Annotated in this window: 87 protein-coding genes, 1 tRNA gene and 3 pseudogenes; 30 read left to right on the forward strand and 61 right to left on the reverse strand. The window is 69.7% G+C overall.

Going from position 1 to position 109086, the window contains the following annotated elements; all coding sequences use genetic code 11:
* Positions 1–89 precede the first annotated feature (89 nt).
* The 3 genes from AB0B85_RS21265 to AB0B85_RS21275 form a co-directional block, all read right to left on the reverse strand.
* On the reverse strand, positions 90–1022 hold the full coding sequence (locus tag AB0B85_RS21265; RefSeq protein WP_357409828.1) for a GNAT family N-acetyltransferase: 933 nt from the start codon (positions 1020–1022) through the stop codon (positions 90–92).
* Between the two features lie 209 nt (positions 1023–1231).
* Positions 1232–3319: a cellulase family glycosylhydrolase gene (locus AB0B85_RS21270; RefSeq protein ID WP_357409830.1), complete on the reverse strand. Its 2088-nt coding sequence runs from the start codon at positions 3317–3319 to the stop codon at positions 1232–1234.
* Between the two features lie 160 nt (positions 3320–3479).
* Entirely contained in the window at positions 3480–5210 is a 1731-nt protein-coding gene (locus tag AB0B85_RS21275; protein ID WP_357409832.1) for a cellulose binding domain-containing protein, read from the reverse strand.
* Between the two features lie 560 nt (positions 5211–5770).
* Here AB0B85_RS21275 and AB0B85_RS21280 point away from each other — a divergent pair.
* Entirely contained in the window at positions 5771–6811 is a 1041-nt protein-coding gene (locus AB0B85_RS21280) for a LacI family DNA-binding transcriptional regulator (RefSeq protein ID WP_357409834.1), read from the forward strand.
* A gap of 76 nt (positions 6812–6887) precedes the next feature.
* On the opposite strand, the gene AB0B85_RS21285 is transcribed toward AB0B85_RS21280, so the two are convergent.
* The 6 genes from AB0B85_RS21285 to AB0B85_RS21310 all read right to left on the reverse strand — a co-directional run bounded on the left by AB0B85_RS21285 (position 6888) and on the right by AB0B85_RS21310 (position 13308).
* Positions 6888–8798, reverse strand: coding sequence for an immunoglobulin-like domain-containing protein (locus AB0B85_RS21285; RefSeq protein ID WP_357409836.1), 1911 nt, complete (start codon positions 8796–8798; stop codon positions 6888–6890).
* Positions 8799–9314: 516 nt separating this feature from the next.
* A complete protein-coding gene (locus AB0B85_RS21290) occupies positions 9315–9671 on the reverse strand; it encodes a hypothetical protein (protein ID WP_357409838.1) in 357 nt (118 codons plus the stop codon).
* A gap of 596 nt (positions 9672–10267) precedes the next feature.
* Positions 10268–10552, reverse strand: a complete 285-nt coding sequence (locus AB0B85_RS21295) for a hypothetical protein (RefSeq protein ID WP_357409840.1) — start codon at positions 10550–10552, stop codon at positions 10268–10270.
* A gap of 189 nt (positions 10553–10741) precedes the next feature.
* Positions 10742–11209: a hypothetical protein gene (locus AB0B85_RS21300; RefSeq protein WP_357409842.1), complete on the reverse strand. Its 468-nt coding sequence runs from the start codon at positions 11207–11209 to the stop codon at positions 10742–10744.
* Between the two features lie 253 nt (positions 11210–11462).
* Entirely contained in the window at positions 11463–12326 is an 864-nt protein-coding gene (locus tag AB0B85_RS21305; protein ID WP_357409844.1) for an O-acetyl-ADP-ribose deacetylase, read from the reverse strand.
* Between the two features lie 151 nt (positions 12327–12477).
* Entirely contained in the window at positions 12478–13308 is an 831-nt protein-coding gene (locus AB0B85_RS21310; protein WP_357409846.1) for an AfsR/SARP family transcriptional regulator, read from the reverse strand.
* Positions 13309–13461: 153 nt separating this feature from the next.
* Between AB0B85_RS21310 and AB0B85_RS21315 the strand changes: the two genes are divergently transcribed.
* On the forward strand, positions 13462–13833 hold the full coding sequence (locus AB0B85_RS21315) for a hypothetical protein (RefSeq protein ID WP_357409848.1): 372 nt from the start codon (positions 13462–13464) through the stop codon (positions 13831–13833).
* 112 nt (positions 13834–13945) lie between these two features.
* Here AB0B85_RS21315 and AB0B85_RS21320 read toward each other — a convergent pair whose 3' ends face one another.
* From AB0B85_RS21320 to AB0B85_RS21330, 3 genes are all read right to left on the reverse strand, one after another.
* Entirely contained in the window at positions 13946–17188 is a 3243-nt protein-coding gene (locus tag AB0B85_RS21320; protein ID WP_357409850.1) for a BTAD domain-containing putative transcriptional regulator, read from the reverse strand.
* A gap of 194 nt (positions 17189–17382) precedes the next feature.
* Complete coding sequence (locus AB0B85_RS21325; RefSeq protein ID WP_357409852.1) at positions 17383–17874, reverse strand: hypothetical protein; 492 nt, start codon at positions 17872–17874, stop codon at positions 17383–17385.
* A gap of 75 nt (positions 17875–17949) precedes the next feature.
* A complete protein-coding gene (locus AB0B85_RS21330; protein ID WP_357409854.1) occupies positions 17950–18255 on the reverse strand; it encodes a hypothetical protein in 306 nt (101 codons plus the stop codon).
* Between AB0B85_RS21330 and AB0B85_RS21335 the strand changes: the two genes are divergently transcribed.
* Complete coding sequence (locus AB0B85_RS21335; RefSeq protein ID WP_357409857.1) at positions 18246–22277, forward strand: hypothetical protein; 4032 nt, start codon at positions 18246–18248, stop codon at positions 22275–22277. The two genes, AB0B85_RS21330 and AB0B85_RS21335, sit on opposite strands and share 10 nt — an antisense overlap.
* A gap of 152 nt (positions 22278–22429) precedes the next feature.
* On the opposite strand, the gene AB0B85_RS21340 is transcribed toward AB0B85_RS21335, so the two are convergent.
* A complete protein-coding gene (locus AB0B85_RS21340; RefSeq protein ID WP_357409859.1) occupies positions 22430–22711 on the reverse strand; it encodes a hypothetical protein in 282 nt (93 codons plus the stop codon).
* Between the two features lie 328 nt (positions 22712–23039).
* On the opposite strand from AB0B85_RS21340, the gene AB0B85_RS21345 reads away from it, so the two are divergent.
* Positions 23040–23552, forward strand: coding sequence for a DUF5984 family protein (locus AB0B85_RS21345; RefSeq protein WP_357409861.1), 513 nt, complete (start codon positions 23040–23042; stop codon positions 23550–23552).
* A gap of 336 nt (positions 23553–23888) precedes the next feature.
* Here AB0B85_RS21345 and AB0B85_RS21350 read toward each other — a convergent pair whose 3' ends face one another.
* Positions 23889–26498, reverse strand: a complete 2610-nt coding sequence (locus AB0B85_RS21350) for an NACHT domain-containing protein (protein ID WP_357409863.1) — start codon at positions 26496–26498, stop codon at positions 23889–23891.
* A 261-nt stretch (positions 26499–26759) separates the two neighbouring features.
* Between AB0B85_RS21350 and AB0B85_RS21355 the strand changes: the two genes are divergently transcribed.
* The 3 genes from AB0B85_RS21355 (at position 26760) to AB0B85_RS21365 (ending at position 29372) form a co-directional block, all read left to right on the forward strand.
* A complete protein-coding gene (locus AB0B85_RS21355) occupies positions 26760–27389 on the forward strand; it encodes a VOC family protein (protein WP_357409865.1) in 630 nt (209 codons plus the stop codon).
* A 225-nt stretch (positions 27390–27614) separates the two neighbouring features.
* Entirely contained in the window at positions 27615–28244 is a 630-nt protein-coding gene (locus tag AB0B85_RS21360) for a hypothetical protein (RefSeq protein ID WP_357409867.1), read from the forward strand.
* Between the two features lie 204 nt (positions 28245–28448).
* Positions 28449–29372 (forward strand): hypothetical protein, encoded by a 924-nt coding sequence (locus AB0B85_RS21365; RefSeq protein ID WP_357409869.1) that lies wholly within the window; start codon positions 28449–28451, stop codon positions 29370–29372.
* Positions 29373–29421: 49 nt separating this feature from the next.
* Here AB0B85_RS21365 and AB0B85_RS21370 read toward each other — a convergent pair whose 3' ends face one another.
* A complete protein-coding gene (locus tag AB0B85_RS21370) occupies positions 29422–29766 on the reverse strand; it encodes a hypothetical protein (RefSeq protein WP_357409871.1) in 345 nt (114 codons plus the stop codon).
* Between the two features lie 269 nt (positions 29767–30035).
* On the opposite strand from AB0B85_RS21370, the gene AB0B85_RS21375 reads away from it, so the two are divergent.
* A complete protein-coding gene (locus AB0B85_RS21375) occupies positions 30036–30335 on the forward strand; it encodes an alpha/beta hydrolase (protein ID WP_357409986.1) in 300 nt (99 codons plus the stop codon).
* 76 nt (positions 30336–30411) lie between these two features.
* Here AB0B85_RS21375 and AB0B85_RS21380 read toward each other — a convergent pair whose 3' ends face one another.
* A complete protein-coding gene (locus AB0B85_RS21380) occupies positions 30412–30681 on the reverse strand; it encodes a hypothetical protein (RefSeq protein WP_357409874.1) in 270 nt (89 codons plus the stop codon).
* A 359-nt stretch (positions 30682–31040) separates the two neighbouring features.
* Between AB0B85_RS21380 and AB0B85_RS21385 the strand changes: the two genes are divergently transcribed.
* Positions 31041–31448 (forward strand): hypothetical protein, encoded by a 408-nt coding sequence (locus AB0B85_RS21385; RefSeq protein ID WP_357409876.1) that lies wholly within the window; start codon positions 31041–31043, stop codon positions 31446–31448.
* A gap of 188 nt (positions 31449–31636) precedes the next feature.
* Here AB0B85_RS21385 and AB0B85_RS21390 read toward each other — a convergent pair whose 3' ends face one another.
* The 6 genes from AB0B85_RS21390 to AB0B85_RS21415 form a co-directional block, all read right to left on the reverse strand.
* Positions 31637–32086 carry an Imm1 family immunity protein gene (locus tag AB0B85_RS21390; protein WP_357409878.1) on the reverse strand — a complete coding sequence of 150 codons (450 nt, stop codon included), beginning with the start codon at positions 32084–32086 and terminating at the stop codon, positions 31637–31639.
* A 207-nt stretch (positions 32087–32293) separates the two neighbouring features.
* Positions 32294–32686, reverse strand: a complete 393-nt coding sequence (locus AB0B85_RS21395; RefSeq protein WP_357409880.1) for a hypothetical protein — start codon at positions 32684–32686, stop codon at positions 32294–32296.
* Between the two features lie 220 nt (positions 32687–32906).
* Positions 32907–33452 (reverse strand): hypothetical protein, encoded by a 546-nt coding sequence (locus AB0B85_RS21400; RefSeq protein WP_357409882.1) that lies wholly within the window; start codon positions 33450–33452, stop codon positions 32907–32909.
* A 689-nt stretch (positions 33453–34141) separates the two neighbouring features.
* Complete coding sequence (locus AB0B85_RS21405) at positions 34142–34678, reverse strand: dihydrofolate reductase family protein (RefSeq protein WP_357409884.1); 537 nt, start codon at positions 34676–34678, stop codon at positions 34142–34144.
* Positions 34675–35622, reverse strand: coding sequence for an RNA polymerase subunit sigma-70 (locus tag AB0B85_RS21410; protein ID WP_357409988.1), 948 nt, complete (start codon positions 35620–35622; stop codon positions 34675–34677). The genes AB0B85_RS21405 and AB0B85_RS21410 overlap by 4 nt, the downstream gene beginning before the upstream one ends.
* A gap of 287 nt (positions 35623–35909) precedes the next feature.
* Complete coding sequence (locus AB0B85_RS21415; protein WP_357409886.1) at positions 35910–36443, reverse strand: DUF6817 domain-containing protein; 534 nt, start codon at positions 36441–36443, stop codon at positions 35910–35912.
* A 219-nt stretch (positions 36444–36662) separates the two neighbouring features.
* On the opposite strand from AB0B85_RS21415, the gene AB0B85_RS21420 reads away from it, so the two are divergent.
* Positions 36663–37394, forward strand: coding sequence for a methyltransferase domain-containing protein (locus tag AB0B85_RS21420; RefSeq protein ID WP_357409888.1), 732 nt, complete (start codon positions 36663–36665; stop codon positions 37392–37394).
* A 921-nt stretch (positions 37395–38315) separates the two neighbouring features.
* On the opposite strand, the gene AB0B85_RS21425 is transcribed toward AB0B85_RS21420, so the two are convergent.
* Entirely contained in the window at positions 38316–41087 is a 2772-nt protein-coding gene (locus tag AB0B85_RS21425) for a DUF2075 domain-containing protein (protein WP_357409890.1), read from the reverse strand.
* A 461-nt stretch (positions 41088–41548) separates the two neighbouring features.
* Between AB0B85_RS21425 and AB0B85_RS21430 the strand changes: the two genes are divergently transcribed.
* The 3 genes from AB0B85_RS21430 to AB0B85_RS21440 all read left to right on the forward strand — a co-directional run bounded on the left by AB0B85_RS21430 (position 41549) and on the right by AB0B85_RS21440 (position 43225).
* On the forward strand, positions 41549–42001 hold the full coding sequence (locus AB0B85_RS21430; protein ID WP_357409892.1) for a LacI family DNA-binding transcriptional regulator: 453 nt from the start codon (positions 41549–41551) through the stop codon (positions 41999–42001).
* Between the two features lie 26 nt (positions 42002–42027).
* Positions 42028–42819 (forward strand): inositol monophosphatase family protein, encoded by a 792-nt coding sequence (locus AB0B85_RS21435; protein ID WP_357409894.1) that lies wholly within the window; start codon positions 42028–42030, stop codon positions 42817–42819.
* Between the two features lie 163 nt (positions 42820–42982).
* Positions 42983–43225: a hypothetical protein gene (locus AB0B85_RS21440; protein WP_357409896.1), complete on the forward strand. Its 243-nt coding sequence runs from the start codon at positions 42983–42985 to the stop codon at positions 43223–43225.
* Between the two features lie 105 nt (positions 43226–43330).
* Here AB0B85_RS21440 and AB0B85_RS21445 read toward each other — a convergent pair.
* Both AB0B85_RS21445 and AB0B85_RS21450 read right to left on the reverse strand, forming a co-directional pair.
* Positions 43331–43465 (reverse strand): annotated as a pseudogene (locus tag AB0B85_RS21445) (transposase); the annotation flags it as partial.
* A gap of 172 nt (positions 43466–43637) precedes the next feature.
* Positions 43638–44264 (reverse strand): helix-turn-helix domain-containing protein, encoded by a 627-nt coding sequence (locus AB0B85_RS21450; protein ID WP_357409898.1) that lies wholly within the window; start codon positions 44262–44264, stop codon positions 43638–43640.
* A 39-nt stretch (positions 44265–44303) separates the two neighbouring features.
* Here AB0B85_RS21450 and AB0B85_RS21455 point away from each other — a divergent pair, with 39 nt between their 5' ends.
* Positions 44304–45131 (forward strand): hypothetical protein, encoded by an 828-nt coding sequence (locus AB0B85_RS21455; protein WP_357409900.1) that lies wholly within the window; start codon positions 44304–44306, stop codon positions 45129–45131.
* A 67-nt stretch (positions 45132–45198) separates the two neighbouring features.
* On the opposite strand, the gene AB0B85_RS21460 is transcribed toward AB0B85_RS21455, so the two are convergent.
* Both AB0B85_RS21460 and AB0B85_RS21465 read right to left on the reverse strand, forming a co-directional pair.
* The gene (locus AB0B85_RS21460; RefSeq protein ID WP_357409902.1) at positions 45199–46152 is read right to left on the reverse strand and encodes a hypothetical protein; all 954 of its coding nucleotides are present in this window, start codon (positions 46150–46152) and stop codon (positions 45199–45201) included.
* 77 nt (positions 46153–46229) lie between these two features.
* Complete coding sequence (locus AB0B85_RS21465; RefSeq protein ID WP_357409904.1) at positions 46230–47030, reverse strand: leucine-rich repeat domain-containing protein; 801 nt, start codon at positions 47028–47030, stop codon at positions 46230–46232.
* A 221-nt stretch (positions 47031–47251) separates the two neighbouring features.
* On the opposite strand from AB0B85_RS21465, the gene AB0B85_RS21470 reads away from it, so the two are divergent.
* Together AB0B85_RS21470 and AB0B85_RS21475 are read left to right on the forward strand one after the other, a co-directional pair.
* Positions 47252–47749 (forward strand): hypothetical protein, encoded by a 498-nt coding sequence (locus AB0B85_RS21470; RefSeq protein ID WP_357409906.1) that lies wholly within the window; start codon positions 47252–47254, stop codon positions 47747–47749.
* A gap of 511 nt (positions 47750–48260) precedes the next feature.
* Positions 48261–49562 (forward strand): helix-turn-helix domain-containing protein, encoded by a 1302-nt coding sequence (locus AB0B85_RS21475; protein WP_357409908.1) that lies wholly within the window; start codon positions 48261–48263, stop codon positions 49560–49562.
* Between the two features lie 79 nt (positions 49563–49641).
* Here the strand turns inward: AB0B85_RS21475 and AB0B85_RS21480 are convergent, their stop codons facing one another.
* Together AB0B85_RS21480 and AB0B85_RS21485 are read right to left on the reverse strand one after the other, a co-directional pair.
* Positions 49642–50091 carry a hypothetical protein gene (locus AB0B85_RS21480; RefSeq protein WP_357409910.1) on the reverse strand — a complete coding sequence of 150 codons (450 nt, stop codon included), beginning with the start codon at positions 50089–50091 and terminating at the stop codon, positions 49642–49644.
* Positions 50092–50439: 348 nt separating this feature from the next.
* The gene (locus AB0B85_RS21485) at positions 50440–50946 is read right to left on the reverse strand and encodes a MarR family transcriptional regulator (RefSeq protein ID WP_357409912.1); all 507 of its coding nucleotides are present in this window, start codon (positions 50944–50946) and stop codon (positions 50440–50442) included.
* A 27-nt stretch (positions 50947–50973) separates the two neighbouring features.
* On the opposite strand from AB0B85_RS21485, the gene AB0B85_RS21490 reads away from it, so the two are divergent.
* Positions 50974–51873, forward strand: coding sequence for an alpha/beta hydrolase (locus AB0B85_RS21490; protein WP_357409914.1), 900 nt, complete (start codon positions 50974–50976; stop codon positions 51871–51873).
* Positions 51874–52028: 155 nt separating this feature from the next.
* Here the strand turns inward: AB0B85_RS21490 and AB0B85_RS21495 are convergent, their stop codons facing one another.
* Positions 52029–52529, reverse strand: a complete 501-nt coding sequence (locus AB0B85_RS21495; RefSeq protein WP_357409916.1) for a hypothetical protein — start codon at positions 52527–52529, stop codon at positions 52029–52031.
* Positions 52530–53201: 672 nt separating this feature from the next.
* The gene (locus AB0B85_RS21500; RefSeq protein ID WP_357409918.1) at positions 53202–54116 is read right to left on the reverse strand and encodes a helix-turn-helix transcriptional regulator; all 915 of its coding nucleotides are present in this window, start codon (positions 54114–54116) and stop codon (positions 53202–53204) included.
* Between the two features lie 172 nt (positions 54117–54288).
* Here AB0B85_RS21500 and AB0B85_RS21505 point away from each other — a divergent pair, with 172 nt between their 5' ends.
* From AB0B85_RS21505 to AB0B85_RS21520, 4 genes are all read left to right on the forward strand, one after another.
* Positions 54289–55149: an SDR family NAD(P)-dependent oxidoreductase gene (locus AB0B85_RS21505; RefSeq protein ID WP_357409920.1), complete on the forward strand. Its 861-nt coding sequence runs from the start codon at positions 54289–54291 to the stop codon at positions 55147–55149.
* 276 nt (positions 55150–55425) lie between these two features.
* The gene (locus tag AB0B85_RS21510) at positions 55426–56565 is read left to right on the forward strand and encodes a zinc-dependent alcohol dehydrogenase (RefSeq protein WP_357409990.1); all 1140 of its coding nucleotides are present in this window, start codon (positions 55426–55428) and stop codon (positions 56563–56565) included.
* A gap of 18 nt (positions 56566–56583) precedes the next feature.
* Entirely contained in the window at positions 56584–57177 is a 594-nt protein-coding gene (locus AB0B85_RS21515) for a hypothetical protein (RefSeq protein ID WP_357409922.1), read from the forward strand.
* 568 nt (positions 57178–57745) lie between these two features.
* Positions 57746–60265 (forward strand): S8 family serine peptidase, encoded by a 2520-nt coding sequence (locus AB0B85_RS21520; RefSeq protein ID WP_357409924.1) that lies wholly within the window; start codon positions 57746–57748, stop codon positions 60263–60265.
* Between the two features lie 685 nt (positions 60266–60950).
* Here the strand turns inward: AB0B85_RS21520 and AB0B85_RS21525 are convergent.
* Positions 60951–61216 (reverse strand): annotated as a pseudogene (locus AB0B85_RS21525) (transposase); the annotation flags it as partial.
* A 31-nt stretch (positions 61217–61247) separates the two neighbouring features.
* On the reverse strand, positions 61248–61652 hold the full coding sequence (locus tag AB0B85_RS21530) for a hypothetical protein (RefSeq protein WP_357409926.1): 405 nt from the start codon (positions 61650–61652) through the stop codon (positions 61248–61250).
* 315 nt (positions 61653–61967) lie between these two features.
* On the opposite strand from AB0B85_RS21530, the gene AB0B85_RS21535 reads away from it, so the two are divergent.
* Both AB0B85_RS21535 and AB0B85_RS21540 read left to right on the forward strand, forming a co-directional pair.
* Entirely contained in the window at positions 61968–63134 is a 1167-nt protein-coding gene (locus AB0B85_RS21535) for a helix-turn-helix domain-containing protein (protein WP_357409928.1), read from the forward strand.
* Positions 63135–63338: 204 nt separating this feature from the next.
* Positions 63339–64031 carry a TetR/AcrR family transcriptional regulator gene (locus AB0B85_RS21540; RefSeq protein ID WP_357409930.1) on the forward strand — a complete coding sequence of 231 codons (693 nt, stop codon included), beginning with the start codon at positions 63339–63341 and terminating at the stop codon, positions 64029–64031.
* On the opposite strand, the gene AB0B85_RS21545 is transcribed toward AB0B85_RS21540, so the two are convergent.
* The gene (locus AB0B85_RS21545) at positions 63997–64746 is read right to left on the reverse strand and encodes an alpha/beta fold hydrolase (RefSeq protein ID WP_357409932.1); all 750 of its coding nucleotides are present in this window, start codon (positions 64744–64746) and stop codon (positions 63997–63999) included. The two genes, AB0B85_RS21540 and AB0B85_RS21545, sit on opposite strands and share 35 nt — an antisense overlap.
* A gap of 120 nt (positions 64747–64866) precedes the next feature.
* Here AB0B85_RS21545 and AB0B85_RS21550 point away from each other — a divergent pair, with 120 nt between their 5' ends.
* The 3 genes from AB0B85_RS21550 (at position 64867) to AB0B85_RS21560 (ending at position 69500) form a co-directional block, all read left to right on the forward strand.
* Positions 64867–66219 (forward strand): NAD(P)-binding domain-containing protein, encoded by a 1353-nt coding sequence (locus AB0B85_RS21550; protein ID WP_357409934.1) that lies wholly within the window; start codon positions 64867–64869, stop codon positions 66217–66219.
* A complete protein-coding gene (locus AB0B85_RS21555; protein ID WP_357409936.1) occupies positions 66216–67148 on the forward strand; it encodes an alpha/beta fold hydrolase in 933 nt (310 codons plus the stop codon). The genes AB0B85_RS21550 and AB0B85_RS21555 overlap by 4 nt, the downstream gene beginning before the upstream one ends.
* Positions 67149–68144: 996 nt before the next feature.
* On the forward strand, positions 68145–69500 hold the full coding sequence (locus AB0B85_RS21560; protein WP_357409938.1) for a lipase family protein: 1356 nt from the start codon (positions 68145–68147) through the stop codon (positions 69498–69500).
* A gap of 439 nt (positions 69501–69939) precedes the next feature.
* On the opposite strand, the gene AB0B85_RS21565 is transcribed toward AB0B85_RS21560, so the two are convergent.
* Both AB0B85_RS21565 and AB0B85_RS21570 read right to left on the reverse strand, forming a co-directional pair.
* Positions 69940–73635: a hypothetical protein gene (locus AB0B85_RS21565; protein WP_357409940.1), complete on the reverse strand. Its 3696-nt coding sequence runs from the start codon at positions 73633–73635 to the stop codon at positions 69940–69942.
* 389 nt (positions 73636–74024) lie between these two features.
* On the reverse strand, positions 74025–74204 hold the full coding sequence (locus AB0B85_RS21570; RefSeq protein WP_357409942.1) for a hypothetical protein: 180 nt from the start codon (positions 74202–74204) through the stop codon (positions 74025–74027).
* 455 nt (positions 74205–74659) lie between these two features.
* On the opposite strand from AB0B85_RS21570, the pseudogene AB0B85_RS21575 reads away from it, so the two are divergent.
* Positions 74660–74875 (forward strand): annotated as a pseudogene (locus AB0B85_RS21575) (hypothetical protein); the annotation flags it as partial.
* 124 nt (positions 74876–74999) lie between these two features.
* Here the strand turns inward: AB0B85_RS21575 and AB0B85_RS21580 are convergent.
* From AB0B85_RS21580 to recN, 18 genes are all read right to left on the reverse strand, one after another.
* A tRNA-Pro gene (locus tag AB0B85_RS21580) sits at positions 75000–75073 on the reverse strand.
* Positions 75074–75280: 207 nt separating this feature from the next.
* Positions 75281–76657 carry a ribosome biogenesis GTPase Der gene (gene der / locus AB0B85_RS21585; RefSeq protein ID WP_357409991.1) on the reverse strand — a complete coding sequence of 459 codons (1377 nt, stop codon included), beginning with the start codon at positions 76655–76657 and terminating at the stop codon, positions 75281–75283.
* A gap of 76 nt (positions 76658–76733) precedes the next feature.
* On the reverse strand, positions 76734–77414 hold the full coding sequence (gene cmk, locus AB0B85_RS21590) for a (d)CMP kinase (protein WP_357409944.1): 681 nt from the start codon (positions 77412–77414) through the stop codon (positions 76734–76736).
* A 197-nt stretch (positions 77415–77611) separates the two neighbouring features.
* Positions 77612–78382 (reverse strand): pseudouridine synthase, encoded by a 771-nt coding sequence (locus tag AB0B85_RS21595; RefSeq protein ID WP_357409946.1) that lies wholly within the window; start codon positions 78380–78382, stop codon positions 77612–77614.
* On the reverse strand, positions 78369–79424 hold the full coding sequence (gene scpB, locus AB0B85_RS21600; protein WP_357409948.1) for an SMC-Scp complex subunit ScpB: 1056 nt from the start codon (positions 79422–79424) through the stop codon (positions 78369–78371). Before scpB ends, AB0B85_RS21595 begins: the two co-directional genes overlap by 14 nt.
* Positions 79417–80463: a segregation/condensation protein A gene (locus AB0B85_RS21605; protein ID WP_357409950.1), complete on the reverse strand. Its 1047-nt coding sequence runs from the start codon at positions 80461–80463 to the stop codon at positions 79417–79419. The genes scpB and AB0B85_RS21605 overlap by 8 nt, the downstream gene beginning before the upstream one ends.
* A 41-nt stretch (positions 80464–80504) precedes the next feature.
* Positions 80505–81428: a ParA family protein gene (locus AB0B85_RS21610; protein ID WP_088990243.1), complete on the reverse strand. Its 924-nt coding sequence runs from the start codon at positions 81426–81428 to the stop codon at positions 80505–80507.
* A gap of 180 nt (positions 81429–81608) precedes the next feature.
* Positions 81609–82574, reverse strand: a complete 966-nt coding sequence (locus tag AB0B85_RS21615) for a site-specific tyrosine recombinase XerD (RefSeq protein WP_357409952.1) — start codon at positions 82572–82574, stop codon at positions 81609–81611.
* Between the two features lie 38 nt (positions 82575–82612).
* A complete protein-coding gene (ald, locus tag AB0B85_RS21620) occupies positions 82613–83728 on the reverse strand; it encodes an alanine dehydrogenase (protein ID WP_357409954.1) in 1116 nt (371 codons plus the stop codon).
* A gap of 336 nt (positions 83729–84064) precedes the next feature.
* Positions 84065–84670, reverse strand: coding sequence for an NUDIX hydrolase (locus tag AB0B85_RS21625; protein ID WP_357409956.1), 606 nt, complete (start codon positions 84668–84670; stop codon positions 84065–84067).
* A 55-nt stretch (positions 84671–84725) separates the two neighbouring features.
* Positions 84726–86477 carry a CTP synthase gene (locus tag AB0B85_RS21630; protein WP_357409958.1) on the reverse strand — a complete coding sequence of 584 codons (1752 nt, stop codon included), beginning with the start codon at positions 86475–86477 and terminating at the stop codon, positions 84726–84728.
* 163 nt (positions 86478–86640) lie between these two features.
* Complete coding sequence (locus AB0B85_RS21635; RefSeq protein ID WP_357409993.1) at positions 86641–89052, reverse strand: hypothetical protein; 2412 nt, start codon at positions 89050–89052, stop codon at positions 86641–86643.
* Positions 89052–90221, reverse strand: a complete 1170-nt coding sequence (locus AB0B85_RS21640; protein ID WP_357409960.1) for a glycosyltransferase family 4 protein — start codon at positions 90219–90221, stop codon at positions 89052–89054. Before AB0B85_RS21640 ends, AB0B85_RS21635 begins: the two co-directional genes overlap by 1 nt.
* Positions 90218–91903: a lipid II flippase MurJ gene (locus AB0B85_RS21645; protein WP_357409962.1), complete on the reverse strand. Its 1686-nt coding sequence runs from the start codon at positions 91901–91903 to the stop codon at positions 90218–90220. The genes AB0B85_RS21640 and AB0B85_RS21645 overlap by 4 nt, the downstream gene beginning before the upstream one ends.
* Position 91904: 1 nt before the next feature.
* On the reverse strand, positions 91905–92771 hold the full coding sequence (locus AB0B85_RS21650; protein ID WP_357409964.1) for a hypothetical protein: 867 nt from the start codon (positions 92769–92771) through the stop codon (positions 91905–91907).
* Positions 92772–92838: 67 nt separating this feature from the next.
* A complete protein-coding gene (locus AB0B85_RS21655; RefSeq protein ID WP_357409966.1) occupies positions 92839–93783 on the reverse strand; it encodes a copper transporter in 945 nt (314 codons plus the stop codon).
* Positions 93784–93810: 27 nt separating this feature from the next.
* Entirely contained in the window at positions 93811–94989 is a 1179-nt protein-coding gene (steA, locus tag AB0B85_RS21660; RefSeq protein ID WP_357409968.1) for a putative cytokinetic ring protein SteA, read from the reverse strand.
* A gap of 119 nt (positions 94990–95108) precedes the next feature.
* Positions 95109–96866: a DNA repair protein RecN gene (recN, locus tag AB0B85_RS21665; RefSeq protein WP_357409995.1), complete on the reverse strand. Its 1758-nt coding sequence runs from the start codon at positions 96864–96866 to the stop codon at positions 95109–95111.
* Positions 96867–96955: 89 nt separating this feature from the next.
* Between recN and AB0B85_RS21670 the strand changes: the two genes are divergently transcribed.
* Positions 96956–97975, forward strand: a complete 1020-nt coding sequence (locus AB0B85_RS21670) for a helix-turn-helix domain-containing protein (protein WP_357409970.1) — start codon at positions 96956–96958, stop codon at positions 97973–97975.
* Between the two features lie 75 nt (positions 97976–98050).
* Here AB0B85_RS21670 and AB0B85_RS21675 read toward each other — a convergent pair whose 3' ends face one another.
* The 5 genes from AB0B85_RS21675 to AB0B85_RS21695 form a co-directional block, all read right to left on the reverse strand.
* A complete protein-coding gene (locus AB0B85_RS21675) occupies positions 98051–101773 on the reverse strand; it encodes a S8 family serine peptidase (RefSeq protein ID WP_357409972.1) in 3723 nt (1240 codons plus the stop codon).
* 158 nt (positions 101774–101931) lie between these two features.
* Positions 101932–102816 carry an NAD kinase gene (locus AB0B85_RS21680; protein ID WP_357409974.1) on the reverse strand — a complete coding sequence of 295 codons (885 nt, stop codon included), beginning with the start codon at positions 102814–102816 and terminating at the stop codon, positions 101932–101934.
* A 91-nt stretch (positions 102817–102907) separates the two neighbouring features.
* Entirely contained in the window at positions 102908–103765 is an 858-nt protein-coding gene (locus AB0B85_RS21685; protein ID WP_357409976.1) for a TlyA family RNA methyltransferase, read from the reverse strand.
* A 38-nt stretch (positions 103766–103803) separates the two neighbouring features.
* Entirely contained in the window at positions 103804–104103 is a 300-nt protein-coding gene (locus tag AB0B85_RS21690; RefSeq protein WP_357409978.1) for a hypothetical protein, read from the reverse strand.
* A complete protein-coding gene (locus AB0B85_RS21695; RefSeq protein ID WP_357409980.1) occupies positions 104100–104729 on the reverse strand; it encodes a hypothetical protein in 630 nt (209 codons plus the stop codon). Before AB0B85_RS21695 ends, AB0B85_RS21690 begins: the two co-directional genes overlap by 4 nt.
* Before the next feature lie 111 nt (positions 104730–104840).
* Here AB0B85_RS21695 and AB0B85_RS21700 point away from each other — a divergent pair, with 111 nt between their 5' ends.
* A complete protein-coding gene (locus AB0B85_RS21700; RefSeq protein ID WP_088947517.1) occupies positions 104841–105179 on the forward strand; it encodes an SCP2 sterol-binding domain-containing protein in 339 nt (112 codons plus the stop codon).
* Between the two features lie 24 nt (positions 105180–105203).
* Here AB0B85_RS21700 and AB0B85_RS21705 read toward each other — a convergent pair whose 3' ends face one another.
* The gene (locus tag AB0B85_RS21705; protein WP_357409982.1) at positions 105204–106235 is read right to left on the reverse strand and encodes an HAD-IIA family hydrolase; all 1032 of its coding nucleotides are present in this window, start codon (positions 106233–106235) and stop codon (positions 105204–105206) included.
* Positions 106232–107248, reverse strand: coding sequence for a hypothetical protein (locus AB0B85_RS21710; RefSeq protein WP_357409997.1), 1017 nt, complete (start codon positions 107246–107248; stop codon positions 106232–106234). Before AB0B85_RS21710 ends, AB0B85_RS21705 begins: the two co-directional genes overlap by 4 nt.
* Here AB0B85_RS21710 and AB0B85_RS21715 point away from each other — a divergent pair.
* Positions 107237–108940, forward strand: coding sequence for a hypothetical protein (locus AB0B85_RS21715; RefSeq protein WP_357409984.1), 1704 nt, complete (start codon positions 107237–107239; stop codon positions 108938–108940). The genes AB0B85_RS21710 and AB0B85_RS21715 overlap by 12 nt on opposite strands.
* The last annotated feature ends 146 nt before the right edge of the window (positions 108941–109086 follow it).

A 109086-nucleotide genomic window follows, 5' to 3' on the forward strand; every position in this document is an offset into this window, starting at 1 on the left:
GAGAAGGGTGTTGATGTCTGTCGTCACAAACGGATCATCAACACCCTTCGCTGCGTCCGCAGCCCCGCCCTGACTTAGGACTTACTCGTCTAGGGCTGGACGTCGTTGGAAAAGCTGATCCGGATCCCCGTGTTGCGGTATCCGGCGCGACGGAAAGCGGCAGCCATGGGCGTGTTGCCCATGTCGGTGGTGGCGGTGATGTGCGACTCCCCGTTGGTGGCGTGCAGGCGGGTGATCTCGGCGAGCACCTCGTCCACGTAGCCACGCCCGCGGAACTCCGGCACCACCCCGAGATAGCCGACGTTCACGTTGTACGAGGTCGCGGAGGGAATCGCCATGCCCACCACCTCGCCCTCGCGCGTGTGGGCGATCCGCCACCACTCCCGCCTACCCGGCGCCCGGAGATAGAAGTCCATCTCCTCGCGCGCTGTCGCGTCCACGCCCTTGGCGGCCAGGTTCGCACGGGTCTGGGCGTCCAGGCTGCCCTCGGCGATTCTCTTGAACACCGCGAGAAACTCCTCGTCGGAGGCCTCGGCGAACCGCAGCCTGCCGGCCGCCGGGGGCACCCCGTCGGCGGGCGCCCACTCGAACTGCAACCGCTCCACCTCCCGAGTGAGGCCCGCCGCGTACGCCGCCGCCCGCCGCCACTCCACGGCCGTCGAGGTGGCCGAGTCGTCGCGCCAGTCACCGGTGACCTTGATCCGGTACTGCACCGGCTCTGGGAACCCGGCCAGCGCGGCCCTGATCAGCTCGGCCGCGACGGCGGCACGGTCGCCCACGGCCGGGTCCACGTCGAGGCAGTCGAGCGCTACCGGATGCGGGCTACCCTTCGGCCCCCACCACAATGCCCGTCCCACGACCTGACCGTCGTGCTCGGCGATCCAGGTCCATTCCGGCCGGTACATGTCCTCGGCCAGATCGGCCAGGTAACGGTCGGCGGGGATCCACCCGACAGGCTCGGCGACGAGCCATCGGGTCACGCGGTCGAGGTCTGCGGAGGCAGCAGCGCGGTAAGTGATCATCCGCAGAGGCTAGCGAGACCAGCACCACGACTGTACGGGTCGACGGGTCGTGCGGCCCTCGTTCTGATCTAGAGCTCGAACGAATGCAGTACGACATCCCTGTGCTGCTCTGGTGGTGGACGACGAGCGGTGAACCGGTTGGCCATCCAGACAGTGGTCGCCAGGGCATCGTCGATGCCCTGGCGACCGATCGTCGCTGTTCGCTCTGGTCAGGAGACGCTGCCGGTGACCGACGTGCCGGACTTCGTCAGGCGGTACGTGATCTGGGTGCCGCTCCAGAAGTGGAACGTGAGCGTGACCGGGCCGTCGTTGACCTCGGCGAAGAACTCCGGCTTCAGGATGATGGTGTTCGTGGCGTAGTCCGGCTGGAAGGTGCTCCAGAACTCCTTGTACGAGGTCCAGTTGGCCGGCCCGGCGGGACTGCCGTCGGCGTACTTAGCCTCCATGGTCGCGAGTTGGTCGCCGCGGAACTGGGTGGGGATGCTGAATGAGGTGGTGGTGCCCGTGGCCGCGGCCTGCGTCGGCGGGTCGTAGGAGATGACGCTGATGGGCCAGGGCACCCCCTGCGAGAAGTGCACTTCGAGGTTGGCGTTGACGCCCGGGGCACGGTTGCCGACCAGCCGGGTCAACGCAGAACTGGTGAGGGTAAGCGTGTCGCCGGCGACAGTGTAGTCGGTGCCGCTGGTCAGCACGGTGCTGCCCTGCCGCAGACTCCGGAACGAGGCCCCGTTGAGGTTCAGGGTGAGGGACTTGCTGGTGATGGTGCCGGTACGGCGTACGTAGATCTGGTCCGACGACGCGGTCGCCGACCGGGTGGTCCAACTCGCCTTCATCAGTGCGTACAGGCCGGGGTCGCGCCACTGGAGGTCGGTGCGGTTGAGGAACGACCCGGCGTCCCAGAGCATGGTGGTGAATTTTCTGGTCCGGGCCTGGTAGCCGACCGCCTCGAAGAACTTGAGCACTTCGCCGCGCTCGATGATTCCGGGCCGGGTGTAGTCGTAGGCGAGCAGGGCCCACTCGCCGACGATCACCGGGATACCCTTGGCGACGAAGGCGGCGTGCACCCGGTCGAAGCTCTGGAGCAGATCCTGCTCGACGTTCGTGTCGTAGCGGATGCCACCGGCGATGTTCGCGCTGAACGGCCAGTACCCGTAGAAGTGGACGGTAGCCGCGATGTTCCTGTCGCCAAGCTGGCTGATCGTGGTCGCCAACGCGTCGAGCTGGGCCTGGTTGGAGTTGGTGTTCAGGGTGGGCAGCACAAGCAGCCGGGTGGCGTTGTTCCCACCGGACTGGCGTAGGAGCCGCACGAACGCGACGTTCAGTTCGCGCAGCACCTCGTCGCTCTGGGCGTCACCGGACGTGCCGGCGAACTGCGGTTCGTTGATGCTCTCGAAGGTGAGCTTCGCCGAGTGACCGCGGAACGTGGCGGCGATCTGGGTCCACAGGGCTGTGTAACGGTTCATGACGTTCGTGCGGTCACCGGGATAGCCGTTGATCCACTGCCAGGAATCGTGATGCAGGTTGACCAGCACGTAGAGGTTCTCCGCGAGCGCCCAGTCGACCACCTGCCGGACACGGCTCAACCAGGCCGCGTCGATCGTGTACGCAGGGGCAGGACCGTGGTGGTTGCTCCAGGTCACCGGGATGCGGATGCTGTTGTAGCCCTGTGCCTTCACCTGGTGTAGCAGCGCCTGGGTCACCAGTGGGTTGCCCCAGGCGGTCTCGTCCGGGATGGCGTCCATGGTGTTGCCCAGGTTCCAGCCGGGCTGCATCGCCGCCACCGTGGCCATGGCGTCGCCGCCGGCCGGCGGCGGATCGGTCGGGGTGGGGGTCAGGGTCGGTGTCGGCGTGGGTGTCGGTGTCTCGGCCACTCGGCCGGTGCAGGTGACCCCGTTGAGGGCGAACGACGTCGGTGCGGTGTTACCGCCGGTCCACGACCCGTTGAAGCCGAAGGCAACCGTCGCGTTGGTGGCGATGGCCGCGTTGTAGCTCACGTTCTTCGCGGTGACCTGGTTGCCGGACGAGGTGACCGTCGCGTTCCACGCCTGGGTGACGCGCTGGCCGGACGGGAACGTCCAGGTCAGGCTCCAGCCGTTGACCGCGTCGCCGAGGTTGGTGACCTTAACGTCGGCGGTGAAGCCGCCCTGCCACTGCGACGGCACGGTGTACGCCACCTGGCAGCCGGCCGCCGCCTGGGCGTTCCCGGCGACCATCAGCCCTGCCAGCACAAGTGTGACCACCGCGCCGACGACGAGGCTGACCCGTCGATATGTCGTTCGAACGTACTGCGGATTCATCAGGAGAACTCCTCGCCGTGGTGGCGCCTGGGGTGAGGTGGGTCTGCACGTGCCGGCGGCCTGCGCCGTCGGCCGGATCGGGAGAAGGAGTCACGTGAGTGGGGCGTGTGGGTGCGGATGCGCGATCCCCACCCACACGCCCGACTGGGCGGTGCAGCCGTCAGAGGGTGAACACGAGTGTGGAGATGCTGCGGGCGCTGACGTTGATGGTGGCCTGCCCGCCATTGACGGTTGTCGGTTGGCTGGCCGCGTTGGCGTTCTGTGAGGTGAGGTAGTGCTCGGCTCGGGTGACGTTCTGCGGTGCCTGGACCACCGCGTTGTTGACCGCGCTGTTCGAGCGGTTCAGGATCACCAGCGTGACCTTGCCGTCACCCTGGTAGGCGGTCACCTCCAGCGGTGAGGCCTTGGAGCTCTTCGTCAGCCCGACCCGCTGGTAGCCGGGGCGGACGTACTTGGCGTACTGCGAGAACGCGTACCCCCGCTTGAGCGGAGCGCCCGCGATGGTGCCGTAGGCCGACTCGCCGTCGCCGATGAAGGAGTAGTAGCGCTTGCCGTACCACCAGATGTAGGCGCTCCAGTTGGCCTCCATCGAGCGGTGCACGGTGCGCATGATGTCGTCGAGCGTCTCGTTCCAGACCGTGACGTTGCTGGGGTTGCCCCAGATGTTGGAGCCGCCACCGTCGGCGGCGTGCAGGTTCCACTCGGTCATCCACACCGGCTTGTTGTACTGCTGGGCCAGGGGGTACGGCGCGAGCCGGCCGGCGGACTCGGTGCCGTACAGGTGGCCGCCGATGTAGCCGATGTTGTTGCGGGCGGTGGCGTCGTTCAGGGTCGGATCGGTGAAGCCGTAGTTGAGGTTGACCGCCTCGGCGACCATCAGCTTGGTGTTCTGCACCTTCGTGCCCTGGTCACGGACGAAGTTGCGTAGCTCGGTGCCGCTCCAGTCCATCGAGTCGTAGTCCGGGTGCCAGTCGGGTTCGTTCTGCACCGACGTGACGTCGATGCTCACCCCCTGTCCCCGCATGTACTGGACGTAGCTGTTCAGATGGTTCGCGTAGTCGTCGTAGTAGTCGGTCTTCAGCTTGCCGCCGTTGACCCGGCTGTTGTTCGTCTTCCACGCCGCCGGCGCGGTCCAGGGCGACGCGAGGATCTTCACGTTCGACCCGGACGCCTTGGCCGTCTTCAACGAGTTCACATGCGTCGCCCACTCACTCGACACCGGCGACAGACCAGTGCGCACGATGGACAGACCCAACTGGTTGGCGCCCAGCCCGACAAGCGTCTGCGTCTCGGCCGTCGACCACGCGCTACCCCAGATCGACTGCGCGGCCCCGAACCCGTCAACTGTCTGATACCTGGTCGCACTGTTCACCGTGATGTCCGCCGGCCCGTTCGGCGGTGGGGTGGTCGGTGGTGGCGTGGTTGGCGGTGGGGTGGTCGGTGGTGGCGTGGTCGGCGCCGGGGTGGTCGGCGCCGGGTCCCCGGTGCAGGCCACCCCGTTGAGCGTGAAGCTTGTCGGAGCGGGGTTGCTGCCGGTCCACGATCCGTTGAAACCAAACGACACAGTGCCGTTGGTGGCGATGACCCCGTTGTAGCTGACGTTCTTGGCGGTGACCGCGGCACCGCTCTGGGTCAACGTCGTGTTCCACGCCTGCGTGACACTCTGCCCCGCGCTGTAGGACCACTCCAACGTCCAACTGCTGACCGGATCACCAAGGTTGGTGACGGCGACGTTGGCACCGAATCCACCCTGCCACTGCGACGACACTCCGTAATCCACCGAACAACCAGCCGCCGCCGCACCGGCCGGCATCGCGGCAACCGCTGTCGATGCCAACAGCACCGCACCGGCCGACACCGCGGCGGCCTTGATGACGCTGGATCTCCTCATAGATCATTCTCCTGAAATTCGGGGGACGAATACTGCCCAAGGCAATGCAATCCAGACTCGCCGGCCTGCCTGTTCGACTGATCGCGGCGAAGTCGAGATCCGCGCCGCGTCACTGCCGGAATTTGCCGCGAAGACCGCGGGAGGCAGGCCTTGCACCAGAGTGAGGTCGGTCGTTCTCCTGCCGGAGGGTCGCGATCGACACGGATTCCACGATGCGGACCGTTCGCCGCCAGGCCACGCCGCCACCGCGGCCAGGTCAGCTGTGCAGGACATCGTTAGCGCTAACAGGTGCTGCCCAGCGCACCTGACACTGACTCACTGTGATGCCCTGTTGGCGGCCGAGCTCCCGACGACACGCCACTTTCGCCCACATCGACTGTGGTGGATAGCATGCCACGCGTCAAGGTACGCCGGCGAGGTTTCGCGAAAGCATTCCAAAGTTGACCGGAGGTTGACGGCAAGCGCTTCCCACCCGGTCGGCACACGAAATGTTGTCGCAAACATTTCTGCGGTATTCGCGGCGGATTTGGTACGGCCCGGACAACCGGTAGAATTCCCGCGTGATCGAGGAAGGTCAACTGCCGCGCGCCCGCAAGCCCTGGCGCGGTGACCTGCCCATCGCCGCGATCGCCGAGCTCGCCGGCGTCTCCGCGCCCACGGTCTCCAAGGTCCTCAACGGCCGAGGCGGTGTGGGCGAGCAGACGCGCAGGCGCGTGGAGGCACTGCTGCGCGACCACGGGTACCGGCGGCGACAGACAAGTAGCGCGACCCTCTGCATCGAGGCGGTCTTCGACCGGATGCTGCCCTCGATCGCCATGGAGATCCTGCGAGGTGTTCAGGAGGTCGCCAGCGCCCGGGACTGCATGGTCGGCTTCACCGATGTGCATCGCCGTCTGCTGGCCGGCCAGCCCTGGGTGGAGCCTCTGCTGCTGCGCCGACCGACAGCCGTCATCACGGCTTTCTCCACGGTCACCGCCGATCACGGTGAGCAGTTCGCGGCCAGCGGCATACCACTGATCGCCATCGACCCGACTGACGACCTGTTCCCCACCCCCGCCGTGGGGTCCAACAACTGGAGCGGCGCTCTGGCCGCCGCTCGACATCTTCTCGATCTGGGGCACCAGCGGATCGGATTGATCACCGGCCCGGTCAACGATTTGTCCGCGCGAGCTCGTCTGGACGGCTTCCGCGCCGCGTTGGACTATGCCGGTGTCGCGTTCGACGCGACGCTCGAACGACGCGGTGTCTTCAGCTTCGACGACGGCCGTGACCTCGGCGCGCAGTTGCTTGCCCGGACCGACCCGCCGACGGCCGTCGTCTGCGGCAACGACCTCCAGGCGATGGGCGTCTACGCCGCGGCCCGCGATGCCGGCCTGCGGATTCCTGACGACCTCAGCGTCGTCGGCTTCGACGACGTCGACCAGGCGGCGTGGCTGGCACCGCCACTGACCACGGTGCGGCAGCCGTTCGGTGAGATAGGCGCGACCGCTGCCCGACTCGCGCTGAGCCTGGCCGACGGCCACCCGCTGACACAGGACCGGTACGAGCTCGGCACCGCGCTCGTCGTGCGTGGCAGCACCGCGCCGCCCGCTTCCCCCTGATCCCCCGCCAGGACTTCGATCCCCGCTCGGGGATGTCGGCGACGTGGTGACCCGAGGGCCAGGCCGCCGCCCGCCGTCACCGGCAGGAGGTCGCCTCGTACGCGAGCGTCTGTGCCACCCGCAGCGTCCTGCCGTCGACCTCGACGGATGCCGTCACGGTGACCACCCCGGCGGCAACGCTGCGCCTGTGCGTCACGAACGGATGCGACCGCTCCCTACCCGGCCGGAGGTTCTTGACTGACGTCGCGCCGAAGTCGGTCCGGACATCCGCATCCATCGCCGCCGACCCCTCGTTGCGCACGGCCACGGTCAGCGTCACCCTGCCTGCGGCGCACCGGGACCGGACCATCGCCGACACACCCACGACGTCGACGTGGAACGAACTGGTCCGCGTCTGACCGGACACCGTGTAGGAGACGGTCACGGTCTGCCTCCCCGGCCGGTCCGGGTCGTACCCCGAAATGGTGTATCCGCCGTGTCCGGCGAGCAGGACCTCACCCTGGACACCGTCGGTGTAGTCGGCCGTGACGACGAGGCCGGTCAGATCCAGGGCCTGACCTCGGGCGTAGCTGGTGCGCGCCGGAGGGATTCGCACCGCGATCGACGACGGATCCGCGCCGCGCAGGGCGGCGTGCTCCGCCTGGGTCAACGCGAAGATGTTGCCGTGGCGGATGACGCCTTGGGCCAGCTCGTAGTTCGGCTTCTGCGCCCAGTCGATGGGCGTCCACCGGCCGGAGGCAAGATCGTCGCCCCAGTACGGGTGCAGCTGCTCCTCCAGGCGGGCTCCCGACGGCGAGCCGAGCCATTTCTGGTCGGCATAGAGGTAGTAGCCCGCCCCGCGTACGTCACCGGGGTTGGCCTTCACCACCATCGGCGCCTCGGCGTAGGTGGTGCCCATCGTGTCGTGGGTGATGCAGCCCCTGACCAGCTGCCATTGCTCAGGCGGCGCGAGCACCGAGGTCGCCCGCTCCTGGTAGATGTCCTCCGAGCCGCACGACGGGACGTAGCTGGTGGTCCCGACGCCGGTGGAGGTGCGGTCGGCGACGAAGCGGTGGTAGGAGCCGTCCTCGCCGTCCTGGATGAGGACGGCGTCCAGCGTCCCGTGTCCGGGCCTGTTGATCATCACCTGCGGCGGTGTGAAGGTCACGAAGTCCCGGGTGGTGGTGTAAAGGGTCTGGTTCCTGCTGAGCGGGTAGCGACCGTTCGGGTCGGTGCGGTCGGGTGTGTAGTACGTCCCGCTCGGATACACCGACGACGTCCAGTACACGACGTAGGCGCCGATCGAGGTGTCCCAGATGGCCTCCGGCGCAAACGTCATGCCCGCCTCCTCGGGGGCCACCAGAACGTGCCGTTGCTCCGACCAGGTTCGCAGGTCGGTGGACTCCCACACCTCGATGTAGCGACTCGCGCCGCTCTGTGCCCAGTCCCAGTTCTGCCACCCGTACGCCCGGCCATCGACATTCAGGTCGGTCGCGACGAGGTAGAACCGGTCCCCCTCCGGCGAGCGGACGACGGATGGGTCCCGCACCGCGTGCATGCCCTTGCTGGACTGGAGGAACACCTGCCCACCCCTGACCGCCGTCCAGCGGGTCGCGTCGTTGCCGACGCTGGTGGCCATGTAGATCTGCTGCCCCGCCTGGCTGTTGGACCTGGCGAAGTTCGTCATGCCGTACCGGGAGAACGGCGCCAGTTCCACGGCGGGTCGCACCGTCAGGACGAAGTCACGACATGCGCGGTCTCCGCCGGCGCTGACGCACGCGGTAAGGGTCACCGACACCGGCGCCGACCCCGCCGGTGGCCGCCGCACCACCCCCGCCGCGATCGGACCGTCGGCTGCGTCGGAGACCACCTCCGGCCTGGACGACCGCCAGCTCACCGCCGCTTTCGGCACCGCCGCCACGGTGGCCGGGAGCGTCACGTTGCCCCGCACGTCCGCGAGGTCGGGGATGGTGATCTGGGCCAGGGCCTGCTCCGCGATCCCCGTCATGGTGGTCCCCCCTGCGCTCGCTGCCCCGCTGCCTCCTGCGACAAGACTTGCCGGCGTGCCGGCGGCGTCCGACCCCCGGGCTGCGGTCAGCCGCGCAGGCTCCACTGTTGGTTGGCGCTGCCGGCGCAGCTTCAGGTGATGGCCGTGGGACCGTCGCTGGTGCCCGTGGCGCGGGGCGCGCGGCGCACGAGCGCGCTCCATAGAGTTTTCGTCCGGTGGCGCCCACCTGGAAACGACGCCGGCCAGGCTTACCCGCAACAGCGGTGAACCTCAATGGAAGACGCTAGACGTGGGCTGTCTACGAGCGCAAGGTTGTTCGCGAAATCGATTCGTTGGCCGCCCGTCTGACCATCGACGACGCACTGCGGGCGGGCCGACTGGGCACTCTCGACACCTCTCTGCTGGTCACCGCACCGATGGCCCAGGGCTATCAAAGGAAACCACGGCTACGTCCGGGTGTGCCCGGGGTGACCGGGTCAGGGCCCGGACCACCGCAGCCCTGAGTACGCGATCGGCTCAGGCTCTGGGGGCGACCCGCACGATGCTCGCTCCGCCCACGGTTGCGCCACCCTGCTGTACGGCAAAGGTCAGGTTGTAATAACCGGGCAGCGCCTCCACCGCGATGGGAATGACGCTCACCGGTCGTTCGCCCGCCGCACCGGATGGCCGCACCGGCTGGGCCTCGAAGGTCACCTCTGCCGAACCGGGCCGAGTCGTGCCCCCTGCGGCGCTCTTCAGTTCGCTGGCATCCCCGTACGGGCCCGTCAGGCGCGCAGTCAGCTCGACCTGCGCCGCCTTCGCGGCGGGGTCCGTCCCCGGCTTGACGATCCAGTGAACCGTCATTGCCTGGCCAGGCTGGTAGACCGTGTTCACGTCCTCGCCATCGCAACACGTGTACGTCGTCGGGGTGCCTGCTGGGGTGGTGGGCCGCCCGGCGCCGCAACCCGATGTGACAAGCGTGGCCAGACAGGCAACGGCCACAAGCCGACACGTCTTCATGAGCATGAGCGTAACGAGCATTGCCCTCGAACGTCCGGACAGACCTGACCCAGCCAGCATCCAGTCGATGGGCCGCCCGCTGAGTAAAGCGCTCACGAGCCTGGACACCGCGCCGTCGAGCAGCCGACAGACAGGAGCCCCAGCCGATCTGCCGCCGCTACCTGTCGCTACACCACGGCAATCGGGTAGCCAATCGTGGCGATGTCGTGCCGCAGTTCGGCATGGGTGAGCTGAGGTTCAGCGCCTGTATCACGGTGTTGGTCACGGCCCGTTGGCCACCACGTGTCCGACTGCCGCCCGGTCCACCTCGATTTCGTAGTAGTCGCTGGCGAACTCGACGAAACGATGAACTGCCCGGCCTCGTCGCAGAAGACGGGTTCCTCGAGCTGCGGACGCAACTCCACAGGCAGGCCGTCCCCGCCGGCTTGCGCACCGCTATGTCGCGCGGCGACCCCCGCACTCCCGACCGCCTATTCCTCACCGCGAGGTATGGAGACGAAGCCGCCTGTCCACAGGTCCTCATCCAACTCGTAGGTATCGATCATGAAGCAGTCCGGCTCGTCGCGAAATCCGGGAAGCAGTCGGGCTGCCTCGACCCGTTCACTCGCCCGATGCTCGGTGGAGTAGACGCCCAGGACCTTGAGGTCGTCCCCGTCTTCCTCGTCCCAAACCAGCTCGCCGTCCTCGCGGTGGACGGTTGGGCTCCCGTCGACGTTCCGGGCGTGCCGGATGTGCCAGAGCACGAAGACGTCCATACACGAGACCGTAGCCCGGCCCCACGGAGCCAGCCCGGCGAGTGCGGCTACCCGGCGGTGATCACTGGCTTCCACTCCCTGACGCCGCAGGCGTGCGGGGGCTACCCATCGGGCGGGTCACCACGCCAGCGCTGATCGCGGCAGGAGAGTGCGGCTGATCGAGTGTGGACCGAAGTGCAGCCCCTGAGGTCAGTAGTGCGCAAGGACCTGCGCCACCGGATGGCCGAGAACCGCGGACACCTCGGCGAGCTCCTGCACATCAAGCTCGTACTTGGCGCGCGTCGGATTCATGGCGCTCACCTCGAAGCGCGCGAAGGCGATCGGCCAGTCGTAGTGAAGAGCGTCAAGCGAAACCGTCGTCCCGCAGCAGGGAACCGTCACGTCCAGCTCGTCGAAGCGCCCGCCGTTCTCGTCGATCAGGTCGAAGAGCCACGTCACATCGATGTCGCTGGCACAGCGCGGACATGTGACACGGGTGAAGTTTTCTCCCGCGTCGATCAACCTGACATGGGCATAGAACTCATATTCGACCTGCTCCACATCGTCGCCGGGTCCCGAGAAGAGCCGGGTGACGTAGGCCGTGGTTGCGGTGGCAGCCCCGGGAGTCGGCTGCCAGTGTGGGTCGGTCGGAACCAGGCGGATGTACCCGTCGCTCATGGCACTCATGATGCCCGCTGAGGTTGATCAACCAGTGGGAGCTACCGACAGCGAGGCGAGCACCCACGTTCGGCGGTGGCGGCGGCCGTTGCCATCCGCTCCTCGGCAGGCCCGCGCGCCCCGAGGCGCACTGATGTGCCACCTGAGACGGCCATCGCGTGATCCTTCGAGACGGCCAAGAGCCACTTACTCTTGGGGCGCTTCAGCCGATGACAGCAGACGATGGCGCAGGCGAGGGTGAGTCAGCCGGGAATCAGTCGGCTTCACGTAGCGCGGCGTAGCGGTCGAGCAAGATCGGTATTCCCGTGCGCACCCACCACGGAACGTGCACGGCGCCGGCAGACATGCCGTGGCCAGGGTCGAACGCGGGGACGTGTATCGCCCCGTCGCTGTCGTGCCACGGTGCAGATTCGCGGCTGGTGAGAGGTTCGCCAACAACCTCCTCGATGGCATCCGTGATGAGCGCCCGTAGGGTGAACCAGCGGTCTGGCAGCGGCGTGTCGGCGAACCGCGCGCGAAGTTCTCGCCACAGGTACGAATCGCCGCGCAGCCCGTACTGCAATGGCTCGCGTTCGAACAGGAACCCGACCGTGTGGGCGCCGACCGGTGGCGGACAGCGACCCCAGAGCGCGGCGCGCGTTTGCTTGTACATGCCTTCGTCGAATGCGACAAGCCGCACCTCGTCGACGCACGTCTCGGCAGCCGCGATGGTCTCGATCGCCGCAGAGATGGCATCGGCGGGCGGCCAGCCGAAGACGCCCGTGCTGATCAGCGGGAATGCGACGCTGCGCGCGGCCAGTTCGTCGGCGACCTCCAGGGCCCGCCGGTAACACGACACCAGCAGCGAGCGGTCGCGCTGTCCGGCCTTGTAGTTCGGGCCGACCGTGTGGATGATCCACCGCGCGGGCAGGTCGCCCGCTGTTGTCCATCCGGCGTCGCCGGTGGCGAGGCCGTCAGGAAACCGAGCGATACAGTCACGCAGGACCGCCGGGCCTCCGATGCGATGGATCGCCCCATCCACACCGCTGCCACCGCGCATAGCCGTGTTCGCCGCGTTGACGATGGCGTCTACAGCCTGCGTCGTGATGTCACCTGGAACGGCGGTGATAACTGGCACGGCATCAGTCTGCCCGGAGGCATCGACAGAGCGGCGACCAGCCCAGCAGAAGCGGCGCTCTCACCGGGCGACTCGATCGGACGAGCCGCGGACCGCGGCCGGTGCGGTGACGATGCTCCGCTGATGTCTCGACTGCCGAAGCTGCATCTCGTCACCTTCCTTGTGGACGAAGAGGAGATGCCCGCCGATGAGGCTCACCGTCGCGAGCCGGCCCCCATCCGCCCAGCGGCGGCAGCCGGACCTCGTCCTCGGTGAGGATGGCCTGGCGCAGGTCTCGCAGCCGCCGGCTCGGCTCCAGGCCGAGTTCTCGGCGCAGCGACGAGCGCAGCCGGTCGAAGGAAGCCAGCGCGTCGGCACCCCGCCCGCTGCCGTAGAGCGCGACCATGAAGGCCGCCTGCAGGCGGTCACGGCCGGGATGAGTCCGGACCAGTGCGGTGAGTTCCGGTACGGCCCGTGCGTGTCGGCCCAGACTCAGCTCGACCTCGAGCCGTTCCTCGATCACCTGCAGTCGCGACTCCTCCAGGCTCATCGCCTCCGGCTCCAGCATGCCGTCGGCGAGACCGGCGATGGCGGGCCCGCGCCACAGGTTCTCGGCGCGCAGGAAGGACCCCACGGCCTCCGCCGCGCGACCCGCGGCGAGCGCCTGCCGAGCCCGGTGGGCCTCGTCGTCGAAGCGGGTCCGATCCAGCGCGCCAGGCTCCACCGTCAGCAGGTAACCACCCGGCCGGCGTACCAGCGAATGCTCGGGCAGGCCGCCGGCGATGAGCTGGCGGCGCAGCGCCGCGGCGCAGTTGCGGATCTGACTCGCCGCGGTGGCCGGCGGACGCAGCGGCCACAGGCAGTCGACCAGTCTGTCGGCCGGGACCACCCGGCCGGCCCGCAGCAGCAGCACGGCCAGGATCCGCTGCTGTCGGCGTCCGCCGAGCGGCAGGGGCGTTCCTTCGACGGACGCTTCCAGCGGGCCGAGGATCCGGAACTCCATGCGATGACCTCCATGCCGACCGCACCCCGCGCACGGCCTGGTCGTCAGGTTGCCCAGGCCGGGTTGGCGTTTCCTTGGCAGCGCCGTACGTCGTGGCAACCAGACGAGGCGTCCCCGACTTCACGGGGCTGACAACACCCATCAGGAGGCACTGTGGAAATCACCAGACGGGCTCGCAGAGGCCTGGCCGCCGCGGCGGTCGCGGGAGCGGCGGCGTCGCTGCTTGTCGCGTCCCCGGCGCTGGCGACAAGCGACTACTGCTCGGTGAGCGGGTTGTCGACCAGCTGCCAGACGTACTACATCCCATCCAACTACGTCGAACACTTCATCGACTACAAGGTCTGCGGTGGCACGATCGGCGCCAGTTTCCGCGTCCGCGACTACCAGAACGGCGTGGTCGTCAAGAGCGGGAACATCGGCCCGGCGAACTGCACCTCGGGCCGGGTGCCCGGCCTCTATTCGAGCTACCGGCTGGAACTGCACGGGACGGCCCTGGGCGCCGACGGCTCGATCGACAACGTGTAGCGCCCGCCTCGGTCCGGAGGGGTCGCGCGCTGCGGCCCCTCCGGTTGCCTCCGTCGGCCCCCATCACCGGCGCATCACCCGGGCACCGGCCCCGCCCCGGCGGGAAGGTCGGCTATCCGGCCGGCACGCCGACCGGACGGCCGTCGTGCCGCTCCAGCAGGGCCCGGACGATGTCCGCCTCGGGAGTGCCGAGCGGATCCAGGATGCCCAGCGCCTGCTGCCAGGCCCCCGAGGAGTCCTCCAGGTGGCCCAGGGTGATCAGCGCGCGGGCGCGTACCAGGGGTGCCCCGATCGCCTCCGCGCGATGTGCCGCATCGCCGGCGAGCCGGGCCGCCTGGACGGGGTCGCCACGCCTCCGGGCAACCTCGCCCAACGCCGCCAGCGCGTCGATCTCGATCACCGCGGCGCCGGACTGTCGGGCCAACGTGACCGCCCGCTCCAGGGATGAGCTGGCCAACAGCGGCGTCCGCTCCGCGACGGATGCGGCGAGGCCGACCAGGGCCTCGGCCTCCGTCGCCAACGTCCGCGCCGACCTGGCCCACTCGGCGGCCCGGGTGTACCGGGCCGCCGCGCGGGTGGGGTCGCCGGTCAGCCGGAGCAGGCACCCCTCGGCGATGTCGATCGACGCCTTGCAGTGCCAGTCGTCGGTACGGTCGGCGAGACGCTGCGCGGCGGCAAGCGCCGATCTCGCCTCCGGTACGTCGCCGCGTAGCGTGTGGATCTGGCCGATCCCCGCCAACGCGTTCGCCTCGATCGACGCCATGTCGACCTCGTGGGCCGTCCGCACCGCTGCGTGAAGATCGTCCAGGGCGGCCGGGTACTCACCCCGGACGATTCGCACGAGGCCGAGGTTGGTGAGGACGACTGCCTCGTTGGGTCGTCCGCCGTCCTCCCGGTGGATGTCGATGGCGGCGGTGAGTCGCTCGACCGCCAGCCGCAGTCGACCCGCCATGCCGTAGATCGTCCCGAGGTTGCTCGACATCACCGCGATGCCGTAACGGTGGCGGATCCGCTCGTTGAGCCGCAACGCGTGCTCGAAGCAGGCCGCTGCCGTCGCCAGTTGCCCGAGGTCGCCGAAGACCGCGCCGAGCGAGCCGGCCGCGGCGGCCTGGCCCTGCGGGTGGCCGGCGCTGCGGAACAGGTGACCCGACCGTCGTTGGTGGGCGATCGCGACCAGCTGGTTGCCCGTGAGGTGGTAAACGTTGCCCAGACTCATGTGTGCCGACGCCCGCAGGGCCGGGTCGCCGTCCCCACCCGACGCGTGCAGCGCCGCCTGCGCCACGAGCAGCCAGTTCAGTGAATTGCGGGTCACCCAGAAGTACGTTCGTAGCTGGTCGGCGAGCAGGGCGGCAGCGGCCCTCGAGGTGCCGTCGGCGCCCGCCCTGATCAGTGCCACCATGTTCGATTCCTCGGCCTCGAGCCAGGCCAGTGCCGCGTCACGGTCCGGGAAGCCGGCGTCACCGGTGGCCAGGCCCGCCGGCAGCTCCAGGCGGACCCGCCCCGGCGCCAACAGGTCACCGGCAGCCTGCGCGCGGACCAGGTACCACGCGAACAGGCGGGCGAGGACGGTCTGCGCCTCCGGCCGGCCGGCCTGCCGCGCACTGTGCTGGCCCGCGTAGCGCCCCAGCAGGTCGTGCAGCGCGACGCGATCGTCGTCGAACTCCAGCAGGTGCGCCGAGAAGAGTCGGGCCAGCGTCCGACGGGCCGCGTCCTGGGTGGTCTGCGCGAGGTGCGCGACCGCGTCGACCGACAGCCTGAGCCCCGGAACGGTGCCGAGAAGGCGGAACATCCGCTGGGCCTCGCCGGGAAGCCGGGTGTAGGAGAGGTCGAACGCCGTCTGCACGGCGACGCTCGGGTCGTCGTCGATCGCCAGGGCGGCGATGCTCCGCTGCCGCAACTGTCGCACGTACGCCGACACCGCGAGGTCAGGCTCGTCGTGCAGCAGCGCCGCCGCGATCCGCAGGGCCAGCGGGAGCCGACCGCAGACCTGGGCGAGGTCCCGGATCGCGTCGCGTTCGGCGGCTCGCGGGTCGGCGCCGAGCAGAACGGTGAGCAACTCGATCGCGTCCGGTTCCGGGAGCAGTCCGATGGTCAGGCGGCGGGCGTCCTGTTGGGCCACGAGCCCGGTCAGGCGGTCCCGGCTGGTGACCACCACCAGGCTGTCCGCGGACCCGGGCAGCAACGGCCGCACCTGCTCGGCGTCGAGGGCGTTGTCCAGCACGATCAGCAGCCGGCGATCGGCGACGACGCTGCGGTAGCGGGCCGCTGCCTCCTCCGGATCGGCCGGAATGTGGGCCGCCGGCACGCCCAGACCCCGCAGCAGCGCGCCGAGCGCCTCCGCCGAGCGCATGGGCCGGCCGGCAGAGTAACCACGCAGGTTGAGGAAGAGCTGCCCATCCGGGAAGCGGTCCCGGACGCTGTGCGCCCACCGGACGGCGGTCGCCGTCTTTCCCACACCCGCCGTGCCGACGACCGCGGAGAGGATCAGGACCTGCGGCCCTGCCGCGTCGGCAAGCAGGCGGTCGAGCTGACGCGACTCGGCGTCGCGGCCGACGAAGTGCCCCGGCGGCCGTGGTAGCTGCGCCGGCCCGCCGGGAGATGTCGGCGCGGTGTCCGGGGGTGCGGTGGCGCGCGACAGCGTCCGGTAGGTCGCCTGGATCTGCTTACCGGGAGCGACACCGAGGTCGGTGGCGAGCCGATCGGTGAGGGTGGCGTAGGCCGCGGTGGCCTCGGTGCGACGACCCATCCCGCTCAGGGCCAGCATCAGCAGCTCGACCGGGCGCTCGCGGGTCGGCGCCTCACTGATCAGCTCGTGCAGCGGTGCCAACATCTCCCGGTGCTGGCCGGCGTCGAGGCGCGCGTCCAGCAGCTCTTCCCGCGCGGTCAGTCGCGCCTCGTCGAGCTCCGGGAAGAGCCGGCTCCGCTGGGCGTCGTCGAAGACGTCGGCCAGGGCGGCGCCCCGCCACAGGCCGAGCGCGGTGCTGAGCATCGCGATGCGCTGACCGGCGTCGGTGACGCCCCTGCTCTTGGCCACCAGGGCGGTGAACCGGTGCACGTCGACCCGCTCCGCCCGGATCTCCAGTGCGTAGCTGTTGGGTCGGGCGAGCAACGCGGGCTCCACCGACCGGCCCAGCTCCAGCGTGGACCGCAGGTGCGAGATCATGGCCTGTAGGCCCCCTCGGGCCTGGGCCGGAGGCCGATCTTCCCAGAGCAGGTCGATGAGTCGCTCCGCGGAGTGGAACTGGCCCGGTCGCATCGCGAGGATGGCGAGCAGTCGTCGCTCCTGACGGCGGCGCACGGGCACTACCCGTCCGTCGATGACAGCCTCGACTGGGCCAAGCAGGCGCAGCTCCACAGCCGCATGCTAACAAGGCAAACCAGCACCGACCGAGCGTCGAACGTCTATGGACAACGCACCTGGCGGCCAGCTTTCCGGTGGCGCTCGACATGACCTCGCGGCCGCAGATCCCCCGGGTCGACACCCGGCTGGCAGGATGACGGATCTCAGGGCCCCCGCGTCACCGGGGGACCCTGACCTCCGCCTGCTGCTCAGCTGATCCAGGGGGTGCAGGTCCAAGCGCCGCCCAGGAAGTTGAAGCAGGCCTGGTGCTCGTCCCAGGAGTCGAGATCCTCGAGCATGTTTGTCCACACCCCGCCGTGGGTGGAGGGGAACTGCTTGCTGAGGCTGCCCGTGTACCAGTAGCCGTAGGACGACCACACCCGCCGCTCGATGCGCACGGTGAACGTCCCACCGTTGTAGCGGAGGTACTGGTCGTTCTGTAGGCGGGCCCAGGCCGCTTTGCAGCCGGGCGACTTCACGACGACGATGCCGAGTCCGCTGTCGTAGCCGCCGCCGGTCCATCCGTACCGGGTGCCGCTGCACTGGCCGTCGGGATTGACGTTGTAACAGCCGGCGCCCGAACACGCGGCCAGCGCCGGCGACGCCGGTACCGCCGCGGTGACCACGCCGAGTCCCAGGAACGCCACCAGGGCGATCAGCGCCCGCACCAGTCGATGCTTCCGGACCTCTCCTACCTTCATGCTGTTCTCCTCAGTCGTACCGGATGTCGTGGGAGTGATCCTTCGGCGTCGCCGCACCGCTGCCGCATCGTCAGGTCATCCGCGCGCTGTCCTGCCGCCATCGACGTCGGCGTCGATCAGGTCCGTGGTCGTTACCGTCCGGCGGCGGCTGACGAGCAGCATCGCGATGATCGGCCGGGTGCGCAGGCCCGTGACCTCGATCGGTCCGGTGCCTGTGGTGCTGCGGAGCGGGCCGCGTACGCCGAATTCCAGGTCCATGTGTTTGTGCCCGTGTGGTGGGGCGCGATACGCCCACGATGGCATCGTGATGCGCCGACGGTGAGCGCGGTTCAGACACTGCATCGACCCCAAGCCACAGTGGAGGAACCGCAGTGTCAGCATCGCCGCACCGCCCCGCGCTGCCGCGCGGTCTCAGTCCCGGCGCCGCCCTTCGCGCCACCGTCGCGCTCGCCACCACCTCGATCGTCGCCAGCGGTCTCGTGGCGCTCCCCGCGCCGGCCGCCGCGTCGCCGGACCCGCCCCCGAAGGAGGTGGCGTCCACCACGGTGCCGCCCGGTCAGCGGGACTCCGTCCTCAAGCAGGGCTGGCGGACGTCGCAGGACCGGGCCTGGACCCTCTCCGGCGACATGACCGGCCTGCACGTGCTCGTGGCGTCGGCGACCTCCGGTTACAGCTGGACGACCGCGGCCACGCTGAGCGAGCCGGGGCTGGAGACCGACCAGTGGATCGGCAACGGCTGCCTCACCGAGTCGGGCCGGCGGCTGGTCGTCACGTACGCGCCGCGCGCCTACACCAACAAACCCGACCTGTTCGACCGCGGTGCCTTCGTGGCGGTCGTGGACCTCAAGGACCAGTCCGTCCGGAAGGTGGCCGCACACGCGTCCCTCGCGTATTTCAGCCCCGGCTGCGGTACCGGCGAGAAGGTCGTGCTGAGCACGTTCACCGGCGGCGACACCGGCTCGGGCAAGACCCGTCTGACGCAGCTCGACGCCGCGACCGGCACCGTGGCCGCCCCGATCCAGGTGGCGGGCCAGCTCACCTCGGCGCTACCGGTCCAGGACGAGATCATCGCCGCCGACAACGGCGCGCTGGTCAAGGTCGACGGCAAGGGCCGCCGGTCGGCCGTCGCGAGGACCACCGGCGTACCGTTCCGGCTGGCGGCCAACGGCGACGCCGTCGTGTACATGGATGCCGACAGCAAGGCCGGCCGGGTCAAGCGGACCGTTGTGAAGTCCGGCGCGACGGCCACGCTGGCCGAGGGCGGCACGACCGACATGAACGTGGTCAAGGGCGCGGGCGGTCGGGTCGGCATCACCGGCACCCCCACCAAGGTGCACAAGCTGCCCACGGGTGTCGCGAAGCTCGACGCGGCCCCGCAGGCGGAGATGTCCAGCGAGGGTGACCTGCTGCTTGACGACATCAAGTGGACGACCGACCCGCGGGCGGCGCAGGCCGCGGACGACCGTCGCGGGCGGTCGCTCACCATGAAGGCGAAGGTGCCGGCGACCGGTCGCAGCGTGGACTTCGCGGTCGCGCCGACCACGCCGACGTCGGGTGACGCCGGCGCCCAGGCGAACCCGAAGACGCCGGGGCGGGCCCGGCCGGCACCGGGCGCCACGACGCTGGCGACACCGCTACACGACCCGGTCGACACGGCCGCCTGGTGCGCGATTCCCCGCAACGACGTGCGGGTGCAGGTGTACCAGCCACGCGCCCGGGAGATCGAGTGGGTCGTCGACATGGCGGTACAGGACTCGCTGATCCTCAACCGGGGCAACAACTTCAACCAGTCCGGCCTGCCCGGTTACAGCGTCGCAGACTGGTTCCCGATGCGGCCGCTCAACGGCGGTGGCCACGTGCCCGCGCAGATCATGCTCGGCATCCTCGCCCAGGAGTCGAACCTGTGGCAGGCCTCGCCGCACGTCCTGCCCGGCGAGTTCGGCAATCCGCTCATCGGCAACTACTACGGGCTGGACATCTACGACGCCGACACGAGCGACGACTGGACGATCCGCTGGGACAAGTCCGACTGCGGCTACGGCGTCGGGCAGGTCACCGACGGTATGCGCAAGCCCGGGTTCCAGAAGCCGAACGAGGTCCCGCTGCCGTACAACCAGCAGTTGGCCATCTCGGTGGACTTCGCCGCGAACATCTCCCAGTCGCTGCGGATCCTGCAGGACAAGTGGAACCAGGTCGACGCGTACAACATGAAGGTCAACGGCGGCGACCCGCAGTACATCGAGAGCTGGTTCTTCGCGGTGTGGGCCTACAACACCGGCTTCTACGAGCCGGAGGGCAGCACGGACGGGCCGTGGGGCGTCGGCTGGGCGAACAACCCGGCCAACCCGAGGTACCCGGCCAACCGCAAGGCGTTCCTGGAGTACACCTACGACGACGCGCGGCACCCGAGCCACTGGCCGTACCCGGAGAAGATCATGGGTTGGGCCGGACACCCACTCAACGCGATCGAGAAGCCGGACACCTACACCGACGGCTACCGGTACGCGTGGTGGAGCACGCCCGACGGGCGCGCGCGGGTGAAGCCGCACCTCCAGACGTTCTGCGACCAGTCCAACGACTGCTACTACGGCAACAACCTCCCGCCGACGGCGCCTGATGTGATCGACGAGCCGGCCGGCCCGTGCCACCACGTGAACGTCATCGGCGAACGGGACCTCAAGTGCTGGTACAACCAGTCCGCGGACTGGAAACCCGGCTGTCTGGACTGCGGTAACGAAGCCATCAGGTACGACCCTGGCTGGGCGTATCCGGCCGCCGGGGTGAGCTACTACCCGGCGTGCGGCACCAACCTGCCGGCGAACGCGTTGGTGGTCGACGACGTGATCAACGACGTCGTCAGCCCACGTCGTGACGAGGCCGGCTGGCTCTGCACCCGACGAACGAACAGCGGCACGTTCACGCACGGGTTCGCCGGCGAGACGCAGAACGGCACACTCCAGTACCCGGGCAAGATCGACCTGCACCAGGTCGGCGGCGGGTACGGCGCGCACTACTGGTTCACGCACACCCGCCCGCCGGGCAGCAACCTCTACGTCAGTGGGACGTGGACGCTGGACCGGACGGTGAACGGCTGGATGCGGGTCATGGTCCACATACCCGACCATCTCGGTACCACGCAGCAGGCCGCATACAAGATCACGACGAAGAACGGCGTGGTCAAGACCCGCATGGTGCAGCAGCGCGGGTACGCGAACCGCTGGGTGGCGCTCGGCGTGTTCGAGTTCAACAACGTCCCGAAGGTGGAGCTGACCAACATGGTGTCGGACCTGACGCCGGAGGAGCTGGCACAACTGCGCGACGACGTACCGAGCAGCGGGCAGGGCGACCTGGCCCTGGGCCGGCCGCAGGAGAACGTGGCCTTCGACGCGGCGGCGTTCATCCCGCTGCCGGGCAAGCCGCAGCACCAGGTGGTGGCGCTCGGCGACTCGTTCTCGTCAGGCGAGGGCGCCTCGCCGGTGAACGGCTCGGACTACTACCGCGAGACGGACAACAACAGGGACAACGCCTTCCGTAACGGCTGCCACCGCTCCAAGAACGCGTGGTCGCGCACGGCGGTGCTGCCCGGGTCGTCCACGCCGATCGGGTCGCGGGCGGACATCACGAGCCAGCAGCACGACGTCAACATGGACTACCACCTGATCGCCTGTTCGGGCGCGGAGACGGAGAACATCCTGCCGCTGCGTACCGTCAGCAACGAGCCCCGCAACGCCGACAACGAACGGGGCAAGGGCCAGTACCTGGAGGTGTCCCAGCTCGACAAGGGCTACCTGGACGAGAACACGACGCTCGTCACGATCTCGATCGGCGGCAACGACGCGAAGTTCGGCCCGGTGGTCAAGGAATGCCTCGTCATGGCCGGCCCGTTGGACTGCTTCAAGGCGAATCTGTCGGGCGAGACGGACACCGTGGACGTGTCGACCCGGCGCCGCATCACCGACACGGTCCCCCGGTCGAACACGAAGGTGCTGGAGGAGATCCACAAGAAGGCGCCGAATGCCAAGATCATGCTCATGGGGTACCCGAAGATCGTCGAGATCGGCGGCGACCCGCTCTGCCCCATCAAGCTCCTCCTCAGCGATGAGGAGCGGGTGTGGTTGTCCGAGATGAGCGTGCTGCTGCGCGACGAGCAGTTGGACGTCGTCCGCGACTTCAACACCGCGCACGGCGGGACGATCGCGTACTACTCCGACCCGATCGACGAGTTCGCGGGCAAGTCGGTATGCGGCTCGCCGGTGGGCATCCACGGGATCGTGACCGACAAGTCGCCGGGTGACATCCCGGACGGCCCGACGTCGCAGCAGTCCTTCCACCCCAACAGTCCGACCGGTGTCAGCCTCTATGCCCAATCGATGAATTTCACCGTCGCGCAGATGTACCCGTGACGAACGCGTCATGATCCGGGAGCCCGGGCGGCCGCCGGCTGCTCGGGCTTCCGGGCTTCCGGGCTTCCGGGCTTCCGGGCTTCCGGGCTTCCGGGCTTCCGGGCTGGGCCAACGATCGTGACGTCATGGCCGTTGGCCCGGCCCTTGCCTGCTCAGTCGGCGATCTTCTTCGGGCTGCTCGCCGACCGATAGTCATACGACAGCGCCTCCCGCGCGGCCACCATCTCCCGCACCAACGAAGTGGCGCGGTAGTTGTGCAGCGCGCCGGTCATCCCCGCCACGGTGATCAGCGTGTGGTGCAGTTGGGCCGCCTGATTGTCTGACAGGCCGCGAGTCTCGACAACGATGCGATGAACGCCGCGGCGAGGCCGGACCGCTTGGGCCACGGCGCCGCTCGGCGGCTTCTCGCCAACGTCGCCGGTTTCGAGATACACGACCGGGTTGCTGGCCCTGCTTCCACTTCACGGGGCTCTCCCCTCCCACCAGCCAGGAATACTCATCGGACTCACGCAGGTCGAATCGGATCCGGCCGTCGTCGACCGTCTCCCAGCCCAGGATGTCGAACGCACCACGGACGCGGCCGATGCGCACAGCGAGCAGGACGTCGCCATACACGTCGAGCGTCCGGCTGCTCAACACCCAGTCGCCGGAAGCTGCCTCGCGCACCTGCTCGGGCGTCGACACGTCGTCGCCCGAGCGTCGAATGTTCGCTGCGATCACTGAGCCTCCCGCGCGCAGTGGACGTGTGACCCGCTCGAGTTCGTGGAAGGACCGGATGAGGACCGGACCGACGACGGCAACGCGGACGTACCCGACCATCCAGTCGTCACGGCCGCGATCTGGCACGACGAGCACTACCTCGACTTCGGTTACCTGCGCCATCCTCCCCAGCTCCGGCTCTGGCGTACCGCCCGCAACGATCGCGACGAGATCACAATGGATTGGCGGCACGAGGACGACGGCAAGATCGGTTTTACCGCCGACACCTCAGTCCGACTTAGCGTCCCGACCACCGCATACCTTGAGGCCGTGCACACCCTCAACCGCGAGCTGATGGACGCCATGGGGCAGCGGGTCGAGGAGCTGGAACGCCGCGGCGGGCTACCCGGCGTGGACCTTGATCTCGTCCATCTGCGGCGGGAACACGAAGACCGGCGGCATTGGCTCACCAGAAACCTCGACCGCTCCCCGAAGACCGATTGGAGCGTCGTCCGCCGAGGTGCCCGCCTGCTGCTCGGTGACGATGGCTCCCGGACCCTGCCGAACCTGACGTAGCCGAGCAGGTGACCGCCGTCGGACCGACGCCTCGAACGGTTTCGTCACCAATGGAGTAGACCCTCCGGGCAGCACAGACAGCCTGACCATCGACGAACAACACGATGCCGCCGTAGAACTCGTCCCGGCTCTTGGCAGCTCCGCCTGAGGCAAGCCCCGGCCCGCCCGGCAAACAGTTCGTCGAACCCGAATCACGATTACTCCCCGCCAGCCCCAGCTGCCTCAGTCGAAGCACGCTGGCGGTAGAGCCGGCCCAACCACGCGGCCACCAGGACAGCCAAGCGGCGCCAGGCACTGGCATGCAACGTCGGATCGGTCCCAGTGCAGTGCGAAGAGCTATTTCACGGGGTGCGACCTGAGCGCAGGGCCCGCAACGTCCGGAACCATGTGACGGGACACCGCATCGTCATAGGATCGTCGGCCCCACACGGTCAATGCGGCAGACCCGGTCACCCTCAGCACCCGCCACAGACGCTGGCGGTCCTCCGGATCGAGCTGGCTCTCCCACAGCAGGGCCTGGGCCCGCCACCGTACGACGGCCGGCTCCCCCACCAACTCGGCCGCGTCTATCGGCGCGTCTGACAGCAGGACGGCGAAGCAGACGAGATTCGCGGAATACGTGGCGTGCCGGGCGGCCACCGGCTTGCGGCGAGGCTCGTACCCGGCAAGCGACCAGGTCGGGTGCAGGAAGCCGGCATCGGCCAGCAGTTCGATCACCAGTTGCCGGCACCGTCGCCGCTGGTCGGCGTCGAGCCGGTCGATGAAGCCACGGGAGAACTCCCACAGTGGCGCACGACGCGCGACGGTGATGAACGACGTTACGGCGTACAGGAAACCGGCGTCGAGCACCGCTCCAGGTCGGAGGCGCTTGTGGGATCGGTCCTCGACCAGGTCCGTGAGCGCGTTGACGAGCTGGCGGGCCGCAAGGAACTCGCCGAACGTGGCGTGCAGGAACTCGAAGCTACGCTCCGAAGCGCCAGTCCCCCGGCTCGCTTCGGATTGGTGGATGAAGAAGAATCGGCCGACGAGCAGCTGCCCTACCGTGAGCCCTCGGCGCATGGAGTCGGACGGCGCGCACCCTAGATCGCTCGGCGTGAGCAGGTGCACGATGTCGTTCTCCAGGTCCGTCTCGGAGATCACGTCGCCGCCCCGGTTCAGCATGGCGATGGCGACGGCGCACAGCCGTCGCCATTCCGCGTCGATCTCCAGCTGTCGCTGCTCGGCGCTGCGGCCCTCGTCGTGCTTGTCGACCTCCCGGGCGACGAAGTCGGCGAACAGTCGCTCGTAGAGGTCGACTCGGCCGATGCCGCCGCCCGCGGTCTGCAGCGCGTTGTCGCCCAGGTCGTAGAGGGCGAGCAGCAGCAGGAGCAGCGGTTGCCTGGACAGCTCGCCGTACTGCGCGACGGTCGCGACCGGCAGGGTGCGCAGGCCGCGCTGTCGCAGGTTCGCCTGATTGACGTCGTTCCACACGTCGAGCCACGTGGCGACCTGTCTGTCGTCGAACGGCTCCAGCCGGACGACGACAGTGCCGGGCGGGAAGCGGGCGCGGTCGGCAACGACAGTCCGGCTCGTCACCAGGACTGCGACCGGGCGTCGAAGCTCGGCCTCTCGCTGCTGGAACTCCCGGAGCTGTTCCAGGTAGTCGGCGCGGTTGACGCCGGTGACCTGTAGCAGTTCGTCGAACCCGTCCATGATGACCACCGGCAGCGCCGGGCCGGCTCGGCGGACCAGATCCGGCCAGGTCACGGCCTCGCCGAGCATCTCGTAGAGGGTCCGCTCGATCTGTTGCTGGACGGACGAGTCCGCGTGGACCTTGCGCAGCTCGACCCGGATCGTCAAAAAGTCGCTCTCGGGCAGCTCGGCGGCGAGCACCTGGGTCAACACGGACTTGCCCGACCCGGGCTGACCGAGCACCACCGCCGGCTGCTCTACCGCCGCCTGCCCGGTCAGATGACCAAACAGGAAATCGTGGACGTCCGATACCGGCGGTCTGGCCCACCACCACGCCTCGCCAACGGGCAGGTCGGTCGGCCCAGCGACAGCGACGCGCCCCGACGGCTTCACGTAGGACTGCTTCAGGGTCGGCAGCGTGGCGTGGGGCGGAGCGGCGGACGAGCTGAGGACGGACCGCGTCAGCCACGCTCGATGCCGTACGCCGAGCCCCTCCCTGACGCTGTCGACGGCTGTGTGCCCGGCGTCGCGCAGCTCGCCCAGCTCCGACCGCAGGCCGGCGACCGCGTCGGCAAGTGCCGCGCGAGTAGCCTGACCGTCGACCATCCCCGACCACACCCCGAACTCCGGTGCCTGGAGCGCGAGCGCGCGATACGCCGCCGCGTACCGGTCGACCGCGAGGCCAGGCAACCGCTGGCGCATCAGCCGGGCCGCATCGTCGAGGGGCTTTCGCTCGAACGCGCTGAGCCCGCCAAGGAACGCGTGCAGCCGACCCGCCACCGCTCGGTAGTGCTCCCCCAGCGCCTTCAGCGCTTCTTCGAACGGTAGGTGCGGTGCGGGCATCGGTGGCGGTCTGTGGACCAGTGCGGCCACCATTTCGGCGTACTGCTGCGTCGCGGGTCCCTTCGTCGCCAAGGCGACCTGTTCGTCCGCGGTCAGCTCCGCTCGACTCAGATCCAGCTCGGGTATCTCGATCAGGAACTCGTCGAGCGCCTCGTAGAACGACGTCACGACAATGACGGAGTGCGCGGCGACAAGCAGTTGTGTCCGGTCGAAGCGCCCCAGCCCGTGCGTCCGCTCCCGGATCCGGCCGACAGCCGCGTTGCCCCATTTGACGAGCTCGTCGCGCACCGCGAACAGGTCCACGGCACCGACGGTCGTGACCGTTACCGCCGCTGCGGCGACTCCGGCCAGCCGGCTGAGCCAGCCCACCGCATCCGCGTCGCCGCCGAGTAGTCGCACCGCGTCGACGAAGGCCAGTTTCCGGGACGCCACACGCCGGAACGTACCCGATCAGTCACGGACGGCCAAACCCCCGATGCCGGTGCCTGCGGCGAACCGCCCGGCGTGCCTGGAGAGAACCTGCCGGCCCCGGCCCTCCTTGCCGGTGACCGTCATGTGGCGTCTGGTCAGATTGCCGTCTCGCCGGCCCGGGCAGCAGCGGAAAGGGTCCTTGACACCTCACCTCAGTTCGCCGTTGCCAGTCGACCTATTGTCGAAGGGGCGGCCCGCGCCGCCGATGTTAGCCTCGCCAGCATGACTGCGCAGATCAGCGCCAGGCAGTTCCACGAGGCCGACGGTGTCGAGGACTGGCGGTCCCTGTACCACCTGGTCTCGGCCTATTTCCGTACCGGATCGCTGGCCGAAGGCATCGCGCTCGTCGATGAGATCGGTCAGCTCGCCAGCGAGAGCGAGCAGCGGCACCTCAACGTCGACCTGCGCCACGCAGCCGTCACAGTGTCCCTGTCACGGCGCGACATCGGGCTGGCCCGGCAGATCTCGGCCGCCGCCAGGGCACTGAACATTCCCGCCGACCCGACCGCCGTGCAGCTCGTGAACGTCACCCTCGACGTACTCGTCAGCGCGAGGGTGCTGCCATTCTGGCGGGCGCTGCTCGGTTACCGCGAGATCGGCGACAACTACCTGGCCGACCCGGCACGACGCGGCCCAGGCTTCGGGTTGCAGACGATGGAAGCGGCGCGTCCACAACGCAACCGCATGCACCTCGATATCGCCGTCCCGCACGATCAGGCCGAGGCCCGCATCGCCGCCGCCTTGGCCGCAGGCGGCCACCTCGTATCCGAGGAGCACGCGCCGATGTGGTGGGTGCTGGCTGACGCCGAGGGCAACGAGGCATGCGTCGCAACCTGGGTCGGCCGCGAGTAGCGCCGCTCTGGCACCGCTGCCAGCGGGTCACCCTCAATCCACGGCCTTGTTGAGCGCAGGAGGCGCTGCTTACGGTTGGTGCGGTTCTCTGTGGAGGACCGTGATTCGGTGCGGAGCGCTGAGGTCGCCTGTGGAGCGTCGCTGGCGGCGGGCCTTGGTGAGGGAAGTCCCCGATGTCGCGTCCTTCTGGTGTCGAGACTTGTGGCCGGGTCATAGGCTGCGCCCGTGTCGATCGACAGGGAGCAGTTCGCTGCCGGCGTCCGGTGGTGGCAGACGAAGACGAGTTGGCCGAATGACTTTCACAACAGCACCTACAAGGTCCTGGCCGTTCAGAACCCGGGCGGAGATTTTCGGGACGACTGGTGGGCGGGCTTCCTGCGGCGGCTGACTGTGTGGAAGGCCCTGCGACCTCTGTCCCAAGCCGACGTGACCCGTTTGCTGAACGAGAACCGAGACGACCTGGCTCGCACCTGGCATGAGGCGTGCGCGCCGGTGCAGGACATGGACATCACCGGCGTCACCTGGGCTCAGGTGCAGGCGTTCACTGCGGTCGTCGCGCGGCTCAAACCGGTGAAGTCGGAGTCTCCGGTGTTCCCGTCGAAGTTCTGCCACTTCCTACTTCCCCGGATTTTCCCGGTCTTTGACAACGCGGCCGTCGGAGGTACTTGCACCTATGAGGCGTACTTCAATGTGATCAAGCATGCCTGGGAGACCACCCCGTCCGCGCTTCAAGCCGAGCTGATTGCGGACCTGTCCCGGCTCATCGAAGGCCATGGCGGGGGTCCTCCTCACGAGAACTTCCCGATGGCAACCAAGATCACCGAGCTCGCGCTCATCGGTCGCCGCCACCCTTGACGTCTTCTGGACCGCCTGCACACGGTCGCCAGGGCATCGATGCCGGCGTTGTGTTCCGGCACCTTCTGGTCAACCCTGCTGAGTCGGCCATACGGGCTGCCTCTGAATTCAGGTCCAAACAGGACAGACAGTCCGTTGGACGTCGACTGTTTTGTACAATGCTCGCCGCAGGCGGTCAAAATCCATCGATATGGGAAGGATCCGATGCCAGATCGGTTGCGGCGCGCGGTCGCCGATCGCAGATTGCCCGAGTCGGCGCTGAACGGAGATCCGCCTTCTCAGTGGCTGACCGTGGTAACCAACATCTTGGCACCGGTAGGCGTGCTCGTCGCGTACCTATACTGGTTCGCATACGTACGCGCATCTGCCTACTACGGATTCTTCGGCGTCAGCGGAGCGATCGGCCTGCAGTTCCAGAGCAGAGAGAACGCCGCCGACAGCATCATGTCGCTCGTCACGCCGGTTGCCATTTTCGCAGGGCTGGCACTAATGGCAGCAGCATTCCACCGGTCGATCACCGCAAGGCTGGAGCAGCACGGACACAGCCTGTTCCTACCATTGCGGGGTGCAGCCTCGATAGCTGCAATTGTTGCAGGTGCGTCGTTCCTGCCGTTCCTGTTCGAGTGGCTGCCGACGGTTTTCCTGACCGACTGGTCTGGCGGCGCGGGATGGCCCGAGTATCTCTCGGCTGCCGCAGGCGTACTGCTCTTCAACTACGCGACGCAACTCCAAGATCGAAATAGAATCCCGGTCACGCAGGGGCGGAGAAGGGCTTACGGGCTCAGGGTGTGGGCATCTGCGGCGCTCGTCGTGGCGTTCGTGACCGCCGCCACCGGCTCGTACGCCTCAGATCTCGGCTTCGAGCAGGCGCTGCGTGTCACTCTGTCCGGGGAGCTGAGAAGCGTGACAGTGTATTCCAAGGAAGATCAATCCTTTACCGGCCACGGAATAACGTCGACCACGCTTCCCGCAAGCGACGGATTCAAGTACCGTTACACGGGCCTACGTCTGCTCGCGGTCCGGGGTGACCAGTTCATTGTCGTGCCAGAAGCGGAAAGGTTCGGCCCGCCGACAGCTGTTCTGATAACCGCTGGCGACGGAATCCGGATAGAGATTTCGTTGCCCTGACATCTTACTGGGTGCAGTCACATCGCCATCGACAGGGGGACAAACGGCTTTATGTAGCGGCTTCCTCCACATCGAGGGCTTCCAGCCAGCCATAGTCGTATCCGAGGTGGTCTAAGCGACTCCGAAGCCAGCTGCGTCTGCGTCCTGACGATATCCGCCACGCGTATCGCAGCCCTTCCGCAGCCCGGCCCCGCCGTTCTGGCGCGAGGTATCCGGGCAGGTTGTGGCAGAGATCAGCGACTTCACCTATCCGGCCACACCGCTTGGCCAGTCCTTCTGGCGACTGGTCGTCGGTCAAGGTCGATGCCTGGAAACGGATCTCGATGAACGCCAGGTGGAGCAGCATCGCCACCGCTTCCTCCGTCATTGCCTCTGGTGGCTCCTGCACAGACATGGGCCGCTCTTCTCCTCTCGGCGGACGGGGTCAGTGCTCGCCGCGGGTCTGCCCCATCGGGTGCGGCCCGCTCTGCCGGCCGCCTTGATCTGGTAACGGGGCTCGGTACTGTTCGGGCTTGCGTGGCTCCTTCCTCAGCTGATGCGCGGCAATCTGTCCGCCAACTGATCTGCGACACCTCACCCGCACTGCTCCCATATCCGTACGGCTGACATTGGGTAGCGTTTTCGAACATGGAGTCGCGGACGGTCCAGCTCGGAGCGTTTGCAATGCACGTTGGCGTGAACTGCCGTGGGCCTGACGTCGTCGTCTTGACCGCTGGCCCGGGCTGTGTGCAGTACCTGGAACGGGGTGAAATCTCGCCGTTGGACCACCGCGCCTGGTACCCAGAGCCGCGCGGCGTCGGCCGCTCGGGGGGCGGCCCGCACAGCATGGAAGAAGCAATTGCTGATCTTGAAGGCGTCCGTGAGGCGGTCGGTGTCGACAGCTGGATCGTAGTAGGCCATTCGTGGGGATGCGACTTGGGCGTGCGCCACACGGTCGAACGCCCAGAGGCAGTAAAGGGCTGATTGGCCTCGCTGGTAGGGGTCCCCAGCGTGACCGCACCTGGTCCGAGGCATACGAAGCCGGCAAGGCTGCGGAGCCCTACGCCAACATCGACTGGGTGCCCGAAGTGCATACAGCTCTCAGCGATTCGTTCACCGCTTGCCGGTCAGGCCATACGACGAGCGCAAGGTCACGCACGTGTGGGGGGTCCTCGTCAGTGGTCGTGGTGGCCAGGAGCAGCACCGATCGAAGGCCGTTCTCGTCCTCGGTGTAGTGCGGCAAGACCCGCCGCATGACATCAACGAGTTCATGGACCGGGAGCGCCACGAGCTGTTCGGCGAGTCGTTCGCGATCTTCATCAGTGCTCACCGAGTCACCCTACGCAGCTCCCGCCGGCTGCGGGCCGCACCTCTCGTCACCGCATCCTTCTGTCAGTCAGTCCACCGGCGAAAGCCGCGCCCGTGAGCTGGAGATCTACAGCCAGGTCTCATCGAAGGCGACCCGGAAGGCCCTGCGGAAGCTCGGCCAGATCCGCCCGCAGGGCAGGCCGCGAGCCCGACGGCTACCCCTGACCGACAAAGTTCAAGACTGCTGTCGGCCCGCGTCGCTCATGTTCTCCGGCCTGCTCCTCTTGTCGGCTGATGCCGCCTTCGCCCTACCGCCGTCGGCCGGCTTGACTGCACGGATGGCTGTACAGCCACACGGCGCAAGGCTGGCACGATCGACGCATGGACGGAGCGGACGCGCAACCAGGTCAGCCAGCCGGGGATCTCAGCGACCTGGTCATGGTCGACCTCACCGCAGCTGAACGCCACCTACTCGCCCGGGGGCTCAAGGAGTGGGGCGGGCCTGCTCACAGCACTGAAGCGTTGGCAGTCGCCATGGGCTTCGAGGGGGTCGAGGATTTCTATGCGCAGGCCGGTCCTTTGCACGCGTCGATCCGCGCTGAAGAGCCGCTTAGCCGTCGTGACTGGCGACGTGTCCTGATAGCCACTGAGGTAGTTTTCGTCAGCGACATTTTCGGATCCGGTTGCGATTGGTCGGCCACGACCGGTCTGTCAGACGAAGAGACGATCTTTCTTCTCCGGGCCGTTCAGCGCAAACTGGCACGCTCGGCGAACGTTCATAACCCGTGATGTCCCAGTGGCGGCAGACGTGCCAGGCGTACGAGATCCGCATGTCGACCGGCTACTGACGACGCGGGTGACCCGCCCCGCCGACCCGGAGCGCGGGCCGTGGACCGGCTCGTCGCCGTCACCGTGAGCGGCGGCGGCCTGGCCGTGGTCCGCGGCGGGTTCTTCGTGATGCGGCGCCGGAGAAGGGCTCAGGCACCCCCGCGGTAGAACATGCCGCGGGGCAGCGCCGCTGCCTCCGCCGGGGCCGCGATCCACTTTACGGGCCGGGGCCGCTCACCAGTGGCGATGTAGTCGGCGACCACCTGCCGGGCGGTCAGCACGCCGACCCGGGCCATGCTGGCGGGAATGCTCTGCAGCGGAGCGTCGCCGTTCCATACCACCTCCAGCGGGTTGCCCGGGGCCAGCTCTACGGCGATCGTCTCATCGGCGAGCCAGGTCAGCGCCGCCCGGCCCGCGTCGACGTCGATGTCGACCCGCAGGTCCTTGGCGCCGCCCTCCGGGCCGATCATCACCGACTGCCCTGACAGGCCGTGCCACATGATCTCCCGGGCCACGAAGTCGAAGACGTCGAGCGCCTGCAGCGGATCGGTGAGCCGGTCCGGCCGCGCGACGTAGTTCAGCAGTTCGTAGCTCCTCACCGCGCGAACCTACCAATCCCCTCGTAGGTCCTCAGCTGCCGTCGATCGTGGTCCGCACCGTGAACCGCGAGCCGGCGGGCAGCACGTCGGCTCGTCAACGCCTAATGCCGCCACGATTAGGTGCCCGTTCATTGGCACGTCCGGACGGCATCCGTGCCAGCTCAGCGAGACGCTGCGTAGCACGCGGAGTGCGCCATGTGCGGGCGCTCAACGACCGGAGGTCAAGAGGTCCTCGCCGCTGATCACGACGCACCCGAACATGTCGCCGAGCACAGCCCGTTGGTGTTTCGTGAGCGGGTTGACGAACACCACAACACCGACCTCTGCGGCACGGCACGCTTGCGCAATCTCCCGCGCTTTGCCCGGGCTAAGCAGTGTCCGCCGCGAGAACGGCACAGACATTCTGGCCGCACCGCCGTGCGAGACACCCCGTCGCTGAACGTGCCGGCCCACTACCCGTCCGCCATGAGCCTCCACGGAGGCCGCGAGCACGTCAAGCATCGCGCCGAATTCCTTATCCTTCGCCGAGAACAAGCCCACGAGCGCCACACCGGTGTCCGCCAGGACGGAGATCGGTGGCTGGACCGGAGATCGCCGCACGGGTCCATGGTGGCAGACGCCGACGGGCGCCCGCTGATCGGCATGAGCTGCCCGTGGGATCGGCGTCTCGAATGACGGAAGCGCGGTGGACTCCAGCAAGCTCGCCAGCAACCCTCCACATCGACCCGAACGACAGTCACCCAACCATCGGTGGAGACGTCTTCGGCTTGATCTGGACCACGTCCTCGAAGTGGCGCTCCAACGTGCCCACGGCGTACTCCTAGTCGGTGGACTTGAGCGTCATCGCCCGGTCAGTGATGCGCTGAGCGCTGGTGTTCGCGTACTCGGCGAGCTGCTTGACGGGAGAACCTGGGCTGCTGAAGTCCGCGTATACGTGCGCGTACCGGTTTTCGGATGCCACGAACACGCCCGCGAAGATCTTCTCGTTGATCTTTTGCGAGCAGGATCGCGCGACCCGGTATTTGGGAGCGCTCGGGTACGGCACCGGCTCGCCGTAACAGGGACCTTCCGTCGCCGTCTCGCGTAGATACGCCTCGTCGTCGCTCTCGGTAAGACTCACGGCGATCCTGCCCGTATACGACCGGTCGGCCGACGAGAAGTCGAACTCACAGCTGACCAGTGACTTACTGACCTCACGTGTCGGCTCGGCACGGGTCAGGGTCCACACCCCCTCGACGACACTCGGCAAGGCCCCCGCCAACTCACTGCACGACGGAACGACCTCATCGTCGCCGAACGGCCCCCACCGCCACCCGCCGAGCAACCCAAGGGCCACGACGACAACACCAGCCACAACGGCCTGCATCCTCCTGCTCATTCGGCCGCTCACCAACCAGACCGCTGCTCGTACACGGAGGGCTCCCCGTCGCGTACCCACGGGTGCAGTGACGCCAACGCGAGCCTGGCCGCGGCCCGCACCTGCCGGGCCAGCGACTCGTTCGTATGCCGTCTACCTCGACCCGCGATGTCACCCCGACTCGTTGCGGCGATGCGAACGGACCTGTCCGGCGAGTGGGCATCCACGTCAGGGACAGGGGCAGCCACGTCGGGACCTGAGGGCTCACGTGACCCGGAGATCATCGGACGGGTCCCTTCCGGACGACAGCGCAGACTGTCGCCGTCGAGTCGTGTGAGCGCGCGACGGAAGCGCCCTCCTGTCGCGGCGTCATCATGGCGATGACCCTAGCAACGGGCGTCACCGCGAGCGGTCGGACTGCTTGCCCGCCACAGGTCGCCTGCGACGCTGTTCGACCCGCCGGTCCGGACGACCGTGCGGAACTGGTCCGGTCCTGGTCGGCAGCCCGGAGCGCCGCCGTTGTCGCATCCGCCATAGCCGTAGAAGACGAAGCCGTAGCCGGCCTGGTCGTCGGCCGCACCCCGGCCCTTCGCCATCACCGATCCCAGTGGAGAAGAGTCACCATCCGAGGCTGTTGGATGGTGTTCACGATTCCGGCCGCCGGGTGCATCTCGCCCGGCGGCCGGATCACGATCAGCTCAACGGGAGTAGGTCAGGCGCATCGCGCCGCTGGAGTAGCGGCGCTGGTCCCGCAGGTGCAGCGAGACGGGCGTATCGAACAGCGGCAACCCCTCGCCGAGAGCGACTGGGTGGACGATGAGTTGGTATTCGTCGACGAGGCCGGCCCGGGTCGCGGCCCGGGCCAGTGCGGAGCCTCCGACCAAGGCGATGTCGCCGTCGCCGGTTGCCCTCAACGTCTCGATCGTGGTGGCCAGATCGGTGGTGGCCAGTCGCGCGCCCGACCAGCCGAGCGGCTCCCGCAGCGTGCGGGAGAACACGATTTTCTCCGCCGCGTTGACCAGAGGCGCTACCTCGTCGGTTGAGCCGGGCCAGTGTGCGGACTGGGCCTCGTAGGTGACCCGGCCCATTACCTGCGTCGAGGTCAGCTTGATGGCCTCGATGATGTCGGCCATCGTTTCGGGTGTGAAGGTCGGCCACATCCAGTCGAGCTCGCCGCCCGGACGGGCTACGTAACCGTCGAGAGACAGCTGCATCGCTAGAACAACTTTTCTCATGTCAGGTCTGACGGGATAGCCGGCGAAAAGGAATCGAGCACGTTCGGGTCGTGGAAGTCGACGATCCCGGCGATCCGATCGCCCATCACGTTCAGCACCTGCACGGCGCGTAGGCGGAAACGCGGTGCGCCGGGCGCACGCAGATACACCGCGACGGCTGGCTGGTGGTTGGCTGCGGTCGGCATCCATCGATAGTCGCCCGGATCGGCGTGGCGGCGGATCCCGTCGAGGTAGGGCTGGCGGCCTTCGACCCAGAGCGGCAGCGGCGGGAACTCCACCCGCAGCTCCTCGGCCAGCACGTCGGCGAGTGCCTGCCGATCACCTCGGCGGTGAGCTTCGACGTACCGGCGCAGCACCGCCTGCTCGTCGGCGGTGGCCTCGCCCTGCGCCCAATGCTCGCGGTGGCGAGGCAGCCGGTCGCGCAGCGTCGCTCGCGCGCGCTGCAACGCACTCTTGACTGCCGGTACGGTCATCTCCAGCGCGGCGGCGACCTCCGCAGCCGGCCAGCCGAGCACGTCACGCAGCAGCAATGCTGCCCGCTGCCGCGGCAAGAGGTGCTGAATGGTGGCGAGGAAGGCCAACTCCAGCGTCTCCCGCGCGACTGCTTCGTCGGCCGGGTCGAGCAGATGCTCCGGGCATGGTTCCAGCCAGGAGGATTGCACCCCGTCGGACACCATGTCCGACGGCAGGACCCGGCGTCCGCGGCCGGCGAGCGCGTCCAGGCAGGCGTTGGTGGCGATCCGGAACAGCCAGGCCCGCGCTGTGGATCGCCCCTCGAACCCATCACGAGCGCGCCAGGCCCGAAGAAAGGTCTCCTGCAGCAGATCCTCGGCTTCGCCGAGTGCTCCGGCCATGCGATAGCAGTGCGCGCGCAACTCTCGCCGATGGGCCTCGAAGAGGTCGGCGAACCGCCGCTCGTCGAGGGCCAGGTCGTCAGGATTCATCACCGGTTACGACTCTGCCCGCACGGAAAAGGAATCGCCACCGGGGACCCGCGCACCCGCTCGACGAACTGCGAAAACCTGGATCTGCGGAAGCGGTGGGTGCGGTCGAGTGCAGTCCGATGCCGTTGGCCGATTTTCACGGCCGTCCAGGGCACCCGGCTGCTCCCAACCTGCTCCCCCGAATCGCACGCCTGACCTTCACTTGCCAGCCGAGTGCGGCAGAAGCCGGATCCCGGCCGGCGGGGCTGAGCCGGGACGGGCACCGGCGCCGCCCGCGCAATTGTTCTTTAAGGCCCCAAGACCCGCAGCGCTTCCCCGGCTACTTGTGGGGAGGCGACGGGAGCCCAGGCAGCGAACAGCTCACGGAAGTACGCCCCATGCTCGTCAACCACCGAACGATCGTGCTCGAAGACGTCGAGTTCGTTGACGATGCTCAGATCGACAAACGGTTGGAGCTGGACCGGGGCCAGTGTCCTGAGCTCCTTGGTGAAGCGGTCGAAGACCTCACCGGTCGTCGCCAGGTCCCGCCAGGTACGCCTGCGGTCACAGGCGCCGTACAAGTAGACGAGAGCCTCGGCATTGTCCCCAATGAGATCGCGCACCCGTTTCCGGTCGGTCCGGTCGAGCAGCGCGAGGTCGAAGCCATCCGTCCCGTAGACAGCGTGGACGAGGCCAGCGCGCTGCGTATCCACGTCCGACCCGAGCGCGGCAAGGCGCTCCTGCACACGGCACAGGTGCGCATAGAGCGTGCCGCCGGGGTGCTCGATCGCCTCAGCGCCACATCGACGTAGCCAGGCCCGCGTATCCGCGTCAACGCTCATGGACTTGACCCTAGGCACGGTGGCGTCGGCGGGCTGCCCCTCCTCTTGCGCAGTTCGTCACAGACCATGCTGCCGCAGCGGTTAGACCTCGGGGTGAACCCATCGCCGCGGCACTCTCCAGCGCGGCGACCGCGTCGTATGAGGCCAACAGGACCCACGAATGTGAAGTAATGCATCGCCCCCTTCACTCCGCAGATCGAGAAGGGTTGAGTCAGGGGTATGGCTCGAATCGCGTACGACAGCGTGGACGCGGCGGCGTACGAGGCGACCCGCCACCTCACCGACGACGGACTCACGGCTTGGCGGGAGGCGATCACCCGGCACCTCGGTCCCCGCCCCGGGATGCGGCTTCTCGACTTGGGCTCCGGCACCGGCAGTTGGGCGCAGTCCTTCACCACCTGGTACAACGGCGTCGACGTCGTCGCGGTCGACCCGTCCGAGGCGATGCGCGCCCGCTCGATGTACCAGCCTGTGGCTCCCGGCGACGCCGCGCACATCCCGCTTGACGACGACAGCGTTGACGCCGTCTGGATTTCCACTGTCATCCACCATGTGCCCGACCTTGCCGCCGCGGCCCACGAAGTGCGCCGGGTCCTGCGCCCCGGCGCTCCGCTGCTGATCCGCTCCGCGTTCGCCGGCCGGCACCAGGCGATCACCCTCTTCCGGTACTTCCCGGAGGCCGTTCACGTGCTCGACACCTATCCCAGCGTGGCCGACGTCGAGACGGCCTTCGCCGCCGCCGGCTTCAACACCGTCGCCTGCGAACAGGTTCCGCAGACCACCGCCGCGTCCCTGCACGAGGCCGCCACGACGCTACGCCGCGAGGCGCACACCCTCCTGCATCTGATCAGCGACGATGACTACGCCACGGGCCTCGCCCGACTTCGCCATGCGGCGAGGATCGACACCGGGCCAGTCATCGACGCCCTCGACCTGCTCGTGCTCCGCTGATCGCCGCCGACGCCACTGAAACGCGCTGCGCGCCTGAGTCAGGCTCACATGGGCTACTTTGCCATTCGGCACACACGTGGCGTAGCGCAAAATTGACCGCCGCTAGATGGCGGATCTCCTCGTCGCGCAGTCGTAGAGGGCGGCGCTGCGGACAAGTGGTGGCGCGCCTTGGCGCAGAGCCGCACCTCCCCTGTGGCTGCGACAGCGATCCTCACAGTCAGCCCAGGATCGCTCGGATGACCGCAGCTTTCCCGTCCAGTTCCAGCAGGTGTACGACCCACCCTCCCGGTTCGGGCTCGGCTCCGGGTTGGTCGCATCCGACTCGCCCGCCGCCGTCGGCGTGTATCGCCACAGCGCACCCGGGCCCTGCCATGAAGCCGCCCCCGCCGCCTCTGCCATTGGCGTCGGTCAGTCGCACCCTGACACCGCCATTCTCCACGGAGGACGACACCGTCCACTTGCCGAGTGGGAATTTGACCGAACCGGAGAAGGACACTTTGCAGTCGCCGTCAGCACACGCCGGGTACTTGGTGCCGCCCCCGCTCGGCGCCTCCGTCCTCTGTGCCGCTTTGGGCTCCTGTACCACTTCAGCCTTCCGTGACTCGTCCGCGGTGGCGGAGGAAGAGGCCGAAGGTACGGCGTCACGGGGACTTGAGGGGGAAGCAGCGCGGGAGGCGGTCGCGGTAGCGGCGGTGTCAGGGCTCGACCAGGTGGCATCGGAGGACGATTCCGCCTTGGAATCGCAGCCGGCTACGGCCAAGACCAGCAGTAACGCCCCGATCGCTGTGCGATTGGCGGAGAAAAGTCGGCAATGCTGCATGCGCGGAGTCTAATGGCCCGACTTTGCCGGAGCCCTGTCTGGCGAGTGCAGGCCGTAGAAGGGGCCGGCGCCACCGAACTTGGCCGTTCCGAACGCACGGCTCACCGGTCGTCAGCCCCCGGAATCGGTGGCAGACCGTGCCCCGCATGCAGCCGGGCAGCCAGGAACGCCTGAGTCTCTGGATCCGTGGAATAGAGCAGCACACCACGCATGCCCCGGGTCATCAGCACCCGGTAGGTGTTGCGAATGAGGCGGTCGGCGACTTCGTCACTCATAGCCGCACTGTTGCGGAACATCGGATCCTTCGACGCTGAAGGGCGGGTGACCAGTCGGCCGTCACGGGCGACAAGGTCCGGACCGACGATGACGCCTGCCCAGTCGTAGTCGAAGCCCTGCGCGGTGTAGACGGTGCCGATCTGACCGAAGCCGTTGAGGTCGGTTGCCCAGAAGGCGGAACCGGGGGCATCGCCGACGCTGCGCTCACTCCTGGCGTTCCAGGGCCGGGCCCACCCGTCGATCTGCACGTCCGGCACGAGCGAACCGTCCGGTCGAGGATCGCTCCAGGGCCAGCAGTAGCCAGCCGACAATCTCGCCGTCTCGCCAGCGGCATGCTTGCCGGCGAGGAATGCCTCCATCTCTTCCGGCGAGTCGACCATCCGCAGGTCGAAACGACCGTCCCCGCTCCACGTCATCGGCTCATCATCGTCGGCGCTGAGCAGGGCTTCGGTCCACTGGACGTAGGTGCGACTGCCGCCCGAGCGGAATTGGTCACGCAAGGAGACAACCTCGATCTCCAGGTCGTGCTTTCCGGCATACCGAGCGATGTGCGTCAGGCTACCCAACTCTCCAGGCCGGACCACCTGGTCCTCGTCGAGAAGGAAGACCGGCACCCGGGCAGCTTCCATCAACTCCTCGATCTGCGGTCGATGCCGGTCTCGCCGACTTTCCGGGGTGAATCGGTTGACCGAGGTTGCCCGTATGCGATGGGCCTCGTCACAGATCAGCACGTCGAGGCCGTTCGGTTCAACTTCCATAAAGCTGTTGAAGTAGCGGAACAGGCTTCGGAGCCGCTGACTTCCCGTACCGGCGTATCGGCGCAAGGTCTGCGTGAACGACCGCGACCCGGTGGCGTGCATGACCGAATGGCCCTGCCGGGCCAGCTCTCCGAGCACTGACAGGCCGATGACGCTCTTGCCGCTACCTGGCCCACCAGACACCACCACGACTGTCTTGCGTTCCGCGGTACGGGCGCGCTTCACCGCGCGCAACACCATCTCGTACGCCACGCGTTGCTCGTCGAGCAGCCTGAAGTGCGAGCGCTCCCGCAGCTCCTGGCCGGCGTACCCCAGCAGGTGCCTGCTGGGGCGTACTGGACTCGCGAGCAGCCGGTCAGCGGCACCCGCTCCGGAGGCGGAACCAAGGTGAGCGCGCAGGTAGTCGAGGAACTGTCCCCGTCGTTGCTTGGTGAAGACCCGGCCGTGGTTGTCCGCACGGCGGGCGAGCAGGTCGCTGACGTCGCGATCCACGGCCTGGTATAGATAGGCGGCCCCTCGGATCGAACCGTCCCCGTCAGCGGCCAGCACACCGAGAACGTCATCCAGGTATTCGCAGTAGGCGCCAACCTGCACACCCGGATGCAGATTCGCCACTCCCGCGTGCCCGACCGCCACCAGCGAATCAGAATTCGCCACCGACCGTGCATGCGTCCACGGCTTCAACTCGACAACCACGTACGCAGGACGCCCTGTCTCCGGATGCACACCGGCGAGCACCACGTCGACCTGCCTGGTGCTCAGTGGGAGTTGGAAACCGATGATCATCGAGACCGCGCCGAGCCCAGCCCGCACAAGCTCCGCGGCCAACGTGGCCACCCGGCGCATCGCCGCGCGAACTGCGGCCGCCATGATGGGATCGGAGTCGGGGTGGGTGTGCCAGATGACTGCCCCAGGCAGAGCGCGCCTGGCGACGAGTCGCGTCAACTCGGCGGCAGAGAGAACGAATGTGACGCCGGCGAGGGACACCTCATCGCTCTCCGGGTCTGGGGAAACGCGCGTGGTGGCGGTGCGCGGATCGACGCGGTCAGTAGAAGGCAGGTGCCGCGGGGCGCCAGCCGTCCCCGCCTGTGCCCCGCCCCAGAGGAGCACGGAAACCTGGGCGCTCGTCGGACCAAAGCGTGACTTGGCAAATGCCGAGCGCACCTCCTCTGGCGGCACCGGGCGATCCTGGCGGCGGTCCGAGAGCACCCACTCATTCCAGTCCTCCAACCAGGAGAGGGCATGAGGGTTCGAGAACAGCCTTACGCGCCGGAGGCAGGCACTAAGCGCCGCACGATGCTCCGGTCGGGGTACCGCCCGCAGCGAGCCAGAAAACACCCGTAGCCGGCCGCCGGACAGGACCTCGACGCTGGGCGCGGTGCGCAGCGCCGCACGAAGCCGGTCCCACGAACACCGCAGTTGCACCTGCCCATCCGCCTGATCCGGCAAGGCCAGGATCACGACATCTTTGGCCGAGGTGACCATGAATGCCTCGCCCGCCCGCCCGCCCGAGGTGGTGCCCCCGGTGCTGAGCATGGCGGCGAACTGCTCGACCTCGTTGATCGGCACCGTAACGCGAAGCGACGCCGCCAGCGGACGAACAGCCTGCACAGGCAGCGGAACACAGCGATCGGGGAGGTCCACCGACAACTCCCGCGACGCAAGGAGAAGCTGGTTCATGACAGCGGACTCGACGGCCGCTTGCGGCTCGCTGAGCGCGTCGGGCAGCAGCGCCTCGCCGGCAGGCACAGCCGCGACGAGATTCTGAGCCTGCTGATAGCTCTCACCGGTGTAGCGGCGACGGGCGCGTGCGAGATCCTTGATCTGGACGCGGGTCACCGCGTACGCCGACCGCTGGCGGCACCCACCGCGTCCCGGCTCCAGATCCGCAACTCGCACAGCAGTCGGACCGCCAGGTCACCGCGCGACTGGGGCCTTACCGCCAAGAGGAGCAAGATCGGCGCGATACACAGTGCTAGCAGCATGATCGGAATGTGGGCGATCGCGACAATCAGCGGTCGCACCATCGTGGCCGGCACAGCCGCAAGGTCGAATGAGGGCACGCTCGTCTCCCGTTCCGCTGCCCGGCCAACGGCAATCGAGATAACGCACCTACAACGACAAGGGTGTAACGCGCGGAGGGTGGCACACCCTTCAGTCGCCCTCACTGGACCCCAGCCGGGAGGTCCATGACGACTCGGTCACCGTGATTGACCAACAACAGAGTAGCGGTCACGTCAAGTCGGACTTCGACATGCCCATGCTCCCATCAACTAGCCAGCAGGGACCGACAGGACACTGTGGAGGAAACGCTGAGCACCGTCGAACGCGCCGTCACCATCAGCGAGATTGCGGCGCTCGCAGGGGCCTCCACGGGCGCGGCCTCGGAGGCGCTCAACGGCCGCGGTGCGCTATGGCCGGAGACCCGGCCACGGGTGCAACAGGCCGCCGATCAGCTGGGTTTCGTCGCCAACGCCGCCGCACGCTGCCCGCAGACCGGATGCACCCACACGGTCGGCATGATCATCACTGACACCATCGGCCGGATCAGCATCCCGATGCTCATCGGCGCCGAGGACGCCCTCGGCGCCGGTTCAGAGCACCACCACTCCGCCACCGTCCGCGCCGCCGCGACGATCGAGACCCTCACCACCGAAGGCCTACACCTCGCCACCCCCATCGCTGCCATCATCTCGCTGCCACGATCGACATGCTCGGCCTTCGTCGCGGTCGGTGGTGACGTGACGGGGTGAGGCTGTTCGTCGGTTACTGTTCGCGCATGGCAGCGCCCCCGGTCGACCGCACCCTGCTGGACTTCGCGATCGAGATCGCCGAGCGGGCTGGCAACCTCGCCGCCGAGCGGTTCTTCGCCGCCGACTTCGTGACGTCCACCAAGCCGGACGGAACGGATGTCACCGACGTCGACCTCGCCGTCGAAGCGTTGATCCGTGGGGAGCTGTCGCGGCGCTTCCCGGCCGACGGGGCCTACGGCGAAGAGGCCGGGGAAACAACCGGCACGTCACGACGTCGCTGGATCATCGACCCGATCGACGGGACCACCTACTTCGCACACCACATCCCCCTCTTCGGCACCAACCTCGCGCTCGAGGACGAGCACGGACCGGCCCTGGCTGTCATCAACGAGCCGGTTGGCCGGCAGCTGATCCACGCCGGTCGAGGACTCGGTTGTCGGATTCGCTCCGGTGGCGTCGACAGGAGGCCCCTGCTGAGGGAGGCAGGCGACCTCACGACCGCTCGCGTGCAGTTGGTGAACCCCGATGGGTGGCCGGCCGACGTGCTCCTCACTCTGCACCGACACACCACGATCACCGGCTATCTCGGCGGTATCGGCGGACTGCTCTCCGGGGCACTCGACGCAATCGTGATCGCCGGGTCGGAGATGGGGTACGAGGATCTGGCGCCGATGCCTGTGATCCTCGAAGAGGCCGGCGGCCGGGTGACCGACCTTCGCGGCGGACCGGTACTTGCCGGCCCTGGAACAGCCCTGATCAGCACCGGTCACCACCACGACGCCCTGCTGGACCTGCTGGCGCCGGTTCTGCCGCAGTAGGCACCTGTCCTGCCGATCGTCACCGGGCTGCGGCAGGCCTCAGTGGCGACCGGAGGCGTTGCCAATGCGTCCAGATGCGACACCGGTATCCGGACGCACCTCCGCCTAGGACATGTACTGTCGATCATGGGGCGGTGCGGCAGGGCTCGGCTAGAGTCTCGCCGTGGTGGTGGTCAACATTGTTGAAAAGTTCGGCGTGGACGATGTCCTCGAACGCTCATGGGATCTGCCATCGGAGGTAGTCGAGCTGCTGCGCGCGCATGTCGAGGTGACGCCCGACGGGTGGGTCGTGGACGTGTGGCCCATGACAGCGCGGCTCGCCGCCATCGTGCAGCCCTGGGTGGATGAGCCCATCGATGTCGAGTCGGGTTTCTGGTTTGTCAGCTCGGCGCAGGTCGCTGCTTGAGGCGAGTCATCGGAGCCAGATGATGGCGGCGATGAGGACAGGCTGGATCGGTAGAGGGATGCGCGTTTGGCGTATCGGGTGGCCAGGTCCGGACTTGTTGACGCAGATCGCGTCGAGCAGGGCGAGGAGTTGCGGGTTGTCGCCGGCCTGGCCCGGGGTGAGCAGGATCGAAAGCGGCCGGCCGCGACCGTCGACCGCCAGGTGGACCTTCGTGCTCAGTCCGCCGCGGGACCGGCCGATGGCCTCGCCATCTTGCGTACCAGGCGTCGCCGGACATGTCGGGGAGCCCCCCTTTTGCGGGCGCCAGCGGCATGCTGGTGCGCCTGGACCCTGAACACCTTCTTCTTTCGCCGAGGCCACTGGCGCGATCTGGTCACAGCCGGACGCACTGTGGTCACCGCCGCCTGGCACGTCAGGTCAGGAGTTCGCGGGCCAGGGCCTCGGTCCACCAGCGTTCGACCTGATCGGGTTGCCAGCCGCGTTCGTCGGTCAGTGTGGTGTAGACGTCGATGTTGCAGATCGCCGCATAGATATCGACAGCCGCCGGTATGTCCAATCCTTCTCGGAGAACGCCGACCGGCCACGACGAGAACACCTGGGTCCTCGTTTCGTCCCCCTGTTGACGGCCGTCGCGGTAGGCGGTCGCCAGCGCGGGCTCGGTGCGGCCCGCCTCGCGCACGAGCGCGATGACGTCACCTGCACGCTCGAAGAGGCGCCGGTCGTAGCCGGCCATCGCCGCGAGTTGCCGCACCGGATCGTTTCCAGCCCCTTCCAGTTCGGCGAGCGACTGCGGTGGATCCGCGGCGATGTTTACTGCGTCGACCAGGGCTTGGATCAGCCCGGTCTTGTTCCCGTACACCGCGTAGACGGTCGGCACCGAGACCCCGGCCTCCCGAGCCACGTCACGTACCGTGGTCGCCGCCCAGCCCCGGGAGAGGAACAGCCGTCGAGCGGCGCTGGCGATCTCACCCCTGGTCTCTGCCGCTTGCGCCGCCCGGCGCAGTGACTCGTATCTGCGCCTGCCTGCCTCGGCGGTCATGGCTTGCCCCCTTCGGTTTCCGGGTCTTATATTCAATATATGCTGCGCATACTCGGCGTCGGAAGCACCTGGACGTTCTCGCGAATCGCCGGCCTCGCCGGACTCGGCTTCGCCATCCTGATCACCTCCATCAACGCCTTCCTGGTACCAGCCGGCCTGCCCCACACCGGCGCGGAGAGCACCGAAGTTGTCCAGTTCTTCACCACGCAACAGGACACGGTCGGCCTCGCGTCAGCACTCGTACCGATCGCCTGGGTACTGGCCACCCTGTTCGGCGCCGGCGCGGTCTCCGTGCTGTGGCGTTCCGACCGCGAGCAAGGCACAGCCTGGTCCCTGGTCGGATTCGCCGGGGTGATCATGCAGAACATCACCTTCACCGGCGTGATGGCCACCCGGCTCGCGCTCGCGTCAACGACCGCGCAGGACAGCAGCACGACCGCCGGACTCTGGGCACTACACGATGCACTGTTCATCTTCAACGGCACCTTCCTGGCACTGGCCATGACCGGCCTGTCCATCAGCGGCCGACACGCCGGCCTGATCCGCCGCTGGCACAGCGGGATCGGCCTGCTGGCCGCCGCACTCCAGTTCGGCTCGGCCGTGTTGAGCCCTCTGGTCATCGACGACCCCGGTCGGGTTGGTCTACTCGGCCTTCTCGGCTGGCTGATCTGGGTCGTGTGGATCGTCGCCTACGGCATGACCCTGATCCGCCTGACATCCGCTGCCCGCCCAGGCGATACCGAATCACCGACACACCGATCCAATGAGCCATTTCGATCGGTCCAGCGGCAGGCCGATCTACCCGAAGGCCAGCGCCGCCATCCAGCACAGCAGGGCGTCGAACCGCCGGAAAGCGTGCAGGCGTAGACATCCGCTCATCGGCATGACTGCGCACCGAGCGACGAAAACGCGCGGTCCACGGCATGAGTGATGTCTATTGATTTTGGCGGCCACGGGTCAGATGGACGTGACGTAACCCAGGACTGAAGGCGGCGACGTGGTCCGAGGTGCCGTGGTGCGCTTTCGATGGCGTGAACCGGCCTTCGCTGACTGCGACGTCGTAGGCTCCCCCGATGGCGTACTCGGCCAGGATTCCGGTCACGCGGCGCTCGACAGCCCAGGCGAGTCCAGCGTCCAGAGTGTCGAACACTCCGGAGGCATATCGGGCGGGTTCACCGTGGAAGATCCAGACGGTTGACCTGAGCGGGCTCCGCTGATCAGAAGTAGGCCTACGCTGCTGGCCCTCCGGCGTGAAGGAGAACGACTCGGGGAACTTGCCCGGTCGATGGCGTACGGCCAGAAGCACCGGTTCGGGGTGGACGCCCTGCAGCCCCGTCTCGGCTGCAGTGTTCGCCAGAGCATTCCATAAATGGAAACAGATGAGGACGTGGTCGCGATCGGCAGTGGTGTAGGCAAGCGTCTTGGGGTAGGACGGGTTCGTTCCGCCGATCCAGATTGACGGTCGCCCGAACGTCTCAATGACGTCGGCCAGCGTCCGCTGTCGCGACAGCCAACCGCTGATGTCGGCGCTGAGCTGCCCATACTCTGCCTCGGACAGCGCCCGATCCAGCTCAAGCCAGCCGAGACGATGGGCAATCTCGGCGTAGACGGAGGCCGCGGCATCACGCACGGCATCTGCCGGCAGGATGTTGCGGTAAGCGCCCACGACACCTGTCGGGGTGAACGCGTCGCGTTCGCGCAGTCCGTCGCACTCCGTCGACCACCGCTCAAGGCTTCCATCCACGGCGGCCATCGCCTCGAGCAGAAGCCGTTCGGCGATCTCGTCCCTGCCATACATGCCAGGGCGCCGAAGCACGCCGTTCACCTGCGCCAGGTGATGCCGACGCGCCTCGCCGAGAACGAAATCGGCATCTCGACCACTGCTCATCACAGCCGATCATCACACGCCAACGGACCGAGGACATCCGCTCATCGGCAGTTGCGGGTGGGCTCGTGGTAGCCGCCTCATCGCCTGGCGGCCGGCTGGACGAGGTCCGGGCCGCCGGTGTGCGGCGTCGGGAGATAGCCGGGGTACGGCTGCGGCAGTGCCGCCACGCAGGCCGCGGAGCATGCGTTTACCAGCATCGGCAACACGTCGGTGGCGACCAGGCCAGAGATCCAGACTTGGCGAAGCTCACCGTCAACCGGCCCACCGCAGACGCTGCAGCTTCGCACCGCGTCGCAGCCCCACACCTCTGGGTCGAGTGCGGCGAAGTCCGTCTCTACCGGTCGGGTCACCGCCCGCAGCCGCGGAAACGGCGGGCGGAACTTGAAGTTGCCATAGAGGACGCGCGTGCTCACCGTGCTGTCGGTGAGCTTCGTGCATCTGGTCAGCTCGTACGGGTACCAGTGCAGCCGGTGGGAGGTGTACGGATCGAAGACCTCAAGGCTGGTCATTGACCCGATCTCGGGCGGGATACGAACCAGATTCGTGCCGTAGAGCACCAGACGTTTGACGGCGGTCAGCTTCGCGATCGTCGCCGGTAGCGTGACGATCTGCCGCCGCTCAGGAGCACTCAGCGCCACGAACGGCTTGAACACCGTCCGCCCATCCGCCGCGGCCTCGTCGATCAGCGCCAGCAGATGCCGCCAACCTGCCGCCTCGGTGTCCTGACGGTCCGCGTGGAAGACGACGTTGTTCGGCCGGGTAGCGACCGAGTGGCCGACGCAGCGGCAGTGGTCGCGGGCCGGACCGCCCGCACTGGGTCCGACCGCATCCGCAAAGCGATTGGGCAACAGATGCGGCGTGATCTCGTTCGCGTCCACGCCGAGGACCCTACCGGCACCCATCGACCGCTCCCGCAGCTGTCATCGGCAGTTTTGAGCGGCAGCCCAAGGGACGTCTCGTAACTCGGTGGCCGGCCTCACGCCTGTTCATGGATCTCGCCCACCTGACCAAATCCTGTCAGCTATCCGCTACTGCTCATCGGTGAAGGACCTTCCGTGAAAACGTTAGGTGGCCGTCTCGATCCTCTCTTCGTTCGGAGATGCACATGCAACCGGTGCGATACCGCCCATCCGACGCCGCCCTCAATCTGTTGCTGATGATCTCCGGATATCTTCGCGACCTCGGAGCGAACGAGTCGGCAAGCTTCCTGAACCCGGGGATCAAGAACGTTCAGGTCCCTCGGGACGTCGAAAAGGCGGTCGTGACCAGCCGGCGACGGATCGCCAGCGAATCGCAGAACAACACCGAACTGAGACTCACCGGTCGGTACCAGGCGGCGTGGCGGATATTTGAAGAATTGCAGGCAGCCGCATCGACGGACTCGACGTGCGCGGCGCTCCTCACCGAGAAGCGGCAATACAAGTTCAGCGAGGTGCCTTTTGTCGGCTACCACACCGTCACCCTCGGAGAGATGCTCCAGATGCTGGCCGAGAGCGACTACTTGGGGAACGCGCCCTGCATGAACTTCCTGGGCGGCCAGCTTCAGGACTACATCTCCGAGTTGTGGGCCCTGCCCAAGCCGTCCCCGGCGAAATAGCCGGAAAGTCACGCTCGAGTGTAGGACGACCAGGGCTGCGGCGGCCTGCCTGGGTACTCCATCGAAGACGTGGATGTCGGCGTCTTCGATGGTGAGGGCAGCGCGCATCTGGCTCACGTCACGAACGGCACGTTGAAATACGCGAAGGCGACAGGGAGCAGGGGCTGACGGTGCGGCAACGGCCGCACCGGCGGACGGGTGCTCCTCCGCCGGCACCTCCAGCCGGGCCGGACCGTCATACCGAAGTCGGTCAACCCGGTTCGACCTGAGCGCCGCAGCGGTCGATGCGATCAGCTCGCTGGAGCGGACCTGCGTGTCGGGCCGCCCCCGGCGACGGTCAACGGCTGAGCGCCCACTGCCCGGTCCCACGCCACCCCCGCACACACTGGTAGCCGTCGTCTGCCGCCCGAGGCATTCAATATAATTCCCCACTTTGGACGACTTACCAGGGAACATGAGTCCTGTGCTGCGGCACCTCCGCTCCAGGGCGCTACCGGGACAAGGGAGCGGCATGGCTCGGCACGAGCGGCCCGTAGATCCGACGGCTGGACCGTTGTCGTCCTTCGCCCACGAGCTACGGCAGTTACGTGTCGAAGCGGGCAACCCCACCTACCGGCGACTGGCCGAGATCGCCGGCTACAGCGCCTCGACCCTCTCCGCCGCAGCCAGCGGAATCCGGCAACCCAGCCTGGACGTGCTGCTCGCGTACGTCGGGGCCTGCGGCGGGGACACCGCCCAGTGGAGGCAGCGTTGGCTCGATCTGGACGAGGAACTGCGGCCCGCCAGTTCGGCCGGCGCGCCAGGCGACCCGGCGAGGGCAGAAACACCCGACCCGACGCCGGCCGAACCGATCGCCACGCCCCTCGCAGAGCCACCATCCACTGTGACTGCTGGGGATCTACCCGCCCCGGCTACGGGTGAGCCAACCGGCACCAGCGGCGCAGCCGGACCGACCCACGCCCGGCCCGCGGGCAGCCTGCGGCACCGGAAACTCCGACGGCGACTGGCGCTGGCGGCGCTGACGGTCGCCGGTCTCGCCGGTACGGCCGCCGTGGTGCCGATGAACCAGCTGAAGTGGGCGGTCAAGGGGGCGACGGCGGCCGCTGGCACGACGACCACCACAGCCTGCCCGGCGCCCTCCACGGATGCGGCCTTCACCGCCGTCACGTACGGCAGTGGCGTGCATGTCCGGAGCGAGCCCCGCCGCGACCAGGGCATCCTCTACACCATCCCGCCCGGCTGCGTGGTCGGGCTCACCGGCTACTGCCTGGGTGAGCGGATCACCGACTCCACCTCCCAGACCCCCGACATCCGGTGGTTCACCCTGGCCGGCGGTGGGCTGATCGCCTCCGGGGTGGTACACGGCAACCCGCCCACGGGCCTGGAACCGTCCCACTGCAGGGGCGACCGACCCGGGCCGGCCGCGATCGCCCTCGCGATCGCCCCCGATGTGGCCGGCCCGGGTGGGTGGCGGCTGAGCGCGACCGGCACGCACGTGGAGATCGTTGGCTTTGCCGCCTACTACGCGGACGACCCCGCGCTGCCGGCGGAGCGCCGCTGGCACCAGATCGGAATGACCGGCATGGACGCCCCGCCGTTCGACCTCGGCTGGAAGCTCGACCGCCCGTCCGTGCAACCCGGACCCCCTGCCGAGATCCCGGTGGCCGCGGTCGCCTGTCTCGGCGGTGGCGCGCCGACCGACGTAGTCGACGTGCGGGTGGCCCGCCCCGACGGCGCCAGCACCGTCGAGGCCTTGCCGCTCGCCGCCGACCAGCGGCTCGCCGCCCGCCGTACCGCTTGCGTCTACCCCTGATTGGGGGGTACGCGGACAGCCAGCACCGGTGGCCCGGCGAGACGGATCCCGCCGGGCCACCGGTCAGGTGTCACCGAACTCAACAGCCCTGGCGACCGGAGTGGATCCAGTAGGTGGTGCCGGCCCAGTCCATCTCGCCGTACGCGTCGACGCAGTTGTTCGCCGTGCCGGTCACACCGCGCGGCCCGGCGTAGTACAGGTAGTCCGCGTTGTCCTTCGTGGAGACCGCGGTAGCGGTGCACGAGCCGGAGCCGGAGGTCTCCGCGCACCGGGCGATCTGCACGGAGGTCCGCGCCGAGGAACCGTACGCCGCGCCGCGGTGGTACATGCAGGCGCTGTTCGTGCCGCCGTTGGTGCTGTTGTAGTAGATGACCAACTCGGCAACGGGCTTGCTCGGCGGGTACGCGTAGCTGTAGGTGACCGTGCCCGAGCAGGCCACCGCTGCCTGCGACGGAGTCGCCGTGACGACCAGCACCGTGCCGAAGGTCAGCAACGCCAGCAGCGCTCCGAACGCCTTGCGCAGCATCATGACTTCCACTCCTTTGGGACGGGGTTGGTTGAGAGCCGTCCCGCCGTCCACTTCTACGGAACAGCGAAGTTGATCGCCGCTGGTGGTGGCGCCGATCAATCAATCTCGCACAAAGCCGAGCGACCGCGTCGCCGCGCCGGGCGCGGACGGGTCGCGCCGGGGAAGGCGGCGGTCAGGCGCAACTCCCGGTAAGGGCTTCCGCGCGAGCCCTCCACGTCACCGGCGACGCCATCGGCAAGTGACGTCGCCCGAACGACGCTGGGGTGCCCGAACCGATGGGCCAACGTTCGTGTCGCCAGTACCCACGAGGTCCATCCGTGGCCTACGTGGCAGGCGCTGCCGTGGTCTTCAGCCGACAGGCGTGCCGATACCGCCCTGCTCCAGGGTGAAGCGCAGCCGTGCCAGCGTTTGACCGAGTTCCGCGATCCGGGCCGGGGCGATCGACCGACCGATGTGCGTGGCCAGGTGTTCCTGGAAGGTGCCTTCGGCGTCACCGACGAGTTCCGCGCCCTGCGGAGTCAACTCCAGGAGCAGTGACCGGCCGTCGGCGGGGTTCGGCACACGCCGAACCCAGGCCCGGGCCTCGAGCCGGCCCACGCCCTTGCTGGTCGCCCCGACTCCGATCGCGAAGAACTCGGCGAGATCGGCGACCCGCGCACCAGGATGGTCACGTAGGTACCTCAGAAACTCGAACTGCGAAGCCACGATGCCGTGCTTCCGCCGCAACGTCTCGTTCAAGGCGTTGTAGAGCCGCGTCTCACAGCGGACCAGGTCACTGAATACCTGAGCGAGTGTGACGGAACCGGCATCGGAGATAGATGCCGTGGCAGGTATATTAGCTTCCACGGCATCCACTTTATCGCCTGGGGGGAGGCGTTGGACATGAGCAAGGAACAGCGCGCGACGATCGGCGCCATGCTGGGCGACGGACCCGAGGACTTCGCGCCGGAGCCCGTCGAGACCATGCGGGAGAGATTCGCCGCGTTCATGGCACTGTTCCCGGTTCCTCCGGTGCGGACCTCGGAGGTGACCCTGGGCGGCCGTCCTGCAGCGCTTGTCGAACCGGAGGGCGAGACCCGGCCGGGCACGATTTTGTACCTCCACGGGGGTTCGTTCGCGCTCGGATCTCCGCGGACCGCGATGGGTCTGACCGCGAGTCTGGTCATCCGGACAGGAGTGCGTGCCTTCTCCCTCGACTACCGGCTGGCCCCGGAGAACCCGTTCCCGGCCGCGATCGAGGACTGCCTCGCGGCGTACCGGTCCCTGCTCGACAGCGGTGTCGCCGCCGAGTCAATCGCGTTCGCGGGCGACTCCGCCGGTGGCGGCCTCGCGGTGACCACCACCCTCGCCGCCCGAAACGCCGGGTTGCCTCTGCCGGGCGCGCTGGTCGCGTTCTCGCCCGGCCTGGATCACACCCGCACGGGCGAGTCGATGGACACCAAGGAGGGCATCGACCCGTTCTTCACCCGGCAGGGCATGGCCCACACGGCGGGGCTCTACCTCGGGGGCCAGGACCCGAACCAGGAGCTCACCGCGCCCGCCGTGCTCGCCGACCTGACCGGGTTCCCACCGATCCTGCTGCAGGTCGGCACGAACGAGCTGCTGCTCGATGACTCGGTCCGGCTGGCGAAACGCGCCCGCGACGCCGAGGTCGACGTCATCCTCGACATCACCGCGGGCGTTCCGCACGTCTTCCAGTCCTTCATCGGCCGGCTCGACGAAGCCGACCAGGCCCTGGACCGCGCCGCCCTGTTCATCACGCAGCGACTACAAACCCGCTGAGCGCGCGGTCGTGCCGGGTGAGTGCTGGCGTCGATTCTGCCGTCGGCGATATGCCGGTGGAGACCGGCCCGCTGAGCGCGACGGTCACGATGGCGCCCATGGCGCCCAGGAGGCGAGCCGCCGGCGGCGAGTCGGCTGGGGCGTGTTCGGTGGTGTCATGACCGGACGCTGGGCCAGTGCGGCCAGGACTGCCGGAGCTGCGGCGGCGTGTCGGCCGTGCGCGGCCATACCCGTAGCCGGTACACGTCGGCGGCGTCGCCGCCGGCCTCGGGGAACCGGGCGGACACCCGCATCCGGCACGCGCCGGCCTTGGTGAGTCGGACGGTGCCGTCTTCTATCTCGCCGGTCGTGAGAAAGAGCTCCAGCTTCCCACTCGACACGTCCATGTCGATGTCGACTTCGTGATCCCAGTCGTGTCGGTCATCCGGCGGCTCGTCGGCCCATTCCTCGACGGTGAATGGGGTGCCGCTGCTGTCCGCGCGGGGAGTCACGATGTTCACGATGCCGTCGGCAGCGCCCACGAAGCGCCCGGATTCGACCGCGTCGTCCCACGAGTCGTCGAGGCCTGCCAGGTCGCCGTCTTCCGCGCCGCTGACCAGCACCTGGCCGTGTTGCACCCAGACCGACGCGCGATGGACCGCGAGTGGCACTGCCATGCCGGTCAATCTACCTCCGTAGCGGGGCGCGGCGACGGCAGCCGCCGCACCCCCTGTGATCATCTTTGGATGCTCACCCGCCCCGAGATTGTGGTTTTCGGTACGGCCGCGTCGACGTCGTAATCGGCGCCTCGGCTGGTGTCGAATGTGGTGGCGTCGGTGGGATAGCTGTTCGGCCCGCCGGTCCAGACGACCAGGCGGAACTGGTCCGGTCCTGCTCGGCAGCCCAGAGCGTGCTTGACCTCGACGAATCACCGTGAACACGAAGAAGGAGGGTTCCCAAAGGCCCTGACCTGTGGAAACCCTCTCGCTGTCGGGCGGAGCCGCCGATCTATACCCGCTCCGAATACCAGGTAGAGCCTGAGGTCGTCCCTCCGGCACGATGCCCGGATGATGTCGCTGTCCCTGCGAACCCCCTACGGCCACGCCGGCCCGAGGACCACTGCGCGCCCGAAGCCCACACGGCTCGTGCCGCCGGGATCGACGTCGCGGTGATCGACCACGACGCACTGACCCGCGACGACCCGCACCGCGCGATCACGGCCGTACCCGCCCGGCGACGTCGCGGTCTACCGCGGGTGGATGCTCCGCAGCGACCAGTACGCAGCTTTGCTGTCGCCCTCGCCGCCCGTGGCGTGATCCTCTGTCGAAGGGCGATCGACGCCCGTCGTATCAGGCTGAGCCCGGAGATCTGGTGAGGCTGTCCTCGATCTGAGCGGGAGCGGCCTTGGACGCGCCGGTCGGTGGGGCATACCGCTGCTGTGTCGCCCAGAGCGCGAGCAGGCGCAGGTTGTCGTGTGAGCTACTGCCAGGATCCGTGGTGTAGATGAACAGCGTCTGGTCGTCGTCGCCGGGTAGTGCCAGCGCCTCGTATCGGATGGTCATCGGTCCCACGGCGGGGTGGACCATGTGCTTGGTGCCGTGGGTCCGCTCGTGCACCCGGTGGTTGTGCCACCACGTACGGAACTGCGGGCTCTTGATGGTCAGCTCGCCGACGAGTTCGTTGAGCCGCGGGTCGTCGGGGTTCCGGCCGGCGTAGAGGCGCAGCGTGCCCACGACGTCGGCCGCCACGGTGGCCCATTCGGGGTAGACCTCGCGGGCGGCGGGGTCGAGGAGGACCCAGCGCGTGTAGTTGCGCTCGCGGGGTGGCAGTTGGGTCCAGTCGGTGAGGAGGGCGCGGGCCAGCAGGTTCGACGCGAGGATGTCGGTGCGGCGCCCGACGATGAAGGCCGGGTGGTCGACCATCGAGGCGATCATCTGGTGCATCGCCGGCCGGACCCGCTGGCCCGGCACCTGCCCGGCGCGGTGCCGGGCCGGCCGGGCCAGGTCGACAAGGTGAGCCCGGGCGGCCGCGTCGAGTTGGAAGACACGGCCCAACGCGTCGACGACCGCCTCCGACGGACTGCTGTGGCGACCCTGTTCGAGTCGGGTGTAGTAGTCGACGCTCACCCCGGCGAGCTGAGCCACCTCCTCCCGGCGCAGGCCGCGGACGCGTCGCCCCGGCAGGGCGACGACTCCCGCCGCCTCCGGCGTCGTGTCAGCACGGCATTTCCGCAGGAAGCCGGCCAGTTCTGTGCGTCGCACCATGTCGCCAATGATGCCGCTCACGGCGGGCCGCGCCCAGGGGGTTGGGTGGGCATGTCGTTCCCAGGTACGGCTGGGCCTGGCCAGAGGTGTTCGGCGCGCCCGCCCGGCAGCAGCATGAAATGCGTTTCCGGCAGGGCGCAGCGCTGCCACTCCAGTCGCAAGGAGAACACCGATGTCGTACCCCACCACCCGGCCCGCCACCTGGTTCGTCACAGGCACCTCTCGGGGCCTCGGCCTGGAGTTGGTCAAGCAGCTCCTCGAGCGCGGTGACAACGTCGCGGCGACGACCAGGTCGGCCGAGCGTCTGGACGCGGCCCTGGGATCCGTGGATTGGGCCCGGCTGCTGCCACTTGAGTTGAACCTCGCGGACGAGCCGGCGGTTGCGGCGGCGATCCGCTCCACCACCGACCGTTTCGGCGCGATCGACGTGGTCGTGAACAACGCCGGGTACGGCTTCCTCGCCGCCATCGAGGAGGTCACCGACGCCGACGTCCGGCAGATGTTCGACGTGCAGATCTTTGGGCTCTGGAATGTTCTTCGTGCGGTGCTGCCGTCCCTGCGCGCCCAGCGCAGCGGCCACATCATCAACATCTCCTCGATCCTCGGTCTGACCTCCTTCCCGGGCTGGGGTCTCTACTGCGCCGCAAAGTACGCCGTCGAAGGGCTGACCGAGTCACTGGCCGCGGAGGTCGGCGATTTCGGCGTGCAGGTCAACCTCGTGGAGCCCGGCTACATGCAGACCGACTTTCTGCGTACGCACTCCCTTGGCCTGCCGCCGACCACCGTGTCCGGCTACGAGTCGATTCGGGAGATGACTGAGGCGCACCTGGCGATGCCGGGCACCCAGCTCGGTGACCCCGTCCGAGCCGCAACCGCCATCATCGAGGTGGCGGTCTCGGGTAAGGCTCCTCTGCACCAACTGCTCGGCTCGGACTCCTACTCGCTGGCCAAGGCCCGGATCGATGCGCTGACCTCCGACGTGGAGGCGGGCCGCGAGCTGGCGTACACGACGGACATCCCGCAGCACAGCTGAGGACTCTCCGCGGCCTCCTGGCGTTGCCCGGCCTGGTTCTCACTCTCCAGGCCGGGCCCGCCGCCGTTCAGCCCGGTGACGAGGTCGAACTTCCTCCGCAACATCGCGAGTCCTGCGGCCGTCACGGCTACGGTACGGCCCGACGGCTGAGTCACCGCTCATCCCGGCGCCGGTTTGTGGGCAGAGGACAGGGGTACCGAACTCGCAGTGCTTCGGACGCGACCCGGGGCGACACATCCGCTAGCCCTCAGGTCCAGGAGGCAGTCAGTGCGAGCAATGGTCTACCGCGGTCCGTACCGCCTGCGGGTGGAGGAGAAGGGCCGTCCCGCCGTCGAGCATCCCAACGACGCGATCATCAGAGTGACCCGTGCGGCGATCTGTGGGTCCGACCTGCACCTGTACCACGGAATGATGCCCGACACCCGGGTCGGGATGACCTTCGGTCACGAGTTCGTGGGCGTGGTCGACGAGGTCGGCGCGTCAGTGCGAAACGTCCAACCGGGTGACCGGGTCATGGTGCCCTTCAACGTCTACTGCGGGTCGTGCTTCTTCTGCGCCCGAGGGCTGTTCAGCAACTGTCACAACGTCAACCCGAACGCCACCGCCGTCGGCGGCATCTACGGCTACTCGCATACCTGCGGCGGCTACGACGGCGGTCAGGCCGAGTACGTCCGGGTGCCATTCGCCGACATCGGCCCGAGCCTGATCCCGGAGTGGATGGACGACGACGACGCCGTCCTGCTCACCGACGCGCTCGCCACCGGTTACTTCGGGGCGCAGCTCGGAGACATCGTCGAGGGCGACGTGGTAGTGGTCTTCGGTGCCGGGCCGGTGGGCCTGTACGCCGCGAAGTCGGCCTGGTTGATGGGGGCCGGCCGGGTCATCGTCATCGACCATCTCGACTACCGGCTGGAAAAGGCGGCGTCGTTCGCCCACGCCGAGACCTACAACTTCGGCGAGTACGACGACATCGTCGTCCATCTGAAGAAGATCACCGACCACCTTGGCGCCGACGTGGCCATCGACGCCGTCGGAGCCGAGGCGGACGGCAATCTCCTGCAGCACGTCACTGCCGCGAAGCTGAAGCTGCAGGGTGGCTCCCCGGTCGCCCTCAACTGGGCGATCGACTCGGTGCGCAAGGGCGGCAACATCTCGGTCATGGGCGCGTACGGGCCGATGTTCAGCGCGGTCAAGTTCGGCGACGCACTGAACAAGGGCCTGACCCTGCGAATGAACCAGTGCCCGGTGAAGCGGCAGTGGCCGCGCCTGTTCGAGCACATCCGCAACGGCTATCTCACGCCCAGCGACATCGTGACCCACCGGATTCCGCTGGAACACATCGCCGAGGCGTACCACATCTTCTCCGCCAAGCTCGACGGCTGCATCAAGCCGCTGATCGTTCCGAACCCCGCCTGACCCCGACCGGGAGCCGACATGGCCTACACAGCAGACAAGCCGAAACTGGCCGAATCCAGCGATGAGCTGCGGACGCGAATCCCCGGGTGGGGTGTCGACCTCGATCCGAAGGACCGACCCTCGGTGCCGCAGGAGCGGTTCGATCCGTCCCTCAACGGTGCGCACTGGGAGTTCCCCGAGCGGCAGCCTGAGAAGTGGCCGAGGGAACGGTCGGTCGAGCACAAGTTCCTCACCCCGGTCTTCGGTACCTCGTGCCCGCCCAAGGGGCTGTCCGGGGTGATCCGCCGGCACTCCTACCGCAGGTACAGCGAGGGGCGCGCGGCTCACTGGCTGCTCCTGCTCGCCGCCGACCGGGTGGACGCTGTGGAGAGCACCTTCGCGTCGTTCCTGACCCGCCAACCTGACAACCCGATCACCGAGACTGGCGTTCTGGGCGAATTCACCCACCACGGGCTCCCGTCACGGCTGCGCGGCAAGCGGGTCGACCGCGTACACCACCCGCTCGACCCGGTCCTCGTCGCCGCACCCTGGGTGCTGGCCGCAGGGGTCGCCTATCTGGCCCTCCGCCGAGTTGCGGGCCGACGGCAGCAAAAAGTGGGGCTGCACGGGTGAGGCTGGTCGAGGTCGGGTGCGGGTCGCGGCCGCCCACGTAACGGCGAAGCCGGACGGGACGACGACGCCGCCGGGCGAGCCGTCTCATGCCAAAGGGGCGTCGTCGCTGCCAGTAACCCGCGGCCGCAGCTCGTTCGACTTCGGCCTCGGCGGACTCAGCCGTCGCGCGGCATGCTCCTCCGCTCGACTTCGCCGTCTCGAAGGATCGCGCGGCAGCTGTCCCCATCTGCGCAACTAGTCCATCACGGGCAAATCGCACATCACCTCCACGGAGTCAACCCGTGACCCGATGCATGACAGTTATTCATATCGATATAGATCGTCGCTTAACTGTTCCCGGCGGGTCGATGTTTCCCCCTTGACGAGGGGCTTCTGCCGCAGTCTAATTTGGTGTCCATATAGGGGAGGCCGACTTGCGGGAAAGTTCGAGTTCGCCGCTCCGACGTCCATGCGTCGGCTCGCGCGGCAGTCGGGATCCCGAACAATGCCAACGACATTCGCTGCCCGATAAAGGCGGCAGGACTGCGCCCCCGCCCGCTGGAGATCGACCCTTCGGAAGGAGTCGGGAATGAGTATGAGTTCCTTGAGTCGGCGGGATTTACTGCGCCGAGTGGGAGGCACCTTCATCGCCGGCGCAGGCATCGCCTTGTTTCCGGCCGGGTTCGCCTCGGCATCGACCAAGACCGGCCTGACAACAACCCCCGGCAGCACGGCCGGCGGGCCGGCGTATCCGGGAGACCCCGGTTTTGTCGCCAGGACGCCGGGGGAATTGGGTGCCGCTAAAGCCAGTTGGGAAACGCCGGAGTATGGCTACTACACCGGCCACAACCCTGCCAACCCTGGCACAGCGATCGACTCCCCCTGGCAGCTCGTCGCGGTAAACGCGTCCACCGCCTACGCCCTTGGGTACCGCGGGCAGGGCGTCGCGCTGGGCATGATGGATTCGGGCTACCGGCCTACCCACGAAGGATTCCAGACCGGGCTGATCGTTCCGGTGAGAGCGGAGGGCTTCTACGGGACGTCCGGCTTCGGGTACCGGAACTCAGTAACCCCGTCGAACCCGTTTACCGCGGGCCAGCGGTTCACCGTGGCCGGCGACCAGGCGCGAACGAGTGACTACAGTCACGGGACCGGCATGCTTGGCGTCACCTCCGGCATTCGCGACGGCAAAGAGCAGCACGGCATCGCCTTTGGCTCGACGATGTATGTCGCCATGACCGGCGGTTCCGATACCCAGTCCCACGGCCCCTTCCACGATTACGTGTACTGGCGTACGGCCAACAAGGCTCTGGTTGACGCAGGCGCCCAGGTCATCAACAGCAGTTGGGGCTCCTATGTCCAGACTCTTGACAGGAGCCGTTTCGACGGCCTGGGTAACGACCTTGGGATCGATGGCAACCTCGCCAACGCTTACCAACTCCGCGGCAAGGACAGCGCCAGCGCCACGGCGATGGCGATCATCATCCCCAACGAGCATCTGAAGGACCTGGAGTACCAGTACTTCCTCTTCAAGAAGAGCTATTCGGAAGACGGTATTCAATACAATCCGAACCACCCCGGACGCTCCTTCATGGATGCCATCTGGGACGCTATCAGGGATAGCGGTACCGTCAACGTGAGGTCGGCCGGCAACAACGACTGGAGCAACCCGTACTTCCGCCCGGCGTACCCCTTCTTCAATCCCGCGGCGGAGGCGCAGTGGGTATGCGTCGGCGGGGTGCAGCCTCCCACTGATGCCAACCCCGAATACACGAAGCAATTCGGGTACAACGAGGCGGGCCTCGCCAAATGGTGGACCGTGTCCACTCCGTCGAACAGCGTCCGGACCACGAACAGCGGCGGCGACACCAACTATTCGAACTCGAGCGGAACGTCTCCGGCGACGCCCGTTGCGACAGCGGTGATGGGGGTTCTGCTCTCCCGCTATCCGAACATGGACGCCAAGCAGGTCCGTGACCTGATGTTCACCACGGCGAACAACAAGATGTCCGACGGTGTGAGCTTCCTCGGCACGGGTCAGACCTCCCCCTCCGGGGCGTCCATCGCCTGGACCGCTCTCGACGGGGCTCCGGACGCGCGCTGGGGCTGGGGCATCCCCGATCTGGACAAGGGCATGTATGGCCCCGGCCAGTTCCTGGGCCCCATGACCTACAACATGGACAAGGCGCCCCTGGACGTCTGGTCGAACGACATCAGCCAGATCGCGATCAAGGAAAGGGAGCGGGAGGATCGGGAGTGGCTGGCGGCCTACAAGAGAAAGGGCATCGCCTTCGCCGGCGAATTCAGCCCCAACGTACTGAGCCCGGACGGCAAGCTCAGCGAAAACGCCTTCATGCTTCAGGGCATTCTGGCTGATCCTTACGTCCAAGCCATCACCAACGGCCACCCGGAACTGTACGACAAGATCAGCTATGAGGACGCCACCAAGTGGCGTAAGGAATGGATGGACGCGCGCGCGGCCTTCATTCAGAACAACATCGACAACAACCTCTACACGGCGTCTTTGACCAAGCAGGGCTCCGGGATGCTGATCATGTCGGGCCATGCCACCTACGAGGGCGGCACGACGGTGGAAGGCGGCAAGCTTTCGATCGCCGGCTCGCACGCAAGCTCGGTCGCCGTTAAGGGCGGCACGCTCGGCGGCAGCGGTCTCGTGGGAGGCAGCATCCGCGTCAACAGCGGCGTGTTGCAGCCCGGCCTGTCGGCCGCGGAAGCGGCGTCCGCATTGTCCGTCAGTCTCACCGACGTTCCGCAGGGCAACGTCCTGAAGGTCGGCGGCGACGTGACCATCAGCCGAGCGGGTCGCCTCGCCATCACCATTTCCGGCGACCGCGACTACACGAGCGTGCGGGCCACGGGTGCCCTGATGCTGGACGGCGAACTCACCCTGGACGTCCGCGCGCCCATCACCCCGGGCACGGTACTAACGATCATGAGCGGGGCCTCGATCAAGGGCAACTTCCACTCCATGCCGGAACGGCGGGTCCTGAACGTAGGCGGCCACATGTTCCGGGTGTCCTACAAGGGCGGCGCCATGACGCTGACCGCCGAGCGGACGCTGCCGGGGGCACGGTCCGGCAACGCCTAGCCACACGTGCCCTGGTCAGCCCGGCTCAGGTTCGCCTGAGCCGGGCTGACCAGGCCCTCGCCCGAGCAGAAATCACGACCCTGGTGGATGCGCTCGCCGACATCCTCGCCTGGTTGATCCACCGACGCCGGCACCACGAACACGCCAAGTTCCGCCCCTACGCCCGGCAAGCGGATGGGTTGCCTTGGCCCCGTTCCGGGGCAGCAGAGGGGTACGGGAATCCCGATACGGTGCCGTTCCGCCCGAGATCGAAGGCTCCGGAACGACCTATAGACAAGATTCAGAGCTCGTAATCCGGCCCTTTCCCCAAGACCAGTGACGTCAGGCGCAGCGTGCTTCGCGGCAGATGCGTGCAACGTTACGGCCGATGTGCTGCGAGGCGCTCATGAAGTCGACTCACCGCTCCCCACAGGTAGTAGGCGGGGGACCCTCGCTGTAGCCCGAACCGATAGATCCCGACTCCCGCGCGTGGCAGAACATCACCGAGGTGCCGGGCCTGGACGGTCTGGGCCTTGCAGAACAACTCTCCGACGGTGAAGGCATTGCCGCTGTCCGCGGCAACTCGAACCCCCGCCTTGCTACCTCCGCCGGGTCCGAACGGGAGCAAGTAGACCAGGGACGTACTCAGCTCTGCCCTAGCGTCGGTGACCCGACCGGCATCGCCCGAGGACCACGTCATCGCCGCGATCTGCACCGGACCGGTGGCGTCGGTCAGCACCGTCTTCGACCGGACCCCTTTGTGGACGTTGTCCGAACCGGCACCGTCGCTTCGTGTTTGGCATAGCCGGGATGCTCGGTCATCGCCTCGCTCGACGCGGTATCCACGACCGTCTTGGTCAACTGCTTCAACAGCCCACCCGGGCCCGCCAGTGACAGACCCTGCTCCTTCGCGGCCCGCACCAGATCGGCGGCGGCACGCGCTGCTTTGAGACCGGCACCGCCGGCACGGATCCCGCAACGGGATCCGTGCCGGGTGGGCCGATCAGATGAACGCGAGCGAGCTGAAGAACGCCGGGTAGCAGTCGACATAGATGTCGTAGACGCCGGGCGGCACGTGCACGGGGCCCAGGGTTGCCCCGTTGGAGCACCGGGCGCTGACCGCGGTAGTCGGCTGGCCGGTGAGGGTGCAGCCCTGGAACACGATCAGCCACGCGTCGATGTACTGCCCGGCGTACGGGCAGGAGCCCGACATCACCGAGAAACCCCCGCCCTTCCCCGGTGAGGCGGCGGCCGCCGTCGACGTCGTGACGCTCAACGTGCCGGCGGAGCTCGCCGATGCCCGCTCGGCTCCGATGGCGGCGACAGCCGCGTCGCCGCTCGGCGCGGGTGCCGCGACCGCCGCGGACGGTGCGGCCATGAACGCGGCGAGCATCGCCGTCGCGGCCAATAGCAGACTGGATGCGCGGAGAATGCCGGATCGTGCTCCGGCGGAGGGTCGACTACGCCATGTCATAACCAGAACCACCTCTCGAATGCTGTGCGATCTGCGGATGCCGGGGCGCGTACCTTGTCGCGCCCGACCCGGCCGGGCCGTCGTCTGACGTCCATGGCGAAGCGTTCCAGGGTGCCGGTGGCCGGGTCTTCGTGACAAGGCGAGAACCGGGTCGCCGGCGTACCCCGGTTCTTGTGAATGTCCGCAAGGCTGTCCGGTCCGCGTCAACCGGGCGGCGTGGCCGGAACGCATCGATTACCGTTGACCGGCATGGGCGGTCTGTTCAGCCTCTGGCGGCAGCGAGTGGCCGACAACGCCCGCCGGGCGGTGGACGCCTACCAGGAGGAGCTGCTGGAATACCGCAACCTCGCGGCCATGCCGCGGGTGCGGTCGGAGATGCTCGATTTCGCGGTCTTCCTCCGTCAGCGCACGGTCGACCTCGCGGCGGACAGCGCGCCGTTCCACGTGCAGGATCTGGACCTGATGGCCGCGATGGGCCGCCAGCGCGGCGAGAAGGGACTCACCCTGACCGCGCAGCGGCAGGTGCTGCTCGTGCACACCCGGCTGACGCTGCGCGAGGTGTACGAGGCGGCTGGCCCGAACGACATCGCCGCGACGATGCACACGCTCGCCTGGCTGGCTCCTGCGGGACTGGCCGCCCAGGGCGCGTACACCCGGGGCTGGATCGAGGGGCAGCGGCGCGCGCTGGCGACCGCCGCCCAGGTGCGGCTGCTGACGGTAATGCTGCTGGCCGGCGACGACAGCGCGACCGACCTGGCGCGCGGCCTGCACATGCCGGTCCCCGACCACGTCGTCGCGACGGTGGTCCGGGTGGCCGGCGGGTCGCCCGGGCCGGACCAGGCGGCGCGGGACGAGTTCGCCGGCGCGCTGCTGAAGACGCACTGGATGCCGCTGAGCTGGCCGGAGCCGCACGAGGTGGTCGCGCTGATCCCCAGCTCGCCGGGCGCCCGGCAGCCGGCGGTCGAGCGCGGGCTCGCGCTGGCCCGCGACGTGGCCTCGATGACCGGCCGGCCGTGCGCCGCCGGCACCGCGCCTGGGCGGGTGCGCACGGTCGGCGACGCCGTGGCGCTGGCCCGGCAGGTCAGCGAGGTCGCACCGGTGCGGGCCGTGCCACGCCACGCGTACACGGTCAGCGACGTCTTCGCCGAGCTGGGCGCCGCCCGGCTGGCGGAGGTCGGGCAGTGGCTCCAGGTGGTGGCGGCGCAACTCGACGCCGGGCCCAACCTGGTCGCCACGCTGGACGCCTACTACCAGCACGACATGAACCGGCTCGACACCGCGGCCGCGCTGTGCATCCACCCGCGCACGCTCGACTACCGGCTGACCCGGGTGCGCGACCTGACCGGGCTGGAGCCGGGCTCGACCCGCGGCGTACGCGTGCTGAGCACCGCCGTCGCCCGGATCCTCGCCGGCTAGATGGCCGCGCGCCGGTCAGGCAAATGACCGCACCGATGAGGTGTGCATCCAGTGGTGCTCCCCAGCGGGGCGCTAGATAGTCTTGGACGTAGCGGCAACGTTCAGGGCTCTCGTCCGTCGCGCTCAGCATGGGTCCCACGGGTGGCTGGTGCTCGGATGGGACGCTCTTGAGGGACGTGACCCGTGCGTAGGGAGGACTCGAGGATGCCGACGGCGACGTGGGAACGGCTGCCCGAGTCTCGTCGCGCTGCAGTGCTCGCGGCGGCCGAGGCGGAGTTCGCCGAGCACGGGTTCTCGGCGGGCAGCCTGAACGTCGTCGCCCGCAACGCGGGCGTGTCGAAGGGCAGCCTTTTTCAGTACTTCCACGACAAAGTCGACCTCTACGCCTACCTCTCGGAGCTGGCGAGCCAGCGAATCCGGGTTGCGATGGAGGAGCAGATTCCGCACCTGCCGTGGGACAAGGGCTTCTTCGCGGCCGTCCGTGAACTGACCCGGGTCTGGGTTGCCTACTTCGATGACCACCCTCTCGATCTCGCCTTCACCGCCGCGGTCAACCTCGAACCGGAGGGCACCGCCCGGGCCGCAGTCCGGGCAGTTGCCAACCGGCACTATGTCGAGGTCCTCACACCGTTGCTGGAGTTGGGCCGTGAGCGGGGCGAGCTGCGGGCCGACGCCGACCTGGACGCGATCCAGGCGTGGCTGCTCCTGCTGCTGCCACATCTTGCCCTCGCCCCTCATCACCCGGGGCTGGATCCCGTCCTTGGTCTCGCCTCGTCAGACCTCGCCGAACGGCAGGCCTCCATCGAGCGATTGCTCGCGCCCTTGGAGGCGGCCTACGGGGCCTCCGGCCAGACGCGCCCGATCAGTACGGGGCCGGCGCTCGCTGAAGCCAGGTGAGCATCGCCTCCGCAGGCCGCTCCCAGCCCGCGTCGAGCATCAGGTCGTGGCCCATGCCGGGGAACTCCTTCACTTCGGCCTGGTAGCGGCGGGCCGTTGCCCGGATGCCGCCAAGGGGGACGAGGTGGTCGTTCGGGGTGGCGAGGACCAGCACGGGCGGTTTGCCGCGCGGGGGCGGCGATGGTCGATGGAACAGCAGCTGGTACTGGGCCAGCGACGATTCCCGGCCGCACCGCGCTGCGAGGCGCGTCGCGTCGGCCGCGGAAAGGTTGGTGAAGAGGTAGTCGGGGCGCAGGGGCAGGCTTGCCCCCAGCATCAGGCGAAGCGCGTCGACGGGATGGCGCCGGGCGATGCAGATGAGGGACCCGACGGCTGGCTGAGCCGGGACCGGCGCGACCAGCACGGCTGCCCGGGCCGCGTAACGGGCGAGCGCCCGCTGGACCACCAGCCCTCCCATCGAATGACCGATCAGGACCACCTGGCGCGGGAACGTCGCCGCGACCCGGACCACGTCGTCGACGTAGGAGCCAAGCGTCGCCCGTCGCAGTGACCCGCCGCTTCCGTCGTGGCCCCGCAGTGACACGGCGGCGGCGGGGTAACCGGCATCCGCGGCGGCGTCGAGCCAGTGCTCCCAGCACCATGCGCCGTGGCCGAGGCCGTGCACGAACAGCAACGGCGGGCGATTCCCGGCGTCGACCGGGGCCCGTCGGATCACCTCCAGGGCAGGACCCCGGCCGGAGGACGGTATTGGGGGAGCGTTGCGCACCACGGCACCAAACCATACAGTGACCACCGGTCATATGACCACCGGTCACAATCGTGTGGAGGCCAGACGATGTCGTCCGTTCCGATCCGTACGTGCATCATCGGCGCCGGTTCCTCAGGGATCTCCACCGCGAAGGTACTGCACGAGCGCGGCATCGCCTTCGACTGCTACGAGCTCTCCGACCGCGTCGGCGGGAACTGGGTGTGGGGCAACAAGAACGGTGTCTCTGCCGCGTACCGGTCGTTGCACATCAACACCTCCAGGGAACGCATGCAGTTCAGCGACTTCCCGATGCCCGACCATCTGCCCGACTTCGCACGCCACGACCAGGTCGCGGCCTACTTCGACGCCTACGTCGACCACTTCGGCTTCCGTAACCGGATCGTCTTCGGCACGGGGGTGAGCCACGTCGAGCCGTTGGCCGGCGGCTTCGACGTCACCCTGACCACAGGTGAACGTCGCCGCTACGACGCCGTCTGCGTAGCGAACGGACACCACTGGGACCCGCGCTGGCCCGAACCGGCCTTTCCCGGCTCCGACACGACGAGCATCGAACAGATCCACTCGCACAGCTACTCCAGCGAGACCCAACTCGCGGGCAAACGGGTCGTCGTCCTCGGGATGGGCAACAGCGCCATGGACATCGCCGTCGACGCCAGCTACCACGCACGAGCGACCTACCTCGCGGCCCGAAGTGGAGTGCACATCATCCCCAAGTACGTCTTCGGCCGGCCTTACGACCAGATCGCCGGCAAGGAGTGGATCCCCGGCGCGGTCCGCTGGCCGCTGGCGCGGCTGCTCTTCAAGGTGACTACCGGCCCCATGAACCGGTACGGGCTGCCGGCGCCCGACCACAAGTTCGCCCAGGCCCACCCCACGATGTCGAGCCGGATCCTGGACCGCCTGGCCCACGGCGCGATCACCCCGAAGCCCAACATCGAGCGGTTCGACCGCGACACTGTCGTGTTCACCGACGGCAGCCGGGTCGAAGCGGACCTGGTCGTTTACTGCACCGGGTACAAGCTGAGCTTCCCGTTCTTCGATCCGGCGTTCCTGGACCCCGGTGACAGCAACGACATCCGCCTCTACAAGAGGATGTTCTCCACTACCACGCCACACCTGTACTTCGTCGGACTGATCCAGCCCCTCGGCGCCATCATGCCGATCGCCGAACGCCAGTCTGAGATCATCGCCGACCACCTGCAAGGCCTCTACGCCCTCCCGGGCCGCGCCGCAATGGAGACCGAGATCAACCGCTACCGCGCCTCACTCGCGAAACGCTACGTCCGCAGCAAGCGACACACCATTCAGGTCGACTTCGACGACTACATGCGCAGCCTGCGAGTTGAGCGAGCCCGGGGCGCAAGACGAGCCCGCGGAGGCGCCGGGGACGGGCTCCCGCTGGTCGGTGAGATCCGATGAACCCGGAGCCCGGCGCGTCTGCCGACGCTCGACGTTCGGATGTCACTCTCCCTGTAGGCCGAGACTCTTGCGCCGCCTGGCTCTACCGGCCCGAGAACGTCGAACGGCCACCCGTCATCGTCATGGCGCACGGCTTCGGCGCGATCCGGACACTGCGGCTCGACGCCTACGCCCAGCGCTTCGCCGACGCCGGGTACGCCGTCCTCGTCTTCGACTACCGGCACTTCGGCGACAGCACCGGCCAGCCCCGCGAGCTGCTGAGCCTGTCCCGCCAGAGGCAAGACTGGCAGGCAGCCATCGCCTACGCACGCGCGCTGCCCGGAGTCGACACGGGACGGGTCGTCGCATGGGGCTCCTCGCTGAGCGGCGGGCACGTCCTGCACGCCGCGGCCCACGACCAGGACCTCGCCGCAGTCATCGCCCAGGTCCCCCACGTCTCCGGACCGCACGCCACGATCGCGATGGGAGCCCGCCACGTCACCCGCCTCGGCGTCGCGGCCGTCAAGGACCTGACACGGCAGCTCACCGGCCGCTCGCCGTACTACGTACCGTCGATCGGAGACACCGGCACCCTCGCCGTCATGCTCGACGACGACGGCATCGGGATCCTGCGACGACTGGCCGAGGGCCTGGATGTCGACAGCTTCCTACCGCATAACCGCGTCGCCGCGCGCATCCTGCTGCACATGCCGTTCAACTCGCCGGGTCTGCGCGCACACCGCATCACCGCCCCGACCCTGATTCAGGCCGGGGAGCGAGACGAACTGACCCCCACGAAGGCGTCACGCTGGGTCGCCCGGCGCATCCCGGATTCCGTGTTCAAGACCTATCCGTGCGGCCACTTCGATCCTTACGTCGACCCTCACTTCGAGGGCGTGGTCGCCGACCAGATCGCGTTCCTCAACAGCCGCGTACCCGTGCGGCAATGAGTGCCTTCGACGGCATGGCCGCCGCCCTGGGCCCGGAGCCGGGTCGTGGATCGGCCGTGCGGTGGCCATCGGGCTGAGCCGAACGGGCGCGCACGTGACGGCTACGTCCTCAGCACTACTGGGCTCGCCGCCACTACCAGTTCGTCGATCACCGCTTCCACAAGTGGTCGCCGAGCATGGAGCGATCGAGGAGGCAGCGCCGGGCAGCCCCGCCAGCTATTGAGCATCGCCCAGGAGCACGAGTCCTGGCGCGCCGCGATCGCCCACGCGCGCGCGACCTCCACTTCACCGGCGTCGTGGCGGGCCAGCTCGCGTTCCCAAGCACGGCCTTCCGTGGCCGAGCACCAATGACGGCGGCCCTCGTCCGGGCGCCGGGCGTCCCGTCGCGGATGGCGCCCGTCATCTTGGTATCCATGAACGGAACCCTCAGCAGCGGGGTCGACGCGTGGCGGCGGGAGAACCCGGACCACGAGTCCGCACCGTCGCCTGTGGAGCATGTCCCCGCGCAAGAGCCGGAAGATGAGGTCCGCCGGCTAAAGCCGCTGCCTTTCACCCGGACGCACCTGCAGCCGTGCGCTGGCGGCGATTGAGGCTCAGAAGGCGACCTACCCGATCGTGTCATTGGCGGTAACGGCCACGGTTGGTCGTGGCCGAGTACATCGAAGTGCTCTACAAACGGCAACCCTGCACTCCCGGCTGGGCCACCGCAGCCCGGCCAAAGTCCTTACCGACACTCTCAACGGGCGGCCAGCAGCCAGACCAGCAACCCGAATCCCAGTCCAAAGTCCTTGACACGCATCGAACAAAGGCGATCGAGGTCTTGTCGACCCTGCCGCGGAGGGCTAATGTGACCACTGGTCATATGACCAATGGTCACATGCCGGAAACATTGGCGCGCAGTTGCAATGAGCCATGCCGAGGAAGCGCGTGTCTGCCCGCCGTCTCACGACTCACCCGCAGGGTTCGACGCCTCGGACGTCGAATCACCCTGCGGTCATGTCCACCACCCGCATCAACGGAGGTCACCGCATGTCCGCACGCGCTCTCACCCGCGCCGCGGCACTCGCCGTCGTCGTCGGACTCGGTCTGGCGGCACTCCCCGGAGCCACAGCCAGTGCCAGCACCGTCTCCCGGGGCATCACGATTCCCGCGTTCTACTCACCGCCCGCCCAGTTGCCCGCCGAGAACGGGGCTCTGGTGCGCAGCGAACCGCTGCCGCTGTCGCTGTCGCTGCCGGGCCTGGACGGACGGCCCATTCCGGGACGGGCGACCCGGATCATGTACAAGACCACCGACTCGAACGGCCAGCCCGCCGCCGCGACCGGTGCGTACATCGAGCCGTCGGCGAGTTGGCCGGGCAGCGGCCCGCGCCCGTTGGTCGTCCTCGCGCCGGGAACCTCGGGTCAGGGCGATCAGTGTGCCACCTCCCTGGGCCTGCAGAACGTGATCGCCTTTGGTAACAGCACCCTCTCGATCGGGATCGAGAATCTGGCGATCTACCAGCTGCTGGGCAAGGGCATCGCGGTCGCCGTCAGCGACCACATCGGCCTGGGAACCACGGATCGGTTGCACACCTACGTCAACCGCCTCGACGAGGGTCACGCGGTGCTCGACGCCGCGCGGGCCGCACGATCCCTGCCCGGTGTGTCCGTCACCGCCGCCTCACCGACCGGCCTGTACGGGTTCAGCCAGGGCGGCGGGGCGGTCGGCGCGGCCATCGAGCTCCAGCCGACCTACGCCCCGGACGTCCCCGTGAGCGCGAGCTACGCCGGCGCGGTACCGGCCGACCTCGCCGCGGTCACGTCGGGTATCGACGGCACCGAACTGGTCGCTTCCATCGGCTGGTCGCTGAACGGGTTCGCGCAGTCCGACCCATCGCTGCAGGCGGTGCTGGACAACCACCTCAGCTTCATCGGCAAGGCGGTTCTCAAGGACCTCACCACCCGGTGCATATGGGACGCGATGGCCACCTACTCCTACCAGCGCACCAACGGCTGGACGAAGAACCTGGAGTCCGCCTCAGCGATGATCGCGGCCGAACCCAGGCTCCGGGCGTTCATCGAGCAGCAGCGCATCGGCACGCAGAAGCCGGCCGGTATCGTGCGTGTCGCCACCGGCGTGCACGACAACCTCGTCCAGCACGCGCAGGCCCGCCAGCTGGCCCTCGACTGGTGCCAGCGCGGCGGCAACGTCGTCTACGCCCCGATCTCGGGCATCAATGGCCCAAGCCCGTTCCTGAACCACGTCGACTCCCTGCTCAAAGACCAGGGCACCGCCATTACCTGGCTTACCGACCGCCTGAAGGGCACGCCCGAGGTCTCCAACTGCGCAACGGTTTCGCAGCTGCCCTAACCCCCGGGCGGAGCGACTCCTCGGCAGCATCGAACGATCCGGGGGTCCCGGTCTCGACCGACGCCCGGGACCCCCGGTCGACCGAACGAACAGCCCAGAGCTCCTGACGCCTCCGCAGGCAAGATCCCGGGCGAAAGAGAGCCGGTTCAGCGTCCGAAGCATGAGCGTCGTCCGATCTGGACCACTGGGTACCATGCGCGCCCGAATGGATTCGAACCCTAACCTTCTGTTCCGCAGACAAGTCTTGGGTTGGTACCGGTTGATACCGCGGGGCTGTACCCGCCACCTGGGCCGCGGGACCGGCGTGCGAGTCGGCCCTCGCTCAGGGACGGCGGGCGGTCGGTGATGAAGTAGCGGACGGCGAATAGTGCGCGCCGCTGAGAAAGCGGCGGTGTCGGCCACCGGGCGGGACCGCAACTGTTACGGGAACCTCGAACGTTCAGTCCTCGCTGATCCGGCCGTGACGCGAGGCCGAGGTTGTCTGGGCGATGATGCCGTAGGTGGTGGCGACGACGAGGATCGAGCTGTTCACCAGCAGTGCGTCGCCGACGCCGGCTCGCAGCTCGTGGGTTTCCACCCCGTGCTGGTCATCGGTCGCCCAGACGCGCACGACGCCGTCATAGCCTCCGCTGACGACGGCCGGAGCCCCGTCGGCGAGGTGGGCCATGGACACTGAAGCCACCCAGCCGTCATGGGTCAGCGGACAGGCAAGCGACTCCCCGGTGTCGATGTCCCACACCCAGACGCGCTTCTCCGAGCCGCCTGCGGCCAGCTTCGAGCCGTGGCTCGCGATGGCGAACACCGAGCCGTCATAGCCGAACTCGCGGACGGGCGTCGTGTCGCCGAGCCGCCAGACTTTGATCAGTCCACCGCCGGCGGTCATCACGACCGGAGTGCCGTCGGCCAGGGTTCCGGTCGTGAGTTTGTTGATCGTCTCACCATGCGCGAGTGGTTCGCCGTACGGCGTGCCCTCATCGAGCCGCCATACGCGGGCCTCTTTCGCGGTCACGGTGACGAGTGCGTTGACGTCGCCCCACACATCGAGCGCGGCCGCCGAGAATCCTGGATGAAGCGGCGGGGAGAAGTGGTAGAGCACATGGTCCTGGTCCACGTCCGTGATGACCAGCGGCGGATCGGTCCAGAGAAACGACAACATGTTGCCGGGTTTCTTCGCCGTACGCACAATCACGGACCTCCCGTCGGCGAGCGTGCTGCTGGTCACGAAGCTGGGCCGGTACGGGGCCGGGTAGGTCCGTAACTCGGCGCCGTCGTCCAGCCGCCACACTCGCACGGCGGGCGTCCTGCCACCGCTGCTGAGAACGACGTCGGTCCCGTCGCCGAGGGTGGCGCTCATGATCGTGGCGCCGTACGCATCGAACAGGTGACCCGTCGTCTCCTCGGCGGGTGCCGCGTCGTCGAGGCGCCACAGCCTGATGCTGCCGTCGTAGTAGGCGCCGACGGCAACGGTTGTGCCATGGGCGAGCGAGCCGGCTGCCACAGCCGAAATTCCTCGGCTGGGACCGGTGAGTGCGTACAGTAGGCGGCCGTCATCGAGCGACCGTACGTGCACCACTGGGTCGTCTATCGCGCCACCGGTTAGGACGATTGTCGTCTGGTCCGGCAGGGAACCGATCGCCGTCGTCGGGCCGGCCCGTCCGGTGGACCAGATGGCCTCCGATGAGCCGTGCCGCCACACGGCGAGCGTCCAGCTGACGGCGCAGGCGAACAATGTCGAGCCATCCCCGGCGGAGATCGCCGACAGATTGCGTGGATCCATCGAGGATCCACCGAAGTGAGGCGCGGGGATGTCGACTGGCATCAGGTCGGCCAGCCGCCATGCCGCCAACTCCGGTGCCGCGCCGATGCCGTTGCCGGCTCCGGCGACGACCACGTCTCCGGCGCCGGCCATCCGGACGGTCTCCACCGACCCGATCGGCCAGGCCGTCGCCCATTGCGTCAGCAGTTCGCCGTCGTCGACCCGCCAGACATACAAGGTCCGGTCCGAGCCGCCACCCACCAGGACGGGTGTGCCGTCGGGCATAGTCGTGGCGACGACTGCCCGCATCTGCGGCGTATTGATCCGGTATAGGAGTTCGCCGTCCTTCAGGCGCCAGACCGACAGTCGCTCGGCCGTACCGGGGTCGTCATTCCCAGCGACGACGACCTTGCTCCCGTCGCTGAGCGCCGCGATCGCCACACACGTCGCCGTGCCCGGTCCGGCCAGCGTCATCAGCGGCCGGCCGTCGTCAAGGCGCCAGAGCCGTGCCGTCCCGTCCCGGCCGCCACTGACCAGCAGCGGGATGCCGTCGGACGACTCCCCGGTCGCCAGCGTGGTGATCTCGCCGTCGTGGCCGCGTAGCGTCTGCTGGCCCAGCGTTGACGCGCTCATCGCGGGATCGATCTTCGCCCAGCGCACATGCTGTGCCCGCGGCACGGCGTTCGCGATCCGCTTTCGCAACACCGGGAGGTGCGCGATCGCCGCAGCCACTTCGAGGTGCCCGGCGTTGCCGATCCGATCCCGCGCGACCAACCGGTCCGACGCCAGCCTGTATGCCGCCGCCACCCGCTTGCCCGTCGCCTCGCACGCCGAGTCGAGGTGCGGCAGCAAATCTTGCGGATCGGCGGTCACGAGAAAGTCCACTCGGTCGAGCAGATCGTCCATGCTCCCGCCACGCGCTGCGTGGCCGGCCACGAAACGTCGGACGTAGTCGGTGTCCCAGCCGTCCCGGCTCGCCACCGTGACGCATGCCTCGTACAACGCGCGGTTGTCGGCGCGGGAGTCTCGGCCGGCCAAAAGCACGTCCGCCAAGGCATGGTGAAACAACCGGTGGCGTGGTCGCGAATCCGGTTCGGCGACGCCGACGATGAGGTCCACTGCGGCGGAGTCGTGCACCAGTTTCAGGTCGCGGTGGCCGGCGTCGCCGAGGCCCAGGGCGGTGGCGAACCGCAGCCACAGCTCGTCGTCGACGCCCGCGCCCTGCGCGTGCGCCAAAGTGGTCATCATGATCCGCAGGCGATGGCTTTCCTCACCGGAGCGTCTGCCGAGGTAGCCGAGAAGAGCCTGTGCCACGTCGGTCGGGAACTCGAAAGAGTGCGGCTTGACGTCGTTCGACCGGGCCACACGTTCAGCGGCCAAGCCCGCGATCAGAAAGTTCCCGGCGGCGCGCTCGGCGATCTCGGCGGCGAGCGACTGGGCCAGCTCCGGATCGGCCCGGCACCGCCGCCGGACGCCGCCGGAAAGGTCCGGCTGGGTGAGGATCGCCAGCGCGTACTGCCGGACGCCCTCCGGATCGGCGAAGTCGACCGCGAGGTCGATAAGCCCGTCCTGGTCGACCGCGGTGATCCCGAGCTGGGGCAACAGCGCGTCCCACCCGTAGCGACGCCGATCGGCCGGGCCAGCCGACCACGGCCGAGTAGCGACTACCACGCGTACCGAGGGGATCGTAGCCAGCCGACTCAGCGCCTGCCCCAGTGCGACGGCGTCGCGGGGCGTCGCGGCCTCGTCGAGGGCGTCGGCCAGCACGATCCGCGATTCGTCGCCGAGCCGCTCGAGCAACTCCTCGTCGGACGCGGCTGAGGGGAGGCCCAACCATTCCCGCATCGCGCGATCCAGATCGCTTACCCGAGCACCAGCTGCCAGGAACATCAACCCGTTACCGGCCAGAACTGTGTTGCGCCGCATCGCCACTCGCGCGAGGACCGCGGACTTGCCCGTTCCGGGCGGCCCGCTGATCACGAACGGGCGACCTGACTCTTCGGTGGAGTCCAGCCACGCGAGCACGGCCGCGATCACGTCCTCCCGTCCGCGGAAGAGGTCGGCCGCAACCGTCATCCCGCGCCGTCCCTGCCCCGCGCGGAGGAAGTGCCCGGCGGCCGACAAGCCTCCGAAGAGCCATCGATCCAGCACATCCGGCTTGGCCAGCGGCGGCTCCGAGCGCTCGGCAATCGGCTTGGATGACGCCGAGCGGCGCAACGTCAGGTAGCCCACGATGAGAGCGGCGAGCGCGCCGACAATGGACGCGACCTGATCGCCGCGGTCCAGGACGAGCCCGAACCCGCGTTCGGACGGCCACAGCCAGATCGCGGCGGCAACGCCGGTGGCTACCGCCAGGAGGGCCGCAGCCGAGGTCAGCACGCGTCGCCGAGTACCCAATCCGCCACCACCCGCAATCGGAGTAGAGCCCAGCGTAGCGACGGCCGGGCGCCACCGGCGCTTCTCAGATCTCGATACTCGGTTCGGGAGGTGATCCAGAGGAAGGGGTGGTTTCGCTATTCCCCAAGCGGTCCACGTCGATGGGGTGCCGAGTCGTGGGTACAGGGACCGGACGTCTTCCAGCGACGCATCTGTGCTCGTAGGGTGTCGATCTCGATGCTCAACACGCGGATGACCTGGGCGTAGGTGTCGATCCGTTCGGTCAGCTCGGTGTTGCTCTCCCGGAGCCGTTTGTTGGCGGCTTCGAGATCTGCGAGCCTGCCGTGCAGGTGCTGGAATGCAGTTGGGATGCCGTTGGTAGCCCGCCGCTGTTACTCAAAGGCCTGACGCAGGTCGGGATGCTTGTGGGTCAGCACCCACCGTTTCACGCCGGCTTCGGCCGCCAACTGCAGGACGGTCAGCGCTCCAGTGGAGCGGGTGGGGGTACAGGCCAGGAGCCGGCGGGCGGCGGCTTGGATGACGTCGCGTTCGGCTTGCCGGTCGGTGGTCATCGGGTTCGTCCGGTGTGGTGTCGAGCGATGAGGTGTTCGAGGCGGGCGAGTTCGTGTCGTTCGCGGCCGTGGCGCACTGGTGGGGCTGCAGGGTCGTTGACTACGGCGCGGAGGTGCGCGGCCTGCCGGCGCAGGATGTAGATGTCGCGGTCGGTTCGGGCGATGTTGGTGCAGTTCGGGCGGCAGTCGTCAATGTCGGAGGTGTGGCGGGTGCCGCGTTCGTCGGCGGCAGACCACGTGCGGCGCCGCCGCGAACGACTCGAACCGCGTACCCGATCGCCGGCTGGGGCAGATGCCGTCGGGCGACCGGGTTGGCCACCGCATAGCGTGGCTGCGCCCACTCGTAGAACGCGTTGACCCGCTGAGGTTGTCCAACACCCTCGAACCGGCCACCCGCGCCGGGTTCGCCGCATCCGTCATCCGCCAGAACTTGAACCCGTCGGGGGTTGATCGTCGTGGGATGGGTCCTCAATGAGGTTCTTGATTGGCTCACCACGGCGATCCTGGCCTGCCTGAACGCGATCTTCGACCTCATCACCGGCATTCTGCTCACCACACCGAAGGTCACCATGCTGCCGCAGGTGCAGGCACTCACCGGCCGATCAGCCTGGATCGTGGAGACCGTCTTCGTGTTGGCGTTCGTCGCCGCCGGCGTGCTCGTCATGGTCGCCAGAGCGCTCTGCAGCACGCACGCCAGCGGCTAACCGTTCATCCGGTTACCGCCACCAAAGATCATCCGTTACCGGATGTTACCGCCGTTACCCGGGAGGATCTTCATCTCCCCAGGTCAATCGGTCGGGACGGCCGGATTCGAACCGACGACCCCTTGACCCCCAGTCAAGTGCGCTACCAAGCTGCGCCACGTCCCGCCCCCGCGCGGTTTCCCTCGCGGCAGCCGGTACAGCTTAGCGCAGCCCTCCCGAGTCATCGCACAGGCCCCACCCGCCTCGCCATCTGACCGCACCCCCTCGCAGGAGCACCAACGCACAACCCCTAAAGCGTCCTAGGAGGGTGGGGTAGAGGGATGCCGGATGGTCCGGTCGGACCATCCGGCATTTCGGGAGAACTGGGCCGGGTCAGCCGTGCGCCTTGCCTCGGCCACCGGGGCCGAGCTTCTTACGCGGGCGGACCGAGATCTCGATGGGGCTGCCCTCGTACCCGAACTCCTCGCGGAGCTTGCGCTCGACGAAGCGCTGGTAGCCGGCGTCGAGCGGGCCGGTGGTGAAGAGCACGAACCGTGGCGGCGCCACACCAGCCTGCGTCGCGAACAGGATCCGCGGCGCGCGACCGCCACGAACCGGGTGGGGCGTGGCCTGGACCAGCGCGGTCAGCCACTGGTTGAGGTGCGCGGTCGGGACCCGGGTCTCCCAGCTGGCCAGCGCCTTGTTCAGGGCCGGGGCCAGCTTGTCCACGGCGCGGCCGGTCATCGCGGACAGGTTCAGGCGGATCGCCCAGGGGATGCGGCGCAGTTCCCGGTCGATCTCCTTGTCCAGGTAGTACCGACGGTCGGCGTCGACCAGGTCCCACTTGTTGAACGCGATGACCATGGCCCGGCCGGCTTCGGTGACCATCGACAGGATCCGCTGGTCCTGCTCACTGATCGGCTCGCTGGAGTCGAGCAACACCACTGCCACCTCGGCGGCCTCGATCGCCCCGGCGGTGCGCAGGCTGGCGTAGTACTCGGTGCCGCTGGCCTTGCCGACCCGCTTGCGCAGCCCGGCGGTGTCGACCAGTTGCCAGGTCTGACCGCCGATCTCGACAAGGCTGTCCACCGGGTCCACAGTGGTGCCGGCCACCGAGTCGACGACCGCGCGATCCTCACCGGAGAACCGGTTGAGCAGGCTGGACTTGCCCACGTTCGGCCGCCCGACCAGCGCCACCCGGCGGGGTCCGCGCGGCCGGTTCTCGATGATCGCCGGGGCTTCGGGCAGCGCGGCGAGGATGGCGTCCAGCAGGTCGCCGGAGCCGCGGCCGTGCAGCGCGGAGATCGGGAACGGTTCACCGAGGCCGAGCGACCACAGTGAGGTCGCCTCCATCTCGATGGAGGTGTTGTCCGCCTTGTTGGCCACCAGGATCACCGGTTTGGCACTGCGCCGCAGCATCTTCACCGCGGCCTCGTCCACGTCGGTGGAGCCCACCATCGCGTCGACCACGAAGAGGACCACGTCGGCGGTGACGACAGCCGTCTCGGCCTGCGCCGCGATGGCGGCGGCCCGGTCCTTCGCGTCCGGTTCCCAGCCGCCGGTGTCCACCACTGTGAACGCCCGGCCGTTCCACTGCGCGTCGTACGGCACCCGGTCCCGGGTCACCCCGGGAACGTCCTCGACGACCGCCTGCCGACGGCCGATGATCCGGTTGACAAGCGTGGACTTGCCCACGTTGGGGCGGCCGACCACTGCCACGACCGGCTGCGGGCCGGTCGGTTCCTCGACGGCGACGTCGGGCTCACGCAGCTCGACCCATCCCGCACCCTCGCTCACGCTGCTCCTCCGCGTCGCTCCGGACCGACCTGGGACATCACCGCGCCGCTCATGCCACGCCTCGTTCGGTAAGCAGGTCGCGCAGTCGCGCCACGACCTCGTCGATGCCCAACTCGGTGGTGTCCAGCACCACCGCGTCGGGTGCCTGCGCCAGCGGGTTGACCTTGCGGGTCGAGTCGAGACGGTCCCGCCGGGCCAGGTCGGCGGCGGTGGCCGCCACGTCGGCGGCGTCCTCCGCACTGCGTCGGGCGGCACGGGCCGCCTCGGAGGCGGTCAGGAAGACCTTCAGGTCCGCGTCCGGCGCGACGACCGAGCCGATGTCCCGACCCTCGACGACCATCCGACCAGCGTTGGCGATCATCTCGCGTTGGCGGGCGACAAGCAGCTCGCGGACCGCGGGAACCGCGGCGACGGCGGAGACCGCTCCGGTCACCTCCGGGCCCCGGATGTCGGCGTCCACGCCGACCCCGTCGATCGTCACGGCGTACCCCTGCGGGTGGGTGCCGATGCGCAGGTTGACCTCGCCGGCGACCTTGACCACCGACGCGGTGTCGGTGAGGTCCACGCCGGAGCGCAGCACGGCCCACGTGATCGCCCGGTACATCGCCCCGGTGTCCAGGTAACGCGCACCGATGTCGACGGCGAGGCGCCGCGACACGGTGGACTTACCCGAACCGGACGGCCCATCCACAGCGACCACACATCGCCCGGCCCGTACGTTTTCCTCCACCGTGTCCTCCTCAGCCCGTACCTCACGGATCGCCCGGTGAGCTGGCGCCGCAAGCGGTTTGTCAATCGTCATCAATCATGCCCGGTTCCTCTGGCGGACCCGCGCGCGACGCCACCGGAGGCGACCCACGCCACCCGGGCGGCCGCGTCCCGGCCGTCGGTGGAGCCTACCGGCAGCCGTACCCCGAACTCCGGGGGTCAGTCACCCACCGCGTTGAACAGGGCGGCGACCTCCGCGTTGGTAAGCCGCCGGATCCGCCCGGTGCGCAGGTCGCCCAGCCGGATCGGCCCGATCGAGGTACGCACCAACCGGGTGACCGGGTGCCCGACCTCGTCCATCAGCCGCCGGACGATGTGCTTGCGCCCTTCGTGCAGGCTCAGCTCCACCTGGGCGGATTTGCCGAGGGTGTCCACCACCTTGAACGAGTCGACAGTGACCGGCCCGTCCTCCAGCTCGACCCCGGCCAACAGCCGCTTGCTCAGGTTGCGCGGGATCGGCCCGACCACCTCGGCGAGGTAGGTCTTGAGCACCTGGTAGGAGGGGTGCATGAGCTTGTGCGCGAGGGTGCCGTCGTTGGTGAGCAGCAGCAGGCCCTCGCTGTCCGCGTCGAGCCGCCCGACGTGGTAGACCCGCTGCTCCAGCCGGGCACCGATGAAGTCGGACAGCTCGTTGCGTCCCTTTTCGTCCGCCATGGTGGTGACCACCCCGCGCGGCTTGTTCATCGCCACGTAGACCAGGCGGACGTCGACCTGGAGGCGCTCGCCGTCCACGTGGATCACGGCGGTGGCCGGATCGACCTTGTCGCCGAGCTTGGCGACCCGCCCGTCCACGGTGACCCGGCGGCGGAAGATCAGGTCCTCGCAGGCACGCCGGGAACCCACGCCGGCGGCGGCGAGCACCTTCTGCAGGCGCTCAGCCCCCTCGAAGACAGGGGCGTCGGGTTTGGGGGCACGGTTATCGGGTCGCATCAGCAAGCTCTTCTACGTCGTCGGGCAGGAAGGGTGCGAGGGGCGGCAGCTCGGCAACGGTGTTCAGCCCGAGCTTCTCCAGGAACAACGTGGTGGTCCGGTAGAGGAACGCCCCGCTGTCCTGTTCGGTGCCGCACTCCTCGACGAGACCGCGGGTGACCAGCGTACGGATGACCCCGTCGCAGTTCACACCCCGGATGGCTGAGATTCGCGAACGGGTCACCGGCTGCTTGTAGGCGACCACGGCGAGCGTCTCCAACGCCGCCTGGGTCAGCCGTACGGACTGCCCGTCCAACACGAACCGTTCAACGTACGTAGCGTATTCCGGCCGGGTGTAGAGCCGCCACCCGCCGGCCGCCCGGCGCAGCTCGAACCCGTGGCCGGCGGCGGTGTAGCCGGCGGCGATCTCGTCGAGCATCGGCCCGACCCGTTCGGCCGGCTGCTCCAACACCTGCGCCAGGACCAGCTCGCTGACCGGCTCGTCGACCACCAGCAGGATCGCCTCCAGCGCACCGCGCAACTCGGCGTCGGACAGCTCCGGCGCCGGCTCCGGCGCGGCCGTCACGCGCCGCCGCCCCACGCTCTCCCGCCGGGGTACGCCGACAGCCGTCCCCGACTCCCCCACCGCACCCGGATCCGGCTCGGTCACACCCGTCCCACCCGAGCCCAGCGCGGCTGGGACCGGCGCAGCGGCCTCCGGCGCGGCGGCCTCCGGCGCGGCGGCCTCCGGCGCGGCGGCACCCAGCTCGGCAAGACTTGGCTCGGCCGGGACCGGCTCGGCGGAATCCGGCGCGGCCAAACTCGGCGCGGCGGAATCTGACGCGGTCGGGGCGGCCTCGGCGGCGGGTGCGGATTCGGGTGCCGGTCGGGACGGTTGCTGGCGGCTACCGTCGGCGTCCGGCGCCGCGGGTACGGCGGGTGACTCGTCCGACGGGACGTCGGTGCCCTCTGGTTCGGGGGCGGGCGGCCGGGGGCGCTCCCACGGTGGAACCCAGGCGGCGGCCTGGTCGGCAAGCGAATCCCGGCGTTCCTCGTCACTCATCGCGCTCACCCTCCGTCGCTCCCGTCCCATCCGTCCCGGCGGCCTCCCCGGTCAGCTCCGACCCAACGGGCGACCCGGTCAGCTCCGGCCCGGTCAGCTCCGGCCCGGCGGGCGACCCGGCCACCGCCGACCCGGCGGGCAGCGCCGACACGTGAGGCTCAGCTGGCGGCGCGGACGGCTCCGCGTCGGCCGGGCTGCCGGCGTACTCGTCGACGTGTAGTTCGGTGGCGCCGTCGGCCGGGCCGGTCCAGCGCACGGTCAGCTCCTCCAGGGCCTGCTCCTGGACGAAGGAGACCAGGCCCTCCCGGTACAGCTCCAGCAGCGCGAGGAACCGCGCCACCACCTCCAGGGTCGCCTCGCAGTCGGCGCAGAGCAGTGCGAACGTGGCGGTGCCGGCCCGGCGTAGCCGGGCGGTGAGGATCGCCGCGTGTTCCCGGACACTGACCCGGACCATGTGCACGTGGGCGATGGAGACCTCCGGCACCGGCTTCGGCGTCATCGCCTTCACTGCCAACTTCAGCAGCCGCTGCGGGCCGATGCCGAGGACCAGGTCGGGCAGCGCCTCGGCGTAGCGGGGTTCCAGGCTGACCGCGCGGGGGTAGCGCCGGCCGCCGACCGCTTCCAGCTCGGCGATGTGCGCCGCCGCCTCCTTGTACGCCTTGTACTGCAGCAGCCGGGCGAAGAGCAGATCCCGGGCCTCCAGCAGGGCGAGGTCGGCCTCGTCCTCCACCTCGGCGGCGGGCAGCAGCCGGGCCGCCTTCAGGTCGAGCAGGGTCGCGGCGATGAGCAGGAACTCGCTGGCCTCGTCGAGGTCCCAGTCGTCGCCCATGGCCCGGATGTAGGCGATGAACTCGTCGGTGACCGTGTGCAGGGCCACCTCGGTGACGTCGAGCTTGTGCTTGCCGATCAGTTGCAGCAGCAGGTCGAACGGACCGGTGAAGTTGGCCAGCCGCACCGTGAAGCCGGTCGCGGCGGGCGGCACACCGTCGACCACGGCCGGAGCAGCGGCGTCAGGCGGGTCGAGGGGTGGCGCGGTCACCGCACGACCGTAGTGCACGAGGCGGGCACCGGGCGTTCCGGCTACCGCTCCGACTGGGCGGCGATCACCTCGCGGGCCAGCTGACGGTAGTTGCGGGCGCCGGAGGACGCCGGGTCCATCGTCGTGATGGGCGCACCGGCCACGGTGGACTCCGGGAACTTCACAGTCTTGGTGATGACCGTCTGGTAGACCTTGTCGCCGAACGCCTCGACCACCCGCTGGAGGACCTGGCGGCAGTGCGTGGTGCGGCTGTCGTACATGGTGGCGAGGATGCCCTCGAGCTCCAGGTCAAAGTTGAGCCGCTCCCGCACCTTGTCGATGGTGTCCAGCAGCAGCGCCACCCCGCGCAGGCTGAAGAACTCGCACTCCAGCGGGATGAGCACGCCGTGCGCGACGGTCAGCGCGTTGATCGCCAGCAGGCCGAGCGACGGCTGGCAGTCGATCAGGATGTAGTCGTACTCCTTGCGGACCGAGCGCAGGACCCGGGCCAGTGCCATTTCCCGGGCGACCTCGTTGACGAGCTGGATCTCGGCGGCGGAGAGGTCGATGTTGGCCGGCAGCAGGTGCAGGCCCGCCACGTCGGTCTTGATCAGGACGTCCTCGGCGGTGACGTCGTCCTGCATGAGCAGGTTGTAGACGGACAGGTCGAGGTTGTGTGGGTTGACCCCCAACCCCACCGACAGGGCGCCCTGCGGGTCGAAGTCGACGAGCAGCACCTTGCGGCCGTACTCCGCGAGGGCCGCGCCCAGGTTGATGGTGGTGGTCGTCTTGCCGACGCCACCCTTCTGGTTGGCCATCGCGATGATGCGCGCCGGACCGTGCCGGTCGGTGGGCATCGGCTCAGGGATGGGCTTGCGCATCGTGTAGGCAGCCGGGTCCGCTGGACCCAGATCCGCACCGAGCGTGGCCTGCTGCTCGCGGAGCTCCGACGTCCAGGTCTCGGCACGGTCACCGTTGCCAGCCATGTGCTCGTTGCCCCCTCCCGACGACCCCACCCGGCGTCGGAGCCGTCCGACGTCCTTCGCGGCGCCGCTGCGCACCCCGGTCGTATCGCTCCAGGAGGTCCGCGCCGATGCCGACTGTACGCCACCGACCAGCAGGGGGTTCGGCACCGGCCCGGCGTGTCGGCGTCGACCGCGACCGGTTCAGCCCTGGGCGCGGGGGTGGGTGGTGGCGTACACCTCACGCAACCGCTCCACGGTGACCAACGTGTAGACCTGGGTGGTGGTCACCGACGCGTGTCCGAGCAGTTCCTGGACCACCCGCACGTCGGCGCCGCCGTCGAGCAGATGGGTGGCGTACGAGTGGCGCAGGGTGTGCGGGGAGACGGCGGCCGGCCCCTCGACCGGCAGCCCGGCCCGGCCGGCGGCGGCGCGCAGGATGCCCCAGGCGCCCTGGCGGGTGAGCGCGCCGCCCCGGGCGTTGAGGAAGACCATCGGGCTGCCCCGACCTGCGGCGGCCAGGGCGGGCCGGGCCCGGACCAGGTAGGCGCGTACCGCGTCGACGGCGTACCCGCCGATCGGCACCAGCCGCGTCCGGCCACCCTTGCCGCGCAGCAGCACCGTGCCCTCGTCGGTTTCCAGGTCGTCCACGGCGGCGCCGACCGCCTCGGAGATCCGCGCGCCGGTGCCGTAGAGGAACTCCAGCAGCGCCCGGTCGCGTAGCGCGAGGGACGCGTCGTCGCCGGTCGCGGTGATCGGGCCGGCGGTCTCCAGCAGGCGGACCACGTCGTCGACCGGCAGTGCCCGGGGCAGCCGGCGCGGCGGGGTGGGCGGGCGCACGTCCCGGCTGGGGTCGGCGCCGGCCAGCCCTTCACGCAGCGCGAAGCGGTGCAGGCCGCGGACCGCGCTGGCGGCGCGGGCGGCGGAGGAGACAGCCAGCGGCGGGTGGGCGTCGTCGCCCGCGCGCAGCCGGGCCAGGTGCGACTCGACGAGACCGGGGCCGACCGACGCGAGGTCGGTGACGCCGGCCGCGACCAGGGTGGCGAGATAGCGGTCCAGGTCCCGGCGGTACGAGGTGAGCGTGTTCGCCGACAGTCCACGCTCGACGGTGAGGTGGTCGAGGTAACCGCGCACGGCGCGGCGCAGCGCCGGCGTGGGCTGCTCGCCCACGCCGGCGGAGTCCGCGCTGCCGGTCAGACCGCCACCGCTCAGGCGAGTACGTCGGTCAACGGGAGCACGTCCATGCCGTGCGCCTCGGCGACCGGACCGTAGGTGACCCGACCGTCGTACGTGTTCAGGCCCAGGCCCAACGCCGGGTCGCGGCGCAGCGCCTCCTGCCAGCCGTGGTTGGCCAGCTCCAGGGCGTACGGCAGGGTGACGTTGGTCAGGGCGTACGTGCTGGTGTTCGGCACCGCGCCGGGCATGTTCGCCACGCAGTAGAAGATCGACTCGTGCACCTTGTAGACCGGGTCGGCGTGCGTGGTGGGGCGCGAGTCCTCGAAGCAGCCGCCCTGGTCGATGGCGATGTCGACGAGCACACTGCCCGGCTTCATCCGGGAGACCAGCTCGTTGGAGATCAGCGTCGGCGCCTTCGCGCCGGGCACCAGGACCGCGCCGATGACCAGGTCGGCGTCGAGCACGGCCCGCTCGACCTCGTAGGCGTTGGACGCGATGGTCTGCAGGTGGCCGCGGTAGATGGCGTCGGCCGAACGCAGTCGGGCCACGTTCTTGTCCAGCAGCAGCACCTCGGACTGCAGGCCGAGCGCGATCGCGGCGGCGTTCATGCCGGACACGCCGGCGCCGATGACGACGGTCTTGGCCGCGTACACGCCGGAGACCCCGCCGGGCAGCACCCCGCGCCCACCGCCGGTACGCATCATGTAGAAGGCGCCCACCTGCGGGGCGAGCCGGCCGGCGACCTCGGACATCGGGGCGAGCAGCGGCAGCGACCGGTCGGGCAGCTCAACCGTCTCGTACGCGATGCCGGTGACCCTGCGGTCGATGAGCGCGTCGGTGCACTCCTTGGAGGCGGCCAGGTGCAGGTAGGTGAAGAGCACCTGACCCTCGCGCATCCGGTGGTACTCCTCGGCGATCGGCTCCTTGACCTTGAGCACCAGCTCGGCGGTCTCCCACACCTCGTCGGCGGTGGCGAGGATCTGCGCGCCGGCGGCGGCGAACTCCTCGTCGGTGATGCTGGAGCCGACCCCCGCACCCGCCTCGACGAAGACCTGGTGACCACTGCGGGTGAACTCGTTGACGCCCGCTGGCGTGATCGCCACGCGGTACTCGTGGTTCTTGACCTCGCGTGGGATTCCGACCTTCACGATGCAGACACCTCTCTTCGGGGCTGCTCTCCCCCGACTGCTCGGTGCCGCGGCGGCCCCTTTGCCACCCCGGTCCACCGGTCCCGCCGGCGGCAGTCTAGGCGCGTCCGGTGCCGCCGCGAGCCAGCACAGTGGCATCCGGTGCCCGGGTGTCCTGACGGTGTGTCAGGGCACCGGGCCGCTTCGCCGGGGACATCGCCGCCGCCGTCCGGACGGGTTTGCCAATTATCGCCCCGGCCGCCGGCTGCCGCTGGGAACAGTCGGCAAGGGGCCCCGCGGCTGACCGCGGGGCCCCTTCGCGCGTACTCCCCGCTGATGCGGGACCGGCGGCGACGCTCAGCGGGGCAGCGGCGCGTCCGCCCGGCGCAACGTCGACCAACCGGTGTCCCGGGCGCGGGCCGCGGCGAGCAGCCCGGCCACCGCGGACGCGTTGGTGATCTCGCCGGCCAGGACCATCGCGACGGCCTCGTCCAGGTCGATCCGGACGATCTGGAGGTCGGCTTCCTCGTCGTGGCGCTCGTGCCGCTCGTCGGCCGGCACCTCGGCGAGGTCGCGGGCCAGGAAGACCCGCACGACCTCGTTGGTGAACCCGGGTGAACTGTGCAGGTCGACGAGCACGTCGACCTGCCCGGCGGTGAGGTCGGCCTCCTCGGCCAGCTCCCGCAGCGCGGCCGCCGGCAACTCCTCGCCGGAGACGTCCATCAGCCCGGCCGGCAGCTCCCACAGGTGTCGGCCGACCGGGTGCCGGTACTGCCGGATCAGCACCACCTGGCCGACGTCGTCGAGCGCCACCACGGCCACCGCCCCGACGTGCCGGACGAGGTCACGCACCCCCGTGCCGCCGCCGGGCATTGTCACCTCCTCGGTGACCACGTCGAAGATCCGCCCCCGGTACCGCTCCGTGCGGGACCGCACCTCGTAGCGGTGCTCGACCCCGCTCACGCCGTCGTCCCGCCGCGCCGCACGACGACGGATGACACAGTGCCGGTTCGCTCGCTCACGACGCGGACGCGGCCTTCGTCGCGGCGCCGTTGCGGGCGGACTTGCGCGTCGTCGGGGCCTCGGTTGCCCCGTCCAGGTCGACAGGCAGTTGGTCGGCCTGTGAGTACGTCACAGCGGCCTTGACGAACGAGGCGAACAGCGGGTGCGGGCGGGTGGGTCGGCTCTTCAGCTCCGGGTGCGCCTGGGTGGCCACGAAGAACGGGTGCAGGCTGCGGTCCAGCTCGACGAACTCGACGAGCCGACCGTCCGGCGAGGTGCCGGAGATGCGCAGGCCGGCCTTGGTCAGCGCGTCCCGGTAGGCGTTGTTCACCTCGTAGCGGTGCCGGTGCCGCTCGCTGATCTCGACGCTGCCGTACGCCTCGGCGACGATCGAACCCTCGGTCAGCGTCGCCGGGTAGGCGCCGAGCCGCATGGTGCCGCCCAGGTCGCCGCGCCCGGCGACGATGTCCTCCTGGTCGGCCATGGTGGCGATGACCGGGTGCGCGGCCTGCTCGTCGAACTCGAGCGAGTTGGCGCCGTCCAGGCCGGCCAGGTGCCGGGCCACCTCGATGGTCATGCACTGCAGGCCGAGGCAGAGGCCGAGCAGCGGAATGCCGGCCTCGCGGGCGTACCGGGCGGTGCCGATCTTGCCCTCGATGCCGCGGACGCCGAAGCCACCGGGGATGAGGATGCCGTCCACGCCGGCCAACGCCGCGGCGGCGCCGGCCGGGGTGACGCACTCGTCACTGGGCACCCAGCGCAGCTGCACCCGGGCGCGGTGACCGAACCCGGCCGCCCGGATCGCCTCGCTCACCGACAGGTACGCGTCGGGCAGGTCGACGTACTTGCCGACCACCGCCACGGTGACCGTGTGCCGGGGCCGGTGCACCCGCTCCAGCAGGTCGTCCCAGCTGGCCCAGTCCACGTCCCGGAAGGAGAGGCCAAGCCGGCGTACCACGTACGCGTCGAGCCCCTCCCGGTGCAGCACCTTCGGGATGTCGTAGATGCTCGGGGCGTCCGGTGCGGCGACGACCGCCTCGGCGTCCACGTCGCAGTAGAGCGACAGCTTCTCCTTGAGCTTCACCGGGATCTCCCGGTCGCAGCGCAACACGATGGCGTCCGGCTGGATACCGATGTTGCGCAGCTGCGCCACCGAGTGCTGGGTCGGCTTGGTCTTCAGCTCACCCGACGGGGCCAGGTACGGCACCAGCGAGACGTGCAGGTAGAAGCAGTTGTCCCGACCCAGGTCGTGGCGGACCTGGCGGATCGCCTCCAGGAACGGCAGCGACTCGATGTCGCCGACGGTGCCACCGACCTCGGTGATCACCACGTCGGGGAGTTGGCCGTCCTCGTCCGGGTCGGCCATCGCCAGGATCCGCGACTTGATCTCGTTGGTGATGTGCGGGATGACCTGGACGGTGTCGCCGAGGTATTCCCCGCGCCGCTCCTTGGCGATCACGTCGGAGTAGATCTGGCCGGTGGTGACGTTCGCCTTGCCGGACAACGCCCGGTCGAGGAACCGCTCGTAGTGCCCGACGTCGAGGTCGGTCTCGGCGCCGTCCTCGGTGACGAAGACCTCACCGTGTTGGAACGGGTTCATCGTCCCCGGGTCGACGTTCAGGTAGGGGTCGAGCTTCTGCATCACCACCCGCAACCCGCGTGCGGTCAACAGGTTGCCGAGGCTGGAGGCGGTGAGGCCCTTACCCAGCGAGGAGGCGACGCCCCCGGTGACGAAAATGTGCCTGGTCGTCCGTGCTGATGGGGCCAAGGCCTGCTCCCGTGTCGTCTGTCGCGGTCATGCAGACCGCCGTGCTTGATCAGCTCAGTGATCACGCGATCCACGGGATTCGACGGTAACACCTCCCGGGCGGGTACTCGCAGGCCGCACCCCGGCTGCGACCCCACCGGGTCGTCCGGCCGAGGGCCGGCGCTCAGGAAGCGGCGACCTCGGTCGATGACCTGTCGACCTGCCGGGGTGGCACGGGCAGGGTCGCGGAGGTGTCCGCGGTCGGCCCCACCGGCCCGTCGGTGTCGGCCGAGGGGTCTTCGGCGACGCCCGAGGGGACGTCGGGTGTCTCCGGTCGCGTGCGCGCCTGGGGTGCGCCCGCGGGCGGTGCGCTGATCGGACGGGGGTGGACCGCGCCCAGCGGCCCGCCACCACGGGTCGGGCCGTCACCCCCACCGACCGGACCGACCCCGCCGGACCCCGGATCGTCGGCACCGTCGGCGCGGGAGCGTCCCGGCAGCGGGCGGGTCCGGTCGGCGGCATGTCCGAGGACCCGCAGCGACGCGAGGGCGGCCATGGGCACCACCAGGGCGGCGGCCGCGCCCAGCACGTCGAGCGCCGCGCCGTCGAGCACCCCACCGAGTACGGCGGCGACCACGGTGCCGGCCATCGCGGCCCGCACCGCCGGGTAGATGCCGAACAACCGCATCAGCCCACCCCACGGCTGCAACAGGGCGAACCACACGAGCAACCCGCCCACCAACGCCAGCACGGTCAGCGGGCTGTTGACCAACGTCTCGAAGTTCTCCGTGCTCGATCGGTGCACGGTGAACCCGCCGGTGCCGTCGCCGAGCGCGGAGAGGAACCGGCCCAGGCTGCCCCGCTCGGCCGCCGAACGCCGCAGGTCCACCACTGCGAACCCGATGCCGACCGCCAGGGCGGCCATGGCGGCCCAGGCCAGCCGGCTGATCGTCAACCAGCCACCGGCGCTGATCACGGCGGCGACGCTCACCCCGGCGGTGAGCGCGATCGCGCCGACCGGGTCGGCACCCAGGAACGGGCTGCCCACCACCACCACGGCGAGGCCACCCACGGCCACCATCACCGCGGGCCGCCAACCGCGGTGCACCCGCTGGGCGAACCAACCCCCGGTGAGCAACGCCCCGGCGAGGAACACGCCCAGCCCCACAGTGCTCAGCCCGGCGTACCGGCCGCCCTGCAACGCGGAGTAGCCGACCACGCCGTTGAGTTGGAGGCTGGCCCCGGTGAGCACGTCCAGCCCGACGACGAGCGTGGTCAGGCCGGCCACCGCGCCCAGGGGGCCGAGGGTGCCCGCGTAGCCGGGGAGGAACCGGACCGCCGCGGTGCCGGCGGCCACCAGCAGCCCGGTGATCCCGGCGAACAACAGGCCGGGGTGCTCGCCACCCCACCAGGGCACCGCGTCGGCGAGCAACGCCGCCGGCACCGTCAACGCCCCGGCGACCAGCAGCAACTCCGCCACCGCGGCGACCCGCCCGGGAACCGCCGTCGGGCCGGTCGGCCCGGCGTGCGGGCGGGCCCGGCGCAGCAGCGGCAGGACCGCCAGCGCCAGCAGCACCTGCACTCCGGCGAGCAGCGTGAAGAACCGGCCGGAGACGCTCCGCTGGGCGGCCGCCTCCCGGTCGGCGTCCGCCGGGGCGCTTATCGCCTCGGCGAGGTCGGCCGGACGGCCACCGGTGCTCAGCGCCGGCCGGCCGAGGAAGAGCCGTTCCGGCATCGGCCGGCCCAGCGCGGCGAGGGCGGTCGGCGCGAGGTCGACGAGTTGCAGGTACCCGTCGCGGCCGGTGCTGGCCGAGGTGAGCCACCCCCGTTCCCAACCCGGACCGTCGGCGACCGCCACGTGCAGCCGCGACGGCTGGGCGGTGTCGGAGATCCCCGCGACGAGCACCAACGACCGCGGCGGACGCGCGTCAAGCACCCGGGCCAACTGGGCGTCCGCCGCCCGGGCCTGCGCGGCGCGCGACGCCGGATCGATCCCCTCGACAGTGCCGAGGTCGACGATGCTCAACACGCACGAACCGAGCAACACCCGCGGATCGGCAGGCAGTGCCGAGGCGTACCTGTCGACGCGGCCGAACGGTCGGGCCGCCGCCACTGCCGCACCCGGACCCACGGCGACCGAGCAGCGGACCGACTCCGACAGCGAACCGGGCATGGCACCCCAGGACAGGCGCTGCTGGTTGTACTGCACCACGCTCTCCTGGTCGGGCAGGTTCGCGCCGATGCCGTCGGGTTGTTCCACTGCCACCCCGGACGTCGGGCAGCCCTCCGGCGGCCGACTGCCGTTCCACGCGGCGAAACTGCCCGCGCCCAGGGTCAGCCAGCCGTCCACCGGGCAGGTGGGTCGGTGCGCGGACCGCACCGACAGCGAGCCGATCGACCCCTGCTGGGCCATCCGCCACAACGTCGGAGTGCGCTGCGGATCGACGTCGTCCCAGCGCAGCCCGGCGATCCCGGCGAGCACCACGAAGTCGGCACTGCGGTGCGGGGTGCTGCGTGGTGGGCGGGCGGCCAGCGCGGTGACGCCGAGCGCCACCACGAGCACCGTCAGCAGGGCGGGGGCGATTCGGCGCAACATCACCGGTGTCCCGTTCTCGGGGCGTCGGAGCCCGGGGTGGCCGCCGGGCCGGTGGAAGGACCGGCCAGCTCGGCGTAGAGGTCGGCCAGCGCGGCGACGGTGTCCGCCTCGGTCGGCCACGTCGCCGCCCGGTCGGCGCCCCGCCCGCCCAGCTCGGCCCGCGCCGCCGGGTCGTCAAGCAGCGCACGTACCGCCGCGTCGACAGCGTCCACGTCCCCGGCGGGGACCAGCGTGGCCGCGTCGCCGACCAGCTCCGGCAACCCGCCGACCGCGGTGGCCACAAGTGGTACGCCGGCGCGCAGCGCCTCCTGGGCGAACAGCTGCCGGGCCTCCCAGTCGCTCGTCACCACCGCGAGGTCGGCGCCGGCGAGCAGGTCGGCCACGTCGGTGCGGTGCCCCAGCAGGGTCACCGGTGCGCGGGCCGCCGAGGTCCGGGCGGCAAGCGGCAGGTAGGCCGGGCCACTGCCCGCGATCACCACGACCGGCGGTGGGGTACGCGTGCGCCACCGGGCCGCCGCGTCGATCAGCACGTCGTAGCGCTTCTGCGGGTGCAACCGGCCGACCGAGAGGATCAACGGTTGGTCCGGGCGTACGCCGAACTCGGCGCGTACCGCCGCCGGACGTCGACGCGGCGGGGGCAGCGTCGGGGCGGCGACCGGGGCGAGCCGGGCGTCGGCGGCGCCCACCTCGGCGGCCCGGCGTACCAGGTCCGCGGAGGCGCCGAGCGCCACCCGGACGCCCCGGGCCACCACCCGTTCGACGATTCGGGACACCCCGCCCCGCAGACCCCCCGCGAGCACCGCGTTGTGCCAGGTGACGACAAGCGGGGCGGCCGGACGGGCCAGCACGGCGACCAACCCGGCCCGCAGGCCGTGCGCGTGCACCACGTCGACGTGCGCGGCGGCGAGCACCCGCCGCAGCGCGATTACCGCCCGGGCGTCGGCAGGCGTCGGGCTGGCCGGGATCTCCACCGGCGCGAAACGCGCGCCGACGCTGGTGAAGTCGAACTGTTCCTGGGTGGCCGCCGGTCCGCAGACCAGGACTGTCGCGCCGCCCGCGACGAGGCCCCGGGCCGCCGAGCGCACGTGCTGGCCGACGCCGCCGGTGCTGGACGCGAGCACCAACGCGACGCTGCCCGACCAGCTGGTCGGCAGAGCTGGCTCAGTCATCGCGCTGCCGTCTCCTTCCCGTCGCCCCGCCGCGGAGAGATCGACGTCGATCCGCCGTCCCCGCCTCGTGGCCCCCGCCGACGCAGACGCCGCAGCACCCCGGCGAGCAGCGGTCGCACGTCCCGCCGGTCGACGAACCAGACCACAGCGAGGAACACCGCCCCGACCAGAACCCCGGACAGCATGCCCTGACCGAGTGCCGCCGCCGTCGTCGGGGTGCTGCCGCCGGGTGTGTCGAGCCAGCGGGTGACGCCCAGCCCGGCGAGCGCGGCGAGCCCACCGGCGAGGCCACCGGCCGCCCCGGCCCGGACCGCGCCGGCCAACGCCGGCCGGCCGGCGCCGCGCGCCACCGCCAGCAGCAGCAGCGCCCCGAGGATCAGCATCCCCACCGAGTTGGCGGACGCCACCGCGAGCACCCGGTCGGCGGTGGGCAGCAGCGCCGACAACGGCAGCGCCACGGCCGGAACGACAAGCCAGCCGAGGGTGATCGCCACCGTCGCCGATCGGGTGTCGCCGCGCGCGTACAGGGCGCGGGACAGGACCGCGAACAAGCCGTAGCCGAGCAGGCCCGGCGCGAAGCCACGGATGGCCGCCGCGGTGGAGGCCGGGTTGTCCGGATAGAAGAGGTGAGCGATCGGCTGCGCGGTGCCGATCAACGCCGCGACGCCCAGGCAGCTGAAGAGCAGCACGCCGCGCACCGCGCCGGAGAGGGTACGCCGGTATTCGTCCTCCTCGCCGGCGGCGCTGGCGGTGGCAAGCGTGGGATAGGACGCGACCGCCAGTGGCACGGCGAGGACCGCCCACGGCAGCAGGTAGATCGCCTGGGCCAGGTTGAACACCTGGGGGGAGCCGGTGGGGCCGCCGGAGACCCGGTTGAGGACCACCAGGAGCGCGACCTGCTGCGCCGCCACCGTCACCGCGCCGGCCGTGGCGAGCCCGCCGATCCGGGCCCGCGCGTCGGCGGTGAAGGTGTACCCGAACCGAGGCCGCACCCGCAGCCGCCGCAGCGGGATCAGCAGGGAGAGCGACAGCACGACCACGCCCAGGGTGGTGCCGCCGGAAAGGAGCAGTTCGCCGGCGCGGCCGACCTGGGCGACGGACACGCCCCGCCCCTGGGCAGCGCCGAAGGCCACGTAGACGGCGACCACCGTGAGGCTGGACAGCAGCGGTGCGATGACGGGCCACGCGAAGCGTCGGTGTGCCTGCAGGACGCCGGTGAGCACGATGCCGATCCCGTAGAGCGGCAACTGTGGGGCGAACACCCGCAGCATCCGCGCGCCGGCGGCGAGTTCCGCCGCCGACCGTCCCGCGCTGATCACCGAGATGATCGGGTCGGCGAACAGGACGACGAGCACCGCGAGCGGGACCAGCAGGCTCACCGTCCAGGTGAGCAGGGCGCCGGTGGTCGCCGCCACCGCCCGCCGGTCGTCCGCGGCGACCGCCCCGGCCAGCAGCGGCACGACCAGGCTGGCCAACGCCCCGCCGGCGACGATCTCGAAGACGATGTTCGGCACCGTGTTGGCGATGACGTACATGCCGCCGAGGTCGCTCTGCTCGACCACCCAGGTGAACACTGCGGTGCGGCCGAAGCCGGCGAGCCGGCTGGCCACGGTGAGGACGGCGATGAGCGCGGCTGCCCCGGCCAACCGGCCGGCGCCGGCGAGAGGTGCCGGTCTGGTCACGTCAGTCGGCGCGCCGGCCCAGTGCGTCGAGCTCCCGCAGCCCCGGGGTCCGCTGGATCACCGCCGTGAAGCTGACCTTCTCGCTGGTGGCGGTGAGGCCGGCGAGCAGCGCGAGCAGACCGGCCCGCCCGAGCGGGCCGCTGCGGGCGGCGAGCGCGACGCCGAGCAGCGCCCCGAGCGCGTTCGCGCCGCTGTCGCCGAGCATCACGTCCTCGGCCAGGTCGTCGCGGAGCAGGCCGGCGGCGGCACCGGCCGCGCCGGCCGCGATCCCGCCGTGCGGGCCGCCGGTGAGCGGCGCCGCGAGCAGCAGCCCGGACTTGAGGGCGCGGCCCGGCCGCAGGTCGAGCAGGTTGAGCAGATTGGCGGTGCCGGCGATCACGCCGGCGCCGAGCAGCACGTCGACGCCGCGGCCGAACGCGCCGTGCCGCTGCCGGCGGGGGTGCGCGGCGACCCGGGGGTCGGCGGCGAGCAGCGCGGCGGCACCCAGCCCGGCGGCGCCCACTCCGACGACCTTGACCAGCCCGGCGGTGATCCGGCCCGCCCGCAGTGCGGCGAGGTGACCGGCGAAGCCCTTTGCCGCCTTCTGCTCCGGCCGCGCGCCGACCACGTCGTCGTACAGGCCGACGCCACCAGCGCCGAGCCCGGCGACCAGGGTGGCCGCACCGGAGGCGCCGCTTGTGGCACCGAACGCGCCGACGGCTGTCGCCCCGGCGGCGAGCGCCGGGCCGGCGGCCAGGGTCACCGTGCGGCCCCGGAAGTTGGTGCGCTCGAGCGCCGGCCCGGCCGGGGAGATGCGCACCTCGCGCAGCGCGTACCGGGCCGCCGCGGCACCGGCGCCGGCGATCAGCAGCCGGCCCAGCGTGCTCACGCCGCCGCCCTGCGGGACCGCCGGCTCGCGCCGGCGTCGGTTACGGACACGGGGGTACGTCGTTCGCTCACTGGGGCAGTCTAGGCAACAGGCCGGAGGCGGCGTTGTCGCCGACGCCGTACTGGCCGGCCTTCTTCTCGGTGAGCTGCTGCACCAGGGCGAGGGCGGTGACCAGTTGGCCCTGCACGGTGTTGGCGTTGTCGACGGTGGAGATGGTCTGGGAGAGCACCGGGTCACCGCGGACCACGGAAACCAGGTTGCCACCGGCGGAGCCGTTGCCGGCCACCACTATCGCCCCGGTCCGGTCGAACTGCTCGGCGATCTTGACGACCGACTCGTCCCGCTTGTCGGAGTCCTTGTCGACGTACGGCTGGCCGCTGACCACGACGACGGCCTCCGCCGAGGCGGTGACCTTGTTGCTGTCGGTGGTCAGGTAGCCAGCGTTGTTGTAGGCGGCGAGCACCGCCCGCCGGTCGGCGTCGCTCACCGGCGCGACGCCCTGGGACCGGTCCAGCAGGACGCTTGCCAGCAGCGCACTTGAGGTTTCCACGCCGTGCCCGTTGCCCGGCAGGCCAGTGGTCTGCGCGGTCGGGCGGGCCGCGGTGACGGCCAGCTCCAACAGGTTGGAGTTGTTGTCCGGGTTGATGAACTTGTCCTGCAGGTCGACCTGACCGGTGATGGTGGCGCCGGCCTGCTGGAGCTTCTTGAGCACGCCCTCGGTGTGGTTGCGCCCGTTGGGCAGGCCGAGCACCACGACCCGGCGCCCGGTGAGGGTGCCGGGCAGGAAGACCTGGGAGATCTCCTCGGCGAACTCCTCTTCCAGACCGAGCTGCTTCTCCATGCTGTTGACCTGCTGACGCAACTGCTGGTTGTCCTTGCGCAGCCCGGTGACCTGCTCCTTGAGCGAGTCGGCGACCGGACCGTTGAGGGCGGCTGTGCCGACCACCAGGCCGATCGCCAGAGCCAGGAACACCGCGGTGAGGGACACCACGTGGTAGCGGAAGTTGATCACGCTTGCAGCCTCTTGATCGGTCGGGAACTAGAAGAGCCGGTACAGCTGGAACACGAAATTGTCCCACCACTCGGCGACCACGCCGAGGTACGCCTTCCCGACTGTCGAGACAGCCACCGCGGACGCCATCGCCGCGATCGCCGACAGCACCAGCAACAGCAGCGAGGACCCGGAGATGCTCTGCCGGTAGAGCCGGCTCACCCCCTTGGCGTCGACAAGCTTGCCGCCGACCTTCAGCCGGGTCAGGAAGGTCGAGGCCATCCCGCCGCGCCCCTTGTCGAGGAACTCGACAAGTGTGGCGTGGGTGCCGACCGCGACCAGCAGCGAGGCGCCCTTCTCGTCGGCGAGCAACATGGCCAGGTCTTCGCTTGTCGCCGCGGCCGGGAAGGTGATCGCCGGCACGCCGAGGCCGTTGACCCGGGGCAGACCGGGGGCCCGCCCGTCCGGGTACGCGTGCACGATCACCTCGGCACCGCAGCGCAGCACGTCGTCGGTGACCGAATCCATGTCCCCGATGATCATGTCCGGGGTGTACCCGGCCTCGACGAGCGCGTCGGCCCCGCCGTCGACGCCGATGAGCACCGGCTTGAACTCCCGGATGTACGGCCGCAGCACGTCCAGGTCGGCCTTGTAGTCGTAGCCGCGCACCACGATCAGGCAGTGCCGCCCCTGGATCTGGGTCTCGATGTCAGGCACACCCACCCCGTCGAGCAGCAGGTCGCGCTCCTGACGGAGGTAGTCCATGGTGTTGGCGGCGAACGCCTCCAACTGCACCGACAGTCCCTCCCGGGCATCGGCCATCGCCTTGGCGACCGACTCGGCGTCCTGCAGGCTGCCGTGGGCCACCGGCTCGTCACCGGCGAAGACCGTGTTGCCCTCGATGCGCACCTGGTCGCCCTCGCGGATCTGCTCGAAGACGCCCTCCCCGAGGTCGTCGAGGAGCGGAATGCCGGCGGCGACAAGCACCTCCGGGCCGAGGTTCGGGTAACGGCCGGAGACCGAGGGCTTGGCGTTGAGCACCGCGGCGACGCCGACCGCGACCAGCGAATCGGCCGCCACCCGATCCAGGTCGACGTGGTCGATGACCGCGATGTCGCCGGGGCGCAGCCGACCGACCAGGCGTTTTGTCCGGCGATCAAGGCGCGCGGTGCCGAGGACTCTGCCCGGTTCGGAGTTCCGGTTCCGGCGCAACGTGGGTAGACGCATCGTGACCATCCTGGCATGTGAGGCAGGCTTTTCTGTCGCGACATGCCTGAGCAGGGCCGCCTACCCAGGGAAGCACACACCGGCACAAGCCGGTGTGCTTGCGCTCACAATACGCGGCGTCACAACCGCCTTTCCTTGGCGGCCACTGCCAAAAGCTCCTCGGCGTGGGCGATACCCAAATCTGAATCGGGCAAACCGGCAAGCATCCGGGCCAACTCCCGGGCGCGCTCGGTGTCCTCCACCACCCGCACCCCGCTTGTCGTCACCGCGCCGCCGGTGTCCTTCGCCACCACCAGGTGCCGGTCGGCGAACGCGGCCACCTGCGGCAGGTGCGTGACCACCAACACCTGGTGGCTGCGGGCCAGCCGGGCCAACCGGCGGCCGATCTCGACCGCCGCCTGGCCGCCGACGCCCGCGTCCACCTCGTCGAAGACCAGCGTGGGCGGGCCGCCAGAGCCGGCGAAGACGACCTCGATGGCGAGCATCACCCGGGACAACTCACCGCCGGACGCGCCCCGCTGCAACGGCAACGACGGAGCGCCCGGGTGGGCCAGCAACCGCAGCTCCACCTCGTCACCGCCGTCCGCGGTGACCCCCACCTCGACACCGTTCACCGACAGCGTCGGCTCGGCGCGACCAGCCGGGCGGGGCAGCACCGCCACCTCGATCCGCGCGTGCGGCATGGCCAACCCGGCCAGCTCGACGGTGACCTGGTCGGCGAAGCGGATCGCCGCCTCCTGCCGGGAGGTGGACACCCGCCCGGCCAGATCGGCCACCTCGACGGCGAGCCGCTGGCCGTCCCGCTCCAACTCGTCGAGCAGATCGTCGGAGGTGTCCAGGTCGGACAGTCGGGTGCGGGCCCGATCGGCCCAGGCGATCACCCCGTCGACATCGTCGGCGTACTTGCGGGTCAGGGCGCGCAGCGCCGCCCGCCGCTCGTAGACGTGCTGCAACCGGGCCGGGTCCGCGTCGAGCGTCGCCAGGTACGCCGACAGCTCCGCCGACACGTCGGTGACGAGCGTGGCCGCCTCCTCCAGGCGGGCCGCCAGCTCACCCAGCGCCGGGTCGGTGCCGGACTGCGCCTCCAGGGTCCGCCGGGCGGTGCCGAGCAGCGCCGCCGCGTCCGGGGCCTCGTCGGTGGCCTCCACACCACCGGCGACGCACTGCTGGGCGATCTGCGCGGCAGTGCGCAGCCCCTCGGCGTGCTCCAGCCGCTGCGCCTCGGTCTTCAGCTCGTCGTCCTCACCCGGCTGTGGGTCGACCCGGGTGATCTCGTCGAGGCCCAGCCGCAGCAGGTCGGCCTCCTGGTTGCGCTCGCGCGCGTTGCGCCGCCGGTCGGCCAGGTCGTCGACCACCCGACGCCACCCGGTGTACGCCTCGCGCAGCACGTCGAGCAGCTTCTCGTGCGCGGGCCCGGCGAAGCGGTCCAGCGCGGCGCGCTGCTCGGCCGGGCGCAGCAGCCGCAGCTGGTCGGACTGGCCGTGCACGGCCACCGCCTGCTCGCCGACCTCACCGAGCATCGACACCGGCATGCTCCGGCCACCGACGTGGGCGCGGGAGCGCCCCTCCACCGTGACAGTGCGACTCAGCAGCACCGAGCCGTCCTCGTCGGGCTCGCCACCGGCCTCGGTGATCCGCGCGTGCACGGCGTCGGCGACCCGCCCGTCCAGGCGCAACCGTCCCTCGACCACCGCCCGCCCGGGTTGGGCGCGGACCCGCCCGGCGTCGGCCCGACCTCCGAAGAGCAGGCCGAGGCCGGTCACCACCATGGTCTTGCCCGCACCGGTCTCGCCGGTGATGACGTTCATGCCGCCGGTCAACGGCAGCGTGGTGTCCTCGATGACGCCCAGTCCGGTGATGCGCAGCTCTTCCAGCACAGCCACCGACAGTAGACGCGAGGCCCGACAGTTGACCAGCCGACGGGCCCGGGTGAGGCCGCCACCCGGCCGCCGTACAGTTCTGCCCCGTGTTGGATGTGATCGGCCTGACCACGGCTGAGGAGGAGCTCTACCGCTGCCTGCTGCAGCTCACCACGGCCCGCATCGACGAGTTGGTTCGCCGGTTGAACCGACCCCGCGACCAGGTCGTCGCCCAGGTCGGCGCGCTGCGCGCCAAGGGCCTGGTGCAGCCCACCGACGACGACCCGGACGCGCCGCTGCGCCCGACCGCCCCGGACGTCGCCCTCGGCGGGACGCTCCTGCGCCGCCAGGAGGACCTGGAGGCGGCCCGCCGACGGGTCACCCAGCTGGCCGAGGAGTACCGGTCCGGGTTGCGCAGGCACCACGTCGACCACCTCGTCGAGGTGATCGCCGGCGCCCGGGTGCTCCGGGACCGGCTGCGCGATCTGCAGAACGCGGCACGTACCGAGGTGCTCTGGTTCTGCCGCGCCAACCCCCTCGCCATGGCCGGCCCGGAGAACGTGGAGGAGTTCGACGCGCTCGCCCGAGGGGTGAGCTACCGGGCCATCTACGAGCGTGACCTGCTGCTGGAACCGGGCGCGTTGGCCGACCTGGCCAAGGGTGTCGCCGCCGGGGAGCAGGCCCGGGTCCTGGACCGGCTGCCGGTCCGACTGGCCATCGTGGACGCCCGCATCGCCATCTGCCCGCTGGTGCCCGACCGCGACGGCGGCGAACCGAGCGCCGCAGTGATCGGCCGCAGTCAACTGCTCGACGCGCTGCTCGCCCTCTTCGAGAGCCACTGGCGGGTGGCCACCCGGTTGCGGCTCGACGATCCGCTCGCCGCCGCGACACCCGACGCGCGGCGCCCGGATCCCACCGACCACCAGTGCGACGGTTATCAGCCGGACGCCGACGAGGCGCGGCTGCTGTCGCTGTTCGTGGCCGGCGTACCGGACAAGTCCATCGCCTCCCAGCTCGGGGTGAGCCGGCGGACCGTGCAACGGCGGATCGCCGACCTGATGTCCGCCGCCGGGGTGGACACCCGCCCCGGGTTGGCGTTCCAGGTCGCCCGACGCGGCTGGCTCTGACCCGGCGGGGGCCGCCGTCGACGGACGGCGGGCCCCCACCGGGCGGGACGGCTGAGCCGCCCCGCCCGGATCAGGTCAGCGCAGCCCGTACGCCTGGAGCACCGTCTGCTCGACGCTGTTCCCGGCCCGGTCCGTGGCGTGCACCCGCAGCGACACCGTGCCACGCCCCGCCGGCACGGTCGCCGTGTACCGGGTGCCCGACCCCGAGGTCGGCGCGTTCCGCCAGGTGACGCCCCCGTCGAAGGAGACCTGCACCCGGACGCTGGTGCCGGTCGGCGCGGGCACCCCGGCCGGCTGGCGCAGCGTCACGCCCACCTTGTGTGGCCGGTTGCCCGGCACCGTGCCGAGCAGGTCGGCCGGCACCCGGTAGTCGACCTGCAACAGCGACAACGGGGTGGCGGCGTCGCCCGCCGGTCGGGCCGAGGTGAACTCCCAGGCCGTGTCGGTCCGGGTGGCGTAGGCCCACTCGGCCGAGGACCGTTTCGTGCTCAGCTCCAGCCGGTAGCGGGCCCGCGCCGCGGTGGTGGGCACCGGGGCCCACCCGCCGGACAGGTCGGCGAGCGGCTTCCCGTCCCGGCTGACCCGGACCTCGACGGTGTCCGACTCCTCACTGCCCCCGGCCGGGCCGTAGTGCCCCTCGGCATCGACGAACTCCGGCACCCGCAGGTCCAGCGTGTCCCCGGTACGCGTGGGCACCGGCACCGCGCCGCCGGCCGGCACGGCCGGCCGGATCACCGGGGCGTGCCAGGTCTCGCTCACCCGGTCGGCAGCGGAGTACCGCCGGGGCTGCTCGGCCAGACCACCGGTCAACCGCCCGTCGCCCATGAACGTAATCTTGTGCATGACCTGGTGCTGCCACCAGGAACCGTCGGCGCTGACGAACTCCTGCCGGGTGCTGCCGGCACGTACCAGCCGCTGGTTGTCGTTCCAGGAGGTCTCCTGCCACGGCCGCCAACCGAAGCGCTGCTCGCTTGCCCACTCGCCGCCGACACCCGCGTAGCTGGCGGTCACCTCGGCGGTGTTCTGCGCGGTGACCTTGTGGATGATCCGCTCCGGGACCCGTCCCTTCGAGACCTGCCACACGTCGTACAGGTAGGGACTCTGCACCGTCAACGTCAGGTCCAGCGTCGTGCGGCCCTTCCGGGCCGCCGCGATCACCTGCTGCCCGTCGTCGTACGCCACGGCCAGCGCCGGGATGGGCAGCCGGTCGCCCAGCGGGGTCCAGGACGTCCACGCGCTCTGGTCGGCCGGGCGGACGATGAGCGCCACCTTCGCGCCGGCGGCTGCCGCCGCGGCGATCTGCTCCTCTTCCGAGGCGTCCGGGCTGGTGGTGAGCAGCGCCGCGGCGCCACGGACCCGGGCCAGCTCGGCGGGGGTGCCGGTGCCGGCCCAGACCAGCGGCAGCCGCTGCCGGTCCGACGGCGCCGGTGAGTAGCCCATCAGGTTGATGTTGAGCGGACCGGACACTCCACTGACCTTCGCGTCCACCATCGGCGCGACAAGCTGCCAGCGCGACGAGAACTCGAACTCGCCGGCGCGCACCGGGCGGGTCGGGGTGACGTTCACCTGTTGGATGGTGCTGAAGGTCATCACCCCGTGGTCGACCTGCCGGCCGTTGCCGAAGACCCGGTGCTCGTAGAAGCTGATCGTCGCCTGCTGCTCGGCGGGCTTCGGCGTCTCGATCCGCACCGGGGTGCCCTTGCGCGGGTCGAGCACCACGGTGAGGTCCCGGTCGACAAGCAACTCCGGGTCGGTGACCAGGGTGATCTGCTCGTCCAGCGGGGCACCGTGCTCGATGAGCGCCTCGAGCAGGTACGGGCCCTCCTCTACCTGCAGTTGCACCTCACCGCCGACCCAGCCGAGCCAGTCCGATTCGGGCTGCTCGCCGAAGAGGGTGAGCACCGACGCGAATCCCGGCTGGCCCTGCAGGTCGAGCGCCCGCACGGTCACGGTGTGCAGCGGGCCGCTGAGGGTGAGCGCGACAGCGGTGCGCACCGCGACGCCGTCCGCGCCGGTGGCCACCAGCCACCCGCCGTGCAGACCACGGTCCAACTTCGCCGGGTCGGCGCGCAGCGGCACGGCGACGCTGCCGCCGGCCGGCACTGTCACCTCGGTGCCGCCCAGGGCGACCCCGTCGGCCTCGGCCGCGCCGGTGTCCAGGTTGCGCAACTCCACTGCCAACCGCAGGGTCTGCGGCGTCGTGCTGCCGTTCGTGTACGTCACGGCCCGCTCGGCGACCGCACCGCCGGTGCTGAGCCGACCGAAGTCGGCGGTGCCCGACGCGTACACCCGCTGGCCGAACGCCCGGGCCACATCTACCCGGCCGCCGCCCTGCTCGAAGACGGTAAGCGCCGGGTTCGCCTTCGTGGTGCTCACCAGCGCGTCCTTGAGCATGCCGGCGGTCCAGTCGGGGTGCTCCTGCGCCAGGATCGCCGCCGCTCCGGACACGTGCGGGGTGGCCATCGAGGTGCCGTTCGCGGTCGTGTAGGAGTCGCCCACCGGCGTACCCATGCTGGTGCCGGCGGCCCGCGCCGCGACGATGCCGACGCCCGGCGCGGTGATCTCCGGCTTCAGGCCGTTGTCACCGAGCCGCGGGCCCCGACTGGAGAACGACGCCAGGTTGTCGTCGCGGTCCACCGCGCCGACGGTAAGCGCCGCGGCGGCCGCGCCCGGAGCGCCGACGGTACGCGCCGCGCCTTCGTTGCCAGCCGCGACCACGAACAGCGCCCCGGTCTCGGCGGTCAACTCGTTGACGGCCTGGCTCATCGGGTCGGTGCCGTCGGTCGGGGATCCGCCGAGGCTCATGCTCACCACCTTCGCACCGGAGTGGGCGGCCCACTCCATCCCCGCGATGATCGACGAGTCGGAGCCGGAGCCGCTGTCGTCGAGCACCTTGCCGATCAGCAACTGCGCGCCGGGAGCGACGCCCTTGCGTAGACCACCGGACGCCGCGCCGCTGCCGGCGATCGTCGACGCCACGTGGGTGCCGTGGCCGTGCCCGTCGCGGGGGCTGCCCAGGCCGGAGAAGTCCCGCGCCTCGGCGATCCGACCGGCCAGGTCGGGGTGGGTCGCGTCGACGCCGGTGTCGAGCACCGCCACCTTCACGCCGGTGCCGTCCCGGCCGGCCGCCCAGGCCGCCGGGGCGCCGATCTGCGGCACGCTGTGCTCAAGCGCCGGGTGGACCTTCCCGTCCAACCAGATCCGGGCGATGCCGCTGCCCAGTCGGGGCTCGGCGGTCGTGCGTCGGGTGTTCGGCGAGCCGGCGAGCGTGCTCCACAGGCCGCCGAGGTCACCCTTGCCGATCCGCAGCGCCGCGCCGTTGATGCTCGCCAGGGGGCGGGCGTCGGTGCTGCCGGCGAGCGGCCGGACCCGGCCGGCGGCCGGCTCCTGGTACCGCACGATGAGCGGCAGGTCGCCCTGCGCGGCGTCGCCATAGCCGTCGGCGGCCAACTCCTGCACGTCGAACAGGTGGGGATCGAGCACCCCCGCGGACAGGTACGGCATGACGTCGCTGGGCAGTACGCGCAACCCGCCGTCGACCTGCACCGTCTGGAAGGTGACCCGGTTGCGGCCGGGACCGGGGCGGACGCTGGCGGTGACCCGGCCGGGTGCCGCCCGCAGCAGGTCGACCTGGTCGCCGGTGATCAGGGTGATCCGAACGGGCGCGGCGCCCGAGGTGGGCGTGCCCGGTTTCGGGTTGGTGGGCCGGGCGGACGGGTCGGCGGACGCCGGTGCGGCGAGGCCGACCACCAACGCGCCGACCACGCCGACGGCGAGCCAGCGGGGGGACCAGTGCATGCGATGTGCTCCTCTACTCCTCCAGGCCCGCCATCCGTGGATGAGGGCCGATCGGAGTCTGCGTCGGAGCCTGTCACCAGGTCACTAGTCGCCAGCCGCCGCAGCGGCGACATGTCGTCAGGTGGACAACCGTCGTCCACCGACGGTGTACGTCGTCGTCACCGGCGGCTGCCGCGCCACCCGTGCACGGGAAGGCCGAACTTGGCGACCAGCCGATCGGTGAACGGGCGGGCCCGCAACCGCACGATGCGCACCGGCAGGGCACCTCGACGCACCGTCACCCGGGCACCGGGGGGCAGGTCGTAGACCCGCCGCCCGTCGCAGGACAGCACGGCGAGGGTGGTGAACGGGTCGACGGTGATCACGAAGGTGGACGTCGGGGCGGTGACCAACGGGCGGCTGAACAGCGCGTGCGCGCTGATCGGCACCAGGAGCAGCGCCTCCACCTCCGGCCAGACCACCGGGCCGCCCCCGGAGAACGCGTACGCGGTGGAGCCGGTGGGGGTGGCGCAGACGACACCGTCGCAGCCGTAGCGGGACAGCGGCCGCCCGTCCACGTCGACGAGCAGTTCGAGCATCTGCGCCCGCTCGCCCTTCTCGATGCTGATCTCGTTGAGCGCCCAGGACTCGATCGTCGGCCCACCGTCGAACTCGGCTGTCACGTCCAGGGTGAGCCGCTCATGGACCGTGTAGTTGCGACCGACGACATCCCGGACCGCGCTGTCCAGGTCGTCGATCTCCGCCTCGGCCAGGAAACCGACCTTGCCGAGGTTGATGCCGAGCAGCGGCGCCTTCGCCGGCCGGGCCAGTTCGGCGGCGCGCAGGAAGGTACCGTCCCCACCGAGCGCGAAGACGATCTCGGCGCCCTCGGCGGCCTGCGGGCCGGCGACCGGCACCACGCCGGGCAGGTCGAGGTCGTCGGCTTCGTCGGCGACCACCCGTACCTCGAAACCCGCGGCGATCAGGTCGGCGGCGACCGACCGGGCGTGCTCGGTGCTACGCCGTCGGCCGGTGTGGGTCACCAGCAGCGCGGTCCGGCTCATCGGGCCACCCGCCCGTCCGCACCGAGGCGGCGGCGCGCCACAGTCGGCCCGCCACCACAGTGGGCCATCGCGGTGCTCTCGCTGCACGCGTTCACCCTGCGACCTCCTCCGCCGCCACGTCCGGCACGTCGCCGGCCGTCGGGCCGTCCGGCCCGGCCGCCACCACCGTCCGTACCCGCTGCGGGTCGGCCGGTGGCGCGCCCCGGCGCAACCATACGAAGAACTCCACGTTGCCGCTCGGCCCGGGCAGCGGGCTGGCCGCCACGTCGGCCAGCCCGAGGCCGAGCCGCGCGGCAGCCGCCGCCACGTCAAGCACCGCTTCGGCGCGCAACTCCGGGTCGCGGACCACACCACCAGCGCCGACCCGGTCCTTGCCGACCTCGAACTGCGGCTTGACCATCAGCGCCAGGTCACCGTCGTCCCGGGTGCAGCCGGCCAGCGCCGGCAACACCAGCCGCAGCGAGATGAACGACAGGTCCGCGACCGTGAGGTCGACCGGCCCGCCGATCGTGTCCGGATCGAGGGTACGAACATTTGTGCGCTCCAGGACGCGGACCCGCTCATCCGTGCGCAGCGACCAGGCGAGCTGCCCGTAGCCGACGTCCACGGCCACCACCTCGGCGGCGTCGGCGCGCAGCAGCACGTCGGTGAAGCCACCTGTCGACGCGCCGGCGTCCAGGCAGCGCCGGCCGGCGACGCGCAGCCCGCCGGCACCGAACGCGGCAAGCGCGCCCGCGAGCTTGTGCCCGCCGCGGGAGACGTACTCCTCGGTCGGGTCCTCGCCGGTCACCAGCAGCGGGTCGGCGGGGTCGACCATCGCGGCGGCCTTGCGCGCGACGACCCCCCGCAGCTGGACGCGGCCGGCCTCGACAAGCGCGCCGGCCTGCTCCCGGGAGCGGGCCAGACCGCGGCGGACGAGTTCGGCGTCCAGCCGGTTACGACGTGCCATTGGTGGTTCTCCGGTCTGCTCAGGCCTGGTCGTCGCACTCAGGTCTGGTCGATGGTGGCGAGGGTTTCGCGCAGCGTCTCGTAGGCCGCCTCGTACTGTGCGATCTGATCGGCCGGGGCCAGCGTCGCCGCGTTGGCAATGGCCCGCACCGCGGCGTCCACGGCCGGATGCCGCGCCGCGTCGTCGCCGCCGTCGGGCGGTGGGCCGGGCGGAGCACCCACCGCCGGGCCGGGCCGCGCAGCACCACCCACCGGCGGGCCGGGACGGGCCGCGCCACCGGGCGGCGGGCCGGGACGGGCCGGGAACGGGCCGCCGGCCGGTGCACCGGGCTGGCTCATTCGGCGTCGTCCGGAGGCTGCTTGCGGACCGCCTTCTTGGCCGGCATGTCCGCGGGCGTGGGGGCCTCGTCGGCGGCGTTGATGCCCGCTTGCGGCTTCCCGGCGACGGCCTTCTTCGCGATTGCCTTCTTCGCCACGGCCTTCTTCGCGACGGCCTTCTTGGCCACCGGGGCACCCGCCGGGGAGTCGGTGGGCACCAGCCCTGCGCCGGGAGGCGCGGCAAGCGTGGGGTCGACCTGCGCCGGTTCGGCGGCGGCGGTCGACGCGGCGGCGGTCGGCACGGTGGGTGGCACGGTGCCCGGCTCCGCGGTGCCCGGCTCCGCGGTGCGCGCCTCGCGGAGTTGCCGTTCCAGGTCGTGCACCCGTCGGGTCAGCTCGGCCACCTCGTCGGCGGTGGCCAGCCCGACCGCGCCAAGGGCCCGGTCGACCTCGAAACGGACCAGCTTGGTCAACGCCTCGCGGTTGGCGGCACCTGTGGTGACCAGTTCCTCGCCGAGGGCCTGGAGCTGAGCGGCGGTCGCGCCGCCGGAGCCGACGAGCCGACGTGCAACGTCCTGGGCCTTTTTCCGGGGCGCTTCCGCGAGGCCCATGGCCAGTTCGAGGTAGGCGCGCCACGCGTCCTGCATGCCTGAGTCCTTCCACGGGGCGGGGTGTGCAGGTGTCACGCTACCGGGGACCCCGGACTGTGCCGTGCGGTACGGTGCCGAGGACGGCGTGGCGATCAACGAGGGGGCGATGTGGCCAGCGTGGACGAGTGCCGGCAGGCTTTGCAGGAGCTGGCCGCCCGGCTGGATCGCAATGCCGAGACGGTGCGCGAACGGATCGACCTGGACCGGACACTGGCCTGCCGGATCACCGATCTGGACACCGCGTTCCACGGCCGGATCACCGGCGGTCGGCTTGTCGAGTTGACCGACGGCGACGACCCCAAGGCCAAGATCGCGCTGAGCACGTCAAGCGACGACCTGCTCGCCCTGGTCCGCGGTGACCTGGACGTCACCAGCGCGGTGACCTCCCGCCGGGTGTCGATCAAGGCCAACCCGTTCGACCTGCTGAAGCTGCGCAAACTGCTCTGACGAACCCGGTCGCCCGACCCGGGGTCAGGCAGCGGCGGCCAGGCCGAAGCTCTCCACCGCATGCGCCGCGTCCGGGCCGATCGGGCGGATCTTCGGCAACGCCGGCTCCGGTGCCGCCCAGGCCACCGCGCAGAGCGCCGCCAGCGCGTCCAGTGGTCGCCCGGAGCCGGTCAGTTCCAGCGTGCCGTCGCGATCGGTCACGGACCAGCCGCCAGCGTCCGCCGCACCCGGGACCCGCACGGCGTCCGCCGGGTCGAAGAGCCCCGCCAGGTCCCTCGCCACGTACGTGGGACGCCGCTGCGGAGCGGCGGCCAGCAGATCCGGTACGCCGCTGACGCCGGTCAGTACGAGCAGGCTGTCCAGCCCGGCCCGGCGGGCACCCTCGATGTCGGTGTCCAACCGGTCACCCACCACCAGGCTCCGGCCACCTCCGGCACGCCGATCGGCGGTCTCGAACAGCGCCGACTCCGGTTTGCCGACCACCACGTCCGGGTCCCGCTCCAGCGCCGTCCGCAGTACCGCCACAAGCGACCCGTTGCCGGGTAGCGGACCTCGGCCACTGGGCAGCGTCCGGTCGGTGTTGGTGGCGATCCAGAGCGCGCCGGAGCGCACCGCGATCGACGCTTCGGCCAGTTCGGCCCAACCGACCTGGGGGCCGTACCCCTGCACCACCGCGGCCGGGTTCTCGTCGGCCTTGCTGACCGGGGTCAGGCCAACCGCGCGCAGCTCGGCACGGAGCGCCTCCGCCCCGACCACGAGCACCGGCGCGCCGGCGGGCAGCCGATCCCGCAGGAGTTCGGCCGAGGCCGCCGCGGAGGTGAGCACCTCCTCCGGCTTGGCCGGCACACCCATTCCGGTAAGCAGGTCGGCGACCTCGCTGGACCGGCGGGACGCGTTGTTCGTGGCGTACGCCACCGCCCGCCCCTCCTCGTGCAGCCGGGCTACGGCCTCGACGGCACCGGGGATCGGCCGGTCGATCAGGTAGATCACCCCGTCCAGATCAAAAACGACAAGGGTGTACCCGTCGACCAGCCGCTCCCCCGCGCCCGCGTTCACCGCTGCGTCGGCTCCGACTCGTCGCCCCGGACCGGGGCGGCTGCGTCGGCGTCGACCGGGGCGCCGGACGGCAGACTGTCATCGACAGCGACGCCCGCACCGGCGTTGCCGGCCTCGTCCGGGTGACGGTCCTCGTCCTCGCCGACGAAGTCGTCGCCGCCGGCCCGGCCGACGACACCGTCGGGCTCGTCGTCGTCGAAGTCCTCGTCGTCCTCGTTCTCGTCGTCCTCGTCTTCGTCGTCTTCGTCGTCTTCGTCGTCGTCCTCGATGTCGCGGTCGTCCTCGTCATCGCGGTCGTCTTCGTCGTCGCGGTCGTCTTCGTCGTCGCGGTCGTCCTCGTTCGCGCCGGTCAGGTCGGCGTCCGGTTCGGCCGGAACCGCCCCCGGAGTGCCCGGGCCCGCGGCGATCTCCTCGGCGGCTTCGTCCTCGTCGTCGCCCTCGATGACCACGCCGTCGAGTTCCAGCAGCCGCTCGGCGGCGTCCGTCTCGCCCTCGGTGTCCACGTCAGCGGCACGGGAGAACCACTCGCGGGCTTCCTCGCGCCGGCCCACGGCGAGCAGCGCGTCGGCGTACGCGTACCGCAGCCGAGCCGTCCACGGCACGGTGGCCTCGCTGGTGAGGTCCGGCACCTGGAGCATCGCCACCGCGGCGTCCTTCTGCCCGAGGTCACCCCGGGCGCCCGCAGCGACGATGAGCAGCTCGATCGCGACCGCCTGGTCCAACTTCTCCCGGTCCGCGCCGCGGAACAGGTCAATGGCCCGCTCCGGCCGGCCGAGCGCCCGCTCACAGTCGGCGAGCACAGCCAGGTGGCTCTGCAGACCACTCATCCGGTGGTACGTGCGCAGCTCGGCGATCGCCGACTGCCACTCCCCCGCGTGGTACGCAGCCAGGCCCACGGCCTCACGGACAGCGGAGATGCGTGACGCGAGCCGCCGGGCGGCCAGCGCGTGCGCCAGCGCCTCGGCCGGGTCCTCGTCAATCAGCTGACCCGTCGCCACCAGATGCCGGGCCACCGTCTCGGCGACCGGCTTGTTCAACGAGAGCAGCTCAGCGCGAACGTCCTTGTCGAGATCGGTCGCGACAATGTCGTCCGGCAGGGCCGGGCCAGAGTTGCGCGGACCGGCGTACGAGTCGGAGCCGCCGGCACGGTCGTCGCGACGGAACTCGCCCTCGCGACGCGGCCGATCGTCGGCCCGGGAAGCGCCCGCCCGGTCACCGCCCCGGTAGCCGCCCTCGCGGTCGCCACCACGGTAGCCGCCGCCCTCACGGGGCCCACTCGGCCGGGAGCCGTCTCGGTCACCGCCACGGAAGCCACCTTCGCGACGGTCACCACCGCGGAAGCCACCCTCGCGACGGTCACCGCCGCGGAAGCCACCCTCACGCGGGCCGCTGGAACGGGCACCGTCCCGGTCACCACCGCGGAAGCCACCCTCGCGGTCACCGCCACGGAAACCACCCTCACGACGGTCACCACCGCGGAAGCCGCCCTCACGAGACGCGCCGCCTTCGCGACGGTCACCGCCGCGGAAGCCACCCTCGCGCGGGCCGCTGGAACGGGCACCGTCCCGGTCACCACCGCGGAAACCACCCTCACGACGGTCACCGCCGCGGAAGCCACCCTCGCGGTCACCGCCACGGAAACCACCCTCACGACGGTCACCGCCACGGAAGCCACCCTCGCGGTCACCGCCACGGAAGCCACCCTCACGCGGGCCGCTGGAACGGGCACCGTCCCGGTCACCACCGCGGAAACCACCCTCACGACGGTCACCACCGCGGAAGCCACCCTCGCGACGGTCACCGCCACGGAAGCCGCCCTCGCGGGGTGCGCCGTCACGCGGCCCACTCGGCCGGGAGCCGTCCCGGTCACCGCCACGGAAGCCACCCTCGCGGTCACCACCGCGGAAGCCACCCTCGCGACGGTCACCGCCACGGAAGCCACCCTCGCGGTCACCACCACGGAAGCCACCTTCACGGTCGCCACCGCGGAAACCACCCTCACGCGGGCCGCTGGAACGGGCACCGTCCCGGTCACCACTGCGGAAACCACCCTCACGACGGTCACCACCGCGGAAACTACCCTCGCGGTCGCCACCGCGGAAGCCGCCCTCACGCGGGGCGCTCGAACGCGAACCATCACGGTCGCCACCGCGGAAGCCGCCCTCGCGGTCACCGCCGCGGAAACCACCCTCACGGCGGTCACCGCCACGGAAGCCACCCTCACGCGGGGCGCTCGAACGCGAACCATCGCGGTCGCCGCCCCGGAAACCACCCTCGCGGGAAGATCCGGAACGGTTGCGATCGCCGCCCTGGTAGCCGCCCTCACGACGGTCGCCAGCGCGGAAACCACCCTCGCGGTCGCCACCACGGAAGCCACCCTCACGCGGGGCGCTCGAACGCGAACCGTCCCGGTCGCCACCACGGAAGCCACCCTCACGCGGGGCGCTCGAACGCGAACCGTCCCGGTCGCCACCCCGGTAACCGCCCTCACGCGGGGCGCTGGAACGCGAGCTGTCCCGGTCACCACCACGGGACCCCGAGTCGCGGCCGCCGGCGTAACCGCCGCGGGTGCCGCCGCTGCTGTCGCGGTCTCCTCGGTACGGGGGCCGGTCTCGGTCATCGCGGCGCGAGCCGCGGTCGCGTCCGCCCGCGCCGTCAGTACGGTCTTCGTATCGACGGGGACGGTCTCCGCCCTGCGGTCCTGAACTCACAGGTACATCCTTCCTGATTGCGCCACCAATGGCGCTACGCAGTCGAGGGCCGACCCGGATGGGGCGGCCCTCGACTGGAAGATTGTCCGGCGGCGTCCTACTCTCCCACACCCTCACGAGTGCAGTACCAACGGCAGATA

Source organism: Micromonospora sp. NPDC049044, from assembly GCF_040649215.1.
GTDB lineage: Bacteria > Actinomycetota > Actinomycetes > Mycobacteriales > Micromonosporaceae > Micromonospora.

Coding starts and splice junctions, on each gene's coding strand:
- AB0B85_RS21435 (WP_357409894.1), top strand. CDS start 42,028: ATGGCAGCGCCCCCGGTCGACCGCACCCTGCTGGACTTCGCGATCGAG.
- AB0B85_RS21540 (WP_357409930.1), top strand. CDS start 63,339: ATGCCGACGGCGACGTGGGAACGGCTGCCCGAGTCTCGTCGCGCTGCA.
- AB0B85_RS21520 (WP_357409924.1), top strand. CDS start 57,746: ATGAGTATGAGTTCCTTGAGTCGGCGGGATTTACTGCGCCGAGTGGGA.
- AB0B85_RS21490 (WP_357409914.1), top strand. CDS start 50,974: ATGAGCAAGGAACAGCGCGCGACGATCGGCGCCATGCTGGGCGACGGA.
- AB0B85_RS21405 (WP_357409884.1), bottom strand. CDS start 34,678: ATGAGAAAAGTTGTTCTAGCGATGCAGCTGTCTCTCGACGGTTACGTA.
- AB0B85_RS21475 (WP_357409908.1), top strand. CDS start 48,261: ATGGCTCGGCACGAGCGGCCCGTAGATCCGACGGCTGGACCGTTGTCG.
- AB0B85_RS21555 (WP_357409936.1), top strand. CDS start 66,216: ATGAACCCGGAGCCCGGCGCGTCTGCCGACGCTCGACGTTCGGATGTC.
- AB0B85_RS21295 (WP_357409840.1), bottom strand. CDS start 10,552: ATGGACGTCTTCGTGCTCTGGCACATCCGGCACGCCCGGAACGTCGAC.
- AB0B85_RS21640 (WP_357409960.1), bottom strand. CDS start 90,221: ATGACTGAGCCAGCTCTGCCGACCAGCTGGTCGGGCAGCGTCGCGTTG.
- AB0B85_RS21275 (WP_357409832.1), bottom strand. CDS start 5,210: ATGAGGAGATCCAGCGTCATCAAGGCCGCCGCGGTGTCGGCCGGTGCG.
- AB0B85_RS21420 (WP_357409888.1), top strand. CDS start 36,663: ATGGCTCGAATCGCGTACGACAGCGTGGACGCGGCGGCGTACGAGGCG.
- AB0B85_RS21635 (WP_357409993.1), bottom strand. CDS start 89,052: ATGTTGCGCCGAATCGCCCCCGCCCTGCTGACGGTGCTCGTGGTGGCG.
- AB0B85_RS21480 (WP_357409910.1), bottom strand. CDS start 50,091: ATGATGCTGCGCAAGGCGTTCGGAGCGCTGCTGGCGTTGCTGACCTTC.
- AB0B85_RS21500 (WP_357409918.1), bottom strand. CDS start 54,116: ATGGTGCGACGCACAGAACTGGCCGGCTTCCTGCGGAAATGCCGTGCT.
- AB0B85_RS21385 (WP_357409876.1), top strand. CDS start 31,041: ATGGACGGAGCGGACGCGCAACCAGGTCAGCCAGCCGGGGATCTCAGC.
- AB0B85_RS21355 (WP_357409865.1), top strand. CDS start 26,760: ATGACTGCGCAGATCAGCGCCAGGCAGTTCCACGAGGCCGACGGTGTC.
- AB0B85_RS21690 (WP_357409978.1), bottom strand. CDS start 104,103: ATGAGCCAGCCCGGTGCACCGGCCGGCGGCCCGTTCCCGGCCCGTCCC.
- AB0B85_RS21535 (WP_357409928.1), top strand. CDS start 61,968: ATGGGCGGTCTGTTCAGCCTCTGGCGGCAGCGAGTGGCCGACAACGCC.
- AB0B85_RS21695 (WP_357409980.1), bottom strand. CDS start 104,729: ATGCAGGACGCGTGGCGCGCCTACCTCGAACTGGCCATGGGCCTCGCG.
- AB0B85_RS21265 (WP_357409828.1), bottom strand. CDS start 1,022: ATGATCACTTACCGCGCTGCTGCCTCCGCAGACCTCGACCGCGTGACC.
- AB0B85_RS21460 (WP_357409902.1), bottom strand. CDS start 46,152: ATGAGCAGTGGTCGAGATGCCGATTTCGTTCTCGGCGAGGCGCGTCGG.
- AB0B85_RS21675 (WP_357409972.1), bottom strand. CDS start 101,773: ATGCACTGGTCCCCCCGCTGGCTCGCCGTCGGCGTGGTCGGCGCGTTG.
- AB0B85_RS21510 (WP_357409990.1), top strand. CDS start 55,426: ATGGTCTACCGCGGTCCGTACCGCCTGCGGGTGGAGGAGAAGGGCCGT.
- AB0B85_RS21680 (WP_357409974.1), bottom strand. CDS start 102,816: ATGAGCCGGACCGCGCTGCTGGTGACCCACACCGGCCGACGGCGTAGC.
- steA (WP_357409968.1), bottom strand. CDS start 94,989: ATGCGTCTACCCACGTTGCGCCGGAACCGGAACTCCGAACCGGGCAGA.
- AB0B85_RS21570 (WP_357409942.1), bottom strand. CDS start 74,204: ATGACCACCGACCGGCAAGCCGAACGCGACGTCATCCAAGCCGCCGCC.
- AB0B85_RS21310 (WP_357409846.1), bottom strand. CDS start 13,308: ATGGAGTTCCGGATCCTCGGCCCGCTGGAAGCGTCCGTCGAAGGAACG.
- AB0B85_RS21410 (WP_357409988.1), bottom strand. CDS start 35,622: ATGAATCCTGACGACCTGGCCCTCGACGAGCGGCGGTTCGCCGACCTC.
- AB0B85_RS21325 (WP_357409852.1), bottom strand. CDS start 17,874: ATGAAGGTAGGAGAGGTCCGGAAGCATCGACTGGTGCGGGCGCTGATC.
- AB0B85_RS21370 (WP_357409871.1), bottom strand. CDS start 29,766: ATGTCTGTGCAGGAGCCACCAGAGGCAATGACGGAGGAAGCGGTGGCG.
- AB0B85_RS21610 (WP_088990243.1), bottom strand. CDS start 81,428: ATGGCTGGCAACGGTGACCGTGCCGAGACCTGGACGTCGGAGCTCCGC.
- AB0B85_RS21560 (WP_357409938.1), top strand. CDS start 68,145: ATGTCCACCACCCGCATCAACGGAGGTCACCGCATGTCCGCACGCGCT.
- AB0B85_RS21365 (WP_357409869.1), top strand. CDS start 28,449: ATGCCAGATCGGTTGCGGCGCGCGGTCGCCGATCGCAGATTGCCCGAG.
- AB0B85_RS21285 (WP_357409836.1), bottom strand. CDS start 8,798: ATGACGGGGATCGCGGAGCAGGCCCTGGCCCAGATCACCATCCCCGAC.
- AB0B85_RS21415 (WP_357409886.1), bottom strand. CDS start 36,443: ATGAGCGTTGACGCGGATACGCGGGCCTGGCTACGTCGATGTGGCGCT.
- AB0B85_RS21595 (WP_357409946.1), bottom strand. CDS start 78,382: ATGCGACCCGATAACCGTGCCCCCAAACCCGACGCCCCTGTCTTCGAG.
- AB0B85_RS21470 (WP_357409906.1), top strand. CDS start 47,252: ATGCACATGCAACCGGTGCGATACCGCCCATCCGACGCCGCCCTCAAT.
- AB0B85_RS21515 (WP_357409922.1), top strand. CDS start 56,584: ATGGCCTACACAGCAGACAAGCCGAAACTGGCCGAATCCAGCGATGAG.
- AB0B85_RS21715 (WP_357409984.1), top strand. CDS start 107,237: ATGCCGGGCCACCGTCTCGGCGACCGGCTTGTTCAACGAGAGCAGCTC.
- AB0B85_RS21505 (WP_357409920.1), top strand. CDS start 54,289: ATGTCGTACCCCACCACCCGGCCCGCCACCTGGTTCGTCACAGGCACC.
- AB0B85_RS21550 (WP_357409934.1), top strand. CDS start 64,867: ATGTCGTCCGTTCCGATCCGTACGTGCATCATCGGCGCCGGTTCCTCA.
- AB0B85_RS21455 (WP_357409900.1), top strand. CDS start 44,304: ATGCTGCGCATACTCGGCGTCGGAAGCACCTGGACGTTCTCGCGAATC.
- AB0B85_RS21495 (WP_357409916.1), bottom strand. CDS start 52,529: ATGGCAGTGCCACTCGCGGTCCATCGCGCGTCGGTCTGGGTGCAACAC.
- AB0B85_RS21375 (WP_357409986.1), top strand. CDS start 30,036: ATGCACGTTGGCGTGAACTGCCGTGGGCCTGACGTCGTCGTCTTGACC.
- AB0B85_RS21685 (WP_357409976.1), bottom strand. CDS start 103,765: ATGGCACGTCGTAACCGGCTGGACGCCGAACTCGTCCGCCGCGGTCTG.
- AB0B85_RS21450 (WP_357409898.1), bottom strand. CDS start 44,264: ATGACCGCCGAGGCAGGCAGGCGCAGATACGAGTCACTGCGCCGGGCG.
- AB0B85_RS21270 (WP_357409830.1), bottom strand. CDS start 3,319: ATGAATCCGCAGTACGTTCGAACGACATATCGACGGGTCAGCCTCGTC.
- AB0B85_RS21400 (WP_357409882.1), bottom strand. CDS start 33,452: ATGCAGGCCGTTGTGGCTGGTGTTGTCGTCGTGGCCCTTGGGTTGCTC.
- AB0B85_RS21330 (WP_357409854.1), bottom strand. CDS start 18,255: ATGCTGACACTGCGGTTCCTCCACTGTGGCTTGGGGTCGATGCAGTGT.
- AB0B85_RS21300 (WP_357409842.1), bottom strand. CDS start 11,209: ATGAGCGACGGGTACATCCGCCTGGTTCCGACCGACCCACACTGGCAG.
- scpB (WP_357409948.1), bottom strand. CDS start 79,424: ATGAGTGACGAGGAACGCCGGGATTCGCTTGCCGACCAGGCCGCCGCC.